A 114022-nucleotide genomic window follows, 5' to 3' on the forward strand; every position below is an offset into this window, starting at 1 on the left:
ATCTACCACCGGCCCGCCACCGCGTTCGTGGCCCGGTTCATCGGCCGCAGCAACGTGCTCGACCTGCCGGTGGTCACGGTCGGCCCGGAGCGCGTCACCGTGGCGCTCCCCGGCGGCGCGGAGGTCCCGGTCGCCGCGCCCGCCGACCACGGGCTCACCGCGGGCGCGACCGCACTGGTCAGCGTCCGGCCCGAGCACATCACGCTCACCTCCGCCACCGACGAGGGCGCGCTCACCGGCCGGGTGACCGAGCTGGAGTTCACCGGCATGGCCACCAACCTGCTCATCGACGTGGCCGGCGAACCGGTCCAGGTGGCCGCGATCGACGTGCCGGCCGGGCTGGGCGTGGGTGACCAGGTCGGGCTGCGCCTGCCGCCGGAGCGGATGTGGGTGGTGGGCGCGTGAGCGCGAGGAGTGAGCCGGTTTTGCGAGCCCCGCAGTCGCGAACTGAGGTGACGCTGTGAGCACGAGGAGTGAGCCGGTTTTGCGAGCCCCGCAGTCGCGAACTGAGGTGACGCCGTGAGCACGATTCCCGCGACCCCGAGCGCGGCCACCGTCCCGCCGATCACCGAGGACCCCACCCCGCCGTCGGGCCGGCGGTCCCGCCGCCCCGGGCTCAACGCCAACTCGCGCTGGTTCCCGTACGTCCTGGTGTTCCCGCTGGCGCTGGTCCTGTTCGGCTACGTGGTCCAGCCGATGCTCGCGACCTTCGGCGAGAGCGTCGGGGTGGACGGGCCGGCGAACTGGGCCAGCTTCCTCACCGGCGACGGCGTGGCCCGCTCCGCGCTGGTCACGTCGCTGCTGATCTCGGCCGCGAGCGTGCTGCTCTGCGGCGTCGTCGGCGTGGCCATGGCGTTCCTGCTCAAGCGGTTCTCGTTCCCCGGCCGCCGGATCATCGAGGCGATCATCCTGGTGCCGGCGGCGCTGCCGCCGCTGATCGGGGCGATCTCGTTCCAGCTGCTCTACAGCGAGACCGGCATCCTGCCGCGCGCGCTGCAACAGCTGTTCGGCACGGAGAACCCGGTGCTGCCGTTCAGCGGCATCGCCGGCGTGCTGGTGGTGCACACGTTCACCATGTACCCGTTCTTCTACCTCGCCACGTCCGCCGCGCTCGTCGGCATGGACCCGTCGGTCGAGGAGGCCGCCTACAACCTCGGCGCGGGCCGGGTCCGGGTGTGGCGGACGGTGCTGCTGCCGATGCTCACCCCGGCGCTGGTCTCCGCCTCGCTGCTGGTCTTCATGACCTCGCTGGCCTCCTACACCGCCCCGCTGTTGTTCGGCGTGGACCGGACCATGACCATGCAGATCTACATCAACCGCACCAACGGCGACCTGCCGATGGCCTCGACCTACGCGTCGGTGCTGGCCGTGGTGTCGGTGCTGTTCCTGCTCGGGATGCGCTGGTACGAGGGTCGGCGCAGCTACCGCTCCCAGTCCAAGGGGGTGGCCAGCCACCGCCGCGAGCTGACCAACCCGTTCGCCCGCTGGCTGGCGCTGCTCGCCTCGCTGCTCGCCGTGGTGGTGCTCCTCGCGCCGGTGGCGACCATCGCCCTGGTGGCGTTCTCCCGGGACGGGTCGTGGACCACCGAGGTGATCCCGTCCGGCTACACCACGCAGAACTTCGTCACCATCTTCTCCGACCCGGACGCGTACCGGCCGATCCTCAACTCGCTGCAGATGAGCCTGCTCGCCACCGTCGGCTGCGTCGTGGTCGGCGTGCTCATCGCGTACGCGGTGCGCCGGCTGGACTTCCGCGGGCGCGGCCTGCTGGACGTGGCGGTCATGCTCGCCTGGGCGCTGCCCGGCACGGTGGTCGCGATCAACCTGATCTCGGCGTTCAGCACCGGCAACGCGTTCAGCTTCGGCCAGGTGCTGATCGGGACCTTCTGGATCATGCCGCTGGCCTACTTCGTGCGGTTCCTGCCGCTGGTGTTCCGCTCCAGCTCGGCGACGCTGGCCCAGCTCGACCCGTCGCTGGAGGAGGCCGCCCGCAACCTCGGCGCGTCCTGGTGGCGCGCGTTCGGCACGGTCACCCTGCGGCTCATGCTGCCCGGCGTGCTGGCCGGCGCGCTGCTCGCGTTCGTCAACGGCGTCGGCGAGTTCGTCGCCTCGGTGCTGATCTACACCTCGGAGACCGCGCCGATCTCGGTGGAGATCAACAACCGGATGTACTCGTTCGAGGTCGGCACCGCCGCCGCGTACGGCATGCTCCAGGTCGTCTTGATCTTCGTGGTGATGGTGGTCTCCGGCCGGCTCCAGAACGGTGGCCGGGCAGCCCGGGAGGGGGTCAAGTGGACGGCGTGACCGCACGCTGGGCCGACGGCGGCGGGCTGCTGCCCGCCGCCGGCATCCCCGGCGGCGAACTGGCCGACGTGGTCGCGGCGGCGGACTTCGCGGTGCTGCCGGTCGGCGCGGTGGAGTGGCACGGACCGCACCTCCCGCTGGGCGCGGACCTCGTCCTCGCCGAGGGCTTCGCCTCCGAGAGCGCCGCGCCCGGGCCCGGCCCGCGCGGCGTGCTGTTCCCGCCGGTGGCCTACGCGGCCTGCCCCGGGCAGACCCGGCCCTGGCCGGGCACGGTGGCGATCCGGCCGGAGATCGCCGTGGGCTACCTCGCCGACGTGATCGAGGGCATCGTCGCCGCCGGATTCCCCCGGCTGCTGGTGGTCAACGGCCACGACGCCAACATGTCCACCGTCCGGGCCGCCATGGAGTGGGTCTCCGGCCGGCGCACCGCCAGCCTGCTGCTGGTCAACTGGTTCCAGCTGGTCACCCCGGCGGAGACCGCCGAACTCTACGGCGACGCGATCGCCCGCGGTCACGGCGGCGCGTACGAGACCTCGGGCGTGCTCGGCTTCGCGCCGGAGACGGTGCGCCTGGACGCCGTCGCCGACCTGCCGCCCCGGCCCAAGCTGCCGGTGGACCACCCGTACGTGCTGGTGGAGTCCCGGCCCGACCCGTGGCAGGGCTGGTCCGGGCACGTCTCGCTGGCCACCGAGGAGGCCGGGCGGACGGTCCGCGCCACCGCCGGCGCGCGGCTGCGCGAGATCGTGGCCGCCTGGGTGGCCGCCCCGCCACCGGCCCCGCCCACCGCCGACCCGCTGCCGCAACCGCCCACCGCCGACCCGCTGCCCGAGGAGGACGCGTGACCGTCGACCGGGGACTGGACGTCGTCGACTTCCACCTGCACTTCCGCATCGGCGCCGACGAGACGGTGCACGCCTGCGAGGAGGCCGCCGGGATGCACCCGGGCGGTGAGCGCGAACGGGCCGTGCGGGCCGCCGGGTCCGCGCCGTACGCCCGGGGTGGCGTCGGGCCTGGGGCTTCCCGGACCCCGAGCCGCCGGCCGAGCGCTGGCAGGACGAGGCGGACCGGTGGGCCGAGGAGCTGCGCGCCGCGCGGGTACGGCGGGCCGTGTTCGTCACCGGCGGCGGCAACGACGCGGTCGCCGACGTGGTCGACCGGCATCCGGACCTGCTGCTCGGCTTCGCCCACCACGACCCGTACGGACCGGACGCCGCGGCCGAGCTGGAACGCGCGGTCACCGAGCGGGGCCTGCGCGGGCTGAAGCTGTTCGCCCCGCTGCTGCGGGGCCCGCTCGACCACACCGACCTGGACCCGCTCTGGGGCACCGCCCAGCGCCTCGGCGTGCCCGTCCTGATCCACATCGGGCACTACGGCAGCGCCGGCGGGCTCAGCGTCGGCCGCCACGGCGGACCGGACGAGTTGGCCCGGATGGCCCGCCGCTTCCCCGAGCTGGCCGTGGTGGTGCCGCACTTCGGCGTGCAGCACGTGCAGGAGCTGTTCTTCACCGCGTGGGGCTGCCCGAACGTCCACATCGACACGTCCGGCTCGAACCAGTGGGTGCGCTGGATGCCGTACCGGCTCACGCTGGAGGACCTGTTCCGCCGCTGCTACGAGACGATCGGGCCGGACCGCATCGTCTTCGGCAGCGACTCGTCCTGGTTCCCCCGCGGCTACGTCACCCGCTACCTCGACGACCAGCTCCGGATCTGCCACGAGATGGGCATGCCCGAGGAGCACCTGCGCGCGATCTTCGCCGGGAACGCCGAGCGACTGCTCGGCCTGACCGCGGACCGGAAGGAAACCCGATGAGCACGCTGACCACCTACCAGCGCAACCACCTGGCGCCGACCTACGACCACCACGTCGGGCGCCTCTACCCGGCGATGGTGCGGGCCAGCCAGGCGCACGTGGTGATGCTGACCGAGCAGGGGCTGATCCCGGCCGACCGGGGCGCCCGGCTGCTGCGCGGGCTGGCCGAGCTGCGCGCCGACACCAGCGCGCCACCGGCGTACGACGGCGGCTTCGAGGACACCTACTACCTGCTGGAGAAGCGGCTCGCCGAGGCGTGCGGCATCCCCACCTCCGAGCTGGACGTGCAGCTGGCCCGCAGCCGCAACGACCTGGACGCCGGAGTGTTCCGGATGCTGCTGCGCGACCAGCTCGTCGAGGTGCTCCAGCGGGTGGTCGACACCGGCCGTACCGCGCTCGACCGGGCCGACCGGTACGCCGACGTGGTCATCACCGGCTACACCCACCGCCGGCCGGCGCAGCCCACCACGATCGGGCACGCCCTGGCCGGCTACGCCGAGGCGCTGACCCAGCAGGCGGCCACCTACGCCGACGTGATCGACCAGCTCAACGTCTCCCCGCTGGGCTCCTGCGCCTTCGCCGGCACCGACCTGGACATCGCCCCGGCCCGGGTGGCCGAGCTGCTCGGCTTCGCCGGCCTGGTCACCAACTCGTACGAGGCGGTGGCCGGCGCCGACCACCTGGTCCGGGTCGGCACGCTCAACGCGCGGGCCCTGGCCACCGGCGCGCGGCTGGCCCGCACGCTGATGGACTGGCTGAGCTGGAACTGGGTCACCACCCCCGGCGACTTCACCCAGGGCAGCAGCATCATGCCGCAGAAGCGCAACCCGGTCGTGCTGGAGCACCTGGTCTCGTACGCCGGGCAGGCCGCGGCGGACGCCGCCTCGGTGCTCAACAACGTGGGCGCCGCCTGGTGGGAGGACTCCAACAACGCCACCACCGACGTGCAGGTGCGGCTCTGGGAGAGCAACGACCGGGCCGAGCGCTTCTTCGCCCTGGTCGGTGGCTTCCTGGCCGAGATCGCGCCGCTCAACCCGCCCAGCCGGGAGGAGATCGTCGCCTCCGGCGCCACCACCACCGCCGCCGCGGACGCGCTGACCCGCCACGGCGTACCGTTCCGGGCCGCCCACTCGGTGGTCGGCCGGCTGGTCCGCGCCGGCGGGCCGGACACCTGGACGCCCGAGGGCGTGCGGGCCGCCGCCGCCCCGATCGCCGGGGCGCTGGACGACGCGGCCGTGGCCGACCTGATCGCCGCCGCCGTCCGTCCGGAGCTGGTGCTGCGGCGGGCGCAGGCGGACGGGCCGGGCGCCGCGGCGGTCCGCGCCCAGGTGGGCGCGCTGCGCGCCGCCCTCGACCCGGTGGCGGAGCGGCTGGGCGCGGTGCGGAACCTGCTGCGCGCGGCGGACGAGGCGCTGGACGCCGTGGCCGCCGAACTGGGGGCGCGGTGAGCGTGCGACTGTCCGACCCGCCCGCCGCCGGTGCCCGGAGGACCGGGCTGCTGCTCGGCATCGACTTCGGCGGCACCAAGATGGCCGTCGGGGTCTCCGACGCCGACGGTCGGCTGCTGGCCCACCGCCGGGTGCCCACCCTGGCCGAACAGGGCGCCCCGCAGGCGCTGGCCCGGGCGCTGGACCTCGCCGGCGACCTGGTCGGTGAGGTCGGCGGCCCGGTCGCCGCGGCCGGGGTCGCCTCGCCCGGCGTGGTCCGCCCGGACGGCATCGACCTGGCGCCCAACGTGCCCGGCTGGGAACGGCTCCGCCTCGCCGACGCGGTCCGCGACGCGCTGGACGTGTCCCGGGTCGCGGTCGACAACGACCTGAACGCCGCCGCCCTGGCCGAGCTGCGGCTGGGCGCCCTGCGCGGGGTCGACCCCGGCCTCGTGGTGGGAATCGGCACCGGGATCGCGGCGGCCGTGACCGTCGGCGGCGCGGTGCTGTCCGGGCACCGCGGCGCGGCCGGCGAGATCGGGTACGCGGTGGCCGGCGGTCCCTGGCCGGGGACCATGCTGGAGCGGGACTTCTCCGGGCTGGCGCTGGACCGGCTCGCCGCCGACCTCGACCTGCCGGGCGGGGCCGCAGGGCTGGCCGCCGAGGCCGAGCGGCCCGGCCCGGTCCGCGACGCGCTGGCCGCCCGGGTGGACGAGGCGGCCCGGGCGCTGGCGACCTGCTGCCTGCTCCTGGACCCCCAGCGGCTCGTGCTGGTGGGCGGCGTGACCCGCAGCGACCTGATCCGGCGGATGCTGGTCGACCGGTTGACCGAGGCGCTGCCGCACCCGCCCGACGTGGTGCGCTCCCGCTTCGCCGACGACGCCGCGTTGTTCGGCGCGCTCACCCTGGCCCGGGAGGCCGTGCCGGCGGTGCGCTGAGGGACGCTCCGGGCGGCGGCGTGGCTGTCGTCTGCGTCACATTTTCCGGCGTCCCGGGAAGTGGACGCGGGCGCGCCGTCGAGCAGCCGATCCCTTGTCCCGCAACAACTGCGCGCCCGGCGCGGCCGGGTCGCCAGCCGGTCGTCGGGGGTCGCGCCGGCACACACCGGAACGGCCCCGACACCGGTGGTGAAGAACGATCAGACTTCGGCGATCTGCGAATTTGCGGCCGTCATTACGCTGCGGGTGGTTGATCGCCGGAACCACGGACGACAGGTGGAAGAACCTCAGATGAGTGACAATCACCCTCCCTACGGAGGCTATCCGGACCCGAACGCCGGAGCGTGGGGCAACCAGCCCGACCCGAACGCCCCGTACGGCGCGCAGCCGGGCTCCGGCGCGCCCTACGGCGCCCAACCGGCGTCCGGCGCCCCCTACGGGACCCCGCCGGGCTCCGGCGCGCCGTACGGCGCCCAGCCCGCGGCGCCGTACCCGGGTCAGCCCGCCGCGCCGGGCGGCTATCCCGGACAGCCCGCGCCGTTCGCGCCGGTCCCGCCGAAGCGCGGGATGACGAAGGGCCTGATCGTGGGCCTCGTCGCCGGCGCGGTCACGCTGACGCTGCTCTGCTGCGGCGGTGGGCTCGCCTACGTCGCCTTCGGCGGGGACGAGGACGACCCGAAGCCGGTCGCCTCCGGGAGCGCGACCCCCGGGCCGGGCACGCCGACCGCCGCCCCCAGCGAGTCCGGGCCGGCGTCGACCGGGCCGGACGAGCCGTCCAACAACGACGCGCTGACCGCCCGGTACTCCAGCGAGATGTCCGCGGTCTGCGAGGGCGGCGCGATCCTCAACGCCGCCGCGTACACCGGGCCGTCGAGCGCGAAGGCGTTCGTCTTCTCCAACGCCCCGGACCGGCCCACGTTCTGGTCGCAGAAGTCGTTCAGCTCGGACAAGAGCTACTACACCAAGTCGGCGGACTTCGCGACCGCGTCGGTGATCGGCTGCCTGAAGGTGGTCGAGGGCAGCGAGGGCACGCCGAAGAAGTGCCAGTACAAGAACACCGACGGCAAGGTCGTCACGGTCAACTACATCTCGTCGCGGTACACGCTGACCTTCCACGCGGCCAAGACCGGTGAGAAGATCGGCGACGGCGGCACCGTGACCGCGCCGGCCAGCCGCTGCCCGAGCTTCATCTCCTACAACAAGGTGACGTTGAAGTCGTACGCCGCGCCGGACAGCGGCACCATCGAGGCCGCGCTCGACCGCTTCCTCAAGTAACGCGTCACGCGCACGCCACGGCCCGGAACGTCGACCCGACGCTCCGGGCCGTTCGCGTCGCCGGCTCAGGCGGTGACGTCGACCGGGCCGTCCCGCTCCGCGCGGGCGCCGCCGGGGGCCCGACCGGCGGCTCGGCACGCGGCCGGGGTGGGCGGGGGAACGGGGCGCAGACGACCAGCACCCCGAGGCCGAGAGCGACGAAGAAGCCGCCGAGCGGCACCACGTCGCCGAGCAGGCCGGCCGCCGCCGCGCCCAGGACGGTCGCCACGCCGACGCCCAGCCGCAGCACGCTGCTCGTCCGGCCCAGTTCGTCGCGGGCCACCACCCGCTGCCGGTGGGTGGCGGCCAGCACCGCGGTCCAGACCGCGGCGGCGAGGTTCACCGCGAGCAGGCCACCGATCACCGGCACGCCGGCGCCCAGCGGGAGCGACGCGAAGGACAGACCGAAGGCGATGTTCGCCGCCCAGGTGCTCCGCCACAACGGCACGCGGTCGCCGTACCGCGACACCGACCAGCCGCCGAGCACCCCGCCGACCGCGCCGACCGCGAGCACGTATCCGTAGTGGCTGACCGGAAGCCCTCGTTCGGTGACCACGAAGACCGCCAGCACGGAGAGCACCGCCGCCGCGGCGAAGGCCCGCGCCACCGCGAAGGCGAAGAGCCCGCGCAGGACCGGGTCGGAGAAGGTCGTCCGGAAGCCGGCGGCGAGCAGCGTCACCGCGCCGGCCGGTCCGGCCCGGCCGACCGGCGCCCCGCCCGGGGGCCGCCTCGGGGTGGGCACCCGCCCGTTGCAGACCGCCGCCGCCACGAACGAGACGGCGTCGACGAGGAAGGGCAGGACCGGTGCGAGCCCGAACAGGAAGGCGCCGGCGCCGGGTCCGGCGAGACTGTTGGCCGTGGTGGTGACCGACGCGACGCGGCCGTTGACCACGCCCAGGTCGGACCGGTCGAGCGCGTCGGCGAGGAACACCTGGACCGCGCTGAAGTAGACGACCTCGGCCGTCGCGAGGACGAAGATCAGCAGGTAGACCCACCACACCGTGACCGCGCCGAGGACGAGGGCCACGGTGAACACGGTCGCGGCGGCGGCCCGGACGAGGTCGACCAGGACCACGACGCGCTTGGCCGGGTAACGGTCGGAGAGCAGGCCGCCGAAGAGCACGAAGAGCACGCCGGGAACGCTGTTGACCACGTACGCCGTCGACAGGGTGTCGGTTCCCGCCCCCACCGCCAGCAGCAGCAGCGGCAGCGCGGTGTAGCGGAAGCCGTCGCCCAGCGCGGAGAAGCTGGTGGCGGCGAGGATCAACCGACCGGCGCGGCCACCGCCGCGGGGCACGGCCGTCACCGCCGGCGGACGACGATCGCGGGTCCGGCCGGCGCGACGTGGTCGCGGACCAGGGCCCGGATCGTCTCCGGTGGGCTGTCCCGCAGTGCCGTGGGTGTGTCCACGGCGGCATCGACGGCGAGCAGGCCGGCGCGCGCGTCGTACTGCGCGAGCGTCTTCGGCTCGTCCAGGTACCCGCCCAGGTAACCGGCGCCGGCGGCGGCCAGGCTCGCCGCGTCGACGTCGTGCCGCAGCACGTCGAAGGAGCTTTCCAGCAGCCGGCACACGTCCGCGGCGACCTCGCCCCGGCACTCGGTGACCGCGACCACGACGGCCCGGTCGGCGAGGAACTCCTGGCGGTACTCGATCGACCGGATGGCGTGCCGGCGCTTGAGCTCCCGCTGGATCGCGACGGTCAGCCCCCGGTCGAGCGCGCCGTTGAGGCAGTGGCCCGCGGCGGCGTGCGGGGACCGCCGCCCCGGCACCTCCCGGGCGCAGCACACCACCACCCGGTCGGCATCGGGGACGTCCCGCGGCACCGGGGACGAGGTGAACGACGTCCAGGGCAGGTCGGGGAGCGAGACCGCGTCCCCCGGCTTCGGCTCCGTGTACCGGCCGGAGCCCCGCCACGGGTCCCGGGGCCCGACCGCGCTCAGGTGTGCGCCGAGCCCGACCGCCGCCCGTTGCCAGTCGAGCAGCTGGTCGACGCCGAGCCCGGCGAGGTCCTCGACCGGGCCGGAGAGCGGTCGGGCGGCCCAGCTTCCCGGCGCGTACCTGCCGAACACCAGGGGCCAGAGCCGGGGCATCAGCTCGAAGCGCCGTTCCGCCAGCTCCTCCCGGATCACCGGCAGCTCCTCGGCGACCAGACGGGCGGTCAGCCGGAAGTCGAGCCACCACCGCTCGAGCAGGGCGACGATGCCCGGCGCTGCCTCGGGCGCGCAGACGACGTCGACCTGCATCGTCTCCCGCGAGGTGAACATGCCCAGCCGGGCCCCGCGCAGCGGCGAGTCCGGCGGCTCGGTCTCGACCCGCCGGAACAGCAGGTGCTCCAGCAGGTGGCTGGTGCCGGTGGGCGCGCCCACCAGCTGTTCGAGCGCCGGCCCGCCCACCGTGGCCAGGCAGAGGTAGGTGTTGGCCAGCGGGCGTTCGAGCCAGCGGTGCGTGATGGTCGGCCGCATCGGGTCCTCCGGTGTGTGCGGGGTGGTCGCGCGGCCCGCCTCAACGGCCCAGCGCGATGAGGTACAGCGGCAGTTGGTCCGCTCCGCGCAGACCGAGGGTCTCGGCGAGTCCCTCGTCGTCGAAGGCGCCGACCGGCAACGCGCGCAGGCCGGCCCGGGCGGCCGCGTCGAGCAGGCACTGCGCCAGGTGCCCGGCCTCCAGCAGCAGGTAGCGGTAGCCGCGCAGGCCGTAGCGCTCCTGGTAGCGGGGCTGGCGGCCGGTCAGCACCACCCAGTTCGGCTCGCCGGCCACCTGGGCGAAGGCGTGTTCCCGCACCGCACCGGCGTCGACCACGCCGACCGTGGGCTGCTCGTCGCCGGCACAGGCCAGCACCGCACCGGCGTGCGACTGCACGAGGTGACCACGCACCGCGTACAGCCCGCCGGCCGAGGGATAGGCCCGGCGGCCGTCGCGGTCCCGGCCGAACACCTCCCCGGTCACCTGACGGGCCGCGGCGTCGACGTCCGGTCCGGCCGGGCCGAAGCGGCGCGCCGACGCGGGTCGCGCCACCGCCGGACGTCGGCCGGGCTGCTGTCGGGGCACCCGCAGCGTGGCCACCGGCGGTCCCTCCGGTGGCAGCCCGGTGAGGGCGTGGAACACCAGGGCCGCCGACCGTCGGTCGGTGACCCTACGGGCCTGATCTCGGTCTCGCACCGGCGCCGCCTCAGCCGGTCTGGAACAGTCGCAGCAGTCCGGCGCCTCGGATCGCCGCAGCGTCCAGCAGCCGCTCGGGCAGCGGCCCGCCGGGCACCGGAAGGTCGGCGGCGACCGGTGAGATCACCTTGCGCACCACGATGCCGTCGGCTCGCAGCCCGGGGGTGTCGAGGTCCACGCTCACCGCCCGGTAGTGCCGGCGTAGCCGGTCGAAGTGGAAGTTCGCCTCGAACGCGGCCACGCCGGCCGGGTTGAGCGGGTCCGCCACCACCGGTGCGGCCAGCGGCGCCGGCGCACCGGCCGGTACGCCCCGGTGGTGCAGCATCAGGGCCTCCTCGAAGGCGTGGGCGGCGGCCTCGGCGACGGTGGGTGCGGCGGCGCAGCCGCCGACGTGCGCCGCTCCGGTGTCCGGGTCGTGCAGCGTGACCACGCAGACCGACGCCAACGGGTCGGCGCACAGGTACAGGTAGGGGTCCCGGCCGAGCTGCCGGGCGACCTGGTCCAGCTCCCGGGCCCAGACGCCCGGGTCCAACCGGTGCATCCGGCCGGCGGGCCAGTGGCGCGCGACCAGGTCCCGCTCCGCCACTTCGAGCAGCCCGCCCTGCTCGGCGAGCAGGGCGCTGGTGTGCGCCGCGGTGCCCGTGCTGGTACGCGGGACGCACGGGCGGTCACCGGCCACGGCGGGAACGAGGCAGGCCACCTCGGTCGGCACCCAGCACGGCCGTCCGTCCACCAGCGAGGTCGCCGACGTCCACGGCCGTGGGGCGCGCGGGTCCACGGCCGGGTGGGGGAAGTCCGCTGCGGCCCGCTGCGCGTCGGTGAACGGCTCCGGCACCACGACGGACTGGCCGGCGGGCAGGTCCTCGCGGGCGCAGGTGACCGTCCGGGCGGGACGGCGGTTGAGCGCGAAGCGTTCGGCGGCCTCCAGTGCCGCCCGCGCGGTGGCGAGGCCGGCCAGCGGGGAGACCGCGGCGGACCGGACCGGGCGTACCGGATCGGTCGCGGCGCCGAGCGCGACGGTCAGCGGGATCGCCGCGTCGATCTCCTCGTGGTCCACCCACGGCTGGAAGACCGGGCCGTCCGGCGGATCGGTCCGCGCCGCCCGCCGCACCGACCGGGGTGGCCGGACCCGCTGCCGCGACCCACCACGCAGGTCGCGCAGGTGGATGTCGACGCCGTCCGGGTCCACCTCGCGGGCGGCGACGACCGCCGACACCACCGAGGCGGGCAGTGCCCGGCCGGCGGGATGCGCGAGCCGGTGGCCACCGTCGATCCGGGCCGACAGTTGCGGGTCGAGCTGGCCCAGCAGCGACCGGAGCCAGCGGTGGTCGGTGCCGTTGCGGACCACCGGTCCCACAACCAGCCAGCGGCCGAGGACGAGAACGGGTTGGTGCGGCACGGCGCCGGCGAGGGCGGCCAGCGCCGCCGCCCACGGTGCCGGCCGGTACGCGCAGGCCGCCACCGGCACCGCCGCGGCCGGCGCGTTGCGGCAGGCCGTGACCAGGTCGTCGGCCGTCCACCAGCGGCCGAGCCGCCAACCGTCGTCCGGCGCGTCGAGCAGGACGTGCTCCGGCAACGGGACCGTGGGTTCCCGCGGTTCTCCGCCCGGGACCGGCGCGCCGCCGGCGAGACGCCGCGCCTGGGTGAGCACCGCGGCCGGGTCGGGGGAGCGCAGCCGCCAGCCCCGCGCCCCGTGCCGGAGCAGGGCCGAGGCGCCCCGTTCGTCCACGCTGACGATGTCGCAGGTCGCGGCGACGTCCCGCCACGCTCCTGCGACGTCCACGGCCTCCGGCGCGGTCACGCGGGTTCCAGACGGGCCCCGCTCGCCAGCGCGTGCCAGTCGGTCGGCAGGTTGCCCCGGCTGCCGTGGTCGCAGCCGTCGCAGATGGCGAACTCGGCCGGCCGGCCGAGCAACTCGGTGCGCCAGCGGCTCATGATCGTGTCGGTGTCGTCCACGGTCAGGTTCGCGTAGCGGTGGCGGCTGCCGACGTCGTTGCTGCACGGCAGCAGGTCGCCGTCCCAGGCGACGAAGAGGGACTGCTTGCGGAACAGGCAGTGCGCCTGGTCGGGCGCGCCGGGACGCGAGGTGAGCTGCATGATCGGCAGGGTGCCGCCGCGGCCCTGGACCTCGATCTGGCGGAACCTGCCCCGGGACAGTCCCCGTTCCTCGATCCAGCGGTGGAAGTCGTCCACCTCGTCCTGGTTGATGTCCATCTTGACGAAGTTGAGCGCCACCAGGTCGGGTGCCACCCGGATCGCCGCCTCCAGGTTCGCCACCGAGGCGTCCCGCTTGTCCCGCCCGAAGATGGTGGCGAACCGCTCCCGACGCAGGCTGTGGATCGACCACTTCAGCAGCGACAGGCCGGCGTCGCGCAGTGCCGTCACCGTGTCGACGTCCATCCGGAAGCCGTTGGTGACCGCGACGATCGGGAACCGCTCCTCCGGGCCGAGGGCCTCCCGCATCCGCCGGACCCACGGCACCAACCGCCGGTGCAGCGTGGGTTCGCCGATGCCCTGCAGGATGATCCCGGGCGCCTCGATCGCGGCGGCGAACTCCAGGAACCGGTCGAACGTCTCCTCGCTCATGTCGCCGAGCGGGCGCAGTTCCTGGCGGGGGCACATCATGCAGTCCGCGTTGCACCGGTTGGTGATCTCCAACTCCAGCGACGGTCGCGGCGTACGGATGGCCGACACGTCGACCAGCAGCCCCACCTCGACCAGCGTGGCGAGCGTGCGGGCCAGGTCGTCGGCGTGTGAACCGGCGGCGAGCACCAGCGCGGCGGTGGACTGCGGGTGTTCGAACCGGCCGAGCAGGCGGGTGATCCGGTCGGTGGCGGCCACGCCCTGCTTCGCGCCGCGCCAGAGGTCGAGCCGACGGTAGACCCGGGGGGTGTCCTCGGTGTACCGCCGGGTGCCGGTGAGCTTGACGAACGGCGCCAGCACCAGTTCGGCCGGCAGGTCGCCGGTGGTCTGTGTGGTCATGGGTTCACTCTCATCTTCCAGCGGTCGAGGTCGACGGTGACGGTGCGGCCCAGGGACGGCGACCGGAACGACTCGCCTACCGGCTCGCCGGCGACTTCCGGCACGTCCGGCCGCCCGTCCTGCGCCACCGCCATGAACATCGCGAAGGACCGGTCCACCGCCCGTTCGAAGATCGGGTCGAGGTCGGCGAACTCCGCGTGCAGCTCCGCCAGCCGGCGGTCCAGCCGCACGCGTTGCCGATCCGCCTCCGGGCCCTGGGCGTCGGCGGTGGTGTAGTTCTGCGCCAGGGCGTACGGCACGTGCGCCTCGAGCAGATTGATCCGGTAGCGGGTGGGGTCGTTCCAGACCGGCGAGTCCCGTTCCAGGGCGAAGGTCCCGACGGAGGCGTACGAGATGTGGTCCCGGTTGCGCCGGATCATCTCGAAGGTGGCGCGGGCCTCCTCGTCGGTCTCGCCGGGGAAGCCGATGAAGAACATCCAGCCGACCGGGATGCCGGCCCGCTTGAGCAGCTCGGCGTGCCGCTCCACGTCGGTGAGCCGGATGCCCTTGCGCATCAGGTCGGCCACCCGCTGGGAGCCGGCCTCGATGCCGTTGACCAGCAGCACGCAGCCGGAGTCGACCAGGCTGCGCACGGCCGCCTCGGTGAGCATCGGCTTGTCCACGCGCGCCTCCGCGGTCCACCGGAACCGCCGGTCCGCGGTCGGCCGTGCCGTCGCGGTCTCCGCCGGAACGTCGGCGATCGCGGCGAGCCGGCGGGCCAGGTCGTTGATCTCCCGCGGCGGGATGGCCTCGTCGACGAAGTACAGGTAGGAACCGTCGACCGCGCTGATCGCCTTCAGGGCGTCGTCGACGGCGTCGGCGCCGAGCCGGAAGTAGCCGTCGCCGTATCCCTCGTGGTGGGTGCAGAACGCGCACTTGCCCCAGTAGCAGCCCTTGCTGGTCAGCAGCGGGTAGATCGGCTCCGGGGTGGGGTAGAGGTGGTCCAGGTCGGTGAAGTCGGGCGCCCCCGCCGGCGGGCCGGTCTGCGGGGCGGCGCGCCGGTAGGTGACGGCCCCGTCCCGGATCCGGGCGACGCCGTCGACGTCGACGTCGGTCGCCCCGGCCGCCAGCGCGGTCAGCAACGCGGTGAGCGGCTCCTCGCCCTGGAAGGCCACCGCGTAGTCGACGTCGTGCCAGAACGAGGTGTCGTGCGCCAGCACCTCCCGCCGGACGTGGGTGACGGCGTTGCCCCCGATCACCACCACGGTGCCCGGCTGGTGTTCCTTGACCAGTCGGGCGATGAGCAGCGCCGGCGCGAGTTGTTCCAGGTAGGCGGCGCTGAGGCAGACCACCGCGCAGTCGCGGTAGCGCCCGCCCCGGACGTCGCGCTCCAGCCACCGGCCGAGGACGCTGTGCCGCAGGCGGTCGACCAGGGCGGGCCAGTCCTGCTCCGGCGTGGGCACCGGCCGGGTCAGGCCGTGGTGCCGCAGGTCGTAGGAGAGCGCCAGGTCGGCGAAGCGCAGCGTCCGGGACGCCCGGGCGACCGCGCGGGTGCTCCGGTAGGTCGCCAGGTCCCGCAGCGCCTCCCAGGCCGACGACCCGCGAGCCGCCAGATATTCCAGGCTGAGCCGGACCCGCGTCGGGGTCGAGGGGGCCAGCTCCGTCGGCTCGACGCCGCCGGTCCACAGGGCGTGGAAGAACCGGATGTTCGCGTCGTCGGTCCGGCAGGTCACCGGGCTGCTGGCGTGCAGGTGCCCCTTGAGCAGGTACGGAGCGAGGTACGGCATGTGGTAGTAGGTGGCCGGGGGAAAGATCAGGGAGGTGTGCACGACGGGGGCTCTCCTCCGGTCGTCGGGGTGCCGGGCGGGACGTGGCGTACCGGCTGGCCGCCACGTCCCGCCGGCGTTCCGTACTGCTCAGGCCGGATCGGTCAGAACGCGACGTTGCAGCACATCGACAGCGACTCGAAGCGTCCGAGCTCGTCGAACTCGATCTCGACCACCTCGACCTCGTTGACGTCCGTGAGTTCGATCGCGGCACTCTCCGTGATGGCCGCGTCGGTCATGGTGGACATCGCGATCACCTTCCCTTCGTATCGCGCGTCGGCTCGTGATCCACGCCGCGAGCCGTGGACGGCAATCTATGGCAAAGGTTTGTCGAGCTGAACCCCTTGATCCAAGGGGTGGTAGCGGAGGGCGCAAACTTTCCCGCCGCTGAGCCGCTAATCAGTATCAATTCGCTTCACCTGCCTGTCGGACGGCACGGTTTGCTACCGAGGGTGAAGGGGTGGGCCGGGGTGGCCCAACCCGAGGCAGGGGTGCCCCCGGCGTGCTCAGGGGTTGCCATCGGGCGAGCGCCGCGATCGAGGGCCCTCGGGAACGGGGGGGGCCGTGCGGACCTGACCGGAGACCGAACCGGTCTCGAGCGCGGTTCGAGCGCCGCGCCGGACGCTGGGGCGCGACGCCGGTTCCTGACCCGGCGTCGCCGTTCCCGCCGTCGCGAAGGGACCCACCGGTGACGCATCGCCCATCCCGTCCGGCTTCCGCCCCGGGCCGCCCGACCGCCCGGGAGGTCCGCCGATGACCCGCCGAGTCGTCATCACCGGCATCGGTGTCCGCACCCCCGGGGGGCGCGGTGCCAAGGAGTTCTGGGACCTGATCTCCAGCGGGCGCACCGCGACCCGGCGGATCTCCTTCTTCGATCCCGCGCCGTTCCGTTCCCGGGTGGCCGGCGAGTGCGACTTCGACCCCGAGCTGGAGGGGCTGAGCCCACGGGAGATCCGCCGCATGGACCGGGCGAGCCAGTTCGCCGTGGTCTGCGCCCGGGAGGCGGTGGAGGACAGCGGGCTCGATCCGTCCGAGGTCGACCCGACCCGGATCGGGGTGAGCCTCGGCAGCGCGGTGGCCGCCGCGACCAGCCTGGAACGGGAGTACCTGGTGCTCTCGGACAGCGGGCGACGGTGGCTGGTCGACCACGACTACCTGTCGCCGCACATGTTCGACTACCTGATCCCCAGCGTCATGCCGGCCGAGGTGGCCTGGACGGTGGGCGCCGAGGGGCCGGTCACCATGGTCTCCGACGGCTGCACCTCCGGCCTGGACGCGGTCAGCCATGCCGCCGACCTGATCCGCGAGGGCAGCGTCGACGTGGCGCTGACCGGTGCGGCGGACACCCCGGTGACTCCGATCGTGGTCGCCTGCTTCGACGCGATCAAAGCCACCACCCCCCGCGACGACGAGCCGGAGCGGGCCTCCCGCCCGTTCGACGGCACCCGCAACGGCTTCGTGCTGGCCGAGGGGGCGGCGATGTTCGTGGTCGAGGAGTACGAGCACGCCCGCCGCCGGGGCGCCCACGTCTACGCCGAGGTCACCGGCTACGCGACCCGCTGCAACGCGTACCACATGACGGGTCTGAAGAAGGACGGCCGGGAGATGGCCGAGGCGATCCGGGTGGCCCTGGACGAGTCGCGGGTGGACCCGACGGCCGTCGACTACGTCAACGCGCACGGCTCCGGCACCAAGCAGAACGACCGGCACGAGACGGCCGCCTTCAAGCGCAGCCTCGGGCAGCACGCGTACGGGGTGCCGGTCAGCTCGATCAAGTCCATGGTCGGCCACTCGCTCGGCGCGATCGGCTCGATCGAGGTGGCCGCGTGCGCGCTGGCCATCGAGCACGGCGTGGTGCCGCCGACGGCCAACCTCACCACCCCCGATCCCGAGTGCGACCTGGACTACGTCCCGGTCACCGCGCGGGAGCGGCGGCTGGACACGGTGCTCACCGTGGGCAGCGGCTTCGGCGGGTTCCAGAGCGCCATGGTGCTGCGCGCGGCGGGTGGTCGGCGATGACCACGCCCGTCCTCGTCACCGGTCTCGGCGTGGTCGCGCCGAACGGGCTCGGAGTGGACGACTTCTGGTCGGCCACGCTCGCCGGGCAGTCCGGCATCGCGCCGCTGGACCGGTTCGACGCCGGCCGGTACCCGGCCTCGCTCGCCGGTCAGATCGCCGACTTCGACGCCGCCGCGCACCTGCCCAACCGGCTGCTGCCGCAGACCGACGTCTCGACCCGGCTGGCCCTGGCCGCCGCGGAGTGGGCGTTGCGCGACGCGGCGGTCGGCCCGGGCGACGTCCGGGACTACGACATGGGCGTGATCACGTCGAACGCCTCGGGTGGCTTCCAGTTCACCCACGGTGAGTTCCGCAAGCTGTGGTCCCAGGGGCCGCAGTTCGTCAGCGTCTACGAGTCGTTCGCCTGGTTCTACGCGGTCAACACCGGGCAGATCTCGATCCGGCACGGCATGCGCGGCCCGGGCGCGGTGCTGGTGGCCGAGCAGGCCGGCGGGCTGGACGCGCTCGGGCACGCCCGGCGTACGGCCCGCAGGGGCACCGCGCTGGTGGTCAGCGGCGGGGTGGACTCGTCGTTCGACCCGTGGGGCTGGGTGTCGCACCTGGCCAGCGGCCGGGTCAGCCCGGTGGCCGACCCCCGCCGGGCCTACCTGCCGTTCGACACCGCCGCCAGCGGCTACCTGCCCGGCGAGGGCGGGGCCATCCTGGTGCTGGAGCGGGCCGACGCCGCCGCCCGCCGCGGCGCCCCCCGGGTGTACGGGGAGATCGCCGGCTACGCCGCCACCTTCGACCCGCCGGCCGGCAGTGACCGTCCGCCGGGCCTGCGGCGGGCGGCCGAGTCGGCGCTGCGCGACGCGGGCGTACGCCCGGACGAGGTGGACGTGGTCTTCGCCGACGCGGCCGGCGTGCCCGAGCTGGACCGGGTCGAGGCGGCGGCGATCCGCGACCTGTTCGGGCCGGCCGGGGTGCCGGTGACCGCGCCGAAGACGCTCACCGGCCGGCTCTACTCCGGCGGCGGGCCGTTGGACGTGGTCGCGGCCGTGCTCGCCATCCGGGACGGCCTGATCCCGCCGACCTGGCACACCGGCGACGTGCCCGCCGACTACGGCATCGACCTGGTGCGGGACGCGCCGCGGGAGGCGCCGGTGCGGACCGCCCTGGTGCTCGCCCGCGGCCGCTGGGGCTTCAATGCCGCGGTGCTGGTACGCGCCGCCGCCGCGCCGGTCCCGGCGGCCTGACCTCCGCATTTCCGACCCGGCGCCGCCCGGCGCCGGTTCGCCGACCGAGGAGAGACGACATGCCCCTGATGACTCTGGACGACCTCCGCGACATCCTCGTCGAGTGCGCCGGCGAGGACGACTCGAACGACGTCAGCGGCGACATCGCCGACGTCCCGTTCGAGGACCTCGGATACGACTCGCTGGCCCTGATGGAGACCGCGGCCCGGATCGAGCAGCGCTTCGGGGTGCGCCTGCCGGACGAGCAGGTGATGGACCTGGGGACCCCGAAGGCCGTCCTCGACGCGGTGAACACGGCCGCCGCCACGGCCTGAACCCGCCGACGAAGGGAGGTCACCGTCATGAGTGGATCGAGCCGGAGCCGGCGCACCGAGCACACCGCGGTGGTGCCGGGGTCGCCCGATCAGGTCTTCGAACTGGTCGCCGAGGTGCGTCGATGGCCGGTGGTCTTCGGGCCGACCGTCCACGTCGAGCACTTCGGCCGGGACGGGGACCGGGAACGGTTCCGGATCTGGGCGATGGTCAACGACCGGGTGAGCACCTGGACGTCGAGCCGCGTGCTCGACCCGGTCGACCTGCGGATCCGGTTCGCGCAGGACCGCAGCCAGGCGCCGGTGGCCTCGATGCGGGGCGAGTGGCTGTTCCGCCCGGCGTCCGGCGGCGGCACCGAGGTCCGGCTCAGCCACGAGTTCACGGTCGTCGACGACGATCCCGACGCGTTGAACTGGGTCGGCACGGCGGTGGACCGCAACAGCCCGGCCGAGCTGGCGGCGCTGGCCCGCGTCGCCGGCCTGGCCCGGCCGGTGGGCGAGCTCGTGGTCGAGTTCGCGGACACGGTCACCCTGCCCGGGTCCCCGGCGGACGCCTTCGAGTTCGTCGACCGGGCGGACCGGTGGGCGGAACGGCTGCCGCACGTGCGGCGGGTCCGCCTCACCGAGGACGAGCCGGGGTCGCAGACGCTGGAGATGGAGACGGTCACCGGGGACGGCTCCACCCACCGCACCCGCTCGGTGCGGGTCTGCCGCGCCACCGACCTGATCGCCTACAAGCAGTTGGAGGTGCCGCAGTTGCTGCTCGGACACAGCGGCACCTGGACCTTCGCCGACCGGGACGGCGCGACCGAGGCCACCGCCCGGCACCTGGTGCTCGTCGACCCGGAGGCGGCCACCGCGCGGTTCGGCGGCGCGGACCCGCTGGCCGCCGCCCGGGCGTACGTGCGCGACGCGCTCGGCGCCAACAGCCGGACCACGTTGGCCCGGGCGGGCGAGTTCGCCGCCGCCCGGCGAGCGGCCGACGCGGCGGCGCGGTGAGCGCCCCGACCACGCCGGTCGCGCCGGCCGGTCGGCTGACCGAGGTCGCCGACGGCGTCTACGCCTTCACCCAGCCCAACGGCGGATGGTGCCTGAACAACGCCGGTGTCCTGGTGGGCGGCGACGGCGCCGTGGTGGTGGACACGGCGGCGACCGAGGCGCGCGCGGCCCGCCTGCGCGAGGCGGTGGACGCCCTGGGCGCCGGCCCGGGCCGGGTCGTGGTCAACACGCACCACCACGGCGACCACACCTTCGGCAACGCCGCCTTCGGCCCGGGGACGACGGTGGTGGCCCACGAGCGGGCCCGGGTGGAGATGGCCGAGACCGGGCTCGCCCTGACCGGGCTCTGGCCGGACGTGGACTGGGGCGACGTGCGGGTGGTGCTGCCCACGCTGACCTTCCGTGACGCGCTGACCCTGCACCAGGGGGAGCGGCGGGTGGACCTGCTCCACGTCGGGCCCGCGCACACCACCAACGACGTGGTGGCCTGGTTGCCGGCCGAGCGGGTGCTCTTCGCCGGCGACGTGGTGCTCTCCGGCTGCACCCCGTTCAACCTGATGGGCTCCATCGAGGGGGCGCTGGCGGCGGTGCGGCGGCTGCGCGAGCTGCGGCCGGCGACGGTGGTCTGCGGTCACGGCGCGGTGACCGGACCGGAGGTGTTCGACCTGACCGAGCGGTACCTGCGGTTCGTGCTCGACGTCGCCCGGCACGGGGTGGCGCAGGGCTGGTCGCCGCTGCGCGCGGCGCGCGAGGCGGGCCCCGGCGAGTTCGCCCACCTGCTGGACCCCGAGCGCACCGTGGGCAACCTGCACCGGGCGTACGACGAGGTGCGCGGCGGCGCCCGTGGTCGCCCGTTGGACGTGGTGGCGATTTTCCAGGAAATGGTGGACTTCAACGGGGGTCAGTTGCCCGAGTGCCGGGCCTGACCGGCCGACCGCGGTGCCGGGGGCGGTTCGCGTGAAACGCGACGACCGCCCCCGGCATTCGCCTGCCCCGTTCGTCGGGGAGAGTATTTCCGGTCGGTAAAATTGTGTCGGCAGATGTGTCGGGCGGCCCGGTTTTCGCCGGCGCTCGTTTGGAACTTCTGTCGGATAGTGTGTTGCGAGCCCGGCACAAATCACCGACCTCGACCGAACTCCCAGGTCAACGCAACTGTCCGAAATGGTTGTGGCGTCGGTCACGCCTCGTTGGGTGTCCCATCCCCCATCTATGATTGTCGACAGGTGTGAATGCACCGGGGGAATGCCGGTTCGGCCCCCGTCGTGGGAATTGCGAGTGCGACGGGAAGGTGCGAGTGCCGATCGGCCTTAATTGTCCGTGAACAACGCCTGGCTCGGGGGAATCAAGGTGCGCTTCAATCTGCTCGGTCCGCTGGAAATCGTCGCCGACAACGGTAGGGCGGCGACGCTGAGCACACCCAAGGTGTGCCAGGTGCTCGCCCTGCTGCTCATCCGGCCCAACGAGATCGTCAGCGTCGGCGCGCTGGTCGAGGAACTCTGGGCGGACCACCCGCCCCGCAGCGCGGTGACCACGCTGCAGACGTACGTCTACCACGCCCGGCGCATCTTCGCGCAGCAGGAGCTGGTGCGGCCGGACCGGGAGCTGCTGGTGACGCGGCCGCCCGGCTACCTGGTCGACGTCACCGAGGACGAGGTCGACGCCGCCGTGTTCACCCGGCTCACCCGCCGTGGCCGCACGCTGCTCGACGACGGTCGCCTGGAGGAGGCGTCCCGGGTGCTGCGGGAGGCGCTCGACCTGTGGCGCGGCGCGGCGCTCGCCAACGTCTCCGCCGGCACCGTGCTGCGCGGCCAGATCACCCACCTGGAGGAGCTGAAGATCCGGGCGATCGAGCTGCGGATGGAGGCCGAGCAGCGACTGGGCCGCCACCGGGAGCTGATCCCCGAGCTGCGTGCGCTGGTCTGCGCCTACCCGCTCAACGAGTGGTTCCACGCGCAGCTCATCACCGCGCTCAACCGGTCCGGCCGGCGGGCCGAGGCGTTGCAGGCCTACCACGACCTGCGTCGCATCCTCGACGAGGAACTGGGGGTCCTGCCCACCCCGGAGGTCCAGCAACTCCAGCTGGAGCTGCTGAACATCGGTCACCTGCCGCTGCCCGCCGACCGGGACCGAGCCGGCGTCGAGTTGTCCTCGAGCCCCTCCTGACACGGTACGGGCGACCGCCAGTCGTCCGTACCAGGAGGAGGCAGGACGTGCGCGATCAATTGTCCGAACGAGACGGTCTGCGGGCCGCCGCCGAGCAGGTCGCCGATCTGGCCGGCAAGCGCGCCGGCGCCGCCGAGGCGGAGCGGCGACTGCACCCGGAGGTGGTCCGGGCCGTCCTCGACGCCGGGTTCGCCCGGCACTTCGTGCCGGCCCGCTGGGGCGGCGACGCCGGGACGTTCACCGAGGTGTCCCGGGCGGTGGCGGCGATCGGCGAGAGCTGCGCCTCCACCGCCTGGTACGCCTCACTCACCGCCGGCCTGGGCCGGATGGCCGCCTACCTGCCCGCCGCCGGCCAGGCCGAGCTGTGGCGCGACGGTCCCGATCCGCTGATCGTCGGCGCGCTGATGCCGCTGGGTGAGGCGACGCCCTCCGACGGCGGTTGGCGGCTCACCGGCCGGTGGCCGTACGTGAGTGCGATCGAGTTCTCCGACTGGGCGCTGGTCTGCGCGATGGTCCGGACCGACGGCGGGCCGCAGGCGCGCTTCTTCGCCGTCCCCCGGGCGGCGTACACGATCGAGGACACCTGGTTCACCGTCGGCATGCGGGCCACCGGGAGCAACACGCTCGTCCTCGACGACGTGCGGGTGTCCGCGGAGATGTCCTTCACCCGCGACGTGCTGACCGTCGGCACGGCGGCCGAGGCGGACGCGCCCTGTCACCGGGTGCCGCTCAAGGCCGCCAACGGCCTGGGGTTCGCGGCGCCGATCCTCGGCACGGCGACCGGCGCGCTGAAGGTGTGGACGTCGTGGATCGCCGAGAAGGTGCGCACCGCCCCGGCGAACGGCATCACCGGCGGCCCCGGCTACGACGCGGTCCTGGCCCGCTCGGCGGCCGAGATCGACGCCGCCCGCCTGCTGCTGGACCGGGTCGCGGCGGTCGTCGACGGCGGGCCGGTCGGCGCGCTGGAGACCGCACGCAACGGCCGGGACTGCGCGTTCGCCGTGGACCTGCTGGTCGGCGCCGTCGACCGGTTGTTCCGGGCCGCGGGCACCCGCGCCCAGGCCGACGGCAACGCCCTGCAACGCGCCTGGCGGGACGCCAACGCCGCGGCCAGTCACGTCGTCCTGCAGTTCGACCCCGCCGCCGCGGCCTACGCCGCGCAGGCCTGGCACCGCCCCTGACCGAAGGAGGACCCCGTGGTCGACCCCGCCCGGCCGGACGCCGGATTCATCGCCATCGTCACGCTCCGCACCGACGGTCCGGAGCAGCAGCGCCAGCTGCTCGACCTGCTCGTCCCCGACGTGCAGGAGTGGGTCCGGCACTGTCCCGGCTTCATCTCCGCCAACTACCACGTCAGTACCGACGGCACCCGGCTGGTCAACTACGCGCAGTGGGCCAGCGAGGAGGCGTACCGGGAGTCGTTCAAGCGCAACCCGCGCGCCGGCGCGCTGCGCGCGGCACTGGCCGCGATCCCCGGTGTGCAGGGCCCCGAGATGACCGGCTACACCCTGGCCCGCAGCATCCCGGCCGCCGCCGTCACCGAACCCGCCTGATCCGTACGTCCCCTGTGGACGCGACGTCGAGCCGGCCTCGACCGGCCGCTGCGACCGTTGCTGCGCGCCCGGCGGCGCACGGACGCCGCCCGGGTTCACCCCGAATCGAGAGGACCGCAATGACCACTCGCACGACCTGGAAGCGCCGGCTGCTGGCGGTGGCGGCGCTGGGCGCGGTGGGGCTCGCCGCCACACCGGTTCCGGCCGCCGCCACCACCGGTGCGGTCGCCCCGACCGGCGCGGCCGCCGACAACCTGCTCCCGCCGACCGTGACCGGCACCGTTCCGGTCGACTACAGCTGCTACGTCACCTTCCCGGGCGGGTCGACGACGGTGCCGTTCAGCCTCACCTTCACCGCCTCGGCGCCGCAGAAGGTGGCGCCGTACCGGCCGTTCGCGGTCACCCTCGACCCGCAGGAGTGGACCCCGGACCCGAAGTTCAACCAGCAGGTGCGCACCGTCAAGGTCAGGTACAAGTTGCCGGACAACGCCTGGTACGTCTGGCACACCCTCTCCGGCGGCAAGAACCTGACCACGCCGCCGCAGGCGCAGTACGACTGGTCGACCCGGGTGCTCACCATCACCGAGACCGGCCCGCTGCCCGCCAGCGTGCCGTTCGACCTGCCGACCGTCACCGTCTACCTGCTCTCCGGCCCGAGCGGCACCGCCCGGACCACCACCGGCGGGACCAGCCTGACCGACCCGTCCTGGACCTGGGTCCGCACCGACCTGGAGGGCGTGGAGCGGCCGTTCGACTGCAACCCGGCGGCCCCGGTGGTGTTCACCAGCACCACCATCGGATGACCGACCGGCACCACGGCGGGCGCCGGACCTGGTCCGGCGCCCGCGTCGTCCGACCGTCCGTACGCGGAAAGGAAGCAGGACATGACCGACAAGCCCGTCGCACTGGTCACCGGGTCCTCGTCCGGGATCGGCGCCGCAGTGGCCCGCCGGCTCGGCGGCGCCGGCTACCGCGTGGTGGTGAACTCCGCCCGGTCCCGGGAGGCGGGGGAGAAGCTCGCCGCCGAACTGCCCGACGCCGTCTACCTCGCCGCCGACGTCGCCGACCCGGCCGGTTCCGCCGGGCTGGTCGAGGCCGCCGTGCAGACGTACGGCCGCCTCGACGTCCTGGTCAACAACGCCGGCCGGACCCGCCTGATCCCGCACGCCGACCTGGCCGCCGCCACCGGTGAGGTGTGGCGGGAGATCCTCGACCTCAACCTGATCGGCACCTGGCAGACCACCGTCGCCGCGATGCCGCACCTCACCGCGACCGGCGCCGGCGCCGTGGTGAACGTGTCCTCCGTCGCGGGCAGCCGGCCCGCCGGAAGCTCCATCCCGTACGCGGTCAGCAAGGCCGCTGTGGAACACCTGACCCGGTTGCTGGCCAACGTGGTCGGGCCCCGGGTCCGGGTGAACGCCGTCGCGCCCGGCCTGATCGAGACGCCGTGGACGGAGTCGTTCACCGCCATCGCCGAGAAGGTCCGGGAGAGCACCCCGCTGCGCCGGGTCGGCCGGCCCGAGGACGTCGCCGAGGCGGTGGCCGGCCTGGTCGCCGCGACCTACGTCACCGGCCAGGTCGTCCTGGTCGACGGCGGCGCCCACCTCATCTGAAGCCGGAGGCAACGCATGAAGCTCGCCGTGAACCTCGTCTACCAGGACGCCGCGCTGCTCGCCCGCACCGCCGAGGAGCTGGGATACGCGGTCGCGCTCGCGCCCGAGGGATACCGCTCCGAGGCGGCCAGCCTGCTCGGCGCGGTGGCCGCGAGCACCGACCGCATCGGCCTGGCCTCCGGGGTCATGCAGATCCCCGCGCGGACACCGGGACTGGCCGCGCTGACCGCGGCGACACTGGACGCGCTCAGCGGCGGGCGGTTCCGGCTCGGCCTGGGCGTCTCCAACGCCGAGGTCTCCGACGGCTGGTACGGCGTGCCCTTCGACGAGCCGTTGCGCCGCACCCGGGAGTACGTCGACATCGTCCGCGCCGCGCTGCGCGGCGGCCCGGTGCGGTACGCCGGCCGGCACTTCCGGCTGCCCCGCGACGGCGCGGGCAGCGCGCCGCTGCACCTGCTCACCACCCCGCTCCGTGCTGACCTGCCGATCTGGCTGGCCGCCGTCGGTCCGAAGAACCTGCGGCTGGCGGGGGAGATCGCCGACGGGTGGATCGGGGTGTTCACCTCGCCGGCGCTCGCCGCCGAGGCGATCGGCCAGGTGCGCGCCGGCCGGGAACGCGTCGGCCGGACGATGGTTGGGTTCGAGACGCTGCCCTGCCTGCCGACCGCGATCGCGGACGACGTGACCGAGGCGGTGGACCTGGTCCGCGGCCAGTACGCGTACCTGCTCGGCATCGGCGACCCGGAACGCAACGTCTACGTCGCGCTGGCCCGGCGCCTCGGCTACGTCGGCGAGGTGGAGAAGGTGCACGACCTGGTCCTCGCCGGCGACCGGGTCGCCGCCGGCGCGGCGGTGCCGGAGGGCTTCGTGCTCCAGACCGCGCTGGTCGGGCCGCCGGACCGGGTGGCGGGACGGATGCGCGAGTACGCCGAGGCCGGCGTGACCACGCTGGGCGTCATGGTGTCCGCCGCCGCGACCGACACCGCCGGCCGGGTGGCGATCCTGCGCCGCGCGGCGCAGGCGCTGCGCCGGGCCGGGCTGGCCGAGGACTGACGGCGACGTCGACGACGGGGAGCGGCCGGTCCACCGGCCGCTCCCCGTCGGTCCGTCCGGACTCACCGCCGGATCGCGGGTCCCACCGTGCCGAACGTGCGCTCCACGTAGAGCACCGGGTCGCGGGTGGGCGCCAGCTGGGCCGTCCGCACCAGACCGAGCAGGATCACGTGGTCGCCGGCCTCGTACTGCCGGTAGCGGTCGCACTCCAGCACCGCCGCCGCGCCGTCGACCACGGTCAGCCCACCGGCGGTGCGCCGGAACCGGCCCTGGGCGAACTTGTCCTCCCGCTTGCTGGCGAACCGCCGCGCCAGCTCGGTGTGGTGGCTCTGCAGGATGCTCACCGCGAACCGCTCGCAGCCGGCGAAGACCGGGTACGAGTGCGCCGAGCGGGCCAGGCAGACCAGCACCAGCGGCGGCTCCAGCGACACCGAGCAGAACGAGTTGGCCGTGAAGCCGTACGGCACGCCGTCGGCGTCCCGGGTGGTCACGACGGTGACGCCGGTCGGGAAGGACGCCATGGCGGCCCGGAAGTCGGCGGGGTCGAGCGCCTCCCGGCGGGCGTCGGCCCGCTCACGCGAATCCGCTGGGATCATCCTGGTTCCTCTGCTTCCGGTCGGGTGCGGCGAACCTCCCGCACCACGCTGGCCGCCGGTGCTCGAAGGCGGGTCGAACCGGGGTCGGACGCTCCGGCACCAGCGATCCTCGGTCGGTGTTCGAGCGCGCCAGGGTCGGATGGCCCGTGACCCGGTGCCGTGCCTGGAGGGTGGGAGCGATGACGCAGACGGTCGAGCGGACGCTGGAGGAGCCCCGCTGGGTGCTCTGCCCCGGCTGCGCCACGCCGGTGTACGGCCGGCGCTGGCAGCGCAACCTGTACGTCTGCCCGGAGTGCGGCCGGTACACGCCGTTGACCGCGCGCCAGCGCCTGGCGCTGCTGGTCGACGACGGCCGCTACGAGCCGCTCGACCTGGACGCCCGCAGCGAGGACCCGTTGGGCTTCGTGGACACCGTGCCGTACCCGGCCCGGCTGGCCGAGGCGCGGGCCCGCACCGGCCTGCACGAGGCGGTGCTCTGCGCGCGGGGTCGCATCGGCGGCGCCCCGGCGGTGCTGGCGGTGATGGACTTCCGGTTCCTCGGCGGCAGCCTGGGCAGCGCCGTGGGGGAGCTGATCACGCTGGCCGCCGAGGTCGCGCTGGCCGAGCGGACGCCGCTGGTGATCGTCTCCGCCTCCGGCGGCGCCCGGATGCAGGAGGGCGTGCTGTCGCTGATGCAGATGGCCAAGACGGCCGCCGCGCTGGGCCAGCTCGACGAGGCCGGCGTGCTCACCGTCTCGCTGGTCACCGACCCCACGTACGGCGGGGTGGCCGCCTCCTTCGCGACGCTCTGCGACGTGATCCTGGCCGAGCCGGGCGCGCGGCTGGGCTTCGCCGGCCGCCGGGTCATCGAGCAGACCATCCGGGAGAAGCTGCCGCCGGAGTTCCAGACCGCCGAGTTCCTGCGGGAGCGCGGCGTGGTGGACCGGATCGTGCCGCGCGCGCGGCTGCGTACCGAGATCGGGCGGCTGCTGCGGGCGGCGGCGGACGCCGGCACGCCGGAGCCGGCCCCCGCCCCGGACGCCGCCGCGACGGTGCGCGACCCCCACCGGCTGCCCGAGGCGGACGCGTGGGAGCAGGTCCGCCGGGCCCGCGACCTGAGCCGGCCGACCACGCTCGACTACCTGGCCACCGCGTTCACCGACTTCCTGGAGCTGCACGGCGACCGGATCTCCGGTGACTGCCCGTCCGTGGTCGGCGGCGTCGCCCGGCTGGCCGGACGGCCGGTGGTGGTGATCGGCCAGCAGAAGGGCCACACCGCCGCCGAGCTGGCGCGCCGCAACTTCGGCATGCCGATGCCGTCGGGCTACCGCAAGGCGGCCCGGCTGATGCGGCTGGCCGAGAAGCTGCGGCTGCCGGTGGTGACGCTCGTGGACACGCCCGGCGCGTTCCCCGGCGCGGACGCCGAGGAGCGCGGGCAGGCCGTCGCGATCGCCGAGAACCTGCGGCTGATGTCCTCGCTCACCGTCGCGGTCGTCACCGTCGTCATCGGCGAGGGCGGCAGCGGCGGCGCGCTCGGCCTGGCGGTGGCCAACCGGGTGCTGGCGTTCGGTTCGGCGGTCTACTCGGTGATCTCGGCCGAGGGGTGCGCGGCGATCCTCTGGAAGGATCCGGCCGCCGCGCCCCGGGCCGCCGCCGCGCTCCGGGTGACCGCCCGGGACCTGCTGCGCCTCGGCGTGGTCGACGGTGTCCTGGTCGAACCCGACGGCGGCACCGGCGCCGACCCGTCGGCCGCCGCCGACGCGCTGCGCCGGGCCGTGGCGGAGGCGCTGCGCGAACTCGACGGCCTCACGCCGGCGCAGCTGCGCGCCGACCGGCGGGGCCGGTTCCGCCAGTACGGCTCCGCGCTGACCGTGGAGTCGGAGCTGCGGTCGATGACCGGCCCGCGCCGCTGACCGTCCGGATCGCCGCCGACCGACCCGACCCGGGCCCGTCGGCACCGTCGCCGCCCGACCGGGCGGCGTGGAGCGCACGAGGGAGAGCCGTGTTCCGTACCGTCCTGATCGCCAACCGGGGCGAGATCGCCCTCCGGGTCGCCCGCGCCTGCCGGGAGCTGGGCATCCGCACGGTCGCCGTGCACTCCACCGCGGACCGGGACTCGGCAGTGGTCCGGTTCGCCGACGAGGCGGTGCACATCGGACCACCGCCGCCCCGGCAGAGCTACCTGTGCGCCTCGGCCGTGCTGGAGGCGGCCCGGCGCTGCGGGGCGGAGGCCGTCCACCCCGGGTACGGCTTCCTCTCCGAGGACCCGGACTTCGCCGAGGCCTGCGCGGCCGAGGGGATCGTGCTGGTCGGTCCGCCGCCGGAGGTGATGGCGAAGCTCGGTGACAAGGGCTCGGCCCGGGCGATCATGAAGGCGGCGGGCCTGCCGCTGCTCCCGGGCAGCCTCGACCCGCTCGGCCCGGAGGAGGCGCACGCGCTGGCCGACCGGATCGGCTACCCGGTGATCGTCAAGGCGGTGGCCGGCGGCGGCGGGCGGGGCATGCAGGTGGTGACCCGTTCGGCCGACTTCCCCGAGGTGCACCGGCGGACCAGCGCCACCGCGCAGATGCTCTTCGGTGACGGCCGGGTCTACGTCGAGCGCTACCTGCGCTCCGCCCGGCACGTCGAGATCCAGGTCCTCTGCGACGCGTACGGCAACGCGATCCACCTCGGCGAGCGGGACTGCAGCGTGCAGCGCCGGCACCAGAAGCTGGTCGAGGAGACGCCGTCGCCGGGCCTGCCGGCGGGGCTGGCCGAGCGGATGGGCGCGGCGGCGGTGGCCGGCGCGCGGGCGGTCGGCTACGTGGGGGCGGGCACCTTCGAGTTCCTCGTCGACCCCGACGGCGGGTTTCACTTCATGGAGGTCAACTGCCGCATCCAGGTGGAACACCCGGTGACCGAGATGGTCACCGGGGTGGACCTGGTGCAGCAGCAGTTGCGGGTGGCGGCGGGGGAGCGGCTCGGGTTGACCCAGGACGACATCCGTCCCCGCGGCGTGGCCGTCGAGTGCCGGCTCAACGCCGAGGACCCGGAGCGGGACTTCGCCCCCACCCCCGGGCTGATCGAGGAGTTCGTCGCCCCGTCCGGCCCGTTCGTGCGCGTCGACACGCACGCCCACAGCGGCTACCGGGTCCCACCGAACTACGACTCGCTGCTGGCGAAGCTGGTCGTGTGGGCGCCGGACCGGGACGCGGCCATCGCGCGGATGCTGCGGGCCCTCGACGAGACCCGGGTGACCGGGCACCGGATCGCCACCACCCGGGACTTCCTGCGTCGGGTGGTCGACCATCCGCTGTTCCGGGCCGCCGAGCACGACACCGCCCTGGTGGACCGGCTCCTCGGCGCCGAGGCGGTGGCGGCGGACCGGTGACCGACGGTCCCGGGGCGACGGCGCGTCGCCCCGGGGTCCGGCCCGGTTCAGGCCAGCCGGTCGTGGTCCACCGTGCGGGAGCGGACGAGCAGGTTGCCCTCGCCGTCGCGCACCAGCACATCGCGCACCACGCAGCTCGGCGCGATCGTCACGTTCCGCTCGGGCCGGGTGGTGACCACCAGGGCGTAGTAGGTCGCCTGGACCGACCCGTCCTCCCGCGGCTCCAGCCAGAGCTGGTTGAACCAGTGCCGCCGGATCACCGGGTCCTCGGCGAAGCGCTGGTGGAACCGGTTCAGCTCGGCGACGATGCCGTCCCGGCCGAGGGCCGGCGGCTGCTGCGGGGTGTGGGTGAACTCGCCGTCCTCGGTGAACGTCGCCGCGTACGCCGGGAAGTCGCCGCCGTCGAGCAGCTGCATCTGGCGGGCGTGGAAGTGCTGGACCTCGACGTACAGGTCGGTGAGGCTCTGCGTACCGATCATCGTGCTCCTCGTCCCATCGAGAGGGGGCGGCGGCGGGTCGCCGCCGTGGCCCGGCCGACCACGGCCCCACGGTGCCCGGCCCGGCTCGAACCGTCCTCGAGAACGCGGCCAGCGGCCGGGCGTTCCAGGCCGGTTCGACGCCGGCTCGAGGCCGCCGCGCGAAGGTCGGACGGTCATCCGCCGAACCGAGTGGCCCGTGGAGGGACCGTGGAGAGAACCCAGCCGGTCGCAGTCGTGACCGGGGCGACCAGTGGCATCGGGCTGTCCGTCACCCGGCGGTTGGCCCGGGACGGGCACCGCGTCTTCATCTGCTCACGTCACGAGGGGGAGCTGGCCGCGACGGTCAAGAGCCTCGTCGAGGAGGGATTCGACGCCGACGGCGAGGTGTGCGACGTGTCGGTGCCGGCCGACGTGCGCCGGTTCGTGGCCGCCGCGGTGGCCCGGTACGGCCCGCTGGACGTCCTGGTGAACAACGCCGGGCGCAGCGGCGGCGGCGCGACGGCCGAGATCGACGACGAGCTGTGGCTGGACGTGATCAACACCAACCTGAACAGCGTCTTCCTGATGACCAAGGCGGCGCTGACCACCGGCGGCATGCTGGCGCGGGGACGGGGGCGCGTGATCAACATCGCGTCGACCGGGGGCAAGCAGGGCGTGGTGCACGCCGCGCCGTACTCGGCCTCCAAGCACGGCGTGGTCGGCTTCACCAAGGCGCTCGGGCTGGAGCTGGCGCGCACCGGCGTCACGGTGAACGCGGTCTGCCCCGGGTTCGTGGAGACGCCGATGGCGCAGCGCGTGCGCGCGCACTACGCCGACATCTGGGGGGTCTCCGAGGAGGAGACGTTCGACCGGATCACCACCCGGGTGCCCATCGGCCGCTACGTCCGGCCCGACGAGGTCGCCGCGATGGTCGCGTACCTGGTGCACGACGACGCGGCGGCGGTGACCGCGCAGGCGCTGAACGTCTGCGGCGGTCTGGGCAACTACTGAGCGACGGACCGGAAGAGGTTGGCATGAGCCCAGAGAACGACGACGGCACCGACCGGGAGCCGGACCTGACCGCCGCCCTGGACGCCGTCCGGCGCAGCACCCTGCGACTGCTCGCCGACCTGCCCCGGCCGCCGACGGCGCTGCGGATCCGGGCCGGTGCGCTGACCCTGGAGGCGGAGTGGGCGACGGTCGGCGCGCCGGTGGCGGTGGCGATGGCGCCGGCCGCCGACCCGGTGGGCGTGGCGGCGCCGGTCCCCGCGGCCGACGACGAGCCCGCCCGGCACCTGGTGCGCGCGCCGACCGTGGGGGTCTTCTACCGGGCGCCGGAGCCGGGGGCGAAGCCGTTCGTCACCGAGGGGGACATCGTCCAACCGGGCCAGCAGGTGGGCATCGTCGAGGCGATGAAGCTGATGATCCCGGTGCACGCCGACGCGCACGGCACCGTCACCGAGGTGTTGCGCGCCGACGGCGCCCCGGTGGAGTACGACGAGCCGCTGATCGCCCTGTCCCCACTGGACGGGTGAGCGGCCGCCGCGCCCGCACGGCGCCGGCCCGGACCGTGTCCGGGCCGGCGCCGCCGTCACGGCCGGCTGGGCGTGGCGGCCCGGGCGAGCAGGGCCCGGTAGTCGTCCACCGACAACGCGCCGGCGGCCCGCTCCCGTCGGTCGACCACCACGGTCGGCACACCGGTGACCCCGGGCGCGCCGGCCTCGGCGCGGACCTGCGCCGCGTACCGGTCGCCGTCGAGCACCCGCCGGGTCTCCGCCGGGTCCAGGCCGACCTCGGTGGCGAGGCCGACCAGCACGTCGTGGTCGGCCACGTTGACGTTCTCGGTCAGGTGGGCCCGGAACAGCCGCTCGGTCATCTCGTCGCGCGACCCGGCGGCGTCGGCCAGGTGGCACAGCCGGTGGGCGTCGAAGGAGCTGACCGGGCGGGTGGTGGCGAGGTTCAGCTCCAGCCCCTCCTGCGCACCGAGGGTGCGGATCCAGCCGAAGAGCTTGGTCACCTCCGCCTCCGTGCGGCCGCGCCAGCGCACCATCACCTCGCCCAGCGTGAGGTCGGGGGTACGCCGGTGGCCCGGCCGCAGTTCGAAGGCCCGCCAGGTGATCCGGGTGTCCGGGTCGCCGTGGTCGGCCAACGCGCGTGCCAACCTCCGCTTCCCGATCCAGCACCAGGGGCACATGATGTCGGCCCAGACCTCCACCAGCACGGCGTTCCTCCTCTCCTCGCCCGGCCGCTCAGGCGGCCCGGCCGGTGCGGCGCAGCCCCGGGATGAGGACGGCGGCCAGCGCGGTGTGCACGAGCGCGACCGCCACCCGGTCGGCCAGCCGGAAGCCCGGCAGGTAGGGCAGGCTGAGCAGGAACACGAGCAGGGCGACGCCGGTCCACACCGCCCGGGCCCGGGCCGGGGCGGTGAAGCGTTCCAGCACGGCCAGCAGTGCCCAGCCGGCCAGGCAGGCCAGCGCGGCGGCGAAGGTGACCGCGCTGAGGGTCAGCGGTTCGGTCTCGGACGAGGCGGGCCGCTGCGGTACGCGGATCTCGCCGGCCACGGCGTCGGCGACGGCGAACACCACGACCGCGGCGACCACCGCCGCCACGACGACCACGGCCCGGGTGGCCCGGCGCCCCAGGGCGGGGCGGGCCTCTCCGATGGCGCTGCTCATGCTCTGCTCCCTCTGCTTGTGGGTGGCCGGGCCGGTGTCTCAGCCCGGCTCGGGGGTTCCGCCGGCCGGGCTGTCCGGGACCTCCCAGGACAGGTCCAGCGCGGCGATGTACCTCATGTGCTCGGCCTGGAACCGCCGGCCGGCGTCGATGAAGCCCTCGATGAGTGCGAGTTCCTCGGTGGAGTACTTCTCGAAGTTGCGCAGCGACCACGCCACCACCGGCCCGTAGAGCTGCTGGCTGACGTGGTCGGCCAGCGGGGTGAGCCGGACCAGCACCCGACGCCGGTCGGCCGGGTCCTTGACCCGCTCGACCAGCCCGCGCTCGGCGAGCCGGTCGACGACGGTGGTCAGCGCGTTGGGGCTGATGCCGCAGGCCTGGGCCAGGACGCTGGCCGGCATCGGCCCCTCGCTCAGGGCGTCGAGGCACCGCCCGTCGGTGCGGTTGATGCCGATCTTGTGGAAGGCGGCGTCGTCCAGCAGATCGGTCTGCAGGCGGGACGCCCGCCAGGTCCGCATCAACGCGTAGACCACCTCGTCCCGCGTTCTCCTTGACATGGTCACTCCGAACCCCGAATACTTCGGACTTAGAAGGTATCGACTTTCGAACTTTTTCGCTACTGCCTCCCGGTGGGCGTTCAGCACCCGCCGGGGCGCTCCGACGAACGGGACGACATGACCGACAACGTGGCCCTCGCGCCCGCGTCGACGGTGGCCGGCGGAGCCTACCGGTGGCGCTGGGCCGCCTTCGCCGTCGTACTGCTGGCCTCGATCATGGACCTGCTCGACACCCTGGTCACCAACATCGCGGCGCCGTCCATCCGGGCGGAGCTGGGCGGCGGGCCGGCGCTGATCCAGTGGCTCGGCGCCGGCTACACCCTGGCCCTCGCCGCCGGCCTGATCACCGGTGGCCGGCTCGGCGACCTCTACGGCCGCAAGCGGGTCTTCCTGGTCGGCGCGGCCGGGTTCACCGTGGCCTCGCTGCTCTGCGCGGTCGCGACGTCCCCCGGCACGCTGGTCGGCGCGCGGGTGGTGCAGGGCCTGTTCGGCGCCGTGATGCTGCCCCAGGGCCTGGGCGTGATCCGGGCGATGTTCCCGGCGCAGGAGCTGGGCAAGGCGTTCGGGGTGTTCGGCCCGGCGATGGGGCTGGCCTCGGTGGCCGGCCCGGTGCTCGCCGGCGCCCTGGTGAGCGCCGACGTCTGGGGCACCGGCTGGCGGATGATCTTCCTGATCAACCTGCCGCTGGGGCTGTTCGCCGTGGTCGCCGGCGCCCGCTTCCTGCCCGGCGGCCAGACCAGCGGCGCGCGGCGGCTGGACGTGCCCGGCGCGCTGCTCGCCGCCGTGGCCGCGCTGCTGCTGGTCTACCCGGTGGTGCAGGGGCGGGAACTGGGCTGGCCGGCCTGGGCGTTCGCCATGATCGCGCTGTCCCTGGTGCTCTTCGTGGTGTTCGCCCGGATCGAGACGCGGGTGCACCGCCGTGGCGGCGACCCGCTGATCGTGCCGACCCTGTTCCGCAACCGGGCCTTCACCGGCGGCCTCGCCACCGGGTTGGCCATCTTCACCTCGATGGTCGGGTTCGGCCTGGTGCTCGCCGTGTTCCTCCAGGTCGGGCTCGGCTACTCGCCGCTCAGGGCGGGCCTGACCGTGCTGCCGCAGGCGCTCGGCAGCATGGTCGGCTTCGCGTTCGCCGGCGCCGGGCTCTCCGCCCGGCTGGGTCGACGCTCACTGCAACTCGGCATCCTGCTGATGCTGGTCGGCCTCGCCGCGGTGGCGCTGGTGCTGCGGACCGACGGCGCCGGCGTCTCGCCCTGGCACCTCGCCGGACCGCTGCTGGTCTACGGGTCCGGCCTGGGCCTGTTCCTGTCCCCGTTCTTCGACATCGTGCTCGCCGGCGTACGCCCGCAGGAATACGGCTCCGCCTCCGGCACGATGACCGCGATCCAGCAGTTCGGCGGCGCGCTCGGCGCCGCGGTGCTCGGCACGGTCTTCTTCGGCGTGCTCGTCGGGCAGGTCTCCGGCGCGGCCGACACCGGCGCGGCCGACCTGCGGGCCCGGCTCGGCGCGGTCGGCGTGACCGCGTCCGACCAGGACCGGCTGGTGGCCGACGTGCGCGCCTGCGGTCGGGCCGGCGCCCAGGCGAGCGACCCGGCCCGGGTGCCGGCCGCCTGCGCCCGCCTGGGCGAGAGCACCACGCGGGTCGCGGCGGCCAGCGCCGACCCGCGCGCGGTCGGCGAGGCGGTGGAGGCCGCCGCCCGCGACGCCGGCCGGGCCGGCTTCTCCGGCACGCTGGTCCGCACCATCGGGGTCTCCGCGGCGCTGCTGGTGGCGGCGTTCCTGCTGACCATGCTGCTGCCGCCGTTCGCCCGTCGCTGGCAGCCCGGCGGCGGGACCGGCGAGCGCGCCGCCGCCGCGCCTCCCGAACCGACGGCCGCGACCTGACCGGCCGCGCCGACGAGCCGACAACCTCCACACTAGACACCGGCGACCCGCGCCGGCGGAAGGATGACAATGGCCAAGATCGTGGTGTTCAACGAGTACGGCGGGCCCGAGGTGCTGCACCTCGTCGACGCGCCCGACCCGGAGGCCGGCGCCGGCCAGGTGCGGATCCGGGTCAAGGCGGCCGGGGTCCAGCCGTTCGACTGTGCCACGCGGCGGGGTGACTTCGCCGCGTACAACCCGCTGACCTTTCCGGTGCGGCTCGGCAACGAGGTGGCCGGCATCGTCGACCAGGTCGGCGACGGCGTGACCGGGTTCGCCGACGGCGACGAGGTCATCGCCTACCTCGACATGCAGGGCTACGCCGACACCGTGGTGGTCCCGGCCGAGCAGGTGGGCCACAAGCCGGCGAAGATGCCGTGGGCCGAGGCGGGCGTGCTGACCGCGTCCGGGCAGACCGCGTACACCGCCCTGGACGAGCTGCGCGTCGGCGCGCAGGACACGCTGCTGGTCCACGCCGCCGCCGGCGGGGTCGGCTCGTTCGCGGTCCAGCTGGCCAAGGCGCGCGGCGCCCAGGTCGTCGGCACCGCCAGCGAGCGCAACCACGACTACCTGCGGTCGCTCGGCGCGGTCCCGGTGACCTACGGCCCGGGCCTGGCCGACCGGGTGCGGGCGGCCGTGCCGCAGGGGATCACCTGCGCCCTCGACGCGATCGGCGGCGAGGCGTTGGACGTCTCGCTGGAGCTGCTGGGCAGCACCGAGCGGATCGTCACCATCGCCGACTGGGCCCGGTCCGCGCAGCTCGGCATCCGGCGCATCGGCACCGAACGCTCGGCGCAGAAGCTCGACGACCTCACCCGGCTCTGGTCCGAGGGCAAGCTCGTGGTGGAGGTGGCCGAGACCGTGCCGCTGAGCCGGGCGGCGGAGGCGCACTGCCTGGTCGAGACCGGCCACGTGCGCGGCAAGGTGGCACTCGTCGTCGACTGAGCGACGCGCGAACGGCCCCCGGACGCCGAGGCGTCCGGGGGCCGTGCCGGCCGGTCCGGCTCAGCCCACCGGCTGCCGGCGCGTGGCGGCCACCGCGTCGCGGACCCGCTGCCAGCCGGCCACCGAGCGGGCCACCGACCGCGCCCGGATCACCCGGTGCACGTCGGGCAGGTCCACGCCGATGTCGGTGAGCCGGTCCAGCGCCTGCCGGGCCTCCTCGTACGTGCCGTGCACCGTGTCGCCGCGCGGCTCGCCGTACTCGACGACGGCCCGCCAGGTGGCCGGGGAGAGCACGGTGGCCGCGCCGGAGACGACCAGCTCGTCGACGTAGCGGGTCTCCAGGTAGTAGGGGTCGCGGACCTGGGTGGCGGTCCACACCAGCCGGGGCTTCGGCGCGCCCGAGGCGGTCAGCCGGCCCCAGGCCGGCGCGCGCAGCGCGTTCTCGTAGGCCGCGTAGGTCATCCGCGCGGTGGCCAGGGCGGCCGTGCCGCGCAGCCGGGCCGAGTCGTCGGTGCCGATCGCCCACAGCCGCTTGTCGACCTCGGTGTCCACGTCGGCCACCGGCACCGACACCAGCGCCGGCGGGAAGCCCTCGGCCGCGTCCAGCCCTTCGCGGACGGTGTCCAGCGCCGCGCGCATCAGCTCCGGCGCGGAGACCAGCGCCACCTCGACGCCGATCCCGCCGGCCAGCAGCTCCCGGGCCGCCTCGGCGGCGAACACCCGGACCACCACGTTCGGCCGGTCGGCCAGGTCGACGACCCGGCGGGCCTCGGCCACCGCGCCGTCGACGTCGTCGGCCAGCCGCGGGTCGACCTCCACGCTGACCAGGCCGTCGCGTCCGCCGGCGGCGTGGTACGCGGGCAGCAACGCGTCGGCGGCCCGGCGCGCCACCGCGGTGGTGATCCGCCGCACCGCGTCGTCCCCGTCGTCGCCCTCGGTGGCCGCCGGGTCGGCGAGCGCGGCCCGGACCGCGTCGGCGCCGAGGACCAGCCCGGTTCCGGCCGGCGGGTCGGCGGCGACCGCCGCCGGATCGTCCCGCCACACGCTCAGGCCCGCGTCCACGAGCCGGCGGAGGTTGTCCGTCACGATCTGTCTCCTTCTGGCGTCGGCACGCCGTGGCACGGCGTGTCAGGGGATGGCCGGTGGACGGTCAGCCGGCGGTGGTGGCCGGGGTGACGGTGCGCCGCACCATCGCCAGGTGGTTCGGGTCCAGGCCCCAGGTGAACAGCCGCCGGGGGTGAATGCGGATCAGCTCGGGGCTGAGGAACTCCAGCTCCGGCGGGACCGGCTGGTCGACCAGCGCCTCGGCGAGCCCGCGGATCTCGATGCCCCGCACCCGCCACGGGCGGCGGGAGACCACGTCGTCGATGACGAACGACGCCTTGCCGTTGGCCGCGACGTTGCGGAACTTCTGCGTGGTGGCCATCGCCCGGCCGCCGATGTCGATGCAGTCCAGCTCGGCGTTGTACCAGTAGACGACCGGGTTGTTCTGGAGCGTGCCGTTGGGCTGCGCGGTGGCCAGCCGGCCGAGCCGCTGCGACCTCAGGTACTCCAGCTCGTCCTCGGTGAAGATCACGTCATCCTGCCCCTCGTCGGCGTCCGGCCCGCGCCGCGCGCGGCCCGCCGGGTGTGCGGCACACCCGGCGGCCCGATCGTCGGGGCCCCGGCTCGCCCCGGACTGGAGGCCGGGTCGAGGGCGACTCGAACCGGCGGCCTCGACCGGCTCTCGACGCCGGCTCTATCCCCGCCGGTGAGCCTTCGTCGGCAGGACGCGGACGGCCGGACGCCGCCCGCCGTGGCCGCGAGGGCGAGGAGGTGGCCGTGACAGCACGGGCAGACCGGTGGGTGCTGGTGTTCGGGGCGACCGGGAAGCAGGGCGGCGGAACCGCGCGGCACCTGCTGCGGCGGGGCTGGGCGGTGCGCGCCTTCGTCCGGGACCCGGGGCGCCCGGCGGCGCGGGACCTGGCGGCGCGGGGCGCCACCCTGGTCGTCGGCGACCTCGACGACGCCGCGTCGGTGCGCGCCGCGATGACCGGGGCGTACGGCGTGTTCAGCGTGCAGACCCCGCTCGGGCCGGGCGGCGTGCCGGCCGAGGAACGGCACGGCCTGACCGTGGCCGACGTCGCCGGCGAGGTGGGCGTGGCGCACTACGTGCACAGCTCGGTGGGGGGCGCGGAGCGCCCCGAGGGGGTGTTCTGGCGGGAGGCGAAGCTGCGCATCGAGGACCGCATCCGCAAGCACGACCTGCCGGCCACGTTCCTGCGCCCCACCTACTTCATGGACAACTTCGCGCAGTACCCGCCGCTGCGGGAGGGCGACGAGCTGGTCTACCGGCGGGGCCTGGCGCCGGACACCCCGTTGCAGATGATCGCCTCCGGTGACATCGGCTTCTTCGCCGCCGCGGCCTTCGACGATCCGGCGACCGTCGGCGCCCGGATCGAACTCGCCGGGGACGAGCTGACCGGCGAGCAGATCGCCGCCACGTTCGCCCGGCACACCGGCCTGCCCACCCGCTACGAGCCGGTGCCGATGGAGGAGCTGCGCCGGCAGAGCGAGTGGCAGGCCACCGCCTACGGCTGGCTGAACCGGATCGGCTACCACGCCGACATCCCGGCCCTGCGCCGGCAGAACCCCGAGCTGCTTACCCTCGCCGGCTGGCTGTCGCGTACCGGCTGGGCGCCGAGCAGCACCCACAGCGCCCCGCCGGCGGCCGGTGTGCCGCGCAACGGCTGACCCGACAGTGGAGGTGGCGATGAGCGCCGAGTCCGAGACCACGACCCGTCCGCACCGCAGCGGGGAGGAGGTGCTGCACGACGACTTCACCGGTCCGCTCTCGGTCGGTGGGCCCACCTCGCGGTGGCGGCTGCGACCGGTGCCCGGCTTCCCGGCCGGGGACGGGGCGCCGGTCACCGGGGAGGGCGGCCTGACCGTGGTGCCGACCGGGACCGATCCGGGCACCGGCGAGCCGGCGTTCGCCGACCCGCCGCAGCCGCTGTCGGAGACCGACCACCTGCGCTGGGCGTTGATGGCCAACCGGGACACCCCGGCGGGCCTGCCCGGCTTCGCGGTGCCGGCCGGCGGCTTCACGCTGCGGGCGGAGCTGGCCGTGCGGGCGTACGGTCTGGACCGCCACCCGTACGGCGACGCCGTCGCCGACCCGCGCCGGGACCTGCGGCTGGGCGCGTCGGCGCTGATCTGCATGGACCGGGAGACCGGCATGGTGTTCGACTTCATCGTCACCGACCGGTGCGTCTTCGCCGTCTACGAGCGGCTGGCGTTCCCGCCGCACACCTACGGCGGGTTCTCGTTCGCGGTGCCGGTCCGCGACCGCGAGCCGGGGGACGTCCACGACCTGGCCCTGCGCTACGACGCGGACCGGCGCACCGCGCACTGGTACGTCGGCGACGACGAGGTGCTCACCGTCGACCGGATCGGGCACCGCGTCCTCGACCCGGGGTACGCGCTGCGGGACAACGGCCGGCCGGCCGAGTCGGCAGCGCCCCGGCAGCTCACGGTCGGGCTGGCGTTGTTCGCCGACCGGATCTGGGGCCAGGGCGTGCGGCTGGACGTGCGGCGCCTGACCGCGTACCGGGACTGAGCCGGCGCGGGACCGCCAGTGCCCGCCCGGCGGTCCCGCGACCCGGAGTCACCAGGGCAGCCAGGGGTGGCCGCTCGGCGCGTGCCCGGCGGCGGCCAGCACCCCCGCCGACGCCGGGCCGAGGCCCAGCCGCAGGGCGTCGCGCAGGTCGGCCACGGTGTCCACGTCGCGACGCAGGCCGGGCACCGACAGCGACCCGGTCAGGTCGACCGTCCCGGCCGTCGCGTGCCGGGCCCGCGAGCCCGGCCCGTACGCCGGCCGCAGTCGTCGGCCGCTGCGCGCGGTGAGCAGCGTGGTGCCCGTGCCGGGGGCGTCGGCCAGCACCGCCGCCTCGTGCGCCGACGCGGCGGCCAGCGCGTCCGCCAGTTCCGCCGGCCGGGCGGCCGGCAGGTCCCCGGAGAGCACCGCCACCGGCCCGGCGATGCGCGCCGCGGCCGCCCGGACCGCCGCCGACAGCCCGCCACCGGGGTCCGGCAGCACGGGTACGCCCCAACCTCGGGCCACCGGCTCGCCGGTGACCAGGCACACCCGCGCCACCGCAGCGGCGGCGGCGAGCACGTCGACGAGCATCGCCTCGGCGACCGCGCGGCGCAGCCCGACCGGCAGGGCCAGCCGGCTCTTCGCCCGGTCGAGCCGCTTCACCGGCACCAGCACCGTCCACTCCGGCAGCGTCACCGCGGGTCCGGGACGGAGAGCAGCGGCAGCACCTTGGTGCTGTAGAGACTGAGGAACTGGGCCTGGTCCGGGCCGGGAGCGTGGAACACCAAATGCCGGAAGCCCAGGTCGAGATACTCCTGCACGCGGGCCGCGTGCTCGGCCGGGTCGGCGGAGACGATCCAGCGGCTGGCCGCCCGGGCCAGCGGCAGCGCGTCGGAGCGGCGCTGCATCTCGATCGGGTCGTCCACCCCGGTCTTCTCCTCCGGCGTCAGCGCCAGCGCCGCCCAGTGGGCGGTGTCCCGCAGCGCGCGGTCCGGATCGGTGTCGAAGGAGACCTTCACCTCGACGGTGAGGTCGAGCGCGTCCGGGTCCCGCCCGGCGCCGGTGGCGCCCTCGGCCACCGCCGGGAGCAGCCGGTCGGCGTACAGGTCGCGGCCCTTGCCGCTGGTGCAGATGAAGCCGTCGCCGAGCCGCCCGGCGAGCCGGGCCGCCACCGGGCCGCCGCCGGCGACGTAGAGCGGCACCGGCTGCTCCGGCCGGTCGTAGACGGTGGCCCGGTCGGTGCGGTAGAACCGGCCGGCGAAGTCGACCCGGTCCTCGCGCCACAGCCTGCGGATCAGCTCGACCGCCTCGGTCAGCCGGGCCAGTCGCTGCGCCGGCGGCGGCCACGGGGCGCCCAGCGGCGCCTCGTTGAGCGACTCGCCGGACCCGACGCCGAGCACCACCCGCCCGGGCGCCAGGCAGCCGAGGGTGGCGAAGGCCTGCGCGACCACCGCCGGGTGGTAGCGGAACGTCGGCGTGAGCACGCTGGTGCCCACGACGATCCGCCGGGTACGGGCGACCAGCGCCCCCAGCCAGGGCAGCGCGGCCGGGGCGTGACCGCCGTCGTGCCGCCACGGCTGGAGGTGGTCGCTGACGAAGACCGAGTCGAACCCGTGCTCCTCGGCCCGGACCGCGTACTCCAGCAGTTGCCGCGGGCCGAACTGCTCGGCGGAGGCCTTGTAGCCGAACCTGACCATCTGCCACCCCTGTCTGTCGGTGGCTCGACGATCTCCGGTGCGGTTCGGGGCGGCCTCGAACCGCGGTCGAGACCGGGCGGTGTTGGAAGGTGATCAGTGTCCACTTGCCGACCGGCCGCGCGTGCGCCGGCTCCTATGGTCCGCTCGTGACGCTTTCCACCACCGCCGCGGACCGGGCGTGGGTCCGCGAGGTGGCGACCGGGATCGGCGCCCTGCGGGGGCGCGCGCTCGTCGACACCGTGCTCGCCGCCGTGGCCCACCGCCTGCGCAGCGAGCTGTCCACCTACGCGGAACTGGACCTGGCCACGCTGCGCCTGCCCGACCTCGCCGCGGACCGGCCGGTCGACCGGCCGCTGGTGCGGCGGATGCACCACCAGCTCACCGACCATCCGCTGTTCGCGCCGACCGTACGCCGGTCGCACCCGTACCCGGCGGGGCCGCTCCAGGTCACCGACGTGCTGTCGGAGCGGCAGTGGCGGCGGCACGCGCTCTACCGCGAGGTGTTGGCGCCGCGGGGCATCGGGGCGCACACGGTCGCCCTGGTGGTCGGCCCGACGCCGGTGTTGAGCTGGTACCAGTTCAACCGGGACCGGGTCTTCGACGCGCGCGAGATGGACCTGCTCGGCCGGTTGCAGCCGGCGCTGATCGCCGTGCACCGGTGCGTGCGGCTGCCCGGCGGGCCGGTGCCGCCCGGCGGCGCCGGCCTGACCGGGCGGGAGGTGGAGGTGCTGCGCGGCATCGCCGACGGCCTGACCGTGCCGGCCACCGCGCGCCGGCTCGGCCTGGCCGCCGGCACCGTGCGCAAGCACCTGGAGAACGTGCACCGCAAGCTGGGCACCTCCGGGCCGGTCGCCACCGTCATGCGGGCGGTGGCGCTCGGCATCCTGGAGGTGCCCGGCCCGCGGGCCTAGATGGTGGCGCAGGGCAGCGGCGCGTTGCGGCAGGCCGCGATCAGCGAGGCCACCTCGACCTGACCGATCCGCCGGTCGGCCAGCACCACGTCCACCACGTACGCGGTGTCGGTGACCGGCAGGTCCACCACCACGTCCGCCTCCTTGGCCCGGGGGTTGTCGTGGGCCTTCTCCTTGCTGCCGTAGACCCGCGTCGCCAGCGGGTCGTCCAGCCACAGCGTGTCCAGCACGGAACCGCCGGAGTCCCGGACCACGAGCTGGAACGGCCCGCCCGTGCCGCGCAACGACGAGGCGAACCCGCTGTCGATCTCCAGCAGGTTCGGCGTCGCGGCGCGCGCCGACACGCGCAGCCCGAGCCGCAGGTGGGTGCCGGTGGTCGGGTTCGCCGGGTCGACGGTCGGCGCCGGCACCACCGGCGCCGCGCCGGCCGCGGTGGTCCCGGTCCGGGTGGCCACCGCGGCGGCGCCCAGGAACGGCACCGTGAGCGCCGCCGCGAGGAGGATCCGGATCCGTCGGTTCAGCATTGCCCTCTCCCGCATCGTGCGAAGGTCGCCTCGGCGGCCCGGATGTCGTCGGCCCGCTCGACCGAGTTGTCGATCATGACGTCGGCCATCGGCCCGTCGCTGCGCCACCAACCGGTCGGGCTCACCCCGTCGGTGATCTCGTTGCAGGTGCGCGCGTCCGACCCGCCGCGCTGGCAGGCCGACAGCGAGGGGTAGGTGTTGCGCCCGTCGCCGTAGGAGTAGCCGCCGTCGCAGCAGTACTCGTCGCCCTCGTGGTAGGCGCTGTGGTGCAGTTCGTGCCAGCCCACGATCGGCGAGTCGGCGCTGAACACCGCGCCGGAGGCGTTGTCCCGGCAGTTGACGGTGTGCAGCACGCCGTTGGTCTCGGCGAAGCTGACCGGGCTGAACGGCCCGCGCCGGCACAGCGCGTCACCGTCCGGGCTGACCGTCACCTCGACCGGCACGTTCTGCACCCAGATGCCCACCTGGGACCAGTGCGTGCCGATCGAGCTGGGGAACACCCGCGAGCGGATCCCCAGCAGCTGCCACGCGTTGTCGTCGACCGCGTTGCCGAACTGCCGCGCGCCGTCCAGCGTGGACGTGTCGTAGCCGCTGCCGGGCGCGTACGCCACGTCGATGGTCTGGTTGAGCGGCCGGGTGTTCACCCGCCCGTCCGAGCCCACCACCGCCGGCACGCTGGCCCGCCACAGCGGCACCAGGGTGACCTCGGGACCCTGCGACGGATCCGGCGGGTTCAGGTCGGTGATCCGCCAGTCCGCGGTCGCGGTGCGCATCTCCGGCACCCCGTCCGCCTCGCTGGCGGTGACGCGGTACGCGACCGCCTCCCCGGCGAGGATGTCCGACGGGATCACCGCCTGGCACTCGGTCGTCTGCACGCAGGTCTTCACCACCCGGGGCGCGTGGGTGACCGGGCGGCCGATCCAGCCGGCCGGGCTCATCTCGACGGTGATCCGGGCCGCCGGTCGCGCGGTGTGGTCGGCGGCGACCACCTTGGCCCGGATCGACGTGCCCGGCACGGCCTGCGGGTTGACCGCCGGGACGCCCGGCTCGGCCAGCGCGTACACCTCCAGGCCCGGCGGCGGGTCGCTGACCGGCACGACCCGCGAGGCGGCCGGGAACGCCCGGCCGTCGTCGGCGGTGCCCTCCAGCGTGAACGTGTAGCTGCCGGGGGTGGCCCAGGAGCCGTCGGCGTGCCGGCCGTTCCAGGAGAACGAGAGCGGGCCGGCGGCGCGGCGCTGGTCGGCGGTGCGGTACACCTCGGTGGCGCCGCGCAGCACCCGCATCCGGAACGTCCCGGCCGCCGAGGCGACCGCGCCGATGACGATCGGGCCGCTGCGGTACTGCCAGTTGGTGGCCGGTTGGCTGGTCATGCCGGTGAAGGCCAGGCCGACCCGCTGGATCACCCGCGCCTGGGTGGTGCGCGCCGACGCGCCGTCGACCGGGTCGGCGACGGTGATCGTGTATCCGCCGACCGCCGCGTACGACCCGTCGGACCAGCGACCGTCCCAGGTGACGTTGAAGACACCGCCGTAGAACGGCGCCTCGAACAGCACGAACGACGCCCCGGTCGCCTGCGCGGTGACGGTGAACCGCAGCGCGGAGGGCACCGACAGGGTGCCGCTGACGGTCAGGATCTCGCCCAGTCGCGGGTCGAACTCGCGGGGCGTGCCGCCGGGCGGCGGCGACGAGATGGCGATGGCGGTGGGCCGGGGTGACACCGACACGGTGAAGATCGCCCGGGAGGGGCCGCCGCTGGTCGTCCACCGGGACGTGCCGGACCGGCCGCCGAGCAGGTTCGTCGTCGCCCAGTCCTTGGCCGTGCCGGCGTTGAGGTCGGCCTGGTCCCGGCTGCCGCCCTCGGTGGAGTCGTCCTCCCACAGCTCGAAGTTGACCCGGAAGTTGCCGGTCACCGAGCGCCCGGCGCACACCGTGCTCGGGGTGACGATGTCCGTCCCGCCGGCCGCCGGCAGCGCCATCTCGCACCGCAGCTGCTGGCCGTCGTCCTGCGTGATGATCGCGACGCCGAAGAGTTCCGGGGTGTCGCACACGACCAGCCAGACCCGGTCCAGGCACTCGGTGGTGTGCATCTCGTCGACGGTGACCGTCACCGTCGAGCCGTAGCTCGCCGCGGCCGGCGTGGCCGGCAGCGCGGTGGTGACGGCGGCGCCGACCACCATGGCCAGCGCCGCCGCCAGGAACGGCCGCAGCCGTTGACGTATCCGTTTCACGCGCGTTCCCCCCTCGTCCGCCGACGCCCGCCCTGGGTTCGGCGATGACAACGTCGCGGATCGGGGAGGCAGGGGCGATACGCGCATGCGCGTACCGGGAATGTCGTCGACGGGACTGCGGACCCGCCCCGGCCGTCCCGGCGCGGGGCGGGCCCACCGCGCTAGAAGTCGTCGTCGAAGGTGACGCTGCCGGTGACACCGACCTGGTACGCCGACACCCGCCGCTCGAAGAAGTTCGACAGCTCCTGCACGTCCTGAAGCTCCATGAACGCGAACGGGTTGCGGCTGCCGTACATCGGCGCGATGCCGAGGCTGGCCAGGCGCCGGTCGGCCACGTGCTGGAGGTACTCGCGCATGTCGGCCGGCGACATCCCGGACACGCCCTGCTCCAGCAGGTCCTCGGCGAACTGCGCCTCGCACTCCACCGCCTCGGCGAGCATCTCCCGGATCTGCCGCTCCATCTTCTCGTCGAACAGGTCCGGCTCCTCGGCGCGCACGGTGTCCACCACGTCGAAGGCGAACGCCATGTGCATGGACTCGTCCCGGAACACCCAGTTGGTGCCGGAGGCCAGCCCGTTGAGCAGGCCCCGGGACCGCAGGAAGTAGACGTAGGCGAACGCGCCGTAGAAGAACAGCCCCTCGATGCACGCGGCGAAGCAGATCAGGTTGAGCAGGAACGCCCGCCGGTCCGCCCGCGTCCGTAGCTCCCGCAGCTCGTGGATCGAGTCGATCCACCGGAAGCAGAACTCGGCCTTGCGGGCGATCGACGGGATGTTCTCCACCGCCGCGAACGCGGCGAACCGCTCCGTCTCGTCCGGCACGTACGTGTCCAGCAGGTTCAGGTAGAACTGGACGTGCACCGCCTCCTCGAACAGCTGCCGGGACAGGTAGAGCCGGCCCTCGGGGGAGTTGACGTGCTGGTAGAGGTTGAGCACGAGGTTGTTGGCGACGATGGTGTCGCCGGTGGCGAAGAAGGCCACCAGCCGCGACACCAGGTGCCGTTCGGCCGGGGACAGCGACGCCAGGTCGGCCAGGTCGGCGTGCAGGTCCACCTCCTCGACCGTCCAGGTGTTGCGGATGGCGTCCTTGAACCGGTCGAAGAAGTGCGGGTAGCGCATCGGGCGCAGGGTCAGGTCCATGCCGGGGTCGAGCAGCATGGGCCGGGTGTCGGTGGTGGTCACTGGCAGGCCTCGCAGCTCTCGGGGTTCTCCAGGGAGCAGGCCAGCGCCTCGTCGTCGGCCACGACGAGCGGTGCGATCGCCGGGGTCACGGCGACGGTGGCCTGCTGGATCCGGGTGGCGGGACGGGACCGCAGGTAGTAGGTGGTCTTCAGCCCGGCCTTCCAGGCGTACAGGTACATCGAGGAGAGCTTGCCGATGGTCGGCGCGCTCAGGAACAGGTTCAGCGACTGGGACTGGTCGATCCAGGGCGCCCGGGCGGCGGCCAGGTCGATCAGCGCCCGCTGCGGCAGCTCCCACGCGGTGCGGAACAGCTCCCGCACCTCGGCGGGCAGCTCGGTGACGTCCTGCACCGAGCCCTCCGCGCGCTTGATCCGGTCCCGGATCTGCGGCGTCCACAGCCCACGCGCCTTCAGTTCCCGCACCAGGTAGGTGTTGACCTGGAGGAACTCCCCGGACATGGTCTCCCGCTTGAACAGGTTGGACACCTGCGGCTCGATGCACTCGTAGCAGCCGGCGATCGACGCGATGGTGGCGGTCGGCGCGATCGCCACCAGCAGCGAGTTGCGCAGGCCGTGCGCGGCGATCCGGGCCCGCAGCGCGGCCCAGCGCCCGACCTGGGTCGGCTCCGCGCCCCACAGGTCCGGGTGCAGGTCACCCTTCGCCGCCCGGGTCCGGTCGTACGCCGGGTGCGGGCCGAACCGTTCGGCCAGCCCGGCGGAGGTCTCCAGCGCGGTCAGGAAGATCTCCTCCTGCACCCGGGTGGACAGCTCCTTCGCCTCGGCCGAGTCGAACGGCAGGCGCAGCGCGAAGAACGCGTCCTGCAGGCCCATCAGGCCCAGCCCGACCGGCCGCCAGCGCGGGTTCGACGCCGCCGCCTGCGCGGCCGGGTAGTAGTTGATGTCGATCACCCGGTCGAGGAACACCACCGCGGTGCGCACCGTCGCGCGCAGCCGTTCCCAGTCCACCCCGTCGGCGGTGACGTGCGCGCCGAGGTTGACCGAGCCGAGGTTGCACACGGCGGTCTCGGCGTCGTCGTTGACCTCCAGGATCTCGGTGCACAGGTTGGACAGGTGCACGACGTTCCCCGGCTCGCCGGTCTGGTTGGACAGCCGGTTCGCGGCGTCCTTGAACGTCATCCACCCGTTGCCGGTCTGCGCGAGCGTGCGCATCATCCGCCCGTACAGGTCCCGGGCCCGGACCGTGCGGACCGCCTTCTTCTCGACCGCCCGGTACGCGGCGTCGAACGCCTCGCCGTAGAGGTCGGGCAGCTCCGGCGCGTCGGACGGGTCGATCAGCGACCACTCGCCGTCGGCCTCGACCCGGCGCATGAACTCGTCCGGCACCCAGTTGGCCAGGTTGAGGTTGTGCGTCCGGCGGGACTCCTCGCCGGTGTTGTCCCGCAGTTCCAGGAACTCCTCCACGTCCGGGTGCCACGGCTCCAGGTAGACACAGGCCGCGCCCTTGCGCCGGCCGCCCTGGTTGACCGCCGCCACCCCGGCGTCGAGCGTCTTGAGGAACGGCACGATGCCGTTGGAGCGGCCGTTGGTGCCCCGGATCAGCGCGCCCCGGCCGCGTACCCGGGACCAGGAGATGCCGATGCCGCCGGAGAACTTCGACAGCTTCGCCACCTGGTGGTAGCGCTCGTAGATCGAGTCCAGCTCGTCGCGGGGGGAGTCGACCAGGAAGCACGAGGACATCTGGGTGTGGCGGGTGCCGGAGTTGAACAGCGTGGGGGAGCTGGGCAGGTAGGCCAGGCTGGACATCAGCCGGTAGAAGCCGACCGCCTCGTCCGGGGTGTGGGACAGGCCGCAGGCCACCCGCAGCAGCCAGTACTGCGGCGTCTCCACCACCAGCCGGGTCTCCGGGTGCCGCAGCAGGTAGCGGTCCGCCACCGTGCGCAGCCCGAAGTACTCGAACCGCAGGTCACCGGCCGGGTCCACGGCGTCGTCCAGCTTGCGGGCGTGGCGCGCGACGAACGCGGCGGTCCCGTCGCCGATCAGCCCCAGCCCGTGCCCGTACGCGATCGACTGGCTGAAGCTCGCCACCTGCTGCCCGCGTACCTCCTTGTCCACGAACGCGGCGAGCAGGCGGGCCGCCAGCCGGGAGTACTGCGGCTCCTCGCCGATCAGCTCCGCGGCGGTCTGGATGGACAGCCGGTCCAGTTCGGCGGTGGTGGCGCCGTCGTACAACCCGCTGATCGTCTTCGTGGCCACCCGCAGCGGGTCCACCTCGTCCAGGTCGGCGACCCACCGATCGACCGCCTTGACGATCTTGTTGACGTCGACCGGCTCGACGTCGCCGTCGCGCTTGCGGACCCGCATCACGGGCCGGCGCTGCTCCGGTCCGCCCACCTCGGACGGTGGACTCTCCTGCACGACCGTCATGACCTCTCCTCGCTGTCACCGATGGCCTCGGACGGCGGGAGGACGCCAACGGGCACGGCGCAGGGCCGGCCCGGCTGCTGGCGTCGGTCGTCCCGCGCGACCTCCGACCGCCGCGCGCGGCAGCGCACGGCGCGCTGGCAGGTCTTCGGACTCGCGGGCTCGACACGGGGTCGCCTACTGGCCGTCGCTTCCCGGGCCGGGTGGCCCAGTGCTTCGTTGACGGCGGTCGTTCCCACTCACCGCTGCGGGGCAGTCCCGGATTTTCACCGGGTTCCCTCTTGCGACACCCGGCCGTGGCCGACCGGGTGAACCAGCTGCGGTGAACACCATATATGGCGGTGGCCTCCCGTAGGCAACACCACATGTCGCGTCCGCGTGTCGGCAACGTCTCAGCGTCCACGGTGGCGTCGACGGGTCCCCCGCCATGGCGGACGCCGGTGTCGACGGCGATACTCGGCGCATGGCGAATCTGGGGCGCCGCTGGGCGTGGGTCGCGGTCCTGCTGGTCGGTGTCGGGCTGTTCCTGCTGGTGCTGGAGACACTGGCCGGCACCCGGAACATCAACTTCGTGCCGGCGCTGATCCTGCTCGGCGCCGCCATCGCACCGGCCACGTTCCTGACCTTCGCGCAGGGCCGCACCGGCCGGTGGCGGGTCCCCGGTTCGGTCGTCGGCCTCGCCGCGTTCGTCGGCGGGGTGGTCGGTGTCGTCGCGGCCGGCTGGCTGGAGTACGACACCCTGCACCGCCTCGGCGTGCTGCCGATGGTGTTCGTCGGCCTGATCGAGGAGACGGCGAAGCTGATCGTGCCGGTGGCGATCCTGCTGCTGTGGCGCCGGCGCCGGTCGCCGGGCGAGGGTCTGGTGATCGGGGTGGCCTCCGGCGCCGGCTTCGCCGCGCTGGAGACGATGGGCTACGCGTTCACCGCGCTGGTCGGGTCCCAGGGCAACCTCGGCACGGTCGAGCAGACGCTGCTGATCCGGGGCCTGACCGCGCCCGCCGCGCACCTGTCCTGGACCGGCCTGACCGCCGGCGCGCTGTTCGCCCTCGCCGCCGCGCCGGGCGGGCGCCGGCTGGCGGCGTTCCTGCTGACCTTCGCCGCGGCCGTCACGCTGCACACCTGCTGGGACACGTTCGGCACCCAGGCCGCCTACCTGTTCATCGGCGGGGTGTCGCTGGGCTGGGTGCTGCTGCGCCTGCACCTCGACCAGGAGCGGCCGGGCGACGTGCCGGCGGGCCCGGCCGCGGCGGCGCGGCGGGTCGACGACGGGCTGGGCGCCACGCCCGGCCGGTGAGCGCCGCCGCGCCCACCGGCCACCCCGGACGTCAACCGGCAGCCAGCCGGATCCCCAGCGCGACGAACGCCACGGCACAGACCCGGTCGATGCGCCGCGACCAGCGGCTGTCGCCCCACCGGCCGGCGATCCGGCCGGCGCCCAGCCCCAGCGCCAGGTCGACGGTGAGCTGGACCGCGACGAAGAGCGCGCCGAGCAGCACCAGCTGCGCCGTCACCGGTCCCTCGCCGGGCCGGACGAACTGCGGCAGGAACGCCACGCTGAACAGGATCATCTTCGGGTTGAGCAGGTTGGTCAGCAGACCGCGCAGGAACGCCCGGCCGGCCCGCCCGTCGGCCCGGTCCGCCGACGCGCCGGGCCGTCCGGCGCCGCGCAACGCCCGCACCCCCAGCACGACCAGGTAGGCCGCGCCGGCCCACCGGATAGCGGTGAACAGCACCGGCGACGCGGCGACCACGGTGGCGAGCCCGGCCACCACGGCGGCGACGTGCACCGCCTCGCCGGCGGCGACCCCGAGCGCGGCCACCGCGCCGGCCCGGGCGCCGTACCGGGCGGCGTTGGCGAGCACGAACATCATGTCCGGTCCCGGGGTGAGCATGAGCAGCACGATCGCCGCGAAATAGCCCGCCAGCACGGCCGGCGGCAGTCCGGCCGTCACGCCTCGCCCCCGCCGTCGAGCAGCGCCCGCCGCAGCGCCAGCCGGTGCTCCCGGCGGATGTGCGCCTCGCGGTAGCGGCGCCGGTCGCCGTCGGTCTCGGGGCGCAGCGGCGGCACCGCGCGGGGGTGGCCGTGGTCGTCCACGGCCACCATCACCAGGTGCGCGGTGGCCACGTCCACCGGCGGCACCGCCCGGTCCCAGCGGTCGGCGCTGACCTTCACCGCCACCTCCATCGAGCTGCGCCCGGCCCAGGTGATGCGGGCGTCGACGTGGACCACGTCGCCGACCCGCACCGCGCGCAGGAAGGCCGTCTCGTCGATGGCGGCGGTGACCGCCGGTCCGTCGGAGTGGCGGGCGGCGACCACGCCGGCCACCGAGTCGATCAGGTTGAGGATCCGACCGCCGTGCACCGTACCCATCAGGTTGGTGTGGTGCTGGTCCATGATCTGCGACAGCGTCAGGTGCGAGGCCGACGGTGGTCGGCCGGTGAGCGTGCTGGTGTCGGGCACGTGTGGTTCCGTCCTCGCGAAGCGGACCGCCGACCGGGCGGGGCGCATCGTCGAGGGCACGCCGACGGTTCGCGTGCGGCGTGTCACCCGCCCGACCCACCCGCGAGGTCGACGGCAGCGCGCACCGGTCGGTGCGCGCGGCGCGGGCAGGTCTTCGGACTCGCGGGCACGACACGAGGTCGCCTACTGGCCGTCGCTTCCCGGGCCGGGTGGCCCAGTGCTTCGTTGACGGCGGTCGTTCCCACTCACCGCTGCGGGGCAGTCCCGGACTTCCACCGGGTTCCCTCTTGCGACACCCGGCCGGGGCCGACCGGGTGAACCAGCGCTGCCGGCAGCGTAACCCAGCACCTTCGGGCCGCCGGGCCCCGCCCGGCGGCCCCGGGTGGAGGGTCGCCGGGCGGGACGCCGGTCAGCTGCCGGCCGGGGCGGGTGACACCGGGACGCTCCGGCGCCGGCGCCGGCGCCCGAGCAGCCCGGTCAGGGCGTCGACCACCAGGAAGCCGAGCAGCGTGCCGCCGAACCAGGGCAGCGCCCAGCCGAGCGCCGCCACCACCGGCACGCCGACCAACAGCGCCGACCACGGCGTGCCGCGCCACGCGCCCCGGGCCGGCGGTGCGCCCAGCGGCGCCCGGCGGTCGGCGCGGGTGGGCCGGCGCTGCCACCACATCCGGTAGCCCCAGACGACGACGCAGAGCAGGCCGAGCGCGAGCGCGGCGAGCAGGACCTGGTTGACCGGCCCGAGGAGACGGCCCATGTGGGCCTGGATACCGAGCTTGCTGAGCTTCGCCAGCAGCGGCCAGTCGGTGAAGTCGCTGCGCGCGGTCACCGTGCCGCCGGCCGGGTCGACGGCCACCCGGTCGTACGCGACCGGCCAGGTGTCGTCGGTCTGCGCGACCGTCCAGGCGGCACCGTCGTGCGCCGCCGGTGCGATCTCGACCGGGCCGGACAGGCCGGCGGCGCGGGCGGCGCCCAGCACCCGGTCGTACGTGGCCGGGTCGGCCGCCGGCGCGGTGGCCGTCCCGCCGTGCCGGTGCTCCCCACCGCCGGTGGCGGGCGGCGCGCCGTCGAGCGTGGTCGAGATCTCCGGGGTGCCGGCGCGCAACGCGTCCAACCCGGCGCCGAAGTTCGCCCCCGCGTAGCGGGACCAGGTCAGACCGGTTGCGGCGAGGAAGAGCAGACCCACGGTGAGCCAGACGCCGGTGGTGGCGTGCCAGCCCCGGGTGCGGCGTACGCCCCGCCCGGCGGACAGGTCGGGCACGAGCAGGTGCCGGGCGCGGGCGCGGCCGGCGGCGCGCCGGCGCCACCACAGCACCACGCCGCCCAGCGCCAGCACCCACAGCCAGCTCGCCGCGATCTCGGAGTAGTGCCGCCCGACGTCGCCCAGGTGCAGGTTGCGGTGCAGGTCGTCCAGCCAGGTGGTGGCCGGTGTCGACCCGAACCAGGTGGTGAGCTGTCCCGCCACCTCGGCGGTGTACGGGTCGACGTAGACGGTGTGCTGCCGGTCGCCGAGGTCCTCCTGCGCGAACACCACCTGCGTGGTCCGCTCGCCGGTGCCGGGCTGCACCGAGGTCAGCGTGCCGTCCGGATGCGCGGCGCGGGCGGCGGCGATCTGGTCGGCGAGCGGTCGCGGCTGCCCGCCGACCGCGGTGACGGTGAGCTTGTCGCCGTAGAGCGCGGCGTCGAGCTGCGGCGTGATCGTGTACGCGAGCCCGGTGAGCGCGGCGACCAGCAGGAACGGCGCGACCAGGACGCCGGCGTAGAAGTGCAGGCGGGTCAGCAGGGCCGTCAGCGGCGCGGGCCGGCGGGGCGGTCGGGCGGCGTCCGGCGGTGTGGCGGGGGAGTCCGGCGCGTGGTCGCCGGGCAGTTCGGTCACAGACATCAGGGCAACTCCGATCGGGAAACAGGAATTGGGGAACGGGCCGGCCCGTGCCCGTCGAGCCGTGCCGGTGTGCGCGGTTGCCGTCTCCCGGGTGAATGGTCGGACCGGACCGCGCGGAAGTTCCCGCCGATGCTCCGATCAGTTCCGGTCGGGGCGGCGCGCGGTGGCGGCCAGGAACGCGTTGTAGCGGGCCAGGTCGTCGTCCTCGCCGGTGGCCTCGGCCCGGTCCGCGGCCCGGTCGAGGCGGCGCTGTTCGCGCTCGTCGGCCCGGATCCACTGCCGGACCAGCAGGACCATCACCACGGCGGCCGGGATCTCGCCGAACGCCCAGGCGATGCCGGCGCCCAGCTTCTGGTCCGCCAGCGGCGACGACGCCCATCCGGGATGGACGCCGAGGTACCAGTCCGGTGCGATGACGGTCGTGGTCTGCATGAGCGCGAGTCCGAAGAAGCCGTGCGCCATCATCGCGGCCAGGTGGATGAGCACCAGGATCGGGTGGGGCACCCGGGGTCGGCCCGGGTCGATGCCGATGAGCACCCAGAACAGCAGGTAGCCGGAGACCACGAAGTGCCCCAGCATGGCCAGGTGCCCGAGGTGGGAGCGCATCAGCGTGCCGAGCAGGTCGCTGAAGTAGAGGCCGAAGAGGCTGGCGGTGTAGATGCCGAGCGCCACCACCGGATGGGTGAGCAGCCGGGTGAGGCGGCTGTGCAGGCCGCGCAGCAGCCACTCCCGGGCGCCCCGCACCTGCGGGTCGTCCGGGCGGCGCAGCGCCCGTAACGCGAGCGTGACCGGGGCGCCGCCGACCAGCAGGATCGGCACCAGCATGGACAGCACCATGTGCTGGGCCATGTGGGCGCTGAACAACACGTACGCGTAGCGGGCGAAACCCAGGCCGGTGGCGGCGGCCAGCACCAGCAGGCCGCCGACCCAGCTCGCGGTGCGCGCCGCCGGCCAGCGGTGCCCGGCCCGGCGTAGCCGCCGCACCCCGGCCAGGTAGGCGGCGATCCCGACCACGGTCACGGTGAGGAAGAACAGGTCGGGCAGCGGCTGCCCGAGCAGGTGCGCCGCGGTGGGCGCGGCCGGCATGCCGAAGCCCAGCACCTCGGTCACCGGGTCGGCGTCGACCGGCTCGGCGACCGGCGTCGGACTGCGCGACAGCGCCACGGCCAGGCCGACCGTCGCGGCGAAGACCATCAGCTCCCCGGCGGCCAACCGCGCGAACGCGCCGCGCCGCCCGGCACGAAGACCCGGCAGGGTACGCGTGCGATGCGCCGCGCCGATCAGCCCCAGCGCCACCAGCGCGGCGAGTTTGCCCAGCACCAGCCACCCGTAGCGGGACTGCCACAACTGGTCCACCGCGCCGAGGCGTACCGCGGCGTTGGCCAGGCCGCTGACCGCGACGGCGACGAAGCAGGCCAGCGCGAGCCGGCTGTACCGCGCGGCGGCCCCGGGCAGGTGCCGGCTGCGCCGGATGCTCAGCAGCGCGGCCAGACCGCCGGCCCACAACGCCGCCGCGAGCACGTGCAGGGCGAGGCTCGACACGGCGATCTGGTGGTTGCCCGCCCCGGCCGCGTGCCCGGTCAGCGCCGGCGGCAGCAACCCGACCAGCGCGACCGCCGACGCGAGCGCCGCCGTACCCCGGGACACGCCGACCCGGGCCGCCACCGCCACCACCGCGGCCAGCCCCGCCTGCGCCAGCAACGAGCGGCCCTGCGCGATGTCGACGCCGAAGCTGACCACGCTCGCCGCACCGAGCCGGTCCAGTGGCACGCCGAGCAGGTCGGAGACGGTCAGCACCAGCAGCGTCAGGCTCGTCACGGCCCAGCCGGCCGCCGTCAGGCCGGCGCGGCGCAGCAGCAGCCAGCCGTGCGCGGACACGCTCGTCCCGTCGCCGGGCAGCAGGAACGCGGCGGTCACCGCGAAGCCGACGGTGAGGGTGGCGAGCGCGTCGGCGAGCAGTCGCACCGGCGGCAGCGCCCAGGTGGTGACCGGGCCGGGATCGGGCAGGCCGGGGATCGCGGCGGCGAGCGCGCCGCCGAGGCGCAGCGCGAGCAGCAGCACGGCCACCGCCGCACCGGCCGCCACCAGCCCGACGAGCCAGCCACCGGCCGCCGACGCGGGTCGCTCCGCGCGGTCCGGCCCGGCCTGTTCCGGGCGGCCTGGCCCGGCCTGTTCCGGGCGGCCGGTGTCGGGCAGGGAACGGGGTGTCGGGGACGGCGTGGGCTGGTGCACGGTGCGGACCTGACTTCGGACGGGACGCCGGGTTCGGCCGGCGTCGTGGTTCAGGAGGCGCGGCGGCGTCGGAACAGCAGCAGGGCCGCGCCGGCCACGGCCACGACGACGACCACGCCGGCGGCGAGCAGGACGGCCGGCGGGCCGTCGTCACCACCGGCCGCGGCGGACGCCGGACCCGCGGCGGTCGATGTCGGACCCGCGTCGCCGCCGGTCGTGGCAGCCGCCGGTGCCGGCACGGCCGGGGCCGCCGGGTCGGCGACGGTGAACCGGTACGAGCCCTGCACCGGGTGGCCGTCGGCCGAGACCACCCGGTAGGCGACCGTGTAGGTGCCGTTGGCCAGCGGCTCGTCGACGGAGATCGTGCCGGTGGGACCGTCGACGGCGGGGGCGCCGGTGGGGACCTTCCGTTGGCCGGAGTCGCTGAGCACGATGGTGGTGAACTGCGGGTTGAGCTGCTGGAGGAACCGCAGCGTGACCGTCGTCGGCGCGGCGGTCAGCCGGGCGTCCTGGGCCGGCGTGGCCGCCTGGAGCGTGTTGTGCGCGGCGGCCGGCGCGGCCGGCGCCAGCAGCAGCGCGGCGGCGGCGAGCAGCGCGGCGAGGAACGCGACGGCGGATCGGGTACGCATCGGGGGAGGAGCCTTCCTGGTGGTGGTCAGCCGAGCACCTGCTGGCCGACCCAGCCGCCCTCCGGGCAGCCGGGCGGGACGGCGAACACGGCGGAGCCGATCGGTGTGGTCCACTCGTTGAGCAGGTCCCGTTCGGCGAGCCGGCGCTGGATGGGCAGGAACTGCCGGGCGATGTCGGCCTGGTACGCGGCGAAGACCAGCCCGCTGTCCGCGTGCCCCTCGGCGGTCGGCACGCCGTCGTAGTTGTAGGGCCGGCGCAGGATCTTCTGCCGGTCGTCGGTGACCCGCGCCCGGGTCAGGTGGGAGAAGTCGGGGATGACGGTGAGCCCTTCCGGCCCGAGCGCGGCGAAGTCAGGTTCGTCGTGCTCGGCGGTGCCGGTCAGCGGCGCGCCGGTGTCGAGGCGCCGCCCGACGGCGATCTCCCGGTCGGTGCGACCGAGCAGGTCCCAGGTCTCCAGGTTCATGCTGATCCGCCGGACGACGAGCGTGGTGGAGTCGCGCAACCAGTCCGGGCAGTCGGTGACCCACACGGCGGTGTCGGCGGGGGTGCCGGGTCTCGGGTTGGCGGTGCCGTCGAGCTGGCCGAACAGGTTGCGCTGGGTGCGGCCCGGTTCGGCCCCGGCGGCCCGGCGGAAGCCCTGCTGCACCCAGCGCACCGTGGCGAAGGGTCGGCTGTCCTTGACCAGGACGCGCTGGGCGTGGGCGACGGTGAGCGGGTCGTCGGCGCAGATCTGCAGCAGCAGGTCCCCACCGGACCAGCGGGGTTGCAGCCGGTCGATGCGGAACGCGGGCAGGTCGGCCACCGACGGCGGCCGGCGGTCGGCGCGCCCGGCGGCGGCGTAGAGGCCGGGGCCGAAGCCGAACGTGACGGTCAGCCGGGCGGGCAGCAGGCCGAGTTCCGGCTCGGTGTCGGCCAGCGCCGGGCGGCCCCGGGTGAGCCGGGCCGCGTCGTCGGAGAGCAGCCGCAGCATCCGCCCGAGCGCGGCCCGGTCGACGCCGGGCTTCAGGGTGAACGCCACGAACGCCGCGTGCGCCTGCGGTTCGGTGGTCACGCCGGACTGCCGGGCGCCGTGGAACGGCTCCACCGCGCTGCCGACCTGGGCCACCGGGACGGGCTCGGCGGGGCGTACCCGGGGATCGTCGGGACGGGCGACGGCGATCGCGGCGCCGCCGGCGAGCGCGCCCCCGGCGGCGACGGCGCCGCCGGTGAGCAGGCCGCGCCTGCTCACCCGGCGGCCCGTGGGGGAGCCCTCGGTCATGAGGCCGGGCTCATGCTCATCTCCGGCATCGGAGACTCGCCGTGGCCGGGGGCGTAGGACTCCTGGGCGCCGGTGAACGGCTTCGCCACGGCGGTGAACGTCTGGGTGCGACCGTCGGCGAAGGTGAGCGTGAAGCTGAGTTCGTCGCCGGCCTTCACCGGCTGCTTGAGGTTCATCAGCATCAGGTGGTCGCCGCCGGGCTCCAGCGTGGCGCTGGAGCGCGCCTTGATCACGATGCCGCCCGGCTTGGCCTGCATGACCATCTTCCCGTCCTTCATGGTCATCTCGTGCAGTTCCATCGGGGAGACCTCGGTGGTCGCCCCGGTGATCGTCACGTCCGCGTCGCCGTCGTTGACGAGGGTGCCGAACGCCGCGGTCATGCCCTTGTCGGCGGCCTTCACCCACGGGTCGCGGATGCCGAGCACGCCGGCCGACGCGGCGGCGGATGCCGAGGCCGTCGTCGACGCCGACGGCGCGGCGGTCGTCGGGTCGTCGGACGACCCGCAGGCGGCGACGGACGCGGCCAGGAGGGCGGCGGCGATCAGGGCCGCCGGGCGCAGGAGCCGGCCGCTGGTGGTGCTGGGCATGACGTTGTCCCCTCGAAGATCGGTGTTCGTCCGGTTGGTCGGGTCGAGGGGGTGGATAGTTCCGGGCGGTGCGATCCGTCACGCCGGGCGCCGGGGCGCCGGACGTGGTTCCCCACGGCGACCGGGCCGGCACAGGCGGCCCGGTCGCCACGTCGGAGTCAGCGCGTCTGCCACGACGCGTGGTTGGCGTACCTGGCGCGGAACTTCTCCACCCGCCCCTCCGTGTCGAGCAGGCGTTGCCGGCCGGTCCAGAAGGGGTGACTGGCCGAGGAGATCTGCACGTCGATCACCGGGTACGTGTTGCCGTCGGTCCACTCGACCGTCTGGTCGCCGGTGGCGGTGGACCGGGTGAGGAAGGCGAAGTCGACGGCGCGGTCGCGGAAGACGACGGGCCGGTACCCGGGGTGGATGTCGGGCTTCATGCGGGCTCTCCTTCGGTGTCGGTGCGGTCGAGGTCGGCGAGCGGGAAACAGCCGGCGAACGGGTCGTCGTACCGTCGCCAGCCGTCCTCGCCGTCGGCGAGTTCGGCGTCGGTGAGCAGGCAGCCGGCGAGCGTGCGGTGCAGGTGGGCCGGGTCCAGGTCGACGCCGATGAGGACCAGGTGCTGGTGCCGGTCGCCGTAGTACGGGTCCCAGTCCAGCGCTGCGGTGAGCCGCCGGTGGTCGGACACCTCGTCCCAGTACGGGTCGGGCAGCGCGGTGAGCCACCGGCCCAGACCGCCGAGGGCGAGACCGCCGCCGGCGAAGTCCCACGCCACGACGGTGTCCGGCTGGCTGGCCAGCCAGACGTGTCCGCGGGAGCGGACCACCTCGGCGTTGACCTCCTCCAGGACGTCGTGCAACCGGCGGGGGTGGAAGGGGCGGCGGGCGCGGAAGACCACCGAGACGATCCCGCAGTCCGGGTGCGGCTCGTGCACGCCGAGGATGTGGCCCTCCAATCCACGGGTCAGCACGGCCGGGGTCTCGGGGCGGTGGCGGAGGGTGCCGCGCAGCTGCCGGGTGAGCAGGTTCGCGTCGACGGTGTCGTCGTCGACCCGGATCCGCGTCGCCCAGGGCGCCATCCGGTCGAGCAGCACGGCCAGCCGGTCGGTGTCGTACGCGCCCTCGCGGGAGTGTCCCCACAGCACCAGGGTGTCGGCGTACTCGATCTGCCGGACGAGCACGTCGGCGAGGGCCCGGTCGTCGTTGTCCGCGGCGGCGATGCCGAGGCTTCTGAGGTCGTCGGTGCGGGCCAGCCCGTCAAGCAGGTGTTCGGCGTCGACCACGGTCACGTAGGAGTCGACGGTGAGCAGGTCGGTGATCGGCTGCCCGTCGACGAGGCAGTGCGCGCAGACGGCGGCGACCGCCTCCGGTTCGACCACCTCGGGCAGCATCAGCAGCAGGTCCCGCCGGGGGTGGGCGCGGGCCAGGCGGGCCAGCGTGGGCAGCACGTCCTCGCGCAGGGTGCAGGACACGCACCCGTGCGCCAGCGCGATCCGTTCGTCCTCCAGCACGCCCCCGACGTCCCGGACCACCCGGTGCACGGTGCCCGAGCGCAGGTCGGCCAGGTCGTGCCGGACCAGCAGCAGTGACGGGTCCGCCGCGAGGAGCGCCCGGGCCGCGGCGTACGTCGTGGACGTCCAGAAGCCGCTGAGCACCGTCAACGACGGACGGGCGTCGGCCCTGGCGGCAACCACGTCGGACGGTGCGAGCGGTGACGTCGACATGTCGGTCCTCCCGGTGGGTGTTGTTGAAAATCATTGTCAGTATAGGGTGGCTGCCGAGCGGTTCGAAGCGGGGAGCGGCCCGGCTTATGAAATCGAATTCCGATACCATCGGCCCGGCCCGCGAGAGGTAGGGGGTACCTCGCACGGAGCGGGCCGGCCGGCGCGGCGTCCTCGGGCCCTCCGGGCGTCGCGCCGGCCCCCCGGATCGGCCGATCGGCGGCCGCAGAAGGAAAGCCATTGTCATCAGGATTCGATCAACCACGAGGAGAGATCACCGTGTCCCGACGTTGTGACGTCACCGGCGCGAAGCCCAGCTTCGGCAACGCCGTGTCGCACTCGCACCGGCGCACCCGGCGCCGGTGGAACCCCAACCTCCAGAACCACCGCTACTGGCTGCCGTCGGAGGCGCGGTGGGTCCGGTTGACCCTCACCGCCAAGGCACTGCGCACGGTCGACCGCAGGGGCGTCGAGGCGGTCGTCGCGGAGCTGCGCGCCCGAGGGGTCAAGGTCTGATGGCCCGACCGACCGACGTGCGTCCGATCGTGCGGCTGCGCAGCGCCGCCGGCACCGGCTACACGTACGTGACCCGCAAGAACCGCCGCAACGACCCGGACCGCCTCGTCCTGCGCAAGTACGACCCGGTGGTGCGCCGGCACGTCGAGTTCCGCGAGGCCCGCTGATGGCGCGCCGCAGCCTCGGCAACCGGCAGGCCCGCCGGGTCGGGCTCGTCGACCGGTACGCGCAGCGCCGCGCCGGGCTGAAGCGGGCTATCAGGCACCCGGACACCGACCCGGCGGCCCGCGAGGAGGCCGTCCGTCGACTCGCCCGGCTGCCCCGCGACTCCAGCCCGGTCCGGCTGCGGTCCCGGGACCAGATCGACGGTCGGCCGCGCGGGGTGCTGACCCGGTTCGGGCTGTCCCGGCTCCGGTTCCGCGAACTGGCTCTGCGCGGCGAGCTGCCCGGGATCCGCAAGGCCTCCTGGTGATCCGGTGTCACCGGGCGTGACACAGAGCCCCGGATCGTCCGTCGTCTGACCGGGGGACCGGGCGGCGCGGCGTCCCGCTCGGGACGACCGCGCCGGCCGGTCACTCGTACGGCTCGGCGGGCGCCGCGATCCGCTCCCACGTGTCCACCTGGAAGGAGGGCACGTCCGCGTCGTTGACCGGGTCCTTCACCGTGTGCGGGATCCACCGGCCGGTGGCGCGGATCCAGGTGTCGGCCGGCAGCGCGGGCACCTCGCCCCGCAGCCCGACCTTGATCGGCACGCCGTCGGCCGCGCAGCAGGACAGCACGATCCGGGCGAGCATGGGGCGTCCCTCCGGCCCGGGCGCGAGGAAGCCGGTGAGCTGGAGCTGCCGGCCCCGCAGGGTGCGGCCGTCGTCGTAGACGGCGCGGTAGCCGTACTCCAGGAGGGTCAGCTCGGCCGGTTCCCGGGGTGGCAGGGGCGGGTAGGCGACGTCCCGGTCCTCGGTCAGGGCGGAGCCGGCACGCGACGCGGTGTCCGCGCCGAGCGCCGGCGGCACCAGGAAGAGCAGGGCGAGCGCCGGGAGCAGCAGCAACCAGCCGACCGCCGGCCCGGAGCGGCCGTGACCGTGGCCGTCGTCCGCCCCGTCGCCGGCGTCGTCCGCCCGGTTGAGGTGACGCAGTTCCTGCACCAGGGCGACCACCGCGGCGACGACGAGCACCGCGCCGGCGGCGATGAGGAACGGGCGCAGCCCCTGCTTGACGTAGCGCAGGTAGAGATCGGTGAGGCTGGCCCGCAGGATCGCGCCCCCGAGGAGGACCAGCACCACGGCCTGGCTGCCCCGGTTCACCAGAGCACCGTCCCGACGACGGCGGCGACGAGCACGGCGAGGAGGAAGGTGGCCGGCGCGAAGCGCAGGGCGAACGCGCGCCCGAACATGCCCGCCTGCATGGACACCAGCTTGAGGTCGACCATCGGGCCGACCACGAGGAAGGTCAACCGGGCGGTCAGCGAGAACTGGGACAGCGACGCGGCGACGAACGCGTCGGCCTCGGAACAGATCGACAGCAGCACCGCCAGCGCGGCGAGCGCCAGCACCGACAGCACCGGGCGGGCCGCCAGGTCGTGCAGGGCCTGCTGGGGCACGACGACGTTGATGGTGGCCGCGGCCATCGCGCCGAGCACGAGGAAACCGCCGGCGTGCACGACGTCCTGGCGGCACGCCGCCCAGAACGCGGTGGCGCGCGGCATCGTGTCGAGGTGGGCCCGGTGCGGCAGGCGGATCCATTCCGACCGGCCCAGGCGCAGCCACAGCCAGCCCATCGCCAGCGCCACCACCAGGCTCGCCCCGCCGCGGGCGACCACCATCTCCGGGTTGCGCGGGAACGCCACCGCGGTGGCGGTGAGCACGATCGGGTTGATCGCCGGCGCGGCGAGCAGGAACGCGAGCGCGGCGGCGGGGGTGACGCCGCGCCGGATCAGCGAACCGGCGATCGGCACCGAGCCGCACTCGCAGCCGGGCAGCACCACCCCGGCGGCGCCGGCGACCGGCACCGCCAGTGCCGGATGCCGGGGCAGGGCGCGGGCCCAGAAGGAGCGGGGTACGAAGACCGCGATGACCGCGGACAGCGCCACCCCGAAGACCAGGAACGGCATCGCCTGCACCAGCACCGAGACGAAGACGGTCAGCCAGGTCTGCAGGCGGGGGTCGGAGACGAGCGAACCCACCTGCCGGTGCAGCACGCCGACCAGGACGAGCAGGACGCAGAGCACCTCGGTGGAGCCGACCACCCGGTCCCGGCCGGGTGGTGGCGCGGCGGTGTCCGCCGCGCCGGAGCGGGGCGCCGCCGGAGCGGCGGGATCGGTCGTGCTCAGTCGGATCACCTTCTCGGGTCGACGGGGGCATCCTACGGTGACGTATCCGTCACTGTGAGTCCCTGTCCGGTTCGTGTCGGCCCGGGCGGGGGCGTGAGAGGCACATATGCGCAAGGCATAATGGTTCCGGATGTCACGTGGTCGGCGGGCCGCGGGCGCGACCGGGTGCCGGAGGGCGCCCGCACGAGGGAAGGCGGCGCACGGTGACCCAGGCGACGACCGGGGCGACCCGGAACACCCGGCAGCGCGCCGAGGTGCTGGCCCTGCTGCGCGAGCTGGAGGGCTTCCACAGCGCGCAGCAGCTGCACCAGATGCTCGTGCAGCGCCAGGCGAAGGTCGGCCTGACCACCGTCTACCGGACGCTGCAGATGCTGGTGGACAACGGCGAGATCGACTCCGCCCGGCTGCCCGGCGGTGAGCATCTCTACCGGCGGTGCAGCCAGAGTCGCCATCACCACCACCTGGTCTGCCGGCAGTGCGGCCGGGCCGTGGAGGTCGCCGGCCCGGCGGTGGAGCGGTGGGCCGACCAGGTCGCCAGCGAGCACGGCTTCACCGACGTCGACCACACCCTGGAGATCTTCGGCACCTGCGAGCGTTGCGCCGCCTGACCCCCGGCGCCGGTCAACCGCCCGCCACCAGCGACGCCTCCAACGCCCGCGGACCCATCCGGAACTCCGGGTCGATCTGCGCGGTGAGGTTGACGCCGGCGCGCTCGTTCGCCCAGGCGACCGCGTTGCGGCGGTGGAACTCCTGCGCCCAGTGGGTGAACGCCGTCCAGTCCTGCGGCGTGCCGTCCACCGCCTCGACCAGCCGGTCCAGCGCGGCGCGGTTCGTGGCCTCCAGGCCCGTCAACGGGCCGATCTCGCCCCGTTCGGCCCGCCGGACGTAGCCGGACCGACCGAACCAGGTGAGCAGGTCGGCGCCGACGTGCTCGCGCAGGAAGGCGACGTCACCCTCGTCCTCGACCTTGTTGCCGACCACCGAGAGGGCCACGCCGTACTCCCGGGCGTAGCCGGCGTACTGCCGGTAGACGCCGACGCTGCGCACCGTCGGCTCGCAGACCAGCAGCGTGCGGTCGAAGCGGGTGAACAGGCCCGAGGCGAAGGAGTCCGCGCCGGCGGTCATGTCCACCACCGCGTACTCGCCGGGGCCGTCGACCAGGTGGTTGAGCAGCAGTTCGACCGCCCCGACCTTGGAGTGGTAGCAGGCCACGCCGAGGTCCTCGGCGCTGAACTCGCCGGTCACCGCCAGCCGGACGCCGCCGACCGGCCGGACGCAGGCGGCGTAGACCGGGTTGTCCTCGGCGATGCGCAGCAGTCGTGAGCCGCGCCCGGGCGGCGTGGTCTTCACCATCTCCGCCGCGGTCGGGATGCGGGGGTTGTCGCCGCGCAGGTACTCCTTGATGGCGGGCAGGTGCGCACCGAGCGGGTCGACCGGCGGGGGCGCCTGCGGATCGGCGCCGAGCGCGACCGCGAGATGCTGGTTGATGTCCGCGTCCACGGCCAGCACCGGGCGGGACAGTGCGGCCAGGTGCCGCGCGAAGAGCGCGGCGAGGGTCGTCTTCCCGCTGCCGCCCTTGCCGACGAACGCCACCTTCACCGGACCCACACCCCGCCGTCGTAAGTGGAAACGATTTCCATGAGCCGGAGCGTACCGGACCCGCCGGGGTCGGCGGGCGGCGACACGGCGACCCGACCGGCCGCTTCGTCCGTCCGGGTCAGGGCAGGGCCAGCACCTCGGCGGCGAACCGGTCGACGGTGGACAGGGTCCGCCGCCGGTCCCCGGTCACCTCGACCTGGAACAGCAGGTGCCGCACCCCGGGCAGGGCCGCGGCCGCCGCGACTCTCTCCCGGCACCGGTCCGGCGAACCGACCGGGTGGATCGCGGTCAGGTGGTCGGCGTACGCGTGCGGATCGGCCGGTCCGGCCGGCGCGCCGTCGAGGCGGACGTGGTGGCGGGTGCCGGCGAGCAGCCCGGGGAGGTGGTCGCGCACCGTGCCGGCGGCCTCGGCGTCGCTGTCCGCCACCCAGGCCAGGTGCGCGCTGGCGTGCGGAACCGCCGCCGGGTCGTGGCCGTGTTCCGCCGCGACCCGGGCGTAGCGGCGCAGTAGGGCGGCCTTCTCCGGCAGGTCGGCGTGCAGCCCGAGCAGCACCGGCCGGCCGTACCGGGCGGCGAGGTCCACCGTGCCGGGCGAGGTGGCCGCGACCCAGAACGGGATCGGAGCCGGCGGTCGGGGCACCACCCGCACCGCGCGGAACGGGAACCGGCCGACGCCGGCGACCTCGGCGGTGCCGGACAGCCAGCGGTGCAGCATCTCCACGGCGTCGGGGAAGCCGTGCGCGTAACGGTCCGGGCCGGTGCCGAAGACCTCCAGGTCGACCCAGGGGCCACCGCGGCCGACGCCGAGCCGGAACCGGCCGCCGGAGAGCGCGTCCAGCAGTGCCGTCTCCTCGGCCAGGGCCACCGGGTGCCGGTCGGACAGGACGCACGCGGCGGTGCCGACCGTGATGCGGCGGGTGGCGCCGAGCAGGTGCGCCGCGAAGGCGACCGCCGACGGGCAGACCCCGTACGGGACGAAGTGGTGCTCGGCGAGCCAGACCCCGGCGTACCCGGCCGCCTCGGCGGCCAGCCCGTACGCGTGCGCGTCGGCCAGCGCGCCGGCGTGGTCGTGGCCGGGGTGCTGCCCGGCGAGCAGGAACAGGTGTGCCCGCACCCGCTCGCCGGGCCGCTCGGTGGGCGGCTGGTCAGCAGTCACGCAGCGTCGGGGACTGGTTCAGCAGTTGGCCTCGGCTGGAGGTGAACCGACGGTGCGTCTCCGACCCGACGGCGGCCAGCCGGAACGCCGCCACCCGGTGGCAGTTCTGGAACGCCAGCCTGACCCCGAAGTGCCGCTCCAGTCCGGCGCGGATCGCGTCGCTGGCCAACGCGCGCAGCAACTGTCCGCGCTCGGCCTCGGTGGGCGGTGGCACGACGTTGTCGGCGAAGTCGGCGTCCGACGTCTCCAGGTCGGCCACCACCCGGCTGACCGTCTCCCAGGCGTACGGCAGGGAGTCGCGGACACAGGCGACGAACGCCTCCTCGTCCACGGGTCCGGTCTCGGCGGCGTGCAGCAGGTCGGGCGGAACGGTGAGCGACATGTGTCCTCCGGATCGCTAACGAACACGGTTTCCGTTACCGACTGAGCACATCACGTGGTCGGTGCCCCGTCAAGCATCGGCGCACGCGAAACGGCGGACGGGCCCGAAGGCCCGCCCGCCGTCCGACAGGGGAACGTGTCAGCGCAGGTGCGACTCGATCGCCTCGATGACCCGCGGACGCAACTCGGCGGCCCGGATGACCGCGTCCACCGACCCGACCTCGACCGCCCGCTGGATGCTGTGCACCCGGTCGAACTCGGCGGCCACCTCGCCCAGCTTCTCCGCCCGCACCGACGAGCGGAGTTCGTCCAGCTCCGCGGTCAGCGTCGCGCGTGCGGTGCCGGACGCGGCCGCCACCCGGCCCTCCAGTTCGCGTACCCGGGCGTCGGCCGCGGTGCGCGTGGCGACCTCGCCGGCGAACACCACGGCGGCGGCCGGCGCGCCGCCGAGCACCGAGGCGAACGACCCCTCGATGGCCAGCACCGTCATGGCCGGGTTGAGCGCCTTGGAGAACACCACGAACGCGCCGCCGTGATAGCGCGAGATGACGCAGAAGACGATCGGGCCCCGGAAGTTGACGATCGCCCGGCCGATCTCGGCCCCGTACTCCAGTTGCAGCTTGCGCATCGACTCCGGCGAGCCGTCGAAGCCGGAGAGGTTGGCCAGCACCACCAGCGGCCGGTTGCCGCTGGCCGCGTTGATCGCCCGCGCGGCCTTCTTCGACGAGCGGGGGAACAGCGTGCCCGCCGTGTAGGTGTCCGGGCCGTCGGTGGGCGGGAAGCCGTGCCGGGGCACCGACCGGGACTCGATGCCCAGCAGGCACACCGGGATGCCGCCGAGGTGCACGTCCTGCACCACAGCGGTCTCCGCGTCGGCCATGCCGGCCCACCGCTCCAGCACCGGGTGGTCCTGGTCGGCGAGCGCCCGCATCACGGTCCGGATGTCGAACGGCTTCTTCCGGTCCGGGTTCGCCGTCGCGGAGAAGATCTCGCCGACCGTGGCGAAGTCGCTGCCGGGCACCGCGTGCGGGAACGTGGAGACGTCCCGGTCCACCGGGTCGGTGGTGCTGGCCCGGCGCGGCGCGTCCTCGCCCGGCGCCACGTACGTGTGGTCGTAGTGCGCCATCAGCACGTCGCGCGCCGCCGGCAGGTCCGGCGCCCAGTACTGCGCCTGCCCGTTCGGACCCATCACCCGGTCGTAGCCGCCGATGCCGAAGTTGTCCTCGGCGGAGACGCCGCCGGAGAAGTCCAGCGACTGCTTGCCGGTCAGCACCATCGCCGAGTCCGGCGTCATGACCAGCACGCCCTTGGTGTGCATGAGCATGGTCGCCTCGGCGTTCCAGTACGGCTGGGCGCCGACGTTGATGCCCGCCACCACGATGTTGATCTCGCCGCCGGCCTGGGTGAACTCGACGATCCGCTTCAGCGCCGCGGCCACCCAGTCCATGTTCTCGGTGCCCGAGGTCATCGAGATCCGGGCGCCGGCGGAGAGCGCGTACCACTCCAGCGGCACGCCCATCCGCTGCGCCAGGTCGAGCGCCGCGATCACCCGCCGGCACTCCGGCTCGGAGAGCGCGCCGAGCGACTTCGTCGGGTCGCCGAGCAGCACCACCCGGGTGACGCCCTGCGGGTGCCGCGCCGTCGGGGTGGTGACCACGCCGGCCACGATCGCCGCGGCATTGCGCCCCTTCGGCCGGTCCACCGGCACCAGCGCGTGGTCGGCGTCCAGGTCGTGCTCGGTGAACTCGCCGAGCAGGCCGGTCAGCTCGTACGGGTAGACCGTGTTGCGGCTGGCCGCCCGCAGCACCTTGAGCCGGTAGTCGTCCAGCGGCTCGACCGGCTCGGTCGGTGGCTCGCCCACGGTGAGCTGGGCGCGACCGGTGACGTCGAAGGTGATCCGCACGCCGACCTTGGTCAGCTCGCCGGTGCGGCGGTCGCGCTGGCGCGCGATGAACAGGATCTCCTCCAAGTCGGCGCCGACCGTGGTCGGGCGCATCCGCCCGGCGATCAGCTCCATCTCCTCGCGGGTCAGCTCGCTCGGCGGCCACACGTAGATGACGATCCGGTTGGTCCGGAACCGCACCTTCGACGGCCGCCGGGACTGCGCCCGGCGGATCGAGTCGATGCAGGCCGCGACCGCGTCCTCGGTGGTGGGCAGCGCGACCAGCCGGCCGTCCTGGTCCCGCAGCTCCGCCAGGTCACGCACCTGGGCGAACGCCACCAGCCGCTGGTCGGACGGGTTCTCCTGGGCGACCGCCTGGAAGAGGTAGACCTCCTCGTCCAGCGACGGCAGCCGGGTCAGGTCGAACCGGTGCAGCCGCTCCAGCTGCATCCGCTGCGCGATGTACGGGTGCAGGCCCCGGATCAGCCGCTCCTCCACCATGCCGGCACCGGTGGGGCGGAAGGTGAAGTGGTGGTGCATCACCGCGCCGCCGCGCCCGGCGACCGTGGTGGTCAGCCGGCGGACCCGGTCAGGCAGCGGGTGCGCGTTGATCACGTCGAGCAGCGCGGCGGCGGTGGCGTCCAGGTCCTCCGGCTGGTTCTCCCAGGCCAGGTAGACGTCGGCGTCGACCGCCTCCTCCGCGCCGGCCACCTCGGCCAGCCCGCGCAGCGCGTCGCCGAGCGCGTCGAACCGCACCGCGGCGGAGACCACGCTCGACCCGTTGCGTCCGGCCACCACGAACACGCAGCCCGCGGCCGCGCGGGTGGACACGCCGGTGAGCGCCCGGTTGCCGTAGTAGCGGCGGGTCAGCACCTCCAGCATGGTCGCGTTGTCCAGGTTGTCCCGGACCAGCCGCTGGCCGAGCAGCCGCACCAGCGGCTCGGTGCTGCGCACCATCTCGGCCATCCGCTCGGTGCGGTCCGGCGCGTCCGGATGCGTGTCCAGGTGCCGCAGGTGCGTGCGGACCTGGGCGTAGACCCGGGCCCGGTTGCGGCGCAGCAGCGGCTGCGCGAACCAGGCGAACACCACGCCCCGGGCCAGGTCGGCGACGACCGGGAAGCGGACCTGCGTCGCCGCCACCAGGCGCTCCAGCGCGAGGCCGGCGGGCTCGCGCAGCGCGTCGTCCGGCGGGGGCTCGCGCAGCCACGAGCGCAGCAGCGCGGCGATCACCCCGGCGTCGACGGTGGCCCGCTGCTGGGCCAGGAAGATGCGGAACACCGCGGCCTCGAGGGCCGGGGAGCGGTCCAGCTCGGTGACGCCGTAGTGGCCGAGCGCCTTGGCCAGGCGGGCCCGGAACGGCTCCGGCGACCCGGCCCGCTCCACGTCGAGGCTCTGCAGGTAGGTGTGGAAGTACTCGCGGGCGCTGTGTACGTGACCGCCCGGGCCGTCCTCGCCGCTGGGCCGGTTGCGGCTCAGCTCGGCCAGGTCGGCGAAGACGTTGACCAGATCCAGCTCCTCGGCCAGCGGACGGTGCCCGGCCTCGGTGGCCGCGCGCCGCGCGTCCAGGTAGTCGTCGAGCACCCGCCGCTCGTCGTGCGGGTCGACGTCGAAGCCGAGCAGCAGGCCGCGCAGGTCCTCCTGGCCGCGCTCGGCCCGGCTGCGCGCCGGGACGTCGGCGGGCGCGGCGGGCAGGTCCAGCTCGACCGCCGGTTCGGCCGGCCCGGCGGCGGCCTCGGCGCCCTCCTCGGCGACCGGTTCCAGGCGCAGCAGCGGCGCGCCGGCCTCGACCTGGGTGCCCACCGCGACGGCGGACTCCTTCAGGCGGGCCCGGAACGGCGCCCGCAGCACCGTCTCCATCTTCATCGCCTCGAGCACCAGGACGGGCGCCCCGGCCTCGACCTCCGCGCCGATCTCCAGCGGGGTGGCGACGACCAGCGCGGGCATGGGGGAGCGGACCACGCCGCCCTCGTCCCGGCTGACCCGGTGCGTCACGCCGTCCACCTCGACCAGGTGGACCGGGCCGTGGGTGCCGGTGAGCAACCGGTAGCGGACGCCGTTGACGGCGATCTGCCCGGTGTGCCGGTCGAACCGGTCCAGCTCCACGTCGGCGGTACGCGCGTCGGCGCCGGCCTCGACGCCGACCCGGAACCGGTGCGCGCCGACCCGGGCCACCCGCATCCGGTAGGTGACGCCGCGCAGCTTCAGGTCAAGCGGCCGGCCGCTGCGGTGCTGCACCTGCGGTCGTCCGCCGGCCGCGGTGGAGAGCAGCCGCTGCCGCTCGGCGCGCTCGTCCTCCTCGTACGCCTCGATCGCGGCGGCGGCCAGCGCCACCGCGGAGTGCCGGTGCGCGACCAGCCGGCCCTCGCCCCGGACCCGGTCGATCCAGCCGGTGTCGGCGCTGGCGTCGATCACCTCGGGCTGGTCGAGCAGGTCGAGCACGAAGCTCTTGTTGGTCGCTCCGCCCTCGATCACCACCGTGGTGTCCGCCATCGCCCGGCGCAGCCGGCCCAGCGCCTCGTCCCGGTCCCGGCCGTACGCGATGATCTTGGCGATCATGGAGTCGAAGTCGGCGGGGATGGTGTCGCCCTCGCTGACCCCGGTGTCGACCCGGATGCCCGGCCCGGCGGGCAGGTCCAGCCGGGTGATCCGGCCGGGGGAGGGGGCGAAGTCGCGGTCCGGGTCCTCGGCGTTGAGCCGGGCCTCGATGGCGTGCCCGCGCTCGGCCGGCGGCGTGCCGGTGAGCCGCCCGCCGCCGGCCACGTGCAGCTGCGCCTTGACCAGGTCGAAGCCGGTGGTCGCCTCGGTGATCGGGTGCTCCACCTGGAGCCGGGTGTTGACCTCCAGGAAGGCGAACATCCGGTCGCCGGGGTGGTAGAGGAACTCGACGGTCGCCGCGCCCCGGTAGCCGACCTTGACCGCCAGCCGCTCCGCCGCCCCCTTCAGCTCGGCGGCCTGCTCCGGGCCCAGCACCGGCGACGCCGACTCCTCGATCACCTTCTGGTTGCGCCGCTGCACCGAGCAGTCCCGTACGCCGAGCGCCCACGCGGTGCCCTGCCCGTCGGCGATCACCTGCACCTCGACGTGACGCGCGCCGGTGACCAGGCGCTCCAGGAACACCACGCCGCTGCCGAACGCGCGGGCCGCCTCCTGGCTGGTGCGCTCGTACGCGTCGGCCAGCTCGGCGTCACTGCGGACCACCCGGATGCCACGCCCGCCGCCGCCCGCGGTCGCCTTGAGCATCAGCGGGTAGCCGATCTCGGCCGCCGCGGCCACGGCCGCCTCCAGGCTCTCCACCGCGCCCCGGCTCCACGGCGCGACCGGCACGCCGACCTCCTCGGCGATCAGCTTCGCGCCGATCTTGTCGCCGAGTTGGCGCATGGCGTCCGGGCTCGGCCCGACGAAGGTGACACCGACCTTCTCGCACAGCTCGGCGAAGGCCGGGTCCTCGGCCACGAAGCCCCAACCGACCCACGCGGCGTCCGCGCGGGTCTCCACCAGCGCGCGTTCCAGCGCCTTCAGGTCCAGGTACGGGCGGGCCGACGCGGGCCCCAGGTCGTAGGCGACGTCCGCCTCACGCACGAAGGTGGCGGTGCGGTCGACGTCGGTGTACAGCGCGACGGTCTCGATCCGGCTGCCGGTCTCCGCGGCCAGTTCCCGGACCGCGTGGATGAGCCGCATGGCGGCCTCACCACGGTTGACGATGGCGACACGGGTGAACACGTGACCGTCCCCTTCGGTTGACCCACGGTGTGGCGCCGGGTGGCGGCGATGCCTCCGGCTTGCCTCACCTTTCCGTCTGTCATCCGGCGGCGCCATGTCGTAACCGCCGAAGCCTGAGCGGGGGCCGTTGTAGGAACCGAACAAAACTTTTTAGCCAGCAGGCCACAACCAGGAGACCTTCCGGCAGCGCGGACGGCGCCGGACCTGAGCGGGTCCGGCGCCGTGCGGCGTGTTCAGGGGGATCCAGCGCCGTCCGGCGCCTTGACGGGGATCCAGCGCCGTCCGGCGCCTTGACGGGGATCAGCCCGGGATCTCGCGGGGGTCGCGGCTGCGGGGGTAGGTGTTCTTCTCGCCGATCGTGCCGTCCTGCTTCTTGATCACGTGCTCGGTGCCCCGCTCGGCCGCCATCTCCCGGCCGGCCGCCTCGGCCTCCGCCTTCGTGTCGTGCCGGCTGCTCGCCCGCTCGTTGCCCTCCGGGCGGTTCTTCCACTGCCCGTCCTGCTGGTAGGTGTCGATGTCACCCTTGGCCATGTCGTCAGCTCCCTCGGCATCCGTGGTCGATGACAAATGTCTGCCCCTGCGCGCGGCGCGCTAATCCTGCCGTCGCGTCCTAGGCTCGACGGGGAGGTGCCGACGATGAAGCTCGGACTGCACTACTGGACCTACTCCACCCCGGCCGACCCGGCGGCGATCGCCCCGACGCTGGCCGAGACGGCCACCCTCGCCGAGCAGGCCGGGATCGCGTCGTTCACGGTGATGGACCACTACTTCCAGATGGAGGCGATGGCGCCGGCGAGTGAGCCGATGCTGGAGGCCTACACCACGCTCGGCTACCTGGCGGCCCTGACCCGGCGGATGACGCTCGGCGTGCTGGTGACCGGCGTGATGTACCGCTACCCGGGGCTGCTCGCCAAGATCGTGTCCACGCTCGACGTGCTCTCCGGCGGCCGGGCCCGCCTCGGCGTCGGCGCGTCCTGGTACGAGCGGGAACAGCGCGGCCTGGGCGTGCCCGTGGTGCCGGTGGCGGAGCGGTTCGAGCGGCTGGAGGAGACGCTGCGGATCTGCAAGCAGATGTGGAGCGACGACGACGGGCCGTTCGAGGGCCGGCACCACCACCTCGCCGAGACGCTCAACTCGCCGCAGCCGCTGAGTCGCCCACACCCGCCGATCATGGTCGGCGGGGGCGGGGAGAAGAAGACGCTGCTGCTGGTGGCGCGGTACGCCGACGCCTGCAACCTGTTCGGCACCGGACGGGAGGACGTCGCGCACAAGCTCGACGTGCTGCGGGCGCACTGCGCCGCCGAGGGGCGCGACTACGACACCGTGGAGAAGACGGTGCTGGTCACGCGTCCGCCGCTCGACGACGTCGACGCGTTCCTCGCCGACGTGGCCGCGTACGCGGAGCTGGGGGTGACCGAGGTGCAGACCATGCCGGACCGGCACCCGGTGGAGTTCACCCGGCGGCTCGCCGACGAGGTCCTGCCGAAGCTGGCCACGATCGGCTGACCCGGGGCCGGGCGCGCGAGGATCTCGCGCGCCCGGCCCCGGTCGGACGGCCGCTCAGGCGGCGGCGTGCAGCCCCTGCCAGGCGCCGTAGCCGCCGAGCAGGTCGGACACGTCGGCGCGGCCGGCGTTGCGCAGCAGGCTGGCGGCGACCGAGGAGCGGTACCCGCCGGCGCAGTGCACGACGACCGGCCGGTCGGCGGGCACCTCGTCGAGGCGGCGGGTCAGCTCGGCGAGCGGGATGTGCAGCGAGCCGTCCACCGCACCCTGCTCCCGTTCGCCGGCGTTGCGCACGTCCAGCACCACCGGCGCGTCCGGACGGTCGAGCGCCGCGCGCAGCTCGGTGGCGGTGACCCGGCTGGCCCGCGTCACCTCACCGATCATCTCCAGGAAGGCGCCCTCGGGCTCGCGCAGGTAGCCGGCCACCCGGTCGAAGCCGATCCGGGCGAGGCGGACGACGATCTCCTCCTCGCGGTCCTGCGGGGCCACCACGAGCACCGGTCGGTCCGGTGCGACGACGCTGCCGGCGGTCTCGGCGAACCGACCGTCCGCCGGGACGTTGAGCGCGCCGCGCAGGTGCCCGGCGGCGTACTCCTGCGGATCGCGGGCGTCGACCACGACGGCGCCGTCGGCCCGGGCGGCCAGGAACTCGGCCGGGGTGAGCGGGCGGGCCGGCCGGGCGTGGTCGAACAGCTCGCGGGCCTTGCGGTTGAGCACGGCGTCGAAGGCGAAGTAGCCCGGGGCGGCCGGCTGCCCGCCGGTCACCAGGGCGAGGAACTGCTCCTCGCTCATCGGGGCGCAGGCGTAGTTGGTGCGGCGCTGCTCGCCGATCGTGGACTGCCGCTCGGTGGACAGGTTCTTGCCGCAGGCCGAGCCGGCGCCGTGGGCGGGGAAGACGCGCACCTCGTCGGGCAGGCCCATCAGCTTGCGCTGCACGCTGTCGTAGAGCATCCGGCCGAGCTCGTCGGCGGTGACACCGAGGGAGGCGAGCAGGTCGGGCCGGCCCACGTCGCCGATGAACAGCGCGTCCCCGGTCAGCACCCCGTACGGCGTCGGATCGGTCGCGTGCTCGTACACGAGGACGCTGATCGACTCCGGGGTGTGGCCGGGCGTCTCCATGATCTCCAGGGTGACGTCGCCGAGGCTGATCCGTTCACCGTCGGTGAGCTTGCGGCTCGCGTACTCGGTCTCGGCCCGGTGTCCGTAGCCGATCCACGCGCCGGTCGCGGCCGCCACCTCGAGGTGCCCGGCCAGGAAGTCGGCGTGGAAGTGGGTGTTGATCACCCCCTCGACGGTCAGGCCGTGCGCGCGGGCGTCGGCCAGGTATTCGTCGATGTCCCGACGCGGGTCGACGAGCACCGCGCGCCCGGTGCTGTCGTCGGCGATCAGGTACGAGGCCTGGGACAGGCAGTCGAGGTAGTACTGGGTGAACAGCATGAGCCGCACTCCTTTTCAGCGATGCCGGACGATACGACGACTGTAGCGTATACCCCCGGGGGTATATTCCCGGGCCGATGGTCCCGCGCTCCGGGACCATCGGCCCCCGCCGGGCGGCACGCTCAGGCCACCCGGCCCGGCCGGCCGCCCTTGGCCTGCACCGCCAGCCCGGCGTCCGCCCAGGCCCGCATCCCGCCCGACAGGTCGTGAACCTGGCGACCGGCGTCGGCCAGGATCCGCGCGGCCTGGCGCGACCGCGCGCCCGAGCGGCAGACGGTCACCACGGGCCGGTCCGTCGGCACCTCGGCCAGGCGGTCGGCGAGCTGGCCCAGCGGGATGTGCCGGGCCCGGGGCGCGTGCCCCGCGCGCCACTCGGCCGGTTCGCGTACGTCGATCAGCAGCCCTCCCGCGGCGACGACGGCCGCCGCCTCCGTCGGGCCGACCGACGGGACGCGGGCGCCGAGGAGGCGGCGCAGCAGACCGCCCCGCGGCCGCCCGGCAGTGCCTTGCGTCCGCCCGGTCACGGCCGGCTGCCCTCGGTCACCGGGCGCCCCGAGCGGATCCAGGCCGACGTCCCGCCGGCAACCGAACGGGCGGTGATGCCGGCGCGTTCCAGCACCTCCGCACCGACCTGGCTGCGGTTGCCGCCGGCGCAGATCACGTAGACGGTTCCCTCGCGGGGCGCCTGCGGCAGGCTGGCGGCCAGGTGACCCAGTGGGACGCAGCGCGCACCCGGGACATGGCCGCCGAGATACTCGACGGGCTCCCGTACGTCGATCACCGTGGCCCCGTCGGCGTGGGCGGCGGCGAAGGTGGTCAGGTCGACCTCGGGCATGATTGCTCCTTCCGGTTAAATACCCCTGGGGGTATACCGGAACGACGATAGTCCGGTGCCGCACCGCCTGCCACCGGATGCTCAGGACCCTGGCCTGACGGCGTCCTCCGGTGCTCGGGCCACGTCGACGGTCACCGTCGGTCCGGTGGTCAGCGTGTTGTGCACCGTGCAGTGCGAGGCCACCGCCAGCAGGGCCTGGGTGCGCTCGGCCGGGAACCCGTTCGGCAGTCGGAGCGACAGCCGCACCTCCTCGACCCGGGCCGGCCGGTCCTCGGCCATCCGGTAGGTGACGGACACCCCCAGCCCGTCCCGGTCCACGCCGTGCCGGGTGAGGTACCGCCCGGCGTAGAAGGCCACGCAGGTGGCCAGCGACGCCACGAACAGCTCCGTCGGCGTCGGCGCCGTGTCGTCGCCGCCGGCCTCCGCCGGCTGGTCCACCCGCATCCGGTGCCCCCGCACCGCGAACTCGTACGCCTCGCCGGCCGTCCAGCCGACGTCCACGGTGCCGACCTGCCCGCTCATCCTCGTCGCCCCCTCGTCTCGCGCCGATTCCAGTCAACATCCGGCACGCGCGCCCGGCGACGTGCCGATCGGCCCCGATCGGGGGACCTTGAGCCCGGCGTGGAGGGTCCGGGCGGAATCACCGTACGTCGATCGACGGCAATTTCTCCGTCGTCGATCCTGTCCCGCCATCTGGTCGGCGGTCCCATTTCCGGCTCACCGAGGGTCGGCGCCGATCGCGTTACTGACCAGTAAGGACGCCCTTGAATACCGCCAATCGCCTGAGTTGCCGCCGATCGGGCCTTCGGGATCCAAGCTCTGAGATCAGGCCCGATCGGCGCAACTGGCACTCTTGCCATCAATGACAAACGTGTGACAACTTCGACGAGCCCGATCGGCCGAGCCTCACCGGCCGAACGGCTGCCCGGGGCTGCCCGAAAGGCTGCCCGTGCTCAGCTCCAGGAGGTATCCACATGCGACTCTCCGGGTCTCCGCGGCGTCACGCCACCGCCCTCACGGTGGCCGGCGCGCTGGTCGTCGGCTCACTGGCCGGCGCACCGGCGCACGCCGCACCCGGGACGTCCGCGTCCCCCGAACAGGCCACCGCGCTCGCCGCCGCACTCGGCGACCGCTCCGCCGGCACGTACGCCGAAGCCGGCGGCGCGATGGTGGTCACGGTGACCGACGACGCCGCGGCCCAGAAGGTCCGCGCGGCCGGCGCCACCCCCAAGCTCGTCACCCGAGGCGCGGACGACCTGGCCCGCGCCACCACCGCCCTCGAGAAGTCCGCCCGCATCCCCGGCACCGCCTGGTGGACCGACCCGGCCACCAACCAGGTCGTCGTCTCCGTCGACAGCACCGTCACCGGCGCGAAGCTGGACCGGGTGAACGCGGTGGCCCGCGCGCTCGACGGCACCGTCCGGATCGAGCGCGAGGCCGGCACGCTGAGCACCCGCGCCGCCGGTGGCGAGGCCATCTACGCCGAGGGCGGCGGACGCTGCTCGCTCGGCTTCAACGTGCGCAGCGGCTCGACGTACTACTTCCTGACCGCCGGGCACTGCACCGCCATCGCCGCCACCTGGTACGCCGACTCGGGGCAGAGCAGCCAGCTCGGCACCGGCGGCACCGGGAGCTTCCCGGGCAACGACTACGGCATCGTGCAGCACACGAACGCCGGCGCGGCCGAGGGCAGCGTCTCCCTCTACAACGGCGGCAAGCAGGCCATCACCGGCGCGGCGGACGCCTTCGTCGGGCAGTCGGTGCAGCGCTCGGGCAGCACCACCGGCCTGCACGGCGGCACGGTGGAGGCGCTCGACGCCACGGTGAACTACGCCGAGGGCAGCGTCTCCGGCCTGATCCGCACCACGGTCTGCGCCGAGCCGGGCGACAGCGGCGGCTCGCTGTTCAGCGGCAGCAGCGCGGTCGGCCTGACCTCCGGCGGCAACGGTGACTGTTCGTCGGGCGGAACGACCTACTTCCAGCCGGTCACCGAGGCGCTGAGCGTCTACGGCGTGGACCTCGTCTGAGCCGAACCGCGCACGGGACGGGCCACCGGGTAACCGGTGGCCCGTCTTCGCGTGCGCTGGTCATGTTCTGGCGGCCCGGGCCAGGACGTTTGCCGAAACGGCAAGGAACCTTGCCGCGGGCCTCCGACCGGCGCACGATGGCGGTGCCGGGACGGGAGCGCCCGGCGGCGAAGGAGGCACGCATGACCGCGCACCAGCACGGGCACCACGAGAACCCGCCGGCGGACACCGACCCCGCCCGGTTCTGGGACGAGCGCTACAGCCAGTCGGACCGGATCTGGAGCGGCCGGGTGAACCCGGTCCTCGCCGAGGTGGCCGCCGACCTGTCGCCCGGCACCGTGCTCGACCTGGGCTCCGGCGAGGGTGGCGACGCGATCTGGCTGGCCGCGCGGGGCTGGCGGGTCACCGCCGTGGACGTCTCGTCCGTCGCGCTGGACCGCCTCGCGGCGGAGGCCGAGCGGGCCGGCGTGGCGGAACGGATCACCACCCTCCGGCACGACGTGACCCAGGGCTTTCCGCCCGGCCGGTTCGACCTGGTGTCGGCGCAGTTCTTCCAGTCGCCGCTGGTCCTGCCCCGAGAGAAGGTGCTGCCCCCGGCCGCGGCGGCGGTCGCGCCCGGTGGCCGGCTGCTCGTCGTCGAGCACGGCGCGCCGCCGCCGTGGTCCGGTCTCGACCCGGACGACCCGCGCTTCGCCACCCCGGAGGAGATCCTGGCCGCCGTGGACCTCGACGCGGACGGCTGGGAGATCGAGCGGCTGGGCGCGGCGCACCGCACCGCCACCCACGACGGTCACACGGGCGAGCTGGTCGACCACGTCGTCCTGGTCCGTCGGCGCTGACCGCCCGACCGTCCGGCCGGGCCCGACGCCGCGCCGTCCCGGCGGGGAACCGTCACGCCCGTGCCGGCGGACGGGGTCGGGTCAGCAGCAGGACCAGCAGGCCGCCGGCGCACAATGCCGTGCTCATCCCGTACGCCCAGCGGTAGCCGACCTGCGCCGCGATCCCGAGCAGCGGACCGGCGAGCATGGCGCCGATCGGGAACGAGTTGGTGAACAGCGTGGTCGCCCGACCGGGTTGGCCGGGCAGCAGATCCTGCACGTAGGTGATGGCGACGCCCGACACCGCGGCGATGAACATCGCGTTGACCGGCTGCGCCAGCAGCAGCACCGTGACGGTCGGGGCCGCGGCGGCGACCGCGTAGTAGGCGACGCCGCAACCGGCGCCGAGCAGGATCAGCGTCCGCAGCCGGACCCGCGCGGTCAGCACGCCCAACCCGAGCATCAGCGGGATCTCCAACGCCGCGCACAGGCCCAGCACGAGCCCGGCGTCAGCCGGCTCGCCGCCCAGGTCCCGGCCGATGAACAGCGGCATCGCCTGCACACCGAGCGTCATCGGGCACTGCACCAGGACGAAGGCGACCACGGTGAACGCCAGCCGCCACCGCGACGCGCCGGGCGCCGCGACGCCGGGGACGTCGGCCGCCGGTCGGGCCGGGACGGGCAGCTCCTCCAACCGGAACGCGGCCAGCAGCGCCGCCGCCGCGTACAGGCCGGCCGCGACGCCGTAGACCAGCCGGAAACCGCCGACGGAGAGCAGGACCGCGGCCAACGCCGGGCCGGCCACCCAGGCCAGCGAGAACACGGTACGCAGCACGCTGATGCCCAGGGCGGCCCGGCCCGGACTGTCCCGGTCGAGGAGCTGGCGGGCGTAGGCGAACGACTGCGGGAACAGCGAGTTGGCCAACGCGACGGCGGTCGCGGTCAGCCCCAGCAGGACCCAGTAGTCCCGCACGACCGCGGTCAGGCCGGCGCCCACCATCCCGGCCAGCGCCGCGCCGACGAGCAGCCGGCGACGGATCGGCCGCCGGTCCGACAGGCGGCCGACCAGCGTGGAGATCGTGACGCCGGAGAGCGGCGCGACGACCAGGAACACGGTCACCCGCAGCGGATCCGCGCCGACCTCGCTGTCGAGGAACAGCGACAGGAATGGGAGCACCACGGCGACGGACAGGCCGACGCTGAGGAACATCAGCGCCAGCGGGAGCAGCCGGAGGCGGCCGGCGCGCGCCGCCGGCCTGGTGTCCACAGCCATGCGGCGGACTGTACGCCGCACCGGTGACAGCCCTCTCCGCACGCGACCCGCACGGCGCCCTTACCGTCCTCGAACATGCCCCGGCTAGCGTCGACGCACATGACGGAACGGGAAGCGGTGGCACACCTGCTGCGGCGGGCGACGTTCGGGCCGACCGCCGACGAGGTGGACGCCGCTGAACGGGCCGGCTTCGCCGCCACGCTCGACCGGCTGCTCGACCCCGGCGGGGCGGACCGGGGCGCGGCGGCCACCCCGACACCCGATCTCGGCCCGGACCCGGCGGCGGCGCTCGACAAGGCAGCCACGCGCGAGCAGCGTCAGCAGGCCAACCGCCGGCGCCGCGAACAGGCGACCGCGCTCACCGACTGGTGGCTGGCGCGGATGGTCGCCGCCGAGCACCAGTGCGACGAGAAACTGCTGTTCTTCTGGCACGGGCACTGGGCGACCAGCGTGCAGAAGGTGCGCTCCGCGCCGCTGATGCTGCGCCAGCTCGACACGCTGCGCCGGCTCGGCCGTGGTCCGCTCGGCCCGCTGGTGGACGCCATGGTGCGCGACCCGGCGTTGATCCTCTGGCTCGACGGGCAGCAGAACACCCGGCGGGCGCCGAACGAGAACCTGGCCCGGGAACTGATGGAGCTGTTCACGCTCGGCATCGGCGGAGGCTACGAGGAGACCGACGTGAAGGAGGGCGCGCGGGCGTTGACCGGGTGGACGGTCGACCGGCGGACCGGGGTCGCCCGCTTCGTGCCCCGTCGGCACGACCCGGGCCGCAAGACGATCCTCGGCCGCAGCGCCGCCTTCGACGCCGGCTCCTACGCCGCCCTGCTCGCCGGCCGCCCGGAGACCGCCCGGTTCGTCGCCGGCCGGCTCTGGTTCCGCTACGCCGGCGCCCAGGTGCCCGCCCCGGCGGACCTCGCCGGCCCGGACACCGTCGGCACCCTGCGCCGGATCCTCACCGCCCCGGCGTTCGCGCAGACCCGGGACACGCTGGTCAAGCAGCCCGTCGAGTGGTTGGTCGGCGCGGCCCGGCAGCTCGGTGTCCGGCCGTCGGCGCTGCCCGAGGCGGGGCGGCGCCGGCTCCTGGCCGGGCTGAACGCCCTGGACCAGGTGCCGCTGCGTCCGCCGAGCGTCGGTGGCTGGCCGGCCGGCACGGCGTGGCTGACCACATCGTCCCTGCAGGCCCGGCTACGGGTGGCCGACCACCTGGCCGCCGTCGCCGATCCGGCGGTGCTGGCCCGGCTCACCGCCGCGCCGCCGGCCGGTCGGCCCGAGGCGATGGCCCGCCTGCTGGTGGTCGACCGGTGGAGCGACCGCACCCGGTCCGCCCTGGCCCCGCTGGCCGGACAACCGCGCCGGCTGCTGGTGGCCGGTCTGGTCAGCCCCGAGTACGCGGTCAGTTGAGAGGAGCGATCCATGGACGTCCTGACCCGACGGCGGTTCCTGGTGGCCAGCGGCGTGGTCGGTGCGACCGCCCTGGCCGGCGGCGCCGCCGCGTACCGCCTGAACGACCTGCTCGCCACCGCCGGCGACCGGGATCCCGAGGCCCGCACGCTGGTCCTGGTGACGTTGTACGGCGGCAACGACGGCCTGAACACGGTCGTCCCGTACGCCGACCCCGCCTACCGGGACGCGCGACCCGACCTGGCGTACGCCGCCGAGGACGTGCTGCGGCTCGACGACGGCTTCGGACTCAACCCGGCGCTTCCCGGCCTGCACCGCGCCTACGGCGCGGGCCGGCTCGCGGTGGTGCGGGGCGTCGGCTACCCGAAGCCCGACCGCAGCCACTTCCGGTCCATGGACATCTGGCAGACCGCCCAGCCGGACCGGCCCGGCACCACCGGCTGGCTCGGCCGTTGGCTGGACCGGGCCGGCGGCGATCCCCGGCTCGCCGTCTCGTTCGAGCCCGCCCTGCCGCCCCTGCTGGCCGGGGAACGCGGGGCCGGGGCGTCGGTGCCGGTGCCGGACCGGGAGACCGCCCCGCAGCTCGGCGCGGAGACGCTCACCGCGCTCGCCGCCGCCGCGCCGGACGACTCGCCCGCCCGGGCCCGCGCCGCGGCCTGCTTCGCCGACCTGCGCGCGGTGGACGCGATGGTCGCTCAGGTGCGTGCCGCGCCGGCGGGGGAGGAGGCCGAGGACGACGGGGAGAGCGCGCCGGCCACCGCCACCGGTGGCGCCCGGGTCTCCCTGGACGCGCAGCTCGACCTGGTCGCCCGGTGCGTCGAGGCCGACGTGACCACGCGGGTGTTCTCCGTCTCGCTCGGCGGCTTCGACACCCACGCCGACGAGAAGCAGCTCCAGCAGGTGCTCCTCGGGCAGCTCGACGGCGCCCTGACCCGCTTCGCCGACCGGATGGCCCGCACCGAGGCGGGGCGGAAGGTGGTGGTGGCGGTCTACTCGGAGTTCGGCCGCCGGGTACGGGCCAACGCCTCCGACGGCACCGACCACGGCACCGCCTCGAACGTGCTGCTGCTCGGCGCGCCGGTCGACGGCGGCCTGTACGGCGAGCCGCCCAGCCTGACCGACCTCGACGACGGCGACCTGAAGCACACCACCGACTTCCGGGACGTCTACGCCACCGTGCTGGAGCGGGTGCTGGACACCGACCCGGGCGCGGTCCTGGGCGACTGGCGGGGGCGGCTCACCGGCGTGCTCTGACCTCGCGCCCGATCACCCGACGGCGGTGGGGGAGGGGGGTGCGCTGCCGCCGCGCGGCCCCTCGGCGGTCATCAGCCGGACGATCTCCGCCCGGTCGGCCGCCGACGGCAGCCCCCACTCCGGCCGGTAGCCGTACACCTGGTCCAGCGGGGTGGAGGCGGTGCGGCCGTCCAGGATCTCGACGGCGTCGGTGCCGATCAGCCCGGGATGCTCGACGCCGCACGCCTCCGCGACCTTGACCAGGTCGCGACGCAGGGTGCGGATGTAGTTGGCGGCCCGCACCGACTTGCGGGCCGGGTCCAGCCCTCGCGCCAGCCAGGCGTTCTGGGTGGCGACGCCGGTGGGGCAGGTGTCGGTGTGGCACTTCTGCGCCTGGATGCAGCCGATCGCCAGCATGGCCTCCCGGCCGACGTTGACCATGTCGGCGCCGAGCGCGAACGCCACCACCGCGTTGTCCGGCAGGCCGAGCTTGCCGGCGCCGACGAACACCACCTGCTCGTGCAGGTCTCGCTCGGCGAAGGTCCGGTAGACCCGGGAGAAGCCCTGCTGGAACGGCAACGAGACCGAGTCGCTGAAGATCAGCGGGGCGGCGCCGGTGCCGCCCTCGCCGCCGTCGACGGTCACGAAGTCCACGCCCCGGCCGGTGTCCCGCATCAGCGTGGCCAGCTCCTCCCAGAAGCCCAGGTCACCGACGGCGGACTTGATGCCCACCGGCAGGCCGGTCTCGGCGGCGAGCAGCTCCACCCAGTCCAGCAGGCTGTCGCAGTCGGAGAACTCGGCGTGCCGGGACGGGCTGACGCAGTCCTGGCCCTGGGGGATGCCCCGGGTGGCGGCGATCTCGGCGGAGACCTTCGCCGCCGGCAGCAGGCCGCCGAGGCTGGGCTTCGCGCCCTGGCTGAGCTTGATCTCCAGCGCCCGCACCGGCGCGCCGGCGACCAGGTCCTTGAGCCGGTCCAGGCTGAACCGGCCGCGTTCGTCCCGGCAGCCGAAGTAGGCGGTGCCCAGCTGGAAGACCAGCTCGCCGCCCTTGCGGTGGTGGGGCGACAGCCCACCCTCGCCGGTGTTCTGCAGGCAGCCGGCCAGCGCGGCGCCCCGGTTGAGCGCCTCCACCGCGTTGCCGGAGAGTGAGCCGAAACTCATCCCGGAGATGTTGACCACCGACTCCGGACGGAAGGCGCCCGGCCGGCCGCGCGCCGCGCCCAGCACCTTGGCGCAGGGCAACGTCACGTCGTGCCCGGCGCCCGGGGCCGACGGTGGCACGGCCCGGCCGAACGTCCGGTGCTTGATGATCGGATAGCCGGCCGTGTGCTCGATGTCGTTGTCGGTGCCGAACCCGAAGTAGTTGTTCTCCTGCTTCGCCGAGGCGTACACCCAGCGCCGCTGGTCGCGGGTGAAGGGCCGCTCCTCGTCGTTGCCGGCCACGACGTACTGGCGCAGCTCCGGCCCGATCGACTCGATCAGGTAGCGGGCGTGCCCGAGGACGGGGAAGTTGCGCCGCAGCGCGTGGTCACGTTGCAGCAGGTCGCGCGCGGCGATCGCGGCCACGGCGGCGACGGCGGCGGGTACGGCTCTCCTGGCCCAGCTCATCCCGCCACTCTTTCCGCCACGGCCACCGGTCAAACTCCGTGGAACCCGGGCGGCGCGCGCGGTGTCATGACGGTGGACCGAGGTGGAGGTCGCCCTGGACGACGACATCGTCACCCGCGTGCGCGCCGGTGACCGGGAGGCGTACGACCTCCTGGTCGCCCGGCACACCGCGTCCGCGTACCGGACCGCGCTGCTGCTCGGGGCCGGTCCGGACGCCGAGGACGTGGTCCAGGAGGCGTTCGTGAAGGCGTACCGGAAGCTGTCCCGGTACCGGGGCGAGGCGTCGTTCCGGTCGTGGCTGCTGGCCATCGTGGCCAACGAGAGCCGGAACCTGCACCGGTCGCGTACCCGGCGGCACGGGCTGACGCTGCGCGCGGCGACGGCCGGCCCGACGACGGACACCACCACCGACGACGGCCTCGACGCGGTGCTCGCCGCCGAGCGACGGGCCGCGCTGGTGGACGCGCTGCGCCGCCTGCCGGCGCGCGACCGCGAGGTGATCGTCTGCCGCTACCTGCTCGACCTCGGCGAGGAGGAGACCGTGACCGTGCTGGGGCTCCCCCGGGGCACGGTGAAGTCGCGGACCCACCGGGCGCTGGCGAAGCTGCGCGGCCTGCTCGACCGCGAGGTGGTGCGTCGTGGATGACCTGGAGCGGGAGCTGCGCGACCTGGCCGCGTGGCTGGAGCCGGCCGGGTCGCCGGACGTGACCGCCCGGGTCCGCGCCCGCCTCGCCGAGCCGGCGCCGCGACGCCGGTGGCGGTACCGGGTGGCCGCCGCGCTCGCCGTCCTGCTCGTGGTGGCGCTGCCGCCGGGGCGGGCCGCCCTGGCCGACGCGGTGGCCGGGCTGCTGCGCTTCGCCGGCGTGGTCGTCGACACGTCGTCCACGCCACCGCCCCCCGGCGGCGCCCCGTCGCCGCCGCCGGGGCAGCGCCCGGTCACGCTGGTCGAGGCGCAGCGGCAGGTCCGCTTCCCGATCCGGGTGCCGGCCCGGCTCGGCGCACCGGAGCGGGTGCTGGTGGCCGACCCGGACGACGCCGGCGGCCACCGGGTCGCGAGCCTGCTCTGGCGGGGCGGCGCGCTGCGGCTGGACGCCTTCGACGGCGCGCTCGACCCCGTGTTCCACAAGCAGGCGGCCGGGGCGGACGTCACGTTCACCCAGGTGCGCGGCGACTTCGCGATCTGGGTCGGCGGCCCGCACGCGCTCGCGTACGTGGACCGGGGCGGGACGGTGCGGGTGGCCACCGCGCGCCTGTCCGCGGCGACGCTGATCTGGCAGCACGCCGGGGTGAGCTACCGGCTGGAGGGCGACCTCGGGCGGGACGAGGCGATCGGGATCGCGGGCTCGCTGGGCTGAGGCGGGAACCTTCCGGGCGCGGCCGGTGTCCTGCTGGCGAGGTTCGTCGTCGATCGGGGGTGCGGGATGTCGCGTCCGGGCCGGGTCCTGGTGGTGTCGGTGGTGGTGCTGGCCGGCTGCACGACCGCGGGGCCGCCGGACCCGCCGCGGTCGGCCGTCGCCTCCTCCGCGTCGACGGGCTGTTTCTCCCGGGTGGACACCGGCCCGCTGCCGGAGTGGGCGGACGCCGGCTTCACCGGCGACACCCGGGTGCCGCACGTGCTCGGCGCCCGGGGTGACATCGTCGCGGTCCTGTTCGGGCATCCGCTCACCCACGGCCGCGGCGACGGGCCGGCAAACAAGGTCCTCTGGGTGGCGCGCCCGGCGCCGGGCGCGACCGACCCGGCGACGTCCGCCACCCTGGTGATCACCGCGACCCGGGACGGCACCGCCACCCGGGTCACGCGCGAGGTGGCCGGCGGGCCCGGACCGTCCATTCTCGACCTGCCGGCGCCCGGGTGCTGGCACCTGCGGTTGGACTGGTCCGGCCGGGTCGACACCCTGGACCTCACCTACCGCTCCGCGGCCGGCTGACCCGGGCATGGTCGCGCCCGGCGCGGGTAACGCCCGGGCATGGCGAAGTACACCAGGCCCGAGCTGCGGGAACGGCTCAAGGATGAGATCAGGGCCTCCGACAAGGGTGGGCGGCCGGGGCAGTGGTCCGCCCGCAAGTCGCAGCTGCTGACGAACGAGTACAAGAAGCGCGGTGGGGGCTTCGAGGGACCGAAGGACGAGCGGCAGCGCTCGCTGCAACGCTGGGGCGGCGAGCAGTGGCAGACCCGGTCGGGGGAGACCCGCGCGCGCAAGGACGGCGAAACTCGCCGTTACCTGCCGAAACAGGCCTGGGAGGAGCTGTCGGAGAAGGAGCGGCAGGCGACCGACACCCGCAAGCGGCGGGCGTCGCGCTCCGGCCGGCAGTACGTGTCGAACACCGGCCCGGCGAAGCGGGCCCGCCGGGACGCGACGGCGGCGGAGCAGGTGAACGAGCTGCCGGTGGCCGAGGCGGTCAAGCTCGTGCGGGGCCTCGACACGCGTCAGCTGAACGCGGCGTTGCGCCGGGAACGCGGGGGCAAGGCCCGCAAGACGCTGATCGGACGCCTGGAGTCGGAACTCGGCCGGCGCCGCGCGGCCTGAGCAGGACGGCGTGGCCCGGCGCGGCCTCCCCGCGCCGGGCCACCTCGGTCAGCCCGCCGCGCAGGTGGGCGTGCCGGAGGGGGCCGTACCGGTCCCCTGGAAGCCGAACTCGGTGCTGCCGCCGGCACCGACCTGGCCGTTGTAGGCGACGTTGCGGAACGTCACCGCGCCGCTGGCGCCGCTGGCCTGGGCGCTCCACGTGTTGGTGACCGTCGAGCCCGACGGCACGGTGAGCGTCACCGTCCACCCGTTGAGCGCGTTCGCGCCGGCGGTGACGCGGACGGTGGTGACGAACCCGCCGGGCCACTGGTTCGTGGTGAGCGACGCGGTGCACCCGCCGCCGGTGGGCGGGGGAGTCGTGGGCGGCGCGGTGGTGGGCGGCGTGGTCGTCGGCGGCGGCGTGCTCGGGGGCGTGGTGGTCGGCGGCGTCGTCGTGGGCGGCGGGGTGCCGCCGGCGTTGAGCGCGTCGAGCGCGGCGGTGTAGGCCGCCTTCTTGTTGCCGTTGCCGTCGAAGAGCAGCGGGGTGCCGCCGGCGCGCCAGGAGTCGCTGTCCCGGATCCCCCAGACGGTGATGCCGGTGCACCGCGACACCGCCAGGCAGTCCTTGACCACGTTGGCGTACGTGGTGGCCTGGGCGCTGCCCGAACCCTCGATGTCGAGTTCGGTGATCTGCACGTCGACGCCGAGGGCGGCGAAGTTCTGCAACGTGGTGCGGTAGTTGCTCGGGTACGGCGAGCCGCTGTTGAAGTGCGACTGCAGGCCGACGCAGTCGATCGGCACGCCCCGGGCCTTGAAGTCCTTGACCAGGTTGTAGACGCCCTGGGTCTTGGCCCAGCTCCAGTTGTCGGTGTTGTAGTCGTTGTAGCAGAGCTTGGCGCCCGGGTCGGCGGCGCGCGCGGTGCGGAACGCCACCTCGATCCAGTCGTTGCCGGTGCGCTGGAGATTGGAGTCGCGGCGGCCGCCGCTGCCGTCGTCGAACGCCTCGTTGACCACGTCCCAGGCGTAGATCTTGCCCTTGTAGTGGGTGGCGACCTGGGTGATGTGGTTGACCATCGCCTGGCGCAGCGCGCTGCCGGACAGGTTCTGCGCCCAGCCGGGCTGCTGCGAGTGCCAGGCCAGCGCGTGGCCGCGTACCCGCATGCCGTTGGCCTGGGCGTGCGCGACGATCCGGTCGGCATTGGCGTAGCTGAACTGGCCCTGGGACGGCTCGGTGGCGTCCCACTTCATCTCGTTCTCGGGGGTGACCATGGTGAACTCGCGGTTCAGGATGCCGACGTATGTGCCGTCCGACAGCTTGTTCGCGGCCACCGCGGTGCCGAAGTAGCGGCCCTGTTCCGCCGCCGCCGCGCCCAGGGTGGTCCCGGCGCTGGCGCTGGTCGCCACCGCGACCGTGGCCGCGACCAGCGCGGCGCCGACGGCGGCCGACAGCAGGGCGGCACGCGGCCGGTATCGGGCGGTCGGGCTCCCGCTGCCGCGGGCGAGCACCTTGTCCATCACGAAGCCTTTCTCACGGGTGGTGGATGAGGAGCCCGCTCCGACGACTTGCCCGCCACGGCGCCGGCGCGGCGCGGCTGCCCGGGGCCGCGCGTGCCGGGGTGCGTTCCCCGCCACCGTGAGTCGGTCGGAGGCCGCTCCCGCGGGAGGGCTCCATTCGCGACCGTCATTCTCCGCATCGGGCCGCAACAACGTCAACGATTTCCGGAAGGTCGCGGCGGGGCCCGCCGGAGGATCGGCCCCGCCGCGACGCTCGGGATGCGCTACCGGCGCGGCTGCTGCGGGACGCGGGGCAGCACGAACGGCGGGCCGGAGAAGATGAGGTCGGCCTTCATCTCCTGGTACGCGCGCTTGGGCCGGTAGTTCTCGTCGTACGCGGTGGCCAGCCCCTCCGGCGGGTTCTCGAACCAGTCCGGCACCCAGGAGTGCCGGTCGGTGAAGCCCCAGAGCGTGAACGACAGGCAGTGCCGCTCGGCCAGGCAGGCGCGCAGCAACGTGCTGAAGTTCGCCGCGGACGCCTGCAACCGCGGGTTGATCTCGGCGGAGTCACCCGCCTGGACCCCGGCGGTGAGCTGGCTGCGCACGTCGACCTCGGTGAACGCGGTGGCCAGCCCCAGGCCGGCGAACCTGCGCAGCGCTGCGGCGACCTGGAGGGTGTCGTAGTTGCCGTACTGGGTGCCCAGGTGCCCCTGGCTGCCGACCCCGTCGATCGGCACCCCTCGGGCCCGCAGGTCACGGGCCATCTCGTAGACGAACTGCGTCTTGTCGTCGGCCGGGTTGCCGGAGCCGAACGCCTCGATGTTGTAGTCGTTGTAGAACAGCAGCGCCTTCGGGTCGGCGGCCCGGGCCCAGCGGAACGCGTCAGCGATGTAGCCGGGACCGAGGTTCTCCGCCCAGAAGCCCTTGTAGTGCAGCGTGGACGGGGTGTCCCAGGGGTCGCTGACCGCCTCGTTCACCACGTCCCACTGCCAGATCCGGCCCTTGAAGTGGCGCACCACCGCGGTGATGTGGTCGCGCAGGATCCGGCGCAGCTCGGCCTTGTCGATCGAGCCGTCCGCGACCCCGTCGGTGAGCCAGGCCGGCAGCTGGTTGTGCCAGACCAGCACGTGGCCGCGGACCCGCTGGCCGTGCTGGCGGGCGAAGTCGACCAGCTGGTCGGCCGGTGTCCAGTTGTAGGTTCCCCGGGTCGGCTCCAGGCTCTCCCACTTCATCGCGTTCTCGGCGGTGACCGTGGAGAACTCGGACCCGGCCAGCTCGCGGTAGCGCGGGTCGGCGGGGTCGGCGAGCGCGTCCATGTCCACCGCGGTGCCGATGTACAGGCCGTGCCGCTGGGCGAGCGCGCGCAGGCTCTGCGCGGCCGGATCGTAGGGGCGGCCGGCGGTGGCGGGGGCGACGTTGAGGGCGGCGACGGTGGCCACGGCGACCGCGCCGGCGACGATCCAGCGTCTCAGCTTCATGGTCGTTCCTTCCGGAGGGACGGTTCCGAAACTTCCGGGATACTTCCGAAAGTGATCCGGAACACTACGGACGTCGATGTCGGTCGTCAACCGTCCCTCCGGGACGCTCACTCCTGCCGGTAGGTGGCGTGGTCGAAGTCGGCGTACCCGCCGTCGCCCCCGAGGTCCTGCACCCAGAGGCCGAGGAACGCGCCGGTGAAGCCCCAGGCGGCCGGCTCGCCGTCGACGACGAGGGCGGCGTGCTCGTCGGAGAGGATCGTCGCGTCCAGGTCGACCGGCAGGTCCCGCCAGCCGTCACCCAGGTCGTACCCGACGTGGACCACCGGCCCGTCGAACCGCGCCCGCAGCCCGACCCGCGCGCCGTCGCCGGCGTCCACGGTGAGCTCCGGATACGCGGTCCGCCGGCCCCGGTCGCAGCTCAGCAGCTCGAGCACCCGGCGGCCGTCGTCGGCCCGGGTGAGGTAGAGGTGATGCCAGTTGGTCGTGTTGTAGTACGCGGTGACGCCGGCCAGCTGCCGGTGGTCGGCCGGGTCGAACTCGACGACGGTCTCCAGCACGCACCGCTCGGCGCCGACCCGGCGGGCGACCAGGCTCGGCGTCTGCCGGCCCACCGGGGACTGCCCGCCGTGCAGCCGCAGGTACGACGGGCGCGCCGTCAGGTCCAGCCACTCCTCGCCGGCCGGACGGCGCAGCGTCGACCAGCGGGCGGACAGCGTGGGCCCGTCGAAGTGGTCGGTGGCCGGCTCGTCCGGCCAGGGGTGCGCGGGCAATTCCGGGGCCGGGACGGTGTCGGCCGGCACCCGACCGGGCACGGCCGGCCACTGCCCGGCCGGCCAGTCGACCCGCTGGATCGCGGTCTCCCGCCCGAGGACGCAGTTGCCCAGCGGGGAGTAGGGGCGGGCCACCAGGTGGGCGAGGTACCAGTCGCCCTGCTGCGTCTCGACCAGGCACCCGTGGCCCGCCTTCTGCAGTCGCAGGTCCGGCCGGCCGGCGGAGGTGAGCAGCGGTCCCCTCGGGTCGGCCAGGTACGGGCCGAACAGGTGGCGGGAGCGGGCGACCGTGACCTGGTGCTCCCAACTGGTCCCGCCCTCGGCCGTGACCAGCCAGTACCAGCCGTCGCGCCGGTAGAGGTGCGGACCCTCGGTCAGCCCGGCCGAGGTGCCGTGGAAGATGATCCTCGCCTCGCCGACCAGCCGTCGTCGCTCGCGGTCGTAGCGCTGGATCTCGATCCCGCCGAAGCGGTCCCGGCCCGGCCGCCAGTCCGCGCTCAGGCTCAGCAGCCAGGTGCTGCCGTCGGTGTCGTGGAACAGCGCCGCGTCGAAGCCGTGCGCGTGCAGCTTCACCGGGTCCGACCAGGGCCCGCCGATGTCCGGGGCGGTGATCAGGTAGTTCTGTGGGTCCCAGTAGCCGCTGGCGAAGCTGGCGACGTCGCTGTAGACGAGGTGGAACAACCCGTCGTGCCAGGTCAGGTCCGGCGCCCACACCCCGTTGGAGTCCCCGCAGCCCCGCAGGTCCAGCAGCCGGCGCTCGGTGACGATCCCGCCGAGCGGGCGCCAGTGCACCAGGTCGCGGGAGTGATGGATCCCGACCCCCGGATACCACTCGAAGGTCGAGGTGGCCAGGTAGTAGTCGTCGCCCACGCGCAGGATCGAGGGATCCGGGTGGAACCCGGTGAGGACCGGGTTGCGGATCGACCGGGTGACGGCGGGCAGGGGGGCGATCTCGGTCGACATCGGCGACTCCTCGGGCTCGGTCCACTGACGACGTTCCGGAACTTCCGCTCCGGACAGTGCGGAGTTGCGGCCCACCGTATCGGCTCGACGCGGCTGTGGGGGAGCCTTGACCGGGGCACAGACGGGTCGTAACCTACCGGCCAATGCCGGAAACCATTCCGCTCCATCGCTGAAAGTTCCGGAGATCCCGTGTCCGACAAGGTCACCATCGCGACAATCGCACGCCTGGCCGGCGTCTCGGTGCCGACGGTCTCGCGGGTGGTCAACGGCCGCTCCGACGTCTCCCCGCAGACGCGGGAGCGGATCGAGCAGCTGCTCGCGCGGCACGGCTACCGCCGCCGTCCGCCGAGCATGCGGGCCAGCTCCGGCCTGATCGACCTGGTCTTCAACGACCTGGACAGCCCGTGGGCGGTCGAGATCATCCGGGGGGTCGAGGACGTCGCGCACGCGGCCGGCATCGGCACCGTGGTGTCCGCCATCCACCGGCGTACCTCGTCGGCGCGGCAGTGGCTGCACAACCTGCGGGTCCGCTCGACCGAGGGCGTCATCTTCGTGACCTCGACGCTGGAGGCGCCGCTGCAGGCGGAGCTGAGCCGGCTCAACCTCCCGGTCGTCATCGTCGACCCGGCCGGCGTGCCGCCGCAGGAGGCGCCGGCGATCGGCGCGACCAACTGGGTCGGCAGCCTGCGGGCCACCGAGTACCTGCTCGGTCTCGGCCACCGGCGGATCGGGTTCATCGGTGGACCGGCGCACCTGATGTGCAGCCGGGCCCGCCTGGACGGCTACCGGGCGGCCCTGGAGGCCGCCGGTCTCGGGGTGGACGACGAGCTGATCCGCCCGGGCAACTTCTACCACGAGGCCGGTTTCACCGGGGGCGAGCGGCTGCTGGCCCTGCCGGATCCGCCCACCGCGATCTTCGCCGCCAGCGACCAGATGGCCCTCGGCGCCTACGAGGCGGTACGCCGGCGCGGCCTGCGGGTGCCGGACGACGTCAGCGTGGTGGGCTTCGACGACCTGCCGGAGGCGCGGTGGTGCTCCCCGCCGCTGACCACCGTGCGCCAGCCGCTCGCCGAGATGGGGATGCTGGCCGCCCGCACGGTCCTGCGGCTGGCCCGGGGTGAGCGGACCGAGAGCCGGCGGGTGGAGCTGACCACCGAGCTGGTGGTGCGCGACAGCGCCGCCCGCCCGCCCGAGTGAGCAGCGGTGGCCTCAGCGCAGGGGTCGGCAGGACGCCCGGACCACCAGCTCGGTGGGGAGCCGGATGTGCGTGTCGCGTTCCACGCCCGCGATCAGGTCGATCAGCAGGCGCAGCGACTCCGCGCCCATGCGTTGCAGCGGTTGCCGGATCGTCGTCAGCGGCGGGTCGACCAACGCGGACTCCGGGACGTTGTCGAAGCCGATCACCGACAGGTCGTCCGGCACGGTCAGGCCCGCGCCGCGGGCCACGTCCAGCGTCGAGATCGCCGAGAGGTCGTTGCCCGCGAAGATCGCCGTCGGCCGGTCGGGGAGCGCCAGCAGCTCGGCCGCGGTGCTCGCGGCGCTCTCGATGCGGAAGCCGCCGACGCGCACGAGCCGCTCGTCCACCGCCACCCCGGCGTCGGCCATGGCCCGGCGGAATCCGGCCTCCCGCAGCCGCGCCGACTCCAGGTCGGGGCGTCCGCTGATGTGCCCGATGCGGCGGTGGCCGAGGGAGAGCAGGTAGTTCGTGGCGAGGACGGCGCCGGCGAAGTTGTCCGAGTCGACGGTGGGCAGGCCGGACGGCCCGGTGTGCGGGTCGACGGCCACCACGTGGAAGCCGTGCTTGGTCTCCACCACGGTCGGTGTCACGATCACCGCGCCGTCGATGAGCGTCCCGGACAGGCGGGCCAGGGACCGGCGTTCCCAGCCGATGGCCGCGCCCTCGCCGTCGCCGCTGGAATAGGCCAGCAGTTGGTAGCCGCTGCCGGCGACCTCCCGGGACGCGCCCTTGAGCAGTTCGGTCGAGAACGGCTCGAACTCGGCGACCAGAATGCCCAGCACGTTGGTGCGGTGGCTGCGCAGGCTCTGCGCGCCGAGGTCGGCCTCGTACCCGAGGTCGTGGATGACCTGCTGCACGCGTTCGACGGTGGCCTGGGCGACGCCGTACCTGCCATTCACAACCTTCGATACCGTTGCCACCGAGACGCCGGCGGTACGTGCCACGTCCGACATCTTGACGCGCTCCGGGAACACCACGCCGACGATGATAGAGGGCTCGCCCGCCCGCGTCGCTACGGTTTCGAAAACGTTATCGATACCGATTGACATCGAGTTACGTGGCTGTAACACTCCCCGGCAGGTAACCCGACTACGTGGTCGAGGAGACATTCATGGCGATGAAGCGCCGTGCGGCTGCCGTGCTGGCACTGCTTGTGACAACCGCCCTGGTCGCCACCGGATGCAACGGCGGTGGCGACGACGAGACGGACGCGGGAAGTGAGCTGTACAAGAACCCGGTGACGCTCACCTGGTGGCACAACGCCTCCCAGGACGGCCCCGGCAAGACGTACTGGGAGAAGGTCGCCAAGGACTTCTCCGCGCTCCACCCGACCGTCAAGATCGAGATCGAGGCGATCGAGACCAACCAGCTCCAGCGCACCCGGCTGCCCGCCGCGCTGCTGAGCAACGACCCGCCGGACGTGTTCCAGGCCTGGGGCGGCGGCGAGATGCGCGAGCAGGTCGAGGCCGACTACCTCAAGGACATCACCGACCAGGTGAAGGGCGAGGTGGCCGACATCGGTAGCGCCGCCGAGATCTGGCAGGTGAACGGCAAGCAGTACGGCCTGCCGTACCGGATGGGCATCGAGGGCGTCTGGTACAACAAGGACATGTTCGCCAAGGCGGGCATCACGGCGCCGCCGACCACCTTCGAGGAACTCAACGCGGCGGTCACCAAGCTCAAGGCGACCAACGTGGTCCCGATCGCCCTCGGCGCCGGCGACAAGTGGCCCGCCGCGCACTGGTGGTACAACTTCGCGCTGCGTGCCTGCTCGGTCGACACCCTGAAGAAGGCCACCACCGACCGGACCTTCGACGACCCGTGCTTCGTCAAGGCCGGCCAGGACCTGAAGGCGTTCATCGACACCAAGCCGTTCCAGAACAACTTCATCGCCACGCCGGGCCAGAACGACCCGACCAGCGCCAACGGCCTGCTCGCCAACGGCAAGGCCGCGATGGAGCTGATGGGCGACTGGAACCGCGGCACCCTGGACACCGTCGCCACCGACAAGGCGGCCCTGGGCAAGTTCCTCGGCTGGTTCCCGGTGCCGGCGATCTCCGGCTCCGCCGGTGACCCGAAGGCCGCCCTGGGCGGCGGCGACGGCTTCGCCTGCGCCAAGAACGCCCCGGCCGAGTGCGTCGAGTTCCTCAAGTACCTCGTCAGCCCTGAGGTGCAGAAGGGCTACGCCGCCACCGGCACCGGCCTGCCGGTCGCCAAGGGCGCGGCCGACGGCGTCACCGACCCGGCCCTGAAGTCCATCCTCCAGGCCACCTCCGACGCCACCTACGTGCAGCTCTGGCTCGACACCGCCTACGGCAGCACGGTCGGCAACGCGATGAACGACGCGATCGTCGCGATCTTCGCCGGCAACGGGACACCTGAGAAGGTCGTCTCGGCCATGAAGGCGGCCGCAAGCAAGTGACGTCCGCATCGCAGACCCGTATGCCCGCCGGCGGCGTGACCGCGCCACCGGCGGGCCTCCGGCCCGGCGCACGAGCCGCCTCGCGCCGCGCCGAGACCCGCCGCAAGTGGTACGAGATCATCGGGCTGACCACGCCGGCGGTCCTCATCTACGTGCTGTTCGTGCTGGTGCCGATGGGCTTCGCGTTCTACTACAGCCTGTTCCGCTGGCGCGGCGTCGGCCCGCCCACCGAGTACGTCGGCTTCCGCAACTACACGCTCGCGTTCCAGGATCCGATCTTCCTCGACGCGCTCCGAAACAATGCGATCATCGTGTTCGGGTCGCTGCTCATCCAGGGGCCCGTCGCACTCGGCATCGCCCTGCTGCTCAACCGCCGCTTCCGCGGACGCTCGGCGTTCCGCCTGCTGGTCTTCGTGCCGTACGTGCTCGCCGAGGTCACCGTCGGCATCATGTGGAAGCTGATCCTGACCGACGGCGGCACGCTCGACGCGCTGCTGCGGTCGGTCGGACTGGGCGGCTTCGTGCAGGCGTGGCTGGCCGACCTCGACGTGGTCATCTGGACGCTGCTGTTCGTCCTCACCTGGAAGTACGTCGGCTTCGCCATCATCCTCCTGCTCGCCGGCCTGTCGAACGTGCCGCCGGAGCTGAACGAGGCCGCCGAGATCGACGGCGCGAGCTGGTGGCAGATCCAGCGCCACGTCACGCTGCCGCTGCTCGGCCCCACCATCCGGATCTGGATGTTCCTGTCGATGATCGGCTCGTTGCAGGTCTTCGACATGGTCTGGGTGACCTCGGTGCCCGCGGTGCGCTCGCTGGGCGCCTCGGCCACCATGGCCACGTACATGGTGGACAACGGCTTCTTCGCCCGACTGTGGGGCTACGGAAACGCGGTGGCCGTGATCCTGTTCGTCATCTCCTTCGTCGCGGCGCTGCTGTTCCAGCGGTTCCTTCTCCGCCGTGACATCGAGGGCGCCATCACCCGGAAGGGGAAGTGACAGTGGCCGTGAACTCCGTACCCGCCCCCTCCGCCGGGCGTCGGCCGGTGCAGTGGAACACGCCGCTGACGTACGCGCTGGCGCTCGCGGTCGCGGCCGTGTCGATCGCGCCCGTCGTGTACGTCGTCGTCGGCGGTTTCCGGACCACGCCGCAGATCGTGGCCGACCCGGCCGGCCTGCCGGACCCGTGGGTCTGGGAGAACTACTCCCGGGTGCTGACCCAGAGCGACTTCTGGCGGCAGGCGTTCAACAGCGCCGTGGTCGCGCTCGGCACCACGCTCGGTGTGGTGGTGCTCGGCATGGCCGCCGCGTTCGTGCTGGCCCGGTACACGTTCCGGGGACGCGAGGCGCTCTACACCTTCTTCACCCTCGGCCTGCTGTTCCCGGCCGGCGCGGCGATCCTGCCGCTGTACCTTCTGCTGCGTGACCTGAATCTGATCAACTCCTACTACGCGGTGATCCTTCCGCAGGTGGCCTTCTCGCTGCCGCTCACGATCGTCATCCTGCGCCCGTTCCTGTCCGCCATCCCGCGGGAGCTGGAGGACGCCGCGGCGATCGACGGCGCCGGGCGGCTCGGCTTCCTCTGGCGGATCGTGCTGCCGCTGTCGCGGCCCGCGGTCGTCACGGTCGGCATCCTCGCGTTCGTGGCGAGCTGGAACGCGTTCCTGCTGCCGCTGCTCGTCCTCGGCGACGTCAGCCTGCACACCCTGCCGCTGGGCGTGCAGAACTTCTCCAGCCAGTACACCACCGACACCGCGGGCGTCCTGGCGTTCACGTCGTTGGCGATGCTGCCGGCCCTGCTCTTCTTCACGCTCGCCGAGAAGCAGATCGTCGGCGGCCTGCAGGGCGCGGTCAAGGGCTGAGCGGCAGCGGTACGCGCACAACCAAGCGAAAGGCACAACATGACAGAGGTCCACACGGTGGTGGTCGGGCCGGCGCCGGCTCAGGCGGGCCCGGACCACGACCGGCCGGACGGGCACGCCGGCGAGGCCCGCATCCGGGAGCTGCTCGCCCGGATGACGATCGAGGAGAAGGTCGCCCAGCTCGTCGGCTTCTGGGAGAAGGAGGACGGTGAGGCGGTCGCACCCCTGCAGGGCGAGTTCGCCGACGCCGCCCGGCTGGAGGACTTCTCCCGCCACGGGCTCGGCCACCTCACCCGGGTCTACGGCACCCGCCCGGTCGACGCCGCGTCCCGCGCGGCCTGGCTGTGGCGGTTCCAGCGCGACCTGGTGACCGGTACCCGCCTGGGCATCCCGGCGATCGTGCACGAGGAGTGCCTCACCGGGCTGTCGGCGTGGAAGGCCGCCACCTTCCCCACGCCGCTGGCCTGGGGCGCCGCGTTCGACCCGGACCTCGTCACCGAGATGGCCGCGGCGATCGGGTCCTCGATGCGGGCGCTCGGCATCCACCAGGGGCTGGCGCCGGTGCTCGACGTGATCCGGGACCCGCGCTGGGGCCGGGTCGACGAGTGCATCGCCGAGGACCCCTACCTGGTCGGCACCATCGGCACGTCGTACGTGCGCGGCCTGCAGTCACAGGGGGTGCACGCCACGGTGAAGCACTTCGCCGGCTACTCCGCCTCCCGCGCCGGGCGCAACTTCGCCCCGGTGCACGCCGGCCCCCGGGAGCTGGCCGACGTGCTGCTCCCGCCGTTCGAGATGGCGGTCCTCGACGGTGGCGTGCGCAGCGTCATGCACTCGTACGCGGAGATCGACGGCGTGCCCGTCGCCGCCGACCCGACGCTGCTGACCGGCGTGCTGCGGGACCGGTGGGGCTTCGACGGCACGGTGGTGGCCGACTACTACGGCGTCGCCTTCCTCCACCTGCTGCACCACGTCGCGGCCGACCACGCGGACGCGGCCGTGCAGGCGCTGAGCGCGGGCCTCGACATCGAGCTACCCACCGGCGACGCCTACCTGACCCTGACCGGGACGGTGCGGGCCGGCACTGTGGACGAGGCGCTGGTCGACCGGGCGGTGCTGCGCGTCCTGCGGCAGAAGCAGGACCTCGGGCTGCTCGACGCCACGTTCGACGACGAGCCGCCGGGCGCGGTCGACCTCGACTCGCCCGAGCACCGGTCGATCGCCCGCCGGCTCGCCGAGGAGTCGGTCGTCCTGGTCGCCAACGAGGGCGTGCTCCCGCTGCCGGGGGGCCGGCGGGTGGCGGTGGTCGGCCCGAACGCCGACCGGCAGGGCGCCTTGTTCGGCTGCTACTCGTTCCTCAACCACGTGCTGGCCCTCCACCCGGGGGTGGAGACCGGCTTCGAGGTGCCGACCGTGCTGGAGGCGGTGCGTGCCGAGTTCGGCGCCGACCGGGTCACCTTCGCGGCCGGCTGCGAGGTGGACTCGGCGGACCGGTCCGGCTTCGACGAGGCGGTCGCCGCCGCGTCCGCCGCCGACGTGGCGGTCCTCGTGGTCGGCGACCACGCCAGCCTGTTCGGCCGCGGCACCGTCGGTGAGGGCTGCGACCGCGACGACCTGGAGCTGCCTGGCGTGCAGCGGCAGCTCGTCGAGGCGGTGCTGGACACCGGCACGCCCGTGGTCCTCGTGCTGCTCACCGGCCGTCCGTACGCGCTGGGCTGGGCGCTGTCCCGGTGCGCGGCTGTGGTGCAGGCGTTCTTCCCGGGTGAGGAGGGCGCCGGGGCGATCGCGGGGGTGCTCTCCGGGCGGGTCAACCCGTCCGGCCGGCTGCCGGTCACCCTGCCCGGCTCGGCCGGCGCGCAGCCGTACTCGTACCTGCACCCGGAGCTGGGGGAGGGCATGAACGGCACCAACCTGCCCGCGACGCCGGTGGCGCCGTTCGGCCACGGCCTGTCCTACACCACGTTCGCTTACACCGACCTGACCGTGCCCGCCACCGTGCCGACGGACGGGGCATTGCGCGTCACGGTCCGGGTGACCAACACCGGGGCGGTGGCCGGCGACGAGGTGGTCCAGCTCTACGGCCGCGACCTGGTGGCGTCGGTGACCCGGCCGGTGGCGCAGCTGCTCGGATATCGCCGGGTGCGCCTGGAGCCGGGCGAGGCGGTCACGGTCGAGCTGACCGTGCCCACCAGCCGCCTGGCCTTCTCCGACCGCACGCTGACCCGGGTCGTGGAGCCCGGTGACGTGGAGGTGTGGGTCGGCACGAGCGCCCGGCGGGACGCGATGGGGTCGACCAGGCTGGTCGGTGACACCGTCGCGGTGACCACCGCCGCCCCGCGCTGGACGGTCACCGAGGTCGGCTGAGCGCCGACCCCGGCCGGGTGGCGGTGTCCGGGCCGGACACCGCCACCCGCCGTCTTCCTTGTTGGTGCTTTAGCGGCATATCGGGTGTTTTGTCGATTTCGGCTCACTAGGCTCCTGGGTGTTGTCCAGCCCGTGACCCCTCGGGTCCCCGGCGCCCCCGCGCCCGGTCGGCTGGACCCCGGTCGCCGGCCCCCTACAGGGATGCGTGAGTCAGATGATGGACGCGGACACCATGGTGCTGCCCCGGCTCGGGCCGGCGGAGGTCGGCGTCGAGGACCCGTGGGGCGAGGACCGGCCCCGCCGGGCCCCCGTCCGCGTCGCGCGCCGCCCGGCCCGGTGGCGGGTCGCCGCGTGGCTGCTGCCGGCGCTGCTGACCGGTGGGCTGGGTGTCGTCGGGCTGGACCGGCCGGGCCTGCGGTCCGAGGAGCTGGACACCTGGCGCGCGGCCACGTCCCCGTGGCGCGACCTCCGGTCGGCGCTGGCCGGGGACGAGGCCACGCTCGTGCCGTACCACCTGCTGATCCGGGCCTGGGCGGCGCTGTTCGGCGCCGCGGATCCCACGCTGCGCGTACCGTCGCTGCTGGCCATGACCGCGACCGCGGCGCTTGTCGGCGCGCTCGCGGCGCGGATGTTCACCCCCGGCACGGGCGTGCTGGCCGGCCTTCTCTTCGCGGCGCTACCGACCTCGACCCGGTACGCGCAGGAGGCCCAGCCGTACGCGCTTGCCGTGTGCGCGGCCGTGCTCGCCACCTGGCTGCTGCCGGCGGCCCTGGACCGGCCGGGCGTGCGCCGGCTCGCGCCGTACGCCGGGGCCGTGGTCCTGCTGGGCCTGTGCCAGCCGGCCGCGCTGCTGCTGCTCGCCGGCCACGGCTGGGTGGTGCTCGCCTTCCGCCGGGCGGCCGCCGCCCGCTGGTCGGCGACAGTGGTCCTGGCGGCGCTCCCGGTGGCCGCGCTGCTCTGGGCCGGGGTCCGGGCCGGCGCGCGGCTCGCACCCGGCGTCCGGGTCGACCCGGCGGCGCTGGTGGCGACACCCCGGGACCTGTTCGGGGTCGCCGCCGTCGGCGCGCTGCTGGCCGGTCTGGCCCTGTTCAGCCTTCCGCTGCGGTACGCCGCCGCGATCTGCACCGCGTGGGCGCTCGTGCCGGCGCTCGGGTTGCTGCTCGTCGCCCGGACCGTGCCGGTCTGGTCGCCGGCCGTCCTGCTGTTCACCCTGCCCGCCTGGGCGGTGCTCGGCGCGGCCGCGCTGTCGCGGATGCGCGCCGGCTGGGCGGTGGCCGGGCTGGCGGCGGTCGCCCTGGTCGGCGCGCCGGCCCAGGCCGCGGCGCGGGCGCCCGACGGCCACGGCCAGGACCCCCGCCGGGTCGCGGCGATCGTCGACGGTCTGCGTCAGCGCGGGGACGGCGTGCTCTACGCCGATCCGACCGCGCGCACGGTGATGGCACGCTACGTCCCCGCCGACCGGCGGCCGGCCGACGTGCTCGCCGACGCGGGTCCGCTCGCCTGTGCCGGTTGCCCCGACGGTCACCGCCGGCTGTGGCTGATCCGGTCCGGGACCGCCGTGGCGCCGCCCGGCGACGGCCCGGCGGAGCGGGCGCTGCGGGCCGGGTACCGGCCGGCGCAGGTCTGGCGGCCGACCGGGTTCACGGTGGTGCTGTTCGTGGGTGGACGACCGGCATCTGCCTGATTCACGCCTTTTCTTGTTGATTGTCGGCTTAGCATCTGTCGGGGTTCCTGGCGAGCCCGATGCAGACCATGGGGGAAACGTGGCCGTCGCCGCCGATACACGCCCGTCCCGGGCCGCGGGACCGGGAACTCCGGGTGACCGCCCGGCACCGGCCGTCCCGCCCGGGCGACCGGGCCGGCGGGGCCCGGACCGCGGGCAGTTGAACGTCCGGGCCCGCCTGGCGTACGCCCGGTGCGGCGCCACCGCCGGGCCGCTGCGCCCGCCCCGCCGTCCGGACGCCCCGGTCGAACTGCGCCCCGCCGCCTCGGTCGCCGCCCGGTCGGTGCTGACCCTGCTCGTGCTGCTCAACAGCGCCACCGGCCTGCTCTTCGTCGGCTGGCTGCTGTTGCCGCAGCACGTGCCCGGCCCGGGTGTGGTCGGGCTCGGCGGCTGGCAGACGATCGCCGCGCGGCTCGCCTTCTGCGTGGTCGTCGGCGTCGAGCTGATCCGCCTCGCGCAGAACGTGGTGGTGTGGGTGTTCGCCTTCCACGCCAAGGACCCCGTGCCGGTCGACCCCCCGGTGGGCCTGCGGGTCGCGCTGCTCACCACGATCGTGCCCAGCAAGGAGCCGATCGACGTCGCGGAGCGGACCCTGCGCCGGCTCCGCGAGATCGTCTACTGCGGACGCGTCGACGTCTGGATCCTCGACGAGGGCGACGACCCCGAGGTGCGGGCGATGGCGGCTCGACTGGGCGTCCACCACTTCAGCCGCAGGGGGCGGCCCGAGTACAACCAGCCGCGCGGCGAGTTCCGGGCCCGGACCAAGTCCGGCAACCACAACGCCTGGCGGGCCGAGCACGAGCACCGCTACGACGTGGTGGCCAACGTCGACCCGGACCACGTGCCGCTGCCGAACTTCCTGGAACGCACGCTCGGCTACTTCCGCGACCCGGACGTCGCGTTCGTGGTGACCCCCCAGGTCTACGGAAACATGCACCAGAACTTCGTCGCCCACGGCGCCTCCGTGCAGCAGTACCTCTACAACGGCCTGATCGCCCGGGGCGGCAACGGCCTGGACGCGCCGCTGCTCACCGGCACCGGCCACCTCTACCGCCCGGCGGCGTGGCGGACCATCGGCGGTTACCAGGACTCGATCATCGAGGACCACCTCACCAGCATCCGGATCCACGCCGCGGTCAACCCGGCGACCGGACGGCGGTGGAAGGGCGTCTACACCCCGGACGTGGTGGCGCTGGGGGAGGGGCCCACCTCCTGGGCCGACTACTTCAACCAGCAGAAGCGCTGGGCGGCCGGCATCTGCGAGATCCTGTTCCGCCGCGACCTGCGCGCGCCGCGCGAGCTGCCGGCCCGCCGTCGCTGGCAGTACCGCCTGCTCCAGTTCTACTACCCGAGCGTCGCGGTCAGCCTGCTGCTGGGCAACGCCGCCACCGCGCTGTACCTGCTCACCGGCGTCGACGCGGGCCGGCTCGACCCGCAGGTCTGGGCGGCGCTGTGGGGCTCGACGCTCGGCAGCTGGTTCCTGCTCTGGCTCTGGCTGCGCCGCTTCAACATCGCTCCGCACGAGCGGGAGGAGGTGGGCATGGTGGGGATGGCGCTCGCCCTGTTCGCCGGGCCGGTCTACGTGGCCGCCGCGGTGGGCGCGCTGCTGCGCCGCCGGCTCGGCTTCGTGGTGACCGCCAAGGGAACGCTGCGCACCGTGGAGTCGCTGCGCACCTTCCGTCTCCACCTGTGCTGGGCGGCGGTGGCCGCCGGACTGCTCGGGGCCAGCTTCGCACTGGGCCACGACTACCCCCTGCTGCGGGTGTGGCCGGTGCTGACGCTGCTCACCGGGCTCGCGCCGCCGGTGATCGCCTGGGTGGAGAACGTGCGGGCCCGCCGCGACGAGTCGGAACCCGCCCCGCAACCGGCCGGCACGACGGAACGGCCCGTCCCGGCGGCGGTCGGTGGTGGTGCCCCGTGCTGAGGCTGACGTTGCCCCGGGTGGGCCTGGCACTGGCCGGTGTGCTGCTGCTGGCGTACGCCTTCGTCGTGGCGCCCGGCGCGTGGCGCGCCCCGGCCTCGGACGTCCCGACCCAGGGACGCGCCGTGACCACGCCGGAGGCGGTGGCGATGGCCGACGCCCCGGCGGTGGCCGGGCCGAGCCCGGTCGCGGGCACGTTCCCCCCGGCCGGGCGGGCGTTCTTCGGGGTGATGACCGACAAGGGCCCGTACGACTTCACCGCCGTCGACCGGTTCGCCGCGGCGGCGCGGCGGGCACCGCAGGTGATGCTCTTCGGCGCCGGCTGGGCGTCGGCGACCTTCGACCGGAGCCTGTTCGACCGGATCGCCGACCGGGGCATGATGCCGATGTTGGGCTGGGAGCCCTGGGACCACACCGTCGACGAGGCCGCCCGCCGCACCGGACTGCCGGTCCGCCAGGTCGACCGGCTGCGGGCCACCCAGCCGGACTACCGGCTGGCCCGCATCGCCAGCGGGGACTTCGACGGTTACCTGCGGTCCTGGGCCGAGGGCGTGCGGTCGCTCGGTTACCCGATCGCCATCCGCTTCGCGCACGAGATGAACGGCGACTGGTACCCGTGGTGCGAACGCGCCAACGGCAACCGACCCGGTGACTACGTGCGCGCGTGGCGGCACGTGCACGACATCTTCACCACGGCCGGGGCGACCAACGTGGCCTGGGTGTGGAGTCCGAACGCCAGGTGGGACAAGACGACCGCCGGGTTGGCCGGGCTCTACCCCGGTGACGAGTACGTCGACTGGGTCGGTGTCACCGGCTACTACGGCACGGGCGCCTTCACCAAGACGTACTGGACCTTCGACCAGATCTTCGGGCCCACCATCAACGAGATCCGTGCCGTCACGGACAAGCCGCTGGTCGTCACCGAGACCGGCGCCGCCGACACGGCGACGCGCAAGGCCCAGTGGATCCGGGAGACCTTCCGCTCGCTGCCCCGCTACCGGAACCTGATCGGGCTGATCTGGTTCGAGCTGGACAAGGAGCAGGACTGGCGCATCGCCGCCTCGCCGGTCGCGGCGACGGCGTTCGCCGAGTCGGTGGCCGGCAAGCGCTACGACGTGACCTGGTCGCCGGCGATGCGGCCGCGTGCCGGGCCCTGATCCACGCGTGGCAGCGCGACGAGGGCGTGCCCGTCGGGCGGCGGGGCGGCCGGCCGCGGCTGCCGGTCGGCATGCCGTGGCCCACGTGCCCGGAGGGCTCTCCGTCGCCGTTCCTGCTCCGGCTCGACTGCGCGGTGCTGCCCCGGGTGCCCGACCTCGCCCTGCCGGCCGACGGCACGCTGCTGTTCTTCCTCGGCCAGGAGGGCGCACAGGACGTCTGCGGCATCGAGAACGAGAAGGCGTACGCGCGGGTCGTGTACGTCCCGGCCGGCGTCGAGACGGTGGAGGGTGAGTACGTCCTACCCGCCGGGATCGCCCGGGAGCCCTTCCTCACCCCCGAGCACGAGATGTACGCCGCCGTCCAGGCGGAGCTGCCGGACTGGCTGGACCGCTCGGCGGAGTGGCTGTGCGACACCCAGATCCGTCTCCTGCGCGACATGCCGCACCGCAAGGAGATGAGCGCGCTGGTCGAGCAGCTCTGGCCGGAACGGCAGCGGCGGGCGAGGTCCCTGCCCCGCGCGGAGCGGATGGTCGCCCTGTACGAGGAAGCGCAGCGGGTGATGCGCGAGTGGGTGCCACTGGCGCAGTTCGGCGTGCCGGACGAGGAGTTCGTCAACGCGCGGTTCCTGATCCGGCACGAGGACCTCGCCGCCCGGCGGTTCGGCAGGGCGCTGTCCTTCTGCGAGTTCACCGAGTAGTGCCGGGCCCGGGCCGGCGTGCTCCCCCCGCCGGCGTCGGGACCGGTGATTTCGCCGATGCGCGTCACACCTCGGGGCATCGATGCTTACGCATGTCGATGTATTTCCGGCGCAAGGAGTGACCGACGTGCCCACCACCCGTTCCCGTACCCCCGTCCGTGTCCTGGCCCGACTCGCCGTGGCGGCCCTGCTCGCCACCGGCGGCGCCCTGGCCGTCCCGACCGCGGCGAGTGCCGCGAGCCCCTACGAGCGCGGCCCGGCGCCCACCAACGCCATCCTGGAGGCCAGCCGCGGGCCGTTCGCCACCTCGTCGATCAGCGTCTCCTCGTGGAGCGTCACCGGCTTCGGCGGCGGCGTGATCTACTACCCGACCAGCACCGCCGAGGGCACCTTCGGCGCGGTGGCCATCTCGCCCGGCTACACCGCCACCTGGTCCAGCCTGAGCTGGCTCGGGCCGCGGATCGCCTCGCACGGCTTCGTGGTGATCGGCATCGAGACGAACACGCTGCTGGACCAGCCGGACAGCCGGGGTCGGCAGCTCCTGGCCGCGCTGGACTACCTGACCCAGCGCAGCTCGGTGCGGGGCCGGATCGACTCCTCCCGGCTCGCCGTGGCCGGGCACTCGATGGGCGGTGGCGGCAGCCTGGAGGCCGCCGCGTCCCGGCCGTCCTTGCAGGCCGCCGTCCCGCTCGCACCGTGGAACCTGGACAAGACCTGGTCCGAGGTGCGGGTGCCGACGCTCATCATCGGCGGCGAGACCGACAGCATCGCACCGGTGGCGACCCACTCGATCCCGTTCTACACCAGCATCCCGTCGTCCTCGGAGAAGGCGTACCTGGAGTTGAACGGCGCCAACCACTTCTTCCCGCAGACCGTCAACACCCCCCTGGCGAAGCAGGCGGTCGCGTGGTTGAAGCGGTTCGTCGACGACGACACCCGCTACGAGCAGTTCCTCTGCCCGGGGCCGAGCGGGTCCGCGATCGAGGAGTACCGCAACACCTGCCCCAGCTCCTGAACCCGCACGCGGACGGGACGGTCGCCGCGTCGGCCGTCCCGTTGGCGTGTCCGCCTCTTTTCCGACGGGTTACCCATAGGTGACACTGGATGCATGGTTTCTGCATCGACAGTGCATATAAACCTGTGGGGCCGGGACGACGAGTGCGACGCGATCCGTCGGCTCCTCGACCGGGACACCGGTGGCGCGCTGCTGTTCCACGGCCCGCCCGGATCCGGGCGCACCACCCTGCTGACGTACGCCCGGCGGGTGGCGGGGGAACGGACGCTGCTCACCGGCGCCGGCCTGGCCGACGAGGCCGCCCTGCCCTACGCCGGGCTGCACCGTCTGCTCGATCCCGTGCTGGACGCGGACGCGGCCCTGCCGGTGCGGCAGCGTCGGCTGCTCCGGCACGTGCTCGGCGGCGGCGGATGCCCGGCCGACCAGCGCCTGGCCCTGGCCGCGGCGGTGCGCTCCCTGCTCGCCGCCGCCGCCGAGCGCCGGCCGCTGCTGTGCACCGTGGACGACCTCGACACCGGGGACCGGCAGAGCGCGTGCACGCTGGCGGTGGTGGCGCGGCGGCTGCGCCGGCTGCCGGTGGCGCTGCTGCTGACCACGACGTCCCCGACGGCCGTCGACGGCGTCCCGGCGCACCGGCTGCGGCCGCTGCACGTCCGGGAGTGCCAGGCCATGCTCGCCGGACGCCGGGACCCTCCACCGGCAACCGTGGCCCGCGCGTTGGCCGCGCTGAGCAGCGGCAGTCCGCAGGCCCTCGCGGACCTGGCCGACACGCTCACCCCGGCTCAGTGGCGGGGCGAGGAGCCGTTGCCCGACACGCCGCCGGTGGACGGCGCGCTCGCCGCCGCCTACCGCGTCCGCCTCGACCGGTTGCCGGCGCCGACCCGGCGGATGGTGCTGCTCGCCGCGCTCGACGCGCACGACGACCCGGGCATCCTGGTGCGCGCCGCCTGGGCCGGCGGCCTGACCGTCGAGGCGCTCGCCCCCGCCGAGGCGGCCGGCCTGCTGCGTACCGGGCCGCACGGGGTGACGTTCCCGGACCCGCTCGCCCGGCCGATGATCACCGCGGTCGCGCCGCTGGCCGACCTGCGCGCGGCGCACCTGCTGCTGGCCGGCACGCTCGCCGGAGGCCCACTGGGCCGGGCGCTGCGCCACGCCACCGGCGCCGACTGCCCGGCCGACGTGCTGGCCGCCGAGCTCGCGGTGGCGGTCGACCGGGCACCGGACCGGGCCGCCGCGGCGGTCGCACTGCGCCGTGCGGCCGAGCTGACCGCCGACCCCGCCCGGGTGGCCGAGCTGACGGTCGCGGCGGCACGCTGCGCCTGGACCGCCGGCGACCCGGACCAGGCCCGGGAGCTGCTGCGCCGGCTCGCCCCCGGACCGACGGTGCGCGGCCCGGCCGACCTGGTCCGGGGCGACATGCAGTTGCGGTGCGACGCCCCGGCCGCCGCGGTGGCGACGCTGCTGGCCGCCGCCGACGCGGTCGCGCCGACCGACCGCCGCTCCGCCCTGCTCGCGCTGGTCCGCGCGGGCGAGGCCATCTGCGTCACCGGCGACCACTACCGCTATGCCGAGGTGGCGCGGCGGGCCGAGGCTCTGCGGCGCCCCGGTGACCCGCCCGAGGTCGACCTGCTGGCCACCTTCGCGGTGGGCGTCGGGGCGACCCTGCGCGGTGACCACGCCCGCGGTGGCCCGGCGCTGCGCCGGGTCGTCGTCCTCGGCGGCCGGCTGGCCGGATCCGCAGCCACCCCCGCTGCTCTGGCCTGCTCCGCCGCGGCCGCCCTGCTGGTCGGCGTGGACGGCCCCGCGCACCGGCTCGCCGACCGGGCGGCGGAGGTGGCCCGCTCGTCCGGCGAGGTGTCCCTGCTGCCCCGGGCGCTGGAGCTGCGGGCCGTCGCGGAGTATTGGCTGGGCCGCCACGAGGCCGCCGCGGAGACCGCCCGGCAGGGCGTGCGCGCGGCCCGCGCCGCCGGTCAGCACGTCTGCGCCCAGGTGCACCTCGGCATCCTCGCGGTGCTGGCGGCGGTGCGTGCCGACCGGGTCGGCGCGCTGGCGCGGATCGCCGAGATCGGTGACGGGGCCGCCCCCGGGAGCCGGCCGGACGCGTACGCCCGGTGGGCGCTCGGCGTGCTGGACCTCATCGACGGCCGGTACGCCGACGCCGTCGCCCGGCTGGCCGCGCTGGCCCGGGCGCGCACCGGTCGGGGGCAGGTGCTGGTGCAGGTCATGGCCACCCCGTACCTGGTGGAGGCCGCCGCCCACGAGGGCGGGCGGCCGGCGGCCGCGCTCGCCGTCTTCGACCACTGGGCCAGCAGCACGGCCAGCCCGTCGCGGCGGGCGCTGGCCGCCCGCTGCCGGGCGCTGCTCGCGCCGCGCGGCGGCCCGGAGGCCGAGCAGGAGTTCCACGCGGCGCTGCGGCTGCACCCGGCCGACACCGACCGGTTCGAGCGCGCCCGCACCGAGCTGCTGTTCGGTCGCGAGCTGCGCCGTCGGCGTCGGCCCCGGGACGCCCGGGCGCACCTGCACCGGGCCCGGGAGGCGTTCACGCTGCTCGGCGCGACCGCCTGGGCCGAGCGGGCGGGCGAGGAGCTGCGCGCGGCGGGGGAGTCGGTCGGACCCGGCCGGCCCGGGCCGGAGCAGTTGCTGACCGGCCAGCAACTGCACATCGCCCGGCTGGTCGCGCAGGGGGCGACCAACCGGGAGATCGCCACCCGGATGTCGCTGTCCACCCGGACCGTCGACCACCACCTGCGCAACGTCTTCCACCGGCTCGGCGTGCGGTCCCGCACCGAGCTGGCCCGCCTGCTGCCCTGAGCGGCGACCCGGCCGGAGCGCCCGCGGCCGGGTCAGCGCAGCGCGGCCACGGCCGCGTCGGCGCCACCCCGCCAGAGCACGCCGGCCTCGGTGAAGCCGGCCCCGCGCAGCGCGTCGAGGTGCCACGCCGCGGGCGGGTTCCACTCCGGGCTGTGCCCGGTCGGATAGATCTGCCGCCGCTTCTCCACCAGCGGCCCGAGCGTCGGGTCGTCGGCCGCCTGCTCCCACCAGCCCGCCCAGGACAGCACCGCGCCGGCGCGGTGCCGGGCGTGCCGCTGCTCCCGGGCCCGCTCGCCGAGCCGCGCGGTCAGCGTCGGCAACGCGTCGTCGGGCATGTGGTCGGCGTTGACGAACACGCCGCCGGGGCGCAGCACGTCCCGGATCTCGCGGTACAGCTCGGCCAGGCGCGGCCCGTCGAGCCAGTGCAGGGCGGTCGCGGTGAGCACCGCGTCGTAGTCCCGGTGGGGCAGGGCGGTGGCCCAGTCGGCCTGGTCGAGGTCGGCGGTGACCACTGTGGCCCGGCCGGCCAGGGCCGCCTCGGCGAGGGTGAGCAGCACCGGGTCGAGGTCGAGCAGGGTGACCTCGGCGTCGGGTCGGCGGGCCAACGCGCGCAGGCTGATCGACCCGGTGCCGCCGGCCAGGTCGAGCACGCGCGCTGGCCGGTCACCGGCGACCGCCTCGACGGCGTCGAGCATCGCGGCGAACCGGTGCTCCCGGTCCGGCATGAACGCCTCCTGCTGCCGGTCCCAGCTCTCCTGCCAGGCCCGCACATCCACATCGTAAGGAGTCACGCCGCTGACGATAGTTACCGAGGAGGTGCCTGTCGAGGCTTGTTGCCAATCTTTTGCAACAAGATCGGAGCGGTCCCGCGTCCCGGCGGCGTCACCGGCGGGGGACGTCGCGGCATGCGGCGGTGACGAACGGGTGACGCGACCTCCGGCAGGGTCGCGGCACGAGGACGGGACGGTTCGAGGGGGCGGCATGATCAGGACGATGCTCCGGCTGCGCGCGCGTCCGGGGTGCGAGCCCGCGGTCGGACCGGCCTGGGAGACCGTCGCCGGGCAGGTCGGCGCGCTCACCGGCAGCCTCCGGCACGAGCTGCTGCGCGACGCCCTGGACCCGTACGGCTTCGTCGTGGTCACCGAGTGGACCGACGAGGCGGCGCTGCGCGCGTACCGGGACGGGCCGGTGGCGGCACGCCTGGGCGACCTGCTCCGGCCGCTGACCGAGCCGGCCGACCCGCCCGACTACCCGCCGATGCGGGAGGACGGCGACGGCGAGGGCCCGGTCTACGTGGACGTGGAGCTGACCGTGCCACGGGACCGGCTCGCCGAGTTCCACCGGGGCTACCCCGAGGTGGTGCGGCGGATGGCGGCCATCCCCGGCTACCGGCGTGAGCAGCTGCTCCGCGAGCCCGGCTCCGACACGCACCACATCTTCGCGGAGTGGGACGGCGCCGCGCCGTTCCTCGCCTGGATCGGCGACCCGGCCCACGCCTCGGTGCAGGCCGGCCCGATCGCACCGTTCCTTCTCGACATCCGGCGCCGCCTGTTCCACGTCGTACCCGACGGGACCGGCCGCCACTCGACCACGGGCAGGGAGGCCGACGTGCAGCAGACAACGGAGGTACTGGTCGTCGGGGCGGGGCCCACCGGGCTGACCGCCGCCGTCGAGCTGGCCCGGCGCGGCATCGCCTGCCGGGTCATCGACAAGCAGGTCACGCCGCCCGGCCACGCGGACAAGGCGATCGGCGTGCACTGCCGCACCATGGAGATCTGGGAGGAGCAGGGCGTCGTCCGGGAGGCCATGGACGCCGGCATCTGGCTCACCGGCAACATGGTCTTCGTCAACGGCGAGCAGACCCACCGGATGAGCTGGGAGCTGCCCGGCCTGCCGTACGACCACCTCGGCCTGCCGCAGTACGAGACCGAGCGGATCCTCACCGCCCGGCTGGCCGCGCTCGGGGTGCGCCCGCAGCGCGGCGCCGAACTGGTCGACTTCACCCAGGACGCCGACGGCGTGACCGCCACCGTCCGCACCGCCGACGGCGGCACCGAGACGGTACGCGCGGCGTACCTGGTCGGCGCCGACGGCGCGCACAGTCGGGTACGGGAGCGGCTCGGGCTCACCTTCACCGGCGGTCTGGGCCGGTTCCCGCAGCTGTTCATGCTGGTGGACGTCGACGTGAACTGGGACATGCCGGACGGGCACCTGCTGCGGTTCCTGCACATGACCGACGGGCAGATGGACGGGATGCTGGTCTGCGTACCGCTGCGCGGCGCGCACCGCTACCGCATCGCCACGCTCGCCCCGCCCCGGTTCTTCGCCCAGACCGGCGGGCGGGACGCCCCGCCCGGGTTCAGCGAGGAACTCGACGAGCCGACCATCTCCGACGTGCAGGCCGCGCTGGACCGCCTCGCGCCGCCCGGCACCCGGGCGAGCAACCTGCGCTGGTCGTCGGTGTTCCGGATCAGCCACGGCATCGTCGACCGCTACCGCGACGGACGGGTCTTCGTCGCCGGGGACGCGGCCCACCTGCACCCGCCCGCCGGCGGCCAGGGCATGAACACCGGCATCCAGGACACCTGGAACCTGGCCTGGAAGCTGGCCCTGGCGGTACGTGGGCTCGCCGCGCCCGGCCTGCTGGACAGCTACGAGACCGAGCGGCGCCCGGAGGGCGAGGAGATCGTCGGCCGGGCGGTACGGATGGCCGGCACCGAGGAGGTGGACCGCGCCGACCTGGAACGGCAGTTCCTCCAGGAGATGTCCATGCTGCTCAGCTACGCCGGCAGCCCGCTGGTCGGGGAGACCGTCGCCGACCCGGCCGCGCTCGGCGACGCGCCCCGCCCCGGCGACATCGCGCCCGACGTGGACGGGTTGCGCCGGCGCGGCGTCGGCCACCCGCTGCGGTTGCGGGACCTGACCCGGGGCACCCGGCACACGCTGCTGCTCTACGCCGACGCCACGGCCGATCCGGCGCAGCTGGCGGGGTTCACCGACCTGTGCGCCGACGCGCGTCGCCTCGCCGGTGGCGAACTCGACGCGTACCTGCTGCTCGACCCGGAGGCCGACGAACCGCGCCTGGCCGACCCGCCGGTGGTGCGCGACGCCGACCGCCGGTTCCGGGCCGGGTACGGGCTGACCGGCACCGGGCTCTACCTGATCCGCCCGGACGGGCACGTCGGGTTCCGGGGCGCGCCCGTCGACCCGGACGCGCTGCGCAAGCACCTGCACCTGATCTTCGGGAGCGCGCGGTGAGCCGGGTGCGCACGGTGCTGGCGATGCGGACCCGCCAGGGGTGCGAGGCACAGTTCGAGGCGGCGTGGCTCACCGTCGCCGAGGAGATCCGGTCCCTGGACGGCTGCCTGCACCAGGACCTGGTCCGCGACGCCGACGACCCGCGCAGCTATCTGGTGATCAGCGACTGGGCGGACCGGGAGCGGCTGGACGCGTTCGGCCGCAGCGCGCACCGGGACCGGCTGCTGACCATCATCCGCGAGCTGCGCGAGTCCGCGCAGCGCCACACCTACCAGGTGCTGCACAGCGTGGCCGGCGAGCCGGGGGAGGGGCGATGACCGACGACGACAAGGTGCCGGCCGCCGAGTTGTACACCGAGGCGTTCGCGGCCGACCCGTACCCCACGTTCGCCCGGCTGCGGACCGAACGGCCGGTCTGCCCGGTCGGCTCGCCGCGGTTCGACTCGTGGCTGATCACCGGCTTCGACGACGCGCGCGCCGCGCTGACCGACCCGCGACTGTCCAAGGACCTGTACGGGCCGGACCAGCACTACCTGCGGATCTTCGGCCCGAACTCGGAGGGGTTGAACCGCAACATGCTCAACTCCGACCCGCCCGAGCACACCCGGCTGCGCCGGGTCGTGTCGCAGGCGTTCGCGCCCCGGCGGATCGAGGCGTTGCGTCCCCGGGTGGCGGTGATCGTCGACCAGCTCATCGACAAGATCATCCCGCAGGGCGAGTCGGACCTGATGCACGACTTCGCGATCCCGCTGCCGATGACGGTCATCTGCGAGCTGCTCGGGGTGCCGCCCGCCGACCACGGGCGGGTGCTCGACTGGACCCAGGTCATCCGCACCTCCGGCTCGACCAGCCGGCCCCCGGCGGAGGAACGCGCGGCGGTCCAGGAGGCGCAGCTGCGGCTGCACCACTACCTGGCCGACCTGGTCCGGGCCAAGCGCGACGACCCGGCCGACGACATCATCGGCGCGCTCGTGCGGGCCGTCGACCAGGACGGGACGCTGTCCGAGGCCGAACTGGTCACCACCACGTTCCTGCTGCTCTTCGCCGGGCACCAGACCACCGCCGACTTCCTCGGCAACGCCGTGCTGGCCCTGCTCACCCACCCCGAGCAGCTCGAACTGCTGCGCGCCACGCCCCGCCTGCTGCCGGCGGCGATCGAGGAACTGCTCCGGTTCGACGGCCCGCTGCCGGTGGCCAGCCCGCGCATCGCCACCGAGGACATCGACTACCAGGGGGTACGCATCCCGCGCGGGTCGATCGTCGGGGTGGCGATCAACGCCGCGAACCACGACCCCGGCCACTTCGCCGACCCCGACCGGCTCGACGTGCGCCGGGTCCGGGGACCCCACCTCGGCTTCGGCCACGGCGTGCACTACTGCCTGGGCGTCTCGCTGGCCCGGATGGAGGCGGAACTCGCCCTGTCCGCGCTGCTGCGCCGGCTGCCCGGGCTGCGGCTCGGCGTCCCGCTCGCCGAGGTGCGCCGGCTGCCGGCCGCCTCGCCGTTCCGCGGCCTGCTGGAACTACCGGTCACCTTCACCGTCTAGCCCGTCCCACCCGTCTTCGAGGAGCAGTCATGGTCTTCCGGAACGTGATCGTCTGCCACATGGTCCCCGGCAGCGAGCAGATCGTCGGCGACGTCTTCGGCCACTACGACCAGGTCACCCGGCCGCAGGACCTCGGCGTCATCGGCCGGTACCTGCTGTCGCACCACGACCTCTACATCCACGTGATCGAGCGGGAGCAGGACCCGCGGATCTCCGGGCAGACCCGCGGGCTGCCCGCGTTCCAGAAGATCGCCGAGGCGATCGGTCCGTACGTGACCCCGTACCCGCGCTACTGGAAGAACCCGTCGGACTCGGTGGCCAAGGAGTTCTACCACTGGGCGCCCGAGGGCGAGCCGCCGGCGGACACCACGCTCACCGTGATCGTCGGGCGGATCAAGCCCGGCGCCGAGCCGGATGTGGCCCGGGTCTTCGGCGAGTCCGACGCCGGGTCGCTCCCGACCGACCTGGGCGTGACCGGGCGCTGGCTCTACTCGATCGACGACGTCTACGTGCACCTGCTGGAGCAGGAGTCCTCGGCCGCCGAGGCGACCCGGGACCAGCACGGCGACGCCCCGTCGTTCGGCAAGGTGATGCAGGACCTCGGCCCGTACATCGAGCCGTACCGGCCGGAGGTGTGGCACGGCCCGCAGGACTCGGTGG

Annotated in this window: 102 protein-coding genes, 1 pseudogene and 2 riboswitches (2 of these 105 running past the window's edge); of the genes and pseudogenes, 56 read left to right on the plus strand and 47 right to left on the minus strand. The window is 74.4% G+C overall.

The features are described from left to right. From CO540_RS01230 to CO540_RS01260, 7 genes and pseudogenes are all read left to right on the plus strand, one after another. Positions 1–405: the 3' portion of an ABC transporter ATP-binding protein gene (locus CO540_RS01230; RefSeq protein ID WP_099160549.1), read on the plus strand. The gene continues 669 nt to the left of window position 1, outside the view; the window shows 405 of its 1074 coding nt (coding positions 670–1074); its start codon lies beyond the left edge, outside the window; its stop codon occupies positions 403–405. A gap of 114 nt (positions 406–519) precedes the next feature. Continuing rightward, the gene (locus tag CO540_RS01235; protein ID WP_091573934.1) at positions 520–2304 is read left to right on the plus strand and encodes an iron ABC transporter permease; all 1785 of its coding nucleotides are present in this window, start codon (positions 520–522) and stop codon (positions 2302–2304) included. Continuing rightward, complete coding sequence (locus tag CO540_RS01240) at positions 2301–3146, plus strand: creatininase family protein (protein WP_253866335.1); 846 nt, start codon at positions 2301–2303, stop codon at positions 3144–3146. The genes CO540_RS01235 and CO540_RS01240 overlap by 4 nt, the downstream gene beginning before the upstream one ends. 223 nt (positions 3147–3369) lie before the next feature. Then, positions 3370–4113 (plus strand): annotated as a pseudogene (locus CO540_RS01245) (amidohydrolase family protein); the annotation flags it as partial. After that, complete coding sequence (locus CO540_RS01250; RefSeq protein ID WP_099160552.1) at positions 4110–5561, plus strand: argininosuccinate lyase; 1452 nt, start codon at positions 4110–4112, stop codon at positions 5559–5561. The pseudogene CO540_RS01245 and the gene CO540_RS01250, both read left to right, overlap by 4 nt. Further along, positions 5558–6478, plus strand: a complete 921-nt coding sequence (locus CO540_RS01255) for an ROK family protein (protein WP_253866339.1) — start codon at positions 5558–5560, stop codon at positions 6476–6478. The genes CO540_RS01250 and CO540_RS01255 overlap by 4 nt, the downstream gene beginning before the upstream one ends. Before the next feature lie 291 nt (positions 6479–6769). After that, the gene (locus CO540_RS01260; RefSeq protein WP_099160553.1) at positions 6770–7753 is read left to right on the plus strand and encodes a hypothetical protein; all 984 of its coding nucleotides are present in this window, start codon (positions 6770–6772) and stop codon (positions 7751–7753) included. Between the two features lie 4 nt (positions 7754–7757). Here CO540_RS01260 and CO540_RS01265 read toward each other — a convergent pair whose 3' ends face one another. The 7 genes from CO540_RS01265 to CO540_RS30080 form a co-directional block, all read right to left on the minus strand. After that, on the minus strand, positions 7758–9089 hold the full coding sequence (locus tag CO540_RS01265) for an MFS transporter (protein WP_157779036.1): 1332 nt from the start codon (positions 9087–9089) through the stop codon (positions 7758–7760). A 5-nt stretch (positions 9090–9094) separates the two neighbouring features. Further along, a complete protein-coding gene (locus CO540_RS30075; protein ID WP_157779037.1) occupies positions 9095–10255 on the minus strand; it encodes an insulinase family protein in 1161 nt (386 codons plus the stop codon). A gap of 40 nt (positions 10256–10295) precedes the next feature. Continuing rightward, a complete protein-coding gene (locus CO540_RS01270) occupies positions 10296–10949 on the minus strand; it encodes a nitroreductase family protein (protein WP_157779038.1) in 654 nt (217 codons plus the stop codon). Between the two features lie 10 nt (positions 10950–10959). Next, positions 10960–12750, minus strand: coding sequence for a YcaO-like family protein (locus tag CO540_RS01275; RefSeq protein ID WP_157779039.1), 1791 nt, complete (start codon positions 12748–12750; stop codon positions 10960–10962). After that, entirely contained in the window at positions 12747–13931 is a 1185-nt protein-coding gene (locus tag CO540_RS01280) for a radical SAM/SPASM domain-containing protein (protein WP_099160556.1), read from the minus strand. Before CO540_RS01280 ends, CO540_RS01275 begins: the two co-directional genes overlap by 4 nt. Continuing rightward, positions 13928–15739, minus strand: a complete 1812-nt coding sequence (locus CO540_RS01285) for a radical SAM protein (RefSeq protein ID WP_099160557.1) — start codon at positions 15737–15739, stop codon at positions 13928–13930. The genes CO540_RS01280 and CO540_RS01285 overlap by 4 nt, the downstream gene beginning before the upstream one ends. Positions 15740–15840: 101 nt before the next feature. After that, complete coding sequence (locus CO540_RS30080; protein WP_157779040.1) at positions 15841–15984, minus strand: hypothetical protein; 144 nt, start codon at positions 15982–15984, stop codon at positions 15841–15843. Between the two features lie 505 nt (positions 15985–16489). On the opposite strand from CO540_RS30080, the gene CO540_RS01290 reads away from it, so the two are divergent. The 11 genes from CO540_RS01290 to CO540_RS01340 all read left to right on the plus strand — a co-directional run bounded on the left by CO540_RS01290 (position 16490) and on the right by CO540_RS01340 (position 26682). After that, positions 16490–17755: a beta-ketoacyl synthase gene (locus CO540_RS01290; protein WP_099160558.1), complete on the plus strand. Its 1266-nt coding sequence runs from the start codon at positions 16490–16492 to the stop codon at positions 17753–17755. Further along, the gene (locus tag CO540_RS01295; RefSeq protein ID WP_099160559.1) at positions 17752–18990 is read left to right on the plus strand and encodes a ketosynthase chain-length factor; all 1239 of its coding nucleotides are present in this window, start codon (positions 17752–17754) and stop codon (positions 18988–18990) included. The genes CO540_RS01290 and CO540_RS01295 overlap by 4 nt, the downstream gene beginning before the upstream one ends. Before the next feature lie 59 nt (positions 18991–19049). Further along, complete coding sequence (locus CO540_RS01300) at positions 19050–19304, plus strand: acyl carrier protein (RefSeq protein ID WP_098744382.1); 255 nt, start codon at positions 19050–19052, stop codon at positions 19302–19304. Positions 19305–19331: 27 nt separating this feature from the next. Then, positions 19332–20300 carry an aromatase/cyclase gene (locus CO540_RS01305; protein WP_099160560.1) on the plus strand — a complete coding sequence of 323 codons (969 nt, stop codon included), beginning with the start codon at positions 19332–19334 and terminating at the stop codon, positions 20298–20300. Continuing rightward, entirely contained in the window at positions 20297–21226 is a 930-nt protein-coding gene (locus CO540_RS01310) for an MBL fold metallo-hydrolase (protein ID WP_099160561.1), read from the plus strand. Before CO540_RS01305 ends, CO540_RS01310 begins: the two co-directional genes overlap by 4 nt. 421 nt (positions 21227–21647) lie before the next feature. Further along, positions 21648–22463, plus strand: a complete 816-nt coding sequence (locus tag CO540_RS01315) for an AfsR/SARP family transcriptional regulator (RefSeq protein WP_172967775.1) — start codon at positions 21648–21650, stop codon at positions 22461–22463. Positions 22464–22510: 47 nt separating this feature from the next. Then, complete coding sequence (locus CO540_RS01320; RefSeq protein ID WP_099160562.1) at positions 22511–23644, plus strand: acyl-CoA dehydrogenase family protein; 1134 nt, start codon at positions 22511–22513, stop codon at positions 23642–23644. A 15-nt stretch (positions 23645–23659) separates the two neighbouring features. Beyond that, positions 23660–24016 (plus strand): antibiotic biosynthesis monooxygenase family protein, encoded by a 357-nt coding sequence (locus CO540_RS01325; protein ID WP_099160563.1) that lies wholly within the window; start codon positions 23660–23662, stop codon positions 24014–24016. A 119-nt stretch (positions 24017–24135) separates the two neighbouring features. After that, entirely contained in the window at positions 24136–24819 is a 684-nt protein-coding gene (locus CO540_RS01330) for a hypothetical protein (protein WP_091573949.1), read from the plus strand. A gap of 81 nt (positions 24820–24900) precedes the next feature. After that, on the plus strand, positions 24901–25629 hold the full coding sequence (locus tag CO540_RS01335) for an SDR family NAD(P)-dependent oxidoreductase (protein WP_099160564.1): 729 nt from the start codon (positions 24901–24903) through the stop codon (positions 25627–25629). A gap of 15 nt (positions 25630–25644) precedes the next feature. Next, complete coding sequence (locus CO540_RS01340; RefSeq protein ID WP_099160565.1) at positions 25645–26682, plus strand: LLM class flavin-dependent oxidoreductase; 1038 nt, start codon at positions 25645–25647, stop codon at positions 26680–26682. Positions 26683–26744: 62 nt separating this feature from the next. On the opposite strand, the gene CO540_RS01345 is transcribed toward CO540_RS01340, so the two are convergent. Beyond that, positions 26745–27278 (minus strand): flavin reductase family protein, encoded by a 534-nt coding sequence (locus tag CO540_RS01345; protein ID WP_099160566.1) that lies wholly within the window; start codon positions 27276–27278, stop codon positions 26745–26747. A gap of 179 nt (positions 27279–27457) precedes the next feature. On the opposite strand from CO540_RS01345, the gene accA reads away from it, so the two are divergent. Both accA and CO540_RS01355 read left to right on the plus strand, forming a co-directional pair. Further along, on the plus strand, positions 27458–29170 hold the full coding sequence (accA, locus tag CO540_RS01350) for an acetyl-CoA carboxylase carboxyl transferase subunit alpha (protein WP_099160567.1): 1713 nt from the start codon (positions 27458–27460) through the stop codon (positions 29168–29170). A gap of 89 nt (positions 29171–29259) precedes the next feature. Continuing rightward, positions 29260–30627 carry an acetyl/propionyl/methylcrotonyl-CoA carboxylase subunit alpha gene (locus CO540_RS01355; RefSeq protein WP_099160568.1) on the plus strand — a complete coding sequence of 456 codons (1368 nt, stop codon included), beginning with the start codon at positions 29260–29262 and terminating at the stop codon, positions 30625–30627. A 47-nt stretch (positions 30628–30674) separates the two neighbouring features. Here the strand turns inward: CO540_RS01355 and CO540_RS01360 are convergent, their stop codons facing one another. Continuing rightward, positions 30675–31106 (minus strand): nuclear transport factor 2 family protein, encoded by a 432-nt coding sequence (locus CO540_RS01360; RefSeq protein ID WP_091573955.1) that lies wholly within the window; start codon positions 31104–31106, stop codon positions 30675–30677. Positions 31107–31313: 207 nt separating this feature from the next. Here CO540_RS01360 and CO540_RS01365 point away from each other — a divergent pair, with 207 nt between their 5' ends. Together CO540_RS01365 and CO540_RS01370 are read left to right on the plus strand one after the other, a co-directional pair. Then, positions 31314–32096: an SDR family NAD(P)-dependent oxidoreductase gene (locus tag CO540_RS01365; RefSeq protein WP_099160569.1), complete on the plus strand. Its 783-nt coding sequence runs from the start codon at positions 31314–31316 to the stop codon at positions 32094–32096. A 23-nt stretch (positions 32097–32119) separates the two neighbouring features. After that, positions 32120–32620 carry a biotin/lipoyl-containing protein gene (locus CO540_RS01370; RefSeq protein ID WP_099160570.1) on the plus strand — a complete coding sequence of 167 codons (501 nt, stop codon included), beginning with the start codon at positions 32120–32122 and terminating at the stop codon, positions 32618–32620. Positions 32621–32676: 56 nt separating this feature from the next. On the opposite strand, the gene CO540_RS01375 is transcribed toward CO540_RS01370, so the two are convergent. From CO540_RS01375 to CO540_RS01385, 3 genes are read right to left on the minus strand one after another with little or no spacing between them, the layout of a single operon-like run. Further along, a complete protein-coding gene (locus CO540_RS01375) occupies positions 32677–33306 on the minus strand; it encodes a DsbA family oxidoreductase (RefSeq protein ID WP_099160571.1) in 630 nt (209 codons plus the stop codon). A 28-nt stretch (positions 33307–33334) separates the two neighbouring features. Next, positions 33335–33760 (minus strand): DUF6069 family protein, encoded by a 426-nt coding sequence (locus CO540_RS30685; protein WP_157779041.1) that lies wholly within the window; start codon positions 33758–33760, stop codon positions 33335–33337. 39 nt (positions 33761–33799) lie between these two features. After that, complete coding sequence (locus CO540_RS01385) at positions 33800–34315, minus strand: MarR family winged helix-turn-helix transcriptional regulator (protein ID WP_141561870.1); 516 nt, start codon at positions 34313–34315, stop codon at positions 33800–33802. Positions 34316–34432: 117 nt separating this feature from the next. On the opposite strand from CO540_RS01385, the gene CO540_RS01390 reads away from it, so the two are divergent. Both CO540_RS01390 and CO540_RS01395 read left to right on the plus strand, forming a co-directional pair. Further along, positions 34433–36196: an MFS transporter gene (locus tag CO540_RS01390; protein ID WP_099160573.1), complete on the plus strand. Its 1764-nt coding sequence runs from the start codon at positions 34433–34435 to the stop codon at positions 36194–36196. 69 nt (positions 36197–36265) lie between these two features. Next, the gene (locus CO540_RS01395) at positions 36266–37180 is read left to right on the plus strand and encodes an NADP-dependent oxidoreductase (protein ID WP_099160574.1); all 915 of its coding nucleotides are present in this window, start codon (positions 36266–36268) and stop codon (positions 37178–37180) included. 60 nt (positions 37181–37240) lie between these two features. Here the strand turns inward: CO540_RS01395 and CO540_RS01400 are convergent, their stop codons facing one another. After that, positions 37241–38266 carry a transaldolase family protein gene (locus CO540_RS01400; RefSeq protein WP_157779042.1) on the minus strand — a complete coding sequence of 342 codons (1026 nt, stop codon included), beginning with the start codon at positions 38264–38266 and terminating at the stop codon, positions 37241–37243. A 64-nt stretch (positions 38267–38330) separates the two neighbouring features. Then, positions 38331–38756: a PPOX class F420-dependent oxidoreductase gene (locus tag CO540_RS01405; protein ID WP_091573963.1), complete on the minus strand. Its 426-nt coding sequence runs from the start codon at positions 38754–38756 to the stop codon at positions 38331–38333. Between the two features lie 245 nt (positions 38757–39001). Between CO540_RS01405 and CO540_RS01410 the strand changes: the two genes are divergently transcribed. Both CO540_RS01410 and CO540_RS01415 read left to right on the plus strand, forming a co-directional pair. Beyond that, entirely contained in the window at positions 39002–39913 is a 912-nt protein-coding gene (locus tag CO540_RS01410) for an NmrA/HSCARG family protein (RefSeq protein ID WP_253866341.1), read from the plus strand. A 19-nt stretch (positions 39914–39932) separates the two neighbouring features. Continuing rightward, positions 39933–40778 (plus strand): DUF6081 family protein, encoded by an 846-nt coding sequence (locus CO540_RS01415; protein ID WP_157779043.1) that lies wholly within the window; start codon positions 39933–39935, stop codon positions 40776–40778. Between the two features lie 48 nt (positions 40779–40826). On the opposite strand, the gene cofC is transcribed toward CO540_RS01415, so the two are convergent. Both cofC and fgd read right to left on the minus strand, forming a co-directional pair. Further along, the gene (cofC, locus tag CO540_RS01420; RefSeq protein WP_099160578.1) at positions 40827–41453 is read right to left on the minus strand and encodes a 2-phospho-L-lactate guanylyltransferase; all 627 of its coding nucleotides are present in this window, start codon (positions 41451–41453) and stop codon (positions 40827–40829) included. Then, on the minus strand, positions 41450–42454 hold the full coding sequence (fgd, locus tag CO540_RS01425; RefSeq protein ID WP_099160579.1) for a glucose-6-phosphate dehydrogenase (coenzyme-F420): 1005 nt from the start codon (positions 42452–42454) through the stop codon (positions 41450–41452). Before fgd ends, cofC begins: the two co-directional genes overlap by 4 nt. 146 nt (positions 42455–42600) lie before the next feature. On the opposite strand from fgd, the gene CO540_RS01430 reads away from it, so the two are divergent. Further along, entirely contained in the window at positions 42601–43365 is a 765-nt protein-coding gene (locus tag CO540_RS01430; RefSeq protein WP_099160580.1) for a helix-turn-helix transcriptional regulator, read from the plus strand. Here the strand turns inward: CO540_RS01430 and CO540_RS01435 are convergent. From CO540_RS01435 to CO540_RS01450, 4 genes are all read right to left on the minus strand, one after another. Beyond that, positions 43362–43889, minus strand: a complete 528-nt coding sequence (locus CO540_RS01435) for a hypothetical protein (RefSeq protein WP_099160581.1) — start codon at positions 43887–43889, stop codon at positions 43362–43364. The two genes, CO540_RS01430 and CO540_RS01435, sit on opposite strands and share 4 nt — an antisense overlap. Continuing rightward, positions 43883–46117: a hypothetical protein gene (locus tag CO540_RS01440; protein WP_099160582.1), complete on the minus strand. Its 2235-nt coding sequence runs from the start codon at positions 46115–46117 to the stop codon at positions 43883–43885. Before CO540_RS01440 ends, CO540_RS01435 begins: the two co-directional genes overlap by 7 nt. A 161-nt stretch (positions 46118–46278) precedes the next feature. Next, entirely contained in the window at positions 46279–47274 is a 996-nt protein-coding gene (locus CO540_RS01445) for a ribonucleotide-diphosphate reductase subunit beta (RefSeq protein ID WP_099164533.1), read from the minus strand. A gap of 20 nt (positions 47275–47294) precedes the next feature. Beyond that, on the minus strand, positions 47295–49682 hold the full coding sequence (locus tag CO540_RS01450) for a ribonucleoside-diphosphate reductase subunit alpha (RefSeq protein WP_099160583.1): 2388 nt from the start codon (positions 49680–49682) through the stop codon (positions 47295–47297). Positions 49683–49800: 118 nt separating this feature from the next. Then, a riboswitch (cobalamin riboswitch) is annotated at positions 49801–50012 on the minus strand. A 130-nt stretch (positions 50013–50142) separates the two neighbouring features. On the opposite strand from CO540_RS01450, the gene CO540_RS01455 reads away from it, so the two are divergent. Then, a complete protein-coding gene (locus CO540_RS01455; protein ID WP_099160584.1) occupies positions 50143–50973 on the plus strand; it encodes a PrsW family glutamic-type intramembrane protease in 831 nt (276 codons plus the stop codon). Positions 50974–51004: 31 nt separating this feature from the next. On the opposite strand, the gene CO540_RS01460 is transcribed toward CO540_RS01455, so the two are convergent. From CO540_RS01460 to CO540_RS01500, 9 genes are all read right to left on the minus strand, one after another. Further along, on the minus strand, positions 51005–51631 hold the full coding sequence (locus CO540_RS01460) for a LysE family translocator (protein ID WP_253866343.1): 627 nt from the start codon (positions 51629–51631) through the stop codon (positions 51005–51007). Further along, positions 51628–52140, minus strand: coding sequence for an acyl-CoA thioesterase (locus CO540_RS01465; RefSeq protein WP_091573973.1), 513 nt, complete (start codon positions 52138–52140; stop codon positions 51628–51630). The genes CO540_RS01460 and CO540_RS01465 overlap by 4 nt, the downstream gene beginning before the upstream one ends. A gap of 148 nt (positions 52141–52288) precedes the next feature. Next, positions 52289–52429, minus strand: a riboswitch (cobalamin riboswitch). A 120-nt stretch (positions 52430–52549) separates the two neighbouring features. After that, a complete protein-coding gene (locus CO540_RS01470; protein ID WP_099160585.1) occupies positions 52550–54019 on the minus strand; it encodes a PepSY domain-containing protein in 1470 nt (489 codons plus the stop codon). Positions 54020–54157: 138 nt separating this feature from the next. Continuing rightward, positions 54158–56251 carry a cytochrome c oxidase assembly protein gene (locus CO540_RS01475; RefSeq protein WP_253866345.1) on the minus strand — a complete coding sequence of 698 codons (2094 nt, stop codon included), beginning with the start codon at positions 56249–56251 and terminating at the stop codon, positions 54158–54160. A gap of 50 nt (positions 56252–56301) precedes the next feature. After that, positions 56302–56880 (minus strand): copper resistance CopC family protein, encoded by a 579-nt coding sequence (locus CO540_RS01480; protein ID WP_099160586.1) that lies wholly within the window; start codon positions 56878–56880, stop codon positions 56302–56304. Positions 56881–56906: 26 nt separating this feature from the next. Continuing rightward, a complete protein-coding gene (locus CO540_RS01485) occupies positions 56907–58139 on the minus strand; it encodes a Dyp-type peroxidase (RefSeq protein ID WP_099160587.1) in 1233 nt (410 codons plus the stop codon). Then, entirely contained in the window at positions 58136–58726 is a 591-nt protein-coding gene (locus CO540_RS01490; protein WP_099160588.1) for a copper chaperone PCu(A)C, read from the minus strand. The genes CO540_RS01485 and CO540_RS01490 overlap by 4 nt, the downstream gene beginning before the upstream one ends. Before the next feature lie 158 nt (positions 58727–58884). Continuing rightward, complete coding sequence (locus CO540_RS01495; protein WP_099160589.1) at positions 58885–59148, minus strand: type B 50S ribosomal protein L31; 264 nt, start codon at positions 59146–59148, stop codon at positions 58885–58887. After that, positions 59145–60431, minus strand: coding sequence for a GTP-binding protein (locus CO540_RS01500; protein ID WP_099160590.1), 1287 nt, complete (start codon positions 60429–60431; stop codon positions 59145–59147). Before CO540_RS01500 ends, CO540_RS01495 begins: the two co-directional genes overlap by 4 nt. 276 nt (positions 60432–60707) lie before the next feature. Between CO540_RS01500 and rpmB the strand changes: the two genes are divergently transcribed. Genes rpmB through rpsN form a run of 3 tightly spaced genes read left to right on the plus strand, consistent with a single transcriptional unit; the run spans position 60708 to position 61416 of the window. Continuing rightward, positions 60708–60944, plus strand: coding sequence for a 50S ribosomal protein L28 (gene rpmB / locus CO540_RS01505; RefSeq protein ID WP_098744422.1), 237 nt, complete (start codon positions 60708–60710; stop codon positions 60942–60944). Beyond that, positions 60944–61111: a 50S ribosomal protein L33 gene (gene rpmG, locus CO540_RS01510; protein ID WP_099160591.1), complete on the plus strand. Its 168-nt coding sequence runs from the start codon at positions 60944–60946 to the stop codon at positions 61109–61111. Before rpmB ends, rpmG begins: the two co-directional genes overlap by 1 nt. Beyond that, positions 61111–61416, plus strand: coding sequence for a 30S ribosomal protein S14 (gene rpsN / locus CO540_RS01515; RefSeq protein WP_099160592.1), 306 nt, complete (start codon positions 61111–61113; stop codon positions 61414–61416). Before rpmG ends, rpsN begins: the two co-directional genes overlap by 1 nt. A gap of 100 nt (positions 61417–61516) precedes the next feature. Here the strand turns inward: rpsN and CO540_RS01520 are convergent, their stop codons facing one another. Next, entirely contained in the window at positions 61517–62245 is a 729-nt protein-coding gene (locus CO540_RS01520; RefSeq protein ID WP_099160593.1) for a TIGR03943 family protein, read from the minus strand. After that, positions 62242–63270 (minus strand): permease, encoded by a 1029-nt coding sequence (locus CO540_RS01525; protein ID WP_371682283.1) that lies wholly within the window; start codon positions 63268–63270, stop codon positions 62242–62244. The genes CO540_RS01520 and CO540_RS01525 overlap by 4 nt, the downstream gene beginning before the upstream one ends. Before the next feature lie 203 nt (positions 63271–63473). On the opposite strand from CO540_RS01525, the gene CO540_RS01530 reads away from it, so the two are divergent. Then, complete coding sequence (locus tag CO540_RS01530) at positions 63474–63878, plus strand: Fur family transcriptional regulator (RefSeq protein ID WP_099160595.1); 405 nt, start codon at positions 63474–63476, stop codon at positions 63876–63878. 13 nt (positions 63879–63891) lie between these two features. On the opposite strand, the gene CO540_RS01535 is transcribed toward CO540_RS01530, so the two are convergent. The 5 genes from CO540_RS01535 to CO540_RS01555 form a co-directional block, all read right to left on the minus strand. After that, entirely contained in the window at positions 63892–64869 is a 978-nt protein-coding gene (locus tag CO540_RS01535; RefSeq protein WP_099164536.1) for an ATP-binding protein, read from the minus strand. A 118-nt stretch (positions 64870–64987) separates the two neighbouring features. Continuing rightward, positions 64988–66025: an LLM class flavin-dependent oxidoreductase gene (locus CO540_RS01540; protein ID WP_253866347.1), complete on the minus strand. Its 1038-nt coding sequence runs from the start codon at positions 66023–66025 to the stop codon at positions 64988–64990. Continuing rightward, complete coding sequence (locus CO540_RS01545; RefSeq protein WP_099160597.1) at positions 66015–66407, minus strand: SCO5389 family protein; 393 nt, start codon at positions 66405–66407, stop codon at positions 66015–66017. The genes CO540_RS01540 and CO540_RS01545 overlap by 11 nt, the downstream gene beginning before the upstream one ends. A 138-nt stretch (positions 66408–66545) precedes the next feature. Then, positions 66546–72008, minus strand: coding sequence for a carboxyl transferase domain-containing protein (locus CO540_RS01550; RefSeq protein ID WP_099160598.1), 5463 nt, complete (start codon positions 72006–72008; stop codon positions 66546–66548). A gap of 300 nt (positions 72009–72308) precedes the next feature. Further along, positions 72309–72539 (minus strand): DUF2188 domain-containing protein, encoded by a 231-nt coding sequence (locus tag CO540_RS01555; protein ID WP_089154306.1) that lies wholly within the window; start codon positions 72537–72539, stop codon positions 72309–72311. A gap of 105 nt (positions 72540–72644) precedes the next feature. Here CO540_RS01555 and CO540_RS01560 point away from each other — a divergent pair, with 105 nt between their 5' ends. Beyond that, positions 72645–73514 carry an LLM class F420-dependent oxidoreductase gene (locus CO540_RS01560; protein WP_099160599.1) on the plus strand — a complete coding sequence of 290 codons (870 nt, stop codon included), beginning with the start codon at positions 72645–72647 and terminating at the stop codon, positions 73512–73514. A 54-nt stretch (positions 73515–73568) separates the two neighbouring features. Here the strand turns inward: CO540_RS01560 and CO540_RS01565 are convergent, their stop codons facing one another. The 4 genes from CO540_RS01565 to CO540_RS01580 all read right to left on the minus strand — a co-directional run bounded on the left by CO540_RS01565 (position 73569) and on the right by CO540_RS01580 (position 76305). Then, positions 73569–74948 carry an MBL fold metallo-hydrolase gene (locus CO540_RS01565; RefSeq protein ID WP_099164537.1) on the minus strand — a complete coding sequence of 460 codons (1380 nt, stop codon included), beginning with the start codon at positions 74946–74948 and terminating at the stop codon, positions 73569–73571. A gap of 122 nt (positions 74949–75070) precedes the next feature. Beyond that, positions 75071–75424 carry a rhodanese-like domain-containing protein gene (locus CO540_RS01570; RefSeq protein ID WP_371682284.1) on the minus strand — a complete coding sequence of 118 codons (354 nt, stop codon included), beginning with the start codon at positions 75422–75424 and terminating at the stop codon, positions 75071–75073. A 44-nt stretch (positions 75425–75468) separates the two neighbouring features. Continuing rightward, on the minus strand, positions 75469–75783 hold the full coding sequence (locus CO540_RS01575; protein WP_099160601.1) for a rhodanese-like domain-containing protein: 315 nt from the start codon (positions 75781–75783) through the stop codon (positions 75469–75471). Between the two features lie 81 nt (positions 75784–75864). Beyond that, entirely contained in the window at positions 75865–76305 is a 441-nt protein-coding gene (locus tag CO540_RS01580; protein WP_099160602.1) for an OsmC family protein, read from the minus strand. Positions 76306–76757: 452 nt separating this feature from the next. Here CO540_RS01580 and CO540_RS01585 point away from each other — a divergent pair, with 452 nt between their 5' ends. Both CO540_RS01585 and CO540_RS01590 read left to right on the plus strand, forming a co-directional pair. After that, the gene (locus tag CO540_RS01585; protein WP_091574001.1) at positions 76758–77810 is read left to right on the plus strand and encodes a S1 family peptidase; all 1053 of its coding nucleotides are present in this window, start codon (positions 76758–76760) and stop codon (positions 77808–77810) included. A 182-nt stretch (positions 77811–77992) separates the two neighbouring features. Beyond that, positions 77993–78649, plus strand: coding sequence for a class I SAM-dependent methyltransferase (locus CO540_RS01590; RefSeq protein ID WP_091574002.1), 657 nt, complete (start codon positions 77993–77995; stop codon positions 78647–78649). Between the two features lie 52 nt (positions 78650–78701). On the opposite strand, the gene CO540_RS01595 is transcribed toward CO540_RS01590, so the two are convergent. After that, a complete protein-coding gene (locus CO540_RS01595; RefSeq protein WP_099160603.1) occupies positions 78702–79901 on the minus strand; it encodes a sugar efflux transporter in 1200 nt (399 codons plus the stop codon). Positions 79902–80000: 99 nt separating this feature from the next. Between CO540_RS01595 and CO540_RS01600 the strand changes: the two genes are divergently transcribed. Together CO540_RS01600 and CO540_RS01605 are read left to right on the plus strand one after the other, a co-directional pair. Then, on the plus strand, positions 80001–81302 hold the full coding sequence (locus CO540_RS01600) for a DUF1800 family protein (RefSeq protein WP_099160604.1): 1302 nt from the start codon (positions 80001–80003) through the stop codon (positions 81300–81302). Between the two features lie 12 nt (positions 81303–81314). Continuing rightward, positions 81315–82556, plus strand: a complete 1242-nt coding sequence (locus CO540_RS01605) for a DUF1501 domain-containing protein (protein ID WP_099160605.1) — start codon at positions 81315–81317, stop codon at positions 82554–82556. Between the two features lie 12 nt (positions 82557–82568). On the opposite strand, the gene CO540_RS01610 is transcribed toward CO540_RS01605, so the two are convergent. Then, complete coding sequence (locus CO540_RS01610) at positions 82569–84143, minus strand: FMN-binding glutamate synthase family protein (RefSeq protein ID WP_091574006.1); 1575 nt, start codon at positions 84141–84143, stop codon at positions 82569–82571. A gap of 82 nt (positions 84144–84225) precedes the next feature. Between CO540_RS01610 and CO540_RS01615 the strand changes: the two genes are divergently transcribed. From CO540_RS01615 to CO540_RS01630, 4 genes are all read left to right on the plus strand, one after another. Then, a complete protein-coding gene (locus CO540_RS01615; RefSeq protein ID WP_216642324.1) occupies positions 84226–84789 on the plus strand; it encodes an RNA polymerase sigma factor in 564 nt (187 codons plus the stop codon). Beyond that, positions 84782–85498 carry a hypothetical protein gene (locus tag CO540_RS01620; RefSeq protein WP_099160606.1) on the plus strand — a complete coding sequence of 239 codons (717 nt, stop codon included), beginning with the start codon at positions 84782–84784 and terminating at the stop codon, positions 85496–85498. The genes CO540_RS01615 and CO540_RS01620 overlap by 8 nt, the downstream gene beginning before the upstream one ends. A 66-nt stretch (positions 85499–85564) precedes the next feature. After that, complete coding sequence (locus CO540_RS01625; protein ID WP_099160607.1) at positions 85565–86071, plus strand: hypothetical protein; 507 nt, start codon at positions 85565–85567, stop codon at positions 86069–86071. 39 nt (positions 86072–86110) lie between these two features. Next, positions 86111–86671, plus strand: coding sequence for a DUF5872 domain-containing protein (locus CO540_RS01630; RefSeq protein ID WP_099160608.1), 561 nt, complete (start codon positions 86111–86113; stop codon positions 86669–86671). A gap of 48 nt (positions 86672–86719) precedes the next feature. Here the strand turns inward: CO540_RS01630 and CO540_RS01635 are convergent, their stop codons facing one another. From CO540_RS01635 to CO540_RS01645, 3 genes are all read right to left on the minus strand, one after another. Next, entirely contained in the window at positions 86720–88165 is a 1446-nt protein-coding gene (locus CO540_RS01635) for an endo-1,4-beta-xylanase (protein WP_099160609.1), read from the minus strand. Positions 88166–88428: 263 nt separating this feature from the next. Next, entirely contained in the window at positions 88429–89622 is a 1194-nt protein-coding gene (locus tag CO540_RS01640) for an endo-1,4-beta-xylanase (protein WP_099160610.1), read from the minus strand. Between the two features lie 107 nt (positions 89623–89729). Continuing rightward, a complete protein-coding gene (locus tag CO540_RS01645) occupies positions 89730–91355 on the minus strand; it encodes a glycoside hydrolase family 43 protein (protein ID WP_099160611.1) in 1626 nt (541 codons plus the stop codon). Between the two features lie 189 nt (positions 91356–91544). Here CO540_RS01645 and CO540_RS01650 point away from each other — a divergent pair, with 189 nt between their 5' ends. Continuing rightward, the gene (locus CO540_RS01650) at positions 91545–92552 is read left to right on the plus strand and encodes a LacI family DNA-binding transcriptional regulator (RefSeq protein ID WP_091574013.1); all 1008 of its coding nucleotides are present in this window, start codon (positions 91545–91547) and stop codon (positions 92550–92552) included. A gap of 12 nt (positions 92553–92564) precedes the next feature. Here CO540_RS01650 and CO540_RS01655 read toward each other — a convergent pair whose 3' ends face one another. Continuing rightward, entirely contained in the window at positions 92565–93545 is a 981-nt protein-coding gene (locus CO540_RS01655; RefSeq protein WP_172967973.1) for a LacI family DNA-binding transcriptional regulator, read from the minus strand. Positions 93546–93703: 158 nt separating this feature from the next. Here CO540_RS01655 and CO540_RS01660 point away from each other — a divergent pair, with 158 nt between their 5' ends. From CO540_RS01660 to CO540_RS01705, 10 genes are all read left to right on the plus strand, one after another. Then, positions 93704–95014 carry an ABC transporter substrate-binding protein gene (locus CO540_RS01660; protein ID WP_099160612.1) on the plus strand — a complete coding sequence of 437 codons (1311 nt, stop codon included), beginning with the start codon at positions 93704–93706 and terminating at the stop codon, positions 95012–95014. Next, positions 95011–96009, plus strand: coding sequence for a carbohydrate ABC transporter permease (locus CO540_RS01665; RefSeq protein ID WP_098744448.1), 999 nt, complete (start codon positions 95011–95013; stop codon positions 96007–96009). Before CO540_RS01660 ends, CO540_RS01665 begins: the two co-directional genes overlap by 4 nt. Next, a complete protein-coding gene (locus CO540_RS01670) occupies positions 96006–96872 on the plus strand; it encodes a carbohydrate ABC transporter permease (protein ID WP_091574017.1) in 867 nt (288 codons plus the stop codon). Before CO540_RS01665 ends, CO540_RS01670 begins: the two co-directional genes overlap by 4 nt. 39 nt (positions 96873–96911) lie before the next feature. Next, a complete protein-coding gene (locus tag CO540_RS01675; RefSeq protein WP_099160613.1) occupies positions 96912–99236 on the plus strand; it encodes a glycoside hydrolase family 3 N-terminal domain-containing protein in 2325 nt (774 codons plus the stop codon). 214 nt (positions 99237–99450) lie between these two features. Further along, on the plus strand, positions 99451–100920 hold the full coding sequence (locus tag CO540_RS01680) for a glycosyltransferase family 39 protein (RefSeq protein ID WP_099160614.1): 1470 nt from the start codon (positions 99451–99453) through the stop codon (positions 100918–100920). Positions 100921–101119: 199 nt separating this feature from the next. Then, on the plus strand, positions 101120–102883 hold the full coding sequence (locus CO540_RS01685; RefSeq protein WP_253866351.1) for a glycosyltransferase family 2 protein: 1764 nt from the start codon (positions 101120–101122) through the stop codon (positions 102881–102883). Then, positions 102877–104037 carry a glycoside hydrolase family 26 protein gene (locus CO540_RS01690; RefSeq protein WP_099160616.1) on the plus strand — a complete coding sequence of 387 codons (1161 nt, stop codon included), beginning with the start codon at positions 102877–102879 and terminating at the stop codon, positions 104035–104037. Before CO540_RS01685 ends, CO540_RS01690 begins: the two co-directional genes overlap by 7 nt. A 26-nt stretch (positions 104038–104063) precedes the next feature. Further along, positions 104064–104735, plus strand: a complete 672-nt coding sequence (locus tag CO540_RS01695) for a DUF1963 domain-containing protein (RefSeq protein ID WP_256386029.1) — start codon at positions 104064–104066, stop codon at positions 104733–104735. Positions 104736–104862: 127 nt separating this feature from the next. Further along, positions 104863–105750 (plus strand): alpha/beta hydrolase, encoded by an 888-nt coding sequence (locus CO540_RS01700; RefSeq protein WP_099164540.1) that lies wholly within the window; start codon positions 104863–104865, stop codon positions 105748–105750. A gap of 93 nt (positions 105751–105843) precedes the next feature. Then, the gene (locus CO540_RS01705; RefSeq protein WP_099160617.1) at positions 105844–108561 is read left to right on the plus strand and encodes a LuxR family transcriptional regulator; all 2718 of its coding nucleotides are present in this window, start codon (positions 105844–105846) and stop codon (positions 108559–108561) included. A 32-nt stretch (positions 108562–108593) separates the two neighbouring features. Here the strand turns inward: CO540_RS01705 and CO540_RS01710 are convergent, their stop codons facing one another. Beyond that, positions 108594–109352: a trans-aconitate 2-methyltransferase gene (locus CO540_RS01710; RefSeq protein ID WP_099160618.1), complete on the minus strand. Its 759-nt coding sequence runs from the start codon at positions 109350–109352 to the stop codon at positions 108594–108596. Positions 109353–109542: 190 nt separating this feature from the next. On the opposite strand from CO540_RS01710, the gene CO540_RS01715 reads away from it, so the two are divergent. The 4 genes in view from CO540_RS01715 to CO540_RS01730 are tightly spaced (at most 29 nt apart) and all read left to right on the plus strand, a layout consistent with a single transcriptional unit that may run on beyond the window. Then, a complete protein-coding gene (locus CO540_RS01715) occupies positions 109543–111819 on the plus strand; it encodes an FAD-dependent monooxygenase (protein WP_099160619.1) in 2277 nt (758 codons plus the stop codon). After that, a complete protein-coding gene (locus tag CO540_RS01720) occupies positions 111816–112136 on the plus strand; it encodes a putative quinol monooxygenase (protein WP_098744454.1) in 321 nt (106 codons plus the stop codon). The genes CO540_RS01715 and CO540_RS01720 overlap by 4 nt, the downstream gene beginning before the upstream one ends. Further along, the gene (locus tag CO540_RS01725; RefSeq protein WP_099160620.1) at positions 112133–113362 is read left to right on the plus strand and encodes a cytochrome P450; all 1230 of its coding nucleotides are present in this window, start codon (positions 112133–112135) and stop codon (positions 113360–113362) included. Before CO540_RS01720 ends, CO540_RS01725 begins: the two co-directional genes overlap by 4 nt. Positions 113363–113391: 29 nt before the next feature. Continuing rightward, positions 113392–114022, plus strand: partial view of a TcmI family type II polyketide cyclase gene (locus tag CO540_RS01730; RefSeq protein ID WP_099160621.1) — the 5' portion only. 35 nt of this gene lie beyond the right edge of the window; only the first 631 of its 666 coding nucleotides appear in the window; its start codon is at positions 113392–113394; its stop codon lies off the right edge, out of view.

It is taken from the genome of Micromonospora sp. WMMA2032 (assembly GCF_002688545.1).
Classification (GTDB): Bacteria; Actinomycetota; Actinomycetes; order Mycobacteriales; family Micromonosporaceae; genus Micromonospora; species Micromonospora sediminicola.

Excerpts from the sequence above, each read along its gene's own strand:
- CO540_RS01715 (WP_099160619.1), top strand. The coding sequence starts at position 109,543 with ATGATCAGGACGATGCTCCGGCTGCGCGCGCGTCCGGGGTGCGAGCCC.
- CO540_RS01335 (WP_099160564.1), top strand. The coding sequence starts at position 24,901 with ATGACCGACAAGCCCGTCGCACTGGTCACCGGGTCCTCGTCCGGGATC.
- CO540_RS30080 (WP_157779040.1), bottom strand. The coding sequence starts at position 15,984 with ATGTCCACCATGACCGACGCGGCCATCACGGAGAGTGCCGCGATCGAA.
- CO540_RS01395 (WP_099160574.1), top strand. The coding sequence starts at position 36,266 with ATGGCCAAGATCGTGGTGTTCAACGAGTACGGCGGGCCCGAGGTGCTG.
- CO540_RS30075 (WP_157779037.1), bottom strand. The coding sequence starts at position 10,255 with ATGCGGCCGACCATCACGCACCGCTGGCTCGAACGCCCGCTGGCCAAC.
- CO540_RS01445 (WP_099164533.1), bottom strand. The coding sequence starts at position 47,274 with ATGCTGCTCGACCCCGGCATGGACCTGACCCTGCGCCCGATGCGCTAC.
- CO540_RS01290 (WP_099160558.1), top strand. The coding sequence starts at position 16,490 with ATGACCCGCCGAGTCGTCATCACCGGCATCGGTGTCCGCACCCCCGGG.
- CO540_RS01585 (WP_091574001.1), top strand. The coding sequence starts at position 76,758 with ATGCGACTCTCCGGGTCTCCGCGGCGTCACGCCACCGCCCTCACGGTG.
- CO540_RS01490 (WP_099160588.1), bottom strand. The coding sequence starts at position 58,726 with ATGCCCAGCACCACCAGCGGCCGGCTCCTGCGCCCGGCGGCCCTGATC.
- CO540_RS01630 (WP_099160608.1), top strand. The coding sequence starts at position 86,111 with ATGGCGAAGTACACCAGGCCCGAGCTGCGGGAACGGCTCAAGGATGAG.
- CO540_RS01280 (WP_099160556.1), bottom strand. The coding sequence starts at position 13,931 with ATGACCACACAGACCACCGGCGACCTGCCGGCCGAACTGGTGCTGGCG.
- CO540_RS01330 (WP_091573949.1), top strand. The coding sequence starts at position 24,136 with ATGACCACTCGCACGACCTGGAAGCGCCGGCTGCTGGCGGTGGCGGCG.
- CO540_RS01610 (WP_091574006.1), bottom strand. The coding sequence starts at position 84,143 with ATGAGCTGGGCCAGGAGAGCCGTACCCGCCGCCGTCGCCGCCGTGGCC.
- CO540_RS01635 (WP_099160609.1), bottom strand. The coding sequence starts at position 88,165 with ATGGACAAGGTGCTCGCCCGCGGCAGCGGGAGCCCGACCGCCCGATAC.
- CO540_RS01595 (WP_099160603.1), bottom strand. The coding sequence starts at position 79,901 with ATGGCTGTGGACACCAGGCCGGCGGCGCGCGCCGGCCGCCTCCGGCTG.
- CO540_RS01260 (WP_099160553.1), top strand. The coding sequence starts at position 6,770 with ATGAGTGACAATCACCCTCCCTACGGAGGCTATCCGGACCCGAACGCC.
- CO540_RS01340 (WP_099160565.1), top strand. The coding sequence starts at position 25,645 with ATGAAGCTCGCCGTGAACCTCGTCTACCAGGACGCCGCGCTGCTCGCC.
- CO540_RS01555 (WP_089154306.1), bottom strand. The coding sequence starts at position 72,539 with ATGGCCAAGGGTGACATCGACACCTACCAGCAGGACGGGCAGTGGAAG.
- CO540_RS01575 (WP_099160601.1), bottom strand. The coding sequence starts at position 75,783 with ATGCCCGAGGTCGACCTGACCACCTTCGCCGCCGCCCACGCCGACGGG.
- CO540_RS01385 (WP_141561870.1), bottom strand. The coding sequence starts at position 34,315 with ATGTCAAGGAGAACGCGGGACGAGGTGGTCTACGCGTTGATGCGGACC.
- CO540_RS01305 (WP_099160560.1), top strand. The coding sequence starts at position 19,332 with ATGAGTGGATCGAGCCGGAGCCGGCGCACCGAGCACACCGCGGTGGTG.
- CO540_RS01625 (WP_099160607.1), top strand. The coding sequence starts at position 85,565 with ATGTCGCGTCCGGGCCGGGTCCTGGTGGTGTCGGTGGTGGTGCTGGCC.
- CO540_RS01435 (WP_099160581.1), bottom strand. The coding sequence starts at position 43,889 with ATGCTGAACCGACGGATCCGGATCCTCCTCGCGGCGGCGCTCACGGTG.
- CO540_RS01560 (WP_099160599.1), top strand. The coding sequence starts at position 72,645 with ATGAAGCTCGGACTGCACTACTGGACCTACTCCACCCCGGCCGACCCG.
- CO540_RS01660 (WP_099160612.1), top strand. The coding sequence starts at position 93,704 with ATGGCGATGAAGCGCCGTGCGGCTGCCGTGCTGGCACTGCTTGTGACA.
- accA (WP_099160567.1), top strand. The coding sequence starts at position 27,458 with ATGACGCAGACGGTCGAGCGGACGCTGGAGGAGCCCCGCTGGGTGCTC.
- CO540_RS01600 (WP_099160604.1), top strand. The coding sequence starts at position 80,001 with ATGACGGAACGGGAAGCGGTGGCACACCTGCTGCGGCGGGCGACGTTC.
- CO540_RS01360 (WP_091573955.1), bottom strand. The coding sequence starts at position 31,106 with ATGATCGGTACGCAGAGCCTCACCGACCTGTACGTCGAGGTCCAGCAC.
- CO540_RS01495 (WP_099160589.1), bottom strand. The coding sequence starts at position 59,148 with ATGAAGCCCGACATCCACCCCGGGTACCGGCCCGTCGTCTTCCGCGAC.
- CO540_RS01705 (WP_099160617.1), top strand. The coding sequence starts at position 105,844 with ATGGTTTCTGCATCGACAGTGCATATAAACCTGTGGGGCCGGGACGAC.
- CO540_RS01545 (WP_099160597.1), bottom strand. The coding sequence starts at position 66,407 with ATGTCGCTCACCGTTCCGCCCGACCTGCTGCACGCCGCCGAGACCGGA.
- CO540_RS01370 (WP_099160570.1), top strand. The coding sequence starts at position 32,120 with ATGAGCCCAGAGAACGACGACGGCACCGACCGGGAGCCGGACCTGACC.
- CO540_RS01345 (WP_099160566.1), bottom strand. The coding sequence starts at position 27,278 with ATGATCCCAGCGGATTCGCGTGAGCGGGCCGACGCCCGCCGGGAGGCG.
- CO540_RS01565 (WP_099164537.1), bottom strand. The coding sequence starts at position 74,948 with ATGCTGTTCACCCAGTACTACCTCGACTGCCTGTCCCAGGCCTCGTAC.
- CO540_RS01485 (WP_099160587.1), bottom strand. The coding sequence starts at position 58,139 with ATGACCGAGGGCTCCCCCACGGGCCGCCGGGTGAGCAGGCGCGGCCTG.
- rpmG (WP_099160591.1), top strand. The coding sequence starts at position 60,944 with ATGGCCCGACCGACCGACGTGCGTCCGATCGTGCGGCTGCGCAGCGCC.
- CO540_RS01500 (WP_099160590.1), bottom strand. The coding sequence starts at position 60,431 with ATGTCGACGTCACCGCTCGCACCGTCCGACGTGGTTGCCGCCAGGGCC.
- CO540_RS01675 (WP_099160613.1), top strand. The coding sequence starts at position 96,912 with ATGACAGAGGTCCACACGGTGGTGGTCGGGCCGGCGCCGGCTCAGGCG.
- CO540_RS01415 (WP_157779043.1), top strand. The coding sequence starts at position 39,933 with ATGAGCGCCGAGTCCGAGACCACGACCCGTCCGCACCGCAGCGGGGAG.
- CO540_RS01250 (WP_099160552.1), top strand. The coding sequence starts at position 4,110 with ATGAGCACGCTGACCACCTACCAGCGCAACCACCTGGCGCCGACCTAC.
- CO540_RS01725 (WP_099160620.1), top strand. The coding sequence starts at position 112,133 with ATGACCGACGACGACAAGGTGCCGGCCGCCGAGTTGTACACCGAGGCG.
- CO540_RS01450 (WP_099160583.1), bottom strand. The coding sequence starts at position 49,682 with ATGACGGTCGTGCAGGAGAGTCCACCGTCCGAGGTGGGCGGACCGGAG.
- CO540_RS01455 (WP_099160584.1), top strand. The coding sequence starts at position 50,143 with ATGGCGAATCTGGGGCGCCGCTGGGCGTGGGTCGCGGTCCTGCTGGTC.
- CO540_RS01605 (WP_099160605.1), top strand. The coding sequence starts at position 81,315 with ATGGACGTCCTGACCCGACGGCGGTTCCTGGTGGCCAGCGGCGTGGTC.
- fgd (WP_099160579.1), bottom strand. The coding sequence starts at position 42,454 with ATGGTCAGGTTCGGCTACAAGGCCTCCGCCGAGCAGTTCGGCCCGCGG.
- CO540_RS01480 (WP_099160586.1), bottom strand. The coding sequence starts at position 56,880 with ATGCGTACCCGATCCGCCGTCGCGTTCCTCGCCGCGCTGCTCGCCGCC.
- CO540_RS01390 (WP_099160573.1), top strand. The coding sequence starts at position 34,433 with ATGACCGACAACGTGGCCCTCGCGCCCGCGTCGACGGTGGCCGGCGGA.
- CO540_RS01680 (WP_099160614.1), top strand. The coding sequence starts at position 99,451 with ATGATGGACGCGGACACCATGGTGCTGCCCCGGCTCGGGCCGGCGGAG.
- CO540_RS01295 (WP_099160559.1), top strand. The coding sequence starts at position 17,752 with ATGACCACGCCCGTCCTCGTCACCGGTCTCGGCGTGGTCGCGCCGAAC.
- CO540_RS01645 (WP_099160611.1), bottom strand. The coding sequence starts at position 91,355 with ATGTCGACCGAGATCGCCCCCCTGCCCGCCGTCACCCGGTCGATCCGC.
- CO540_RS30685 (WP_157779041.1), bottom strand. The coding sequence starts at position 33,760 with ATGAGCAGCGCCATCGGAGAGGCCCGCCCCGCCCTGGGGCGCCGGGCC.
- CO540_RS01470 (WP_099160585.1), bottom strand. The coding sequence starts at position 54,019 with ATGTCTGTGACCGAACTGCCCGGCGACCACGCGCCGGACTCCCCCGCC.
- CO540_RS01655 (WP_172967973.1), bottom strand. The coding sequence starts at position 93,545 with ATGTCGGACGTGGCACGTACCGCCGGCGTCTCGGTGGCAACGGTATCG.
- CO540_RS01580 (WP_099160602.1), bottom strand. The coding sequence starts at position 76,305 with ATGAGCGGGCAGGTCGGCACCGTGGACGTCGGCTGGACGGCCGGCGAG.
- rpsN (WP_099160592.1), top strand. The coding sequence starts at position 61,111 with ATGGCGCGCCGCAGCCTCGGCAACCGGCAGGCCCGCCGGGTCGGGCTC.
- CO540_RS01640 (WP_099160610.1), bottom strand. The coding sequence starts at position 89,622 with ATGAAGCTGAGACGCTGGATCGTCGCCGGCGCGGTCGCCGTGGCCACC.
- CO540_RS01300 (WP_098744382.1), top strand. The coding sequence starts at position 19,050 with ATGCCCCTGATGACTCTGGACGACCTCCGCGACATCCTCGTCGAGTGC.
- CO540_RS01590 (WP_091574002.1), top strand. The coding sequence starts at position 77,993 with ATGACCGCGCACCAGCACGGGCACCACGAGAACCCGCCGGCGGACACC.